We start from the raw sequence: 114,367 nt of genomic DNA, 5'->3' as shown, positions 1-114,367 counted from the left end.
CGGCCGCTGGGGGCGTTGCTGGCCGAGGTGGTCGCCGAGGCCGTGGGGCCGCCCGGCCCGGTGACGCTGGTGGCGGTGCCGGACACCGCCCGCGCGGCCCGGGCCCGCTACGGCGACCACCTGGAGCGGCTGGCCCGCCCGGCGGCGGCCCGGCTGCGCGCGGCCGGCTGGCCGGTCCGCGTGCTGCGGCCGTTGCGGGCGCTGCCGCGCCCGGACTCGGTGGAGCTGGACAGCGCCGGTCGGGCGGCCGCGGCGGACGCCGCGTTCCGGCTGCGGCGTACGGTCCCCGCGGTCGGCGCCGTGGTGCTGCTCGACGACATCGTCACCACCGGGGCCACGCTCGCGGCGGTGAGCCGGATATTGCACCGCGCGGGAATGACGCCAAAGGCCGCGGCGGTGCTCGCCGCAACGCAAAAGCGGCGGCTTCGGTGACGCTTCGTGTATCCGTTTCACCCCATGGTGTATGAGCTGTTAAATTTCGCGACCGCCTTCGGCAACCGGGGGTGACGGGTGGCCGAACAGGAGTTAGCGTTTCGGTGTCGGGGGTAGTGAGGATGCCAACCTTCCCCCGGCACTGGAAGGAGGCGTAGCCGTACACCACCGGTGGACGCCGAGCGGGGCCCTCCCCGGGTGCGTCGACCGGAAGATCCGGACCGAACGACCGTCCGAACAAGGGAGGTCACGTGGACATCGTGGTCAAGGGCCGTAACGTCGAAGTGCCGGACCATTACCGGGTGCACGTAGCCGAGAAGCTCGCGAAAATCGAACGCTACGACCACAAACTCATTCGCGTGGACGTCGAGTTGTTCCACGAGCGCAATCCGCGCCAGGCCGACCACTGCCAGCGGGTGGAGATCACCTGCGTCACGCGGGGTCCGGTGATCCGGGCCGAGGCCTGCACGAACGACTTCTACAGCGCGCTCGACGCCGCCATCGCCAAGCTGGACACCCGGTTCCGCCGGGCGGCCGACCGCCGCCGGGTGCACCGCGGGCGGCACGCGCCGCTCTCCGTGGCCGCCGCGACCGCCGGTCTTCCGGTGGCCGACCTGGACGGGCCCGGCCTGGCGGTGCTGAACGGCCACGGTGCGGCCACCGCCGTCGCCGACCGTCCGGACGAGAGCGACTTCGAGGAACGCGACGACCAGCCGTGGCACATCGCCCGGGAGAAGGTCCACCCCGCCGAACCGATGACCGTCGACGACGCGCTGTTCCAGATGGAACTCGTCGGGCACGACTTCTACCTGTTCCAGGACAAGGAGTCCGGCCGCCCGAGTGTGGTCTACCGCCGGCGCGCGTACGACTACGGCATCATCTCGCTCGACACCTGACCCCTTGACCGGACGAGTGGGGCCCCGCGCTCGCGGGGCTCCACTCACTCTCCGTCCGTGGCCAGCCGGCCGAAGATCACCGAATCGGTACGGGTGCCGTTCACGCCGGGCAGCCGCCCGCGCAGCAGCCCCTCCCGCCGGAAGCCGGCCCGTTCCAGCACCCGCTGGGAGGCGACGTTCTCCGGCCGCGTGCCGGCCCAGAGGCGGGCCACCCCGACGTCGAACGCCCACCCGGAGACCAGCCGGACCGTCCGGGCGGCCAGCCCGCGCCCCCGCGCCTCGGGCAGCAGGCTGTAGCCCAGCATGGCCTGGCCGGTCGCCGGCTCGTCGTGGACGAGGGCGCAGCCACCGACGAACGCGCCGGTCACCGCGTCGAGGATCGCCAGGTCGGCGGCGTCGCCGGCCAGCCAGTTGCTCGCCGCGAGCCGGCAGCGTCGGGCGACCGCCTCCCGCTCCGGGGGCACCGGCGGCACCCGGTTCGCCACCACCTCCGGCAGCGTGTGCAGGCGGTGCAGCGCGTCCGTGTCCGCCGGTTCCACGCGGCGCACCGTCACGACGCCGTCGGTGAGCCGGCCGTCGGGCAGGTCCGGCAGCGGGCGGGCGGTCGGCCCGGGCGGGTCGTCGGCCAGCCGCACCCAGGCGACCAGGTCGTGACGTGCGCCGGCGAGGCCCGCACCCGCAGCCCGGCGCACCCCCTCGTGCCGGTAGCCGCAGGCCAGCGCGATGCGCTGGCTCGGCACGTTCTCCGCGCGGGTGAGCAGCTCCAACCGGCCCGCCCCGGCCGCGAACGCCTGCTCACTCAGCAGCCGGGTGGCGGCGGTCGCCACGCCCCGGCCGCGTGCCGACGGGCCCACCCAGTAGCCGATCTCGTACGTCGCCCGCTCCGCGCTCAGCCGGGTCAGGCCGATGCTGCCGAGCAGCCGGTCGGTGGCCGGGTCGGCGATCGTGTAGGCGGCTCCGCCGGCTGCCCGGGCCGCCGGTGCGCCCTCGGTGATCCACCACCGGGCGGCGTCGGCGTCGTACGGGTCGGGCAGGAAGGGCATGAACCGGCGGGACTCCGGGTCGGTCAGGCCGGCCACCGTGCCGGGTACGTCGGCCGGAGCGCACGGCCGCAGCCGTACCCCGTACCCCTCGATCGTCTCCGGGGTCATGCCAGGTCTCCCGCCAGCAGCCCGCCGACCCACACGTCGTGCCGCTCGCCGCGGTGCTGGACGCCGCCGCGCAGCGTGCCCTCGACGGTGAAGCCGGCCTTCTCGGCCGCCCGGCGGGACGCGGTGTTCCCCACGTTGGCCCGCCACTCGACCCGGGCCAGGCCGAGCGTGGTGAAACCCCAGGCGCAGACCGCGGTGAGCGCGGCCGGCAGGTAGCCCCGACCCCGCGCGTGCGGGGCGGTCATGAAGCCGACGTCGGCCACCAGCGGGTCGCCAGGGAGGATCCGCAGGTCGAGCGAGGCGACGTAGCGGTCCTCCGGGTCGGCCACCGCGAACGTCGCGGCGGTGCCGCGCGCCCACGCCGGGCGCACCAGGTCGCGCAGGAAGCCCTCGGCGTGTTCGGGCCGGTAGGGGTGCGGCACCGTGGTCCAGCGCACGGTCTGCTCGTCCTGGCAGGTGCGGGTGACCTCGGCCAGGTCCCGCTCCTCCAGCGCGCGCAGCCGCAGCTCGGTGTCGCCGGCGGTGGTGAACAGGACGGGCTGCGGGCGGCCGAAGACCGCCGCCCGGCGGGCCTGGAGCGTGTCCGGACCGTACGGGACGGGATCGCCCGGCGCGGCCAGATCGGCCGGCAGGAGGGAGCCGATCCACCCCTCCGGGCGGCCGCCCTCCGCCGGCTGAGCCAGCCGCAGTTCGCCCTCGACCCGGAAGCCGGCCCGCAGCGCGACCAGCCGGGACGCGTGGTTGCCGATCTCGGCCTGCCAGGTGATCCGGCGCAGCTTGAGCGCGTCGAAGGCCCAGCGGGCCACCGCCCGGACGGCGCGGACCGCGACGCCCCGTCCCCGGGCCCACGGCGCGGTCCAGTAGCCCACCTCGCCCGAGTCGAGCGCGTGGTCGACGGAGACCAGACCGCACGAGGCGAGCAGCTCGCCGGTGGCGGCGTCGCAGACCGCGAACGGCGCTCCGGTGCCCTGCGCCCAGGCGGTGGCGCTGATCGTGGTCACGAACGCGACGGCGTGTTCGGGCAGGTACGGGCGAGGTACGGTGGTCCAGCGCCGGATGTCCGGATCCTGGCAGGCCCGGTGCACCGCGTCGGCGTCCGTGGCCCGCCAGGGGCGTAGCAACAGCCCGTCCTCGATGATCTCCACAGGCTCCATCCGAGCCATCGTGCCGGATCGTTCGCCGACGGCGTAACCCGATTGGCGGCCCTCGGCGTGCGGTCGCGGCGTTATGTCGGGTTCGCAGACCCGGACCACCGCCACCAGTGACCATCGCCGCGCCGGAACGCCTACGATGGTTCGAGACCGTCTAGGGGAGCGTTGATCCGTGTCGATTCTGGAAAAGGTCCTTCGCGCCGGCGAGGGCCGCATGGTGCGTCGGCTGAAGGCCATCGCGGCCGCCGTCAACTCGATCGAGGACGACTACGTCAACCTCAGCGACGACGAGCTGCGCGGCATGACCGACCAGTTCAAGGAGCGGCTCGCCGACGGCGAGACCCTCGACGACCTCCTGCCGGAGGCGTTCGCGGTGTGCCGGGAGGCCGCCTCGCGGGTGCTCGGCCAGCGGCCCTACGACGTCCAGGTGATGGGCGGCGCGGCACTGCACTTCGGCAACATCGCCGAGATGAAGACCGGTGAGGGCAAGACGCTCACCTCGGTCATGCCGGTCTACCTGAACGCGCTCGCCGGCAAGGGCGTGCACGTGATCACGGTGAACGACTACCTGGCCGAGCGCGACGCCGCCTGGATGGGCCGGGTGCACGAGTTCCTCGGGCTCACCGTCGGCGTGGTGCTGCCGAACCGGCCCGCCACCGAGCACCGCGCGGCCTACGAGTGCGACATCACCTACGGCACCAACAACGAGTTCGGCTTCGACTACCTGCGCGACAACATGGCCTGGTCGAAGGAGGAGCTGGTCCAGCGCGGCCACTTCTTCGCCGTGGTGGACGAGGTCGACTCGATCCTCATCGACGAGGCCCGCACCCCGCTGATCATCTCCGGCCCGGCCGAGCACTCCGCCCGGTGGTACCAGGAGTTCGCGTCCGTGGTGGCCCGCCTCCAGCCCGGCACCGACGGCGAGGGCGACTACGAGGTCGACTACGCCAAGCGCACCATCGCGATCACCGAGCGCGGCGTGGCCAGGGTCGAGGACCGGCTCGGCATCGACAACCTCTACGAGTCGGTCAACACGCCGCTGGTCGGCTACCTGAACAACGCGATCAAGGCCAAGGAGCTCTACAAGCGCGACAAGGACTACATCGTCAGCGACGGCGAGGTCCTGATCGTCGACGAGTTCACCGGCCGGATCCTGCACGGCCGCCGCTACAACGAGGGCATGCACCAGGCGATCGAGGCCAAGGAGGGGGTGGAGATCAAGCAGGAGAACCAGACCCTGGCCACGATCACCCTCCAGAACTACTTCCGCCTCTACGAGAAGCTCTCCGGCATGACCGGCACCGCCCAGACCGAGGCGGGCGAGTTCAACAAGGTCTACAAGGTCGGCGTCGTGACCATCCCGACGCACCGGCCGATGGTCCGGCTCGACCGGCCCGACGTCATCTACAAGACCGAGAAGGCCAAGTTCAACGCCGTCGTCGAGGACATCGCGGAGCGGCACGAGCAGGGCCAGCCGGTGCTGGTCGGCACCGTCTCGGTGGAGAACTCCGAGATCCTGTCGCACATGCTGCGCCGCCGCGGCATCCCGCACTCGGTGTTGAACGCGAAGTTCCACGCCAAGGAGGCGGAGATCGTCGCCCAGGCCGGGCGCAAGGGCGCGGTCACGGTCGCGACCAACATGGCCGGCCGGGGCACCGACATCCTGCTCGGCGGCAACGCCGAGTTCCTCGCCGCCAACGAACTCCGCCAGCGCGGTCTCGACCCGGTCGAGCAGCCGGAGGAGTACGCCAAGGCGATGGAGGAGATCCTGCCGACCTGGAAGCAGGCCTGCGACGTCGAGGCGGAGGAGGTGGCCGCCGCCGGCGGGCTCTACGTGCTCGGCACCGAGCGGCACGAGTCCCGCCGGATCGACAACCAGCTGCGCGGTCGTGCCGGCCGGCAGGGCGACCCGGGCGAGTCCCGGTTCTACCTGTCCCTCCAGGACGAGCTGATGAAGCGGTTCCGGGCCGGCGCCGTCGAGGCGGTCATGGACCGCTTCAACATCCCGGAGGACGTGCCCATCGAGTCGAAGATGGTCACCCGCCAGATCAAGAGCGCGCAGGCCCAGATCGAGGGCCAGAACGCCGAGATCCGGAAGAACGTCCTCAAGTACGACGAGGTGCTCAACAAGCAGCGCCAGGTGATCTACGCCGAGCGCCTGCGGGTGCTCAACGGCGAGGACCTGTCCGACCAGGTCCGCAACATGATCGACGACGTGATCGGCGCGTACGTGGTCGGCGCGACCAGCGACGGCTACGCCGAGGACTGGGACCTCGACCAGCTCTGGTCCAGCCTGAAGCAGCTCTACCCGGTGGGCGTCACGGTCGAGGAGCTGGAGGAGGAGGTCGGCTCCCGGGCCGGTCTCGACCAGGACTTCCTGCTCGCCCGCCTCAAGGAGGACGCGCACTCCGCGTACGACCGGCGGGAGGAGAGCCTCGGCGAGGAGGCGGTGCGCCAGCTCGAGCGGATGGTCCTGCTCCAGGTGATCGACCGCAAGTGGCGCGAGCACCTCTACGAGATGGACTACCTCCAGGAGGGCATCAGCCTGCGGGCGTACGCCCAGCGCGACCCGGTCATCGAGTACCAGCGCGAGGGCTTCGACATGTTCGCCACCATGATGGACGGCATCAAGGAGGAAACGGTCGGCTTCCTCTACAACCTGGACGTGCAGGTCGAGGAGGCGGAGCCGGAGGCCGAGGAGGTCCAGCTGCTGGAGAAGCCGGTGGAGATCCGGGCCAAGGGCCTCAACCGCGCGCCGCAGCAGCAGGGCCTGCAATACTCGGCGCCCGCCGTGGACGGCGAGGCCGGTCGGGGTGCGCCGGTGATCGAGCGCGCCGAGCAGCAGGCCCCGGCGCTGGGCATCGGCGAGCGGACGTCCGAGCGCCCGGCCGCCTCGGCGCCGCGCCGGACCCCGGCCGCGGCCGGCGGGGCGAGCGGTCAGGCGATGGCCTCCAGCACCGCCCGGCGGGCGACCCCGGGCCAGGTGGACGGTGGTGAGGGCCCGTCCCGTAACGCGCCCTGCCCGTGCGGTTCCGGCCGCAAGTACAAGCGCTGCCACGGTTCGCCCAACGGCGGCAACTGACCCAGGTAGCCCGACGGGCCCCGGCCACCGGCCGGGGCCCGTCGGCGTCTCACCCCGTCCGGATCGACGACGTGGTGAGACTCAGAGGACGTCCAGCACGAGGCAGAGCCAGTTGCCGCGCCGGTGTTCCAGGCGCACGGCGACCGCCCAGCTGGTGCCGCCGGTGCCGGTGAACACGGCGGTGGCCTCCACCGCGCCGGCGCGTGGTTCACAGATCCGCAGGCGGAGCAGGTGCAGGGCGGGCCGGGCGCTGCGGCGGCGGACCGGGGTCACCCGGCGGGCCGCCCGGGTCAGCTCGGCCGACACCTGGGCGGCGGCCTCGGGCAGGCAGAGTGGTCGGAGTTGCCCGGGCGGCCGGAAGCCGTTGACGATCTCCAGGAACGTGCGGACGAACCGGTGGGCCGCCCGGGCGGCCTCGGGCGTGGCGGTGGCGGGAGCGGACGGTGGCCCGACGGGCGGGCGTCCGACGCCGTGCCCGCTCGGGGTGGTGTCGCGGTGCGTGCCGCCCTCTCCGGAGGTCGGGGAACGGTGCGTGCCGCCCTCGCCCGGGGCGGTGCGCAGCGCGCCGGTGGTCAACCAGCGGGGCCAGCCGGGAGCGTGGTCGGGGGCGCGCCCGGCGGGACGCCCGAGGTCGCCGGGGCGTCGGTCGATCAGGTCGAGGGCGAGCTGACCGGTGTGCCCCCAGGCCGGATCCTCGTCGGTGCAGGGCGGGTCGAGTGGCGGGGCGGGCCGGAGGCGGACCGGTGGACGTGGTGACCGGGGACGGCGGGTGTCGACCATGTCAGCCCTCGAATCGTTGCGTTTGCCTTCGTTTGCCTGCGACAGAGCCTCATCTTCCGGCACCGGAGTCGGGCGCGTCAATGGCCGACGGTCAGCTCGGGGTCACTCCGCGTCGCGCTCACCCAGCGGGTTCCCGCGCACCCACTCGGCGGTCTCGGCGTACTTGCGCTCGATGTACTCCTCCAGCCGAGCCCGCTCCACCCGCCACTGACCCCGTCCGCCGATCTTGATGGCGGGCAGCTCTCCGCTGCGGACCATGTGGTAGACCTGCGAGTCCGAGACGTTCAGCTCGGTGGCGACGTCGGACAGCAGCAGGAACCTCGACTCCACGGTCACTCCCGGGGTTGTTTTCGTTTGCCTCAGTTTGCCACCACCGGCGGACGTTCCCGAGTCCCGCTTCGGCGGACACACCGGCGGAACGCTTCTCCCGGGCGGGTGCCGGGTGTATGACGGTCACGGCGTACGGCATGATCGGCGCCCGGGGCCGGCGCGCGCCGGCCGGCGGCATGAGTGCGGGGGAGAGACCGGTGACCGACGAGCTTGTCCGGGTGTACCTGCCGGCGACCGTGCCGATGCTCGGCCGGTTGCGGGACGAGGGCCTGTCCGCCGAGGCGGCGCACGCGGTCACCCCGGAGCTGCGTGAGTGGTACGCCGAGGGCGACGAGGAGGAGCTGGAGTACGTCGCCTTCACCCGGGCCGCCCAGGACGCGCTGCTCCTGCTGCGCGCCGACGCCGGCGCACCCCGCCGGCGCGTGGTGGTCTCGGTGGACCTGCCCGCCCGGGCCGTCGGCCGGGCCGGCGGCGAGCTGGGCTCCAGCGTGGTGGGGCTGGCCGGCCCGGTGCCGGTCAGGTCGGTGGCCGCGATCCACGTGGACGGCGCGGAGGCGGTCGAGGACGTGACCGCGGCCGTGGCGGTGGTGACCGAGGCGCAGGCCGGCGACCCCGACGCCCAGTTCACGGTCGACGGCGTCGAGGACCACGAGCTGGAGTGGTACGACGTGACCGAGCTGGACCTGCTGCTGCGCGAGGTCGGCTGAGGCCGGCCGGCTCAGGAGGCCGGCTCGTCCTCCTCCTCGACCGGGCGCGGGCCGAGCGTGCGTCCGAAGACGATGAGCGTGGTCAGCGCGCCCACGAAGAGCACCCAGATGCCGTTGTCGACCCGCGACGTGCCGAGCGCCGTCTGCGCCACCTGGTCGGCCTCGCTGAGCGCGGCGGCCAGGTCGAGCAGCCCTCGCCCGCCGATCCGGATGATCACCTCGGTGAGCAGCAGGAGCAGCCCGGCGCCGGCGCCGGCCACCAGGTACGCCGGCCAGCGCAGCGGTGCCGCCGCGCCGTGCCGACGCTCCGCGCGGCGGCGGGACCAGGCCAGGTAGAGGTAGGCGGCCAGCCCGGCGATCAGCCCGGCGAGCAGCGACTCGGTGCGGGACACCCACTTGGCGGCGTCCAGCACCGACTGCTGGGTCTCGCCGGCGCCGAACAGGTCGGAGAGCGGATCCCGGGCCCGGCTGAACAGCACCACGAAGACCTGCGCGGCGAGCGTGGCGGCGGCGATCGCGGCCACCACCCGGGCGAGCCGCGCCCCGGCCGCCGCGCCGCCGATGATCGCGGCGGCGGCCGTGGTGCCGGCGATCGTGTTGGTGGTGGCGTTGTCCGCGTACGTGAGGTTGATCGCCACCGCGGCGACGAGCCCGACCAGCAGGCCGGTGCCGACGGTGGCCAGGAAGCGCAGGGTGGCGCGGCCCAGCCGGTTGGTGGCGGCCAGCGCGACCGTGGCGCCGGTGACCAGCGCCGCGGTGATCACGCCGGGGAGCGCGTACGCGGAGAGGCTGATCGCGGTGACCCCGGCGGCGGTCGAGGTGATCGCCTCCCGGGTGGACCAGAGCATGGCCGCCAGCCAGGCGATCGAGAGCAGGGCCAGCGGCAGCGCGCCCGGCGCGTACTCGGGTCGCCCGACCGCGGGGGCCACGTCGACGACCTCGGGCTGGTCCGGCTCCGCGGCCGTGGAGCTGCCGGGCTGGTTGCTCATCGTCTCCCTTTCGACGGACGCCGGATCGGCCGCGCCGGGCCGGGCGGGTCACCGGTCATCCAGCGTACGCGGCGCGACGCGCCCTCCCGGACGGGCGGGCCGCGCGCCCGGGCGCATGTCACCCCGGCCGACATGGCGAGCGCCGACGGTGCCGACCGGGGCGCGGGGGCGGGCCGAGGCTGCCGATGAATCGTCGACCGCGCGCGACCTGTGCCGACGTTTCGTCGGTTCCGGGCGGGAATGGACCGACGGTCCGAAGAGGGGGAGTCCGTCCGGTGTTCGGTGCCGCACCCGGGGAGCCCGGGTCGGCGACGGCGCCGCATGAAACAATCGGCCCAGGTCCCGCCGCCGCGACCGGTCCACCACGCGGTGTCCGGCGCCGGCCGCCCGGCCGCGCTCGCGGGGCCGGTTTCGCCACCGCCGTCGAGATCGCACAGGAGCCTGTGATGGACGCCGTGTTCTCCGTACCCGAGCCGCGCAACGAGCCGGTCCACACCTACGAGCCCGGCAGCGCCGACCGGGAGCGGCTCCAGCGGCGGCTGGCCGAGCTGGCCGCCGACCGGATCGAGCTGCCGATGACCATCGCCGGTGAGCAGCGGATGGCCGGCGGTGAGTCGATCGACGTGGTGCAGCCGCACAAGCACGCGCACGTGCTCGGCGTCACCGGTCACGCCACCCACGACGACGCACGGGCCGCGGTCCGGGCCGCCAAGGACGCCGCGCCGATGTGGCGGGCGCTGCCGTTCGAGGAGCGGGCCGCGATCTTCCTGCGCGCCGCCGACCTGCTCGCCGGCCCCTGGCGGGACACGCTCAACGCGGCCACCATGCTCGGCCAGTCCAAGACCGCGGTCCAGGCCGAGATCGACGCCGCCTGCGAGCTGATCGACTTCCTCCGGTTCAACGTCCACTTCGCCCGCCGGCTCCTGGCCGAGCAGCCGATGTCCTCGTCCGGCGTGTGGAACCGGTTCGACCACCGGCCCCTGGAGGGCTTCGTCTACGCGGTCACCCCGTTCAACTTCACCGCGATCGCCGGCAACCTGCCGTCCGCGCCGGCCATGCTCGGCAACACCGTGGTCTGGAAGCCGGGCCCGACCCAGCAGTTCGCCGCGCACTTCACGATGCGCCTGTTCGAGGCCGCCGGCCTGCCGCCCGGCGTGATCAACATGGTCACCGGCCGGGGCGAGGAGGTCTCCGACGTGGTGCTCGCCGACCCGGACCTGGCCGGCATCCACTTCACCGGCTCCACCAAGGTCTTCCAGCACCTGTGGAAGACCGTCGGCGACAACATCGCCCGCTACCGGGGGTACCCGCGCCTGGTCGGCGAGACCGGCGGCAAGGACTTCGTGGTCGCGCACACCAGCGCCGACGTGGAGGCGCTGCACACCGCGCTGATCCGGGGCGCCTACGAGTACCAGGGCCAGAAGTGCTCGGCCGCCTCGCGGGCGTACGTTCCCCGGTCGCTGTGGGAGGGCGGGCTGCGGGACCGGCTCGCCGCCACCGCGGAGTCGCTGACCTACGGCGACGTGACCGACTTCAGCAACTTCGGCGGCGCGGTCATCGACGACAAGGCGTTCGGCCGGCACACCGCCGCGCTGGAGCTGATCAAGGGCGACGACAGCTGCAAGATCCTGGCCGGGGGCACCGCCGACGACTCGGTCGGCTGGTTCGTCCGGCCGACGCTGTTCGAGTGCTCCGACGCCGCGCACGAGACCTTCACCACGGAATACTTCGGCCCGATCCTCGGCGTGCACGTCTTCGACGACGCCCGCTTCGACGACGTGGTCGCCCAGGCCGAGTCGATCGCGCCGTACGCGCTGACCGGGTCGATCTTCGCGAACGACCGCCGGGTGGTCGACCAGGTGGCGGAGAAGATGCGGTACGCGGCGGGCAACTTCTACATCAACGACAAGCCGACCGGCGCGGTGGTCGGGCAGCAGCCGTTCGGCGGCGCCCGGGCCAGCGGCACCAACGACAAGGCGGGTTCCTGGCACAACCTGGTCCGCTGGACGTCGCCGCGGACGATCAAGGAGACCTTCGTCCCGCCGACCGACCACACCTACCCGCACATGGGCTGAGGCGTCCGGAGAGGCCCGTCGGAGACGTGGGCGGGCCTCTTCCTTACCCGACGGTGCACATCGGACCCGCCATCGGGTGGCGAAAACGGCAAATCCTGGACGCCAGAGCCGACAAAGTGGCAGCTTAGAGGGCATGGCGGAATCCGGAGTCAACCCGACGGCGGCGGCCCTGCTGGGCCTGCTGCACGACGGCCCGATGACTGGCGGCCAGTTGATGGCCGCCGCCGAGCGCCGGCTGGCGCCGTACTGGTCGATGACCCGCAGTCAGGTCTACCGGGAGCTTCCCGTGCTGGCCGAGAAGGGTCTGGTGCGGCTCGGCAAGCCCGGGCCGCGGATGAGCCAGCCGTACGCGCTGACGGCGGCCGGGAAACGGACATTCTCCCGCTGGCTGGCGGAGAATCCCGGCAAGGACACCATCCGTAACCCGATAGCGCTACGGATGGCGTTCGGCAACCTGCACTCGGCGAGCCAGCTCAAGAACCTGTACGCCTCGGCGAACGAGTACCACACCGAGGCGCTGGCGGCGGTGCGGGAGCAGGTCAAGAACGCCAAGAAGGAGGGCGACAACTACGACGCCAGCGCGCTGGAGTTCGCGGTCGCCTACCACAGGGCGGCGCTCTCCTGGCTGAAGACCGCGCCGGTCGGCTGACCACCTGCGACAGGTTGACGGGCCCACGCAGTAGTGTTGTCTGTCGTGACCGCTGCCGATTACGCCGAACAGCTCAAGGAACTCGACGCCACGCTGCGCAACATCGAGGCCGTGCTCGACCTCGACAAGCTGCGCGAGCAGAAGGCCCGCCTGGAGCAGGAGGCCTCCGCGCCCGACCTGTGGGACGACCAGGCCAAGGCGCAGCAGGTGACGTCGCAGCTGTCGTACGTCAACGGTGAGATCACCAAGCTGGGCGACCTGCGCTCCCGGCTCGACGACGCCGGGGTGCTGCTGGAGCTGGCCCAGGCCGAGTCCGACCCGGGCGCGCTGACCGAGGTCGAGTCGGAGATCACCGGGCTGAGCAAGGCCATCGAGGAGATGGAGGTCCGCACCCTGCTCTCCGGCGAGTACGACTCCCGGGAGGCGCTGGTCGCCATCCGGGCCGGCGCCGGTGGCGTGGACGCGGCGGACTTCGCCGAGATGCTGCTGCGGATGTACCTGCGCTGGGCGGAGCGCCACGGCTACCCGACGGAGGTCTACGAGACCTCCTACGCCGAGGAGGCGGGCCTGAAGTCCGCCACGTTCACCGTGAAGGTGCCCTACGCCTACGGCACGCTCAGCGTGGAGTCCGGCACCCACCGACTGGTGCGGATCAGCCCGTTCGACAACCAGGGCCGCCGGCAGACCAGCTTTGCCGGCGTCGAGGTGCTGCCGGTGGTGGAGCAGACCGATCACATCGACATCCCCGAGAACGAGACGCGGATCGACGTCTATCGGTCCTCCGGGCCGGGTGGTCAGTCGGTCAACACCACCGACTCGGCGGTCCGGATCACCCACATCCCGACCGGCATCGTGGTCACCTGCCAGAACGAGAAGTCGCAGCTCCAGAACAAGGCGTCCGCGCTGCGGGTGCTCCAGGCCCGGCTGCTGGAGCGCAAGCGGCAGGAGGAGCAGGCCAAGATGGCGGGCCTGAAGACCGACGCCGCCGGCTCGTGGGGCGACCAGATGCGGTCGTACGTCCTGCACCCGTATCAGATGGTGAAGGATCTGCGTACCGAACAGGAGACGGGCAATCCGTCCTCGGTCTTCGACGGCGAGCTGGACAGCTTCATCGAGGCGGGAATCCGCTGGCGGAAGCAGCAGCAGCTCACCGCTGACGGTGCGTGATCACGGTCGGACGCAGCGCGTCATCGATCTCGGTCTGACCGGGTAAATCGATGACGCGCACCGCATCCACGGGGCGGGGGGCTTGGCTCTGCGGTTACACCGCGTAGACTCTCGACCCGTGATTCAGCTTGAGCAAGTGACGAAGACGTACCCGAAGGCGTCCCGGCCTTCGCTCGACAACGTGTCCGTCTCGATCGAGAAGGGCGAGTTCGTCTTCTTCATCGGTCCATCCGGCTCCGGCAAGTCCACCATCATCAAGTTGCTGCTGCACGAGGTCACGCCCAACAAGGGCCGCGTCGTCGTCAACGGCAAGGACGTCACGTCGATGCGTTCCTGGAAGCGACCCCACTTCCGGCGTTCCATCGGCTGTGTCTTCCAGGACTTCCGGCTGCTGCCGAACCGCACCGCGTACGAGAACGTGGCGTTCGCGCTGGAGGTGATCGGCAAGACGAAGGCGGTGGCCCGTCGGGTCGTGCCGGAGGTGCTGGAGCTGGTCGGTCTCGGCGGCAAGGAGCACCGCTACCCGCACGAGCTGTCCGGCGGCGAGCAGCAGCGTGTCGCGGTGGCCCGGGCGTTCGTGAACCGGCCGCTGATCCTGCTGGCCGACGAGCCCACCGGAAACCTGGACCCGGACACCTCGATCGAGATCATGCGCCTCCTGGACCGGATCAACCGCACCGGCACGACCGTCGTGATGGTCACGCACGACTCCAACATCGTGAACCAGATGCGGCGCCGGGTGATCGAGATCGAGAGCGGCCGCATCGTGCGCGACCAGGCCCGCGGCGTCTACGGCTGAGCCGCTGACGATCCGTAGACCCTGACGACGAACACCTCAGCCGGAGAGCCGGAGGAATATCCCGATGCGGATGAAGTACGTCCTGTCCGAGGTACTGGTCGGACTGTGGCGCAACGTCACCATGACGATCGCCATGATCATCACCATGGCGGTGTCGCTGTTCATGCTGGGCGGCAGCGGCCTTCTGTACCAGAAGGTCGGCGACATGAAGGATCTCTACTACGAGAACGTCCAGGTCTCGATCTTCCTGAAGACCGACGTTCAGGAGCAGCAGCGGACCGATCTGGAGACCAAGCTCAAGGCGGACCCGCTGGTCAAGGACGTCACGTACGTCAACAAGGACGAGGCGTACAAGCGCTTCCAGCAGATGTACGCCGACGCGCCCGACCTGGTCAACGCGGTCAAGGCCGACCAGCTGCCGGAGTCGTTCCGGATCACGCTGAACGACCCGCAGCAGTACAAGCAGATCTACGACCAGTACAAGACCGCCGAGGGCATCGACACGATCGTCGACCAGAGCAAGCTGCTGGACAAGGTCTTCGGCGTGCTCACCGGCATCCAGAACGGCGCGCTCGCCCTCGCCATCGTGATGGCCGCCGCCGCCCTGCTGCTGGTCGCGAACACCATCCAGGTGGCCGCGTACAGCAAGCGGCGTGAGGTCGCGGTCATGAAGCTGGTCGGCGCGTCCAACTGGTTCATCCAGGCGCCGTTCGTGCTGGAGGCGGTGGTGGCCGGCCTGATCGGCTCCATCCTCGGCCTGCTCGCGCTGATCGGCGTGAAGACGCTGGCGGCCGGCAGTTCGATGGCCGCGCTGGAGGGGCTGATCACCCCGATCTCCTGGTCCGAGATCTTCCTGACCTTCCCGCTGATGGCCGCCGTCGGTGGCCTGGTCAGCGCGATCACCGCCTGGGTCACGCTCCGCTTCTACCTGCGGGTCTAGGTACCGGTACGGCTCTCCAGGGCCCTCCCGCGCCGGAATAAACGGCGCGGGAGGGCCCTTGTGGTTCCGGTAGCATGATCTCCGCTCGCCGGCCGGTGGCCGGGAGTCGATCAGGAAGGGGGTGGCGCCGATGCCACGGGAAAAGGGTCGCAAGGTGGTCGCCTCCAACAAGAAGGCGCGGCACGACTACGCCATCCTCGACACCTACGAGGCGGGCATGGCGTTGACCGGCACCGAGGTCAAGTCGCTGCGCGCCGGGCGGGCGTCGCTGGTCGACGCGTTCGCCCAGGAGAGCGGCGGCGAGCTCTACCTGCACGGCATGCACATCCCGGAGTACACCCAGGGCACCTGGACCAACCACGAGCCCCGGCGCACCCGCAAGCTGCTGCTCAACCGGCTGGAAATCGACCGGCTGATCGGCAAGACGCGGGAGGGCGGGCTGACCGTCGTGCCGTTGCAGGTCTACTTCTCGGACGGCTGGGCCAAGGTCGAGATCGCCCTGGCCAAGGGCAAGAAGTCGTACGACAAGCGGCAGGACCTCGCCAAGCGGGACGCCGACCGGGAGATCCGGCGCGTCGCGGGTCGGCGCGGCAAGGGCATGAACGACTGATTTGTCGGCTTTGTCCCGGCCGGCGCGCCCGGGCCGGGGCTCGGGATGAAACCCGTTGCGGCAGGCGTTAGGCTTGTCAGTGCCACCAGCACGGTGGCCTGTCGAGGGGGTGACTGGTTTCGACTTCGTACGCAGCGACAGGGGAAGCGAGCCGAGGAAGCCGACGTCGTCTCGAGAATCGGTCGTCGGAAACCAATAAGCGCCAAGAACAATCGCGCTGACTTCGCTCTCGCCGCCTGAGGCGAGTAGCAAGTCTGTCGGCCTGGGAGCGCCTTCGACCCAGTTAGCCGGCATCAGCTAGAAGGCTGGCCAATCGGACCCGGTCGCGGGGTCCGTGCGGCGAGATCAATCAGCGACTGGGCCCGTCACACCAACTTGCTCGCGTGAGCGGTGGGGCCGAGTAGAGGCACAGCGAGCTGCGCTCGGAGAAGCCCTGACAAACCGGCGAAGGACCCGGGTTCGATTCCCGGCACCTCCACCACCTTGACCTGTGCGCCCCGGTCCTCCCGGACCGGGGCGCACAGTCGTCTCCGCCCCCCGGGCTGGTGCCGGTGGGGTCCCTGGGTCGGATGAGGCGAATGAGGCGTCGCCGGCGGCTGGACAGGACGGCCGGCCGGGTTCACCATCGCGGTATGCGATAGCACCGCAGGCCGGGAGGTGCCCCATGGTCACCAGTCCGATCCAGCAGCCGACCACCGTGCTCGGCCGGGCGTTGGCGGCGAGCGGGGAGCCCCGCTGGCGGGAGCGGTTGATCGTCCATCTCGGTCCGGTCCGGCAGGGCTTCACCGAGCACGTCCGGATCACCGAGGGCCCGGCCGGTCGCTACGCCGACCTGCTGCGCACCGCGCCCCGGCTGCACCGGGGCGTACGTCTGCTGGTGGACGAGCACGCCGCGATCGTCGCGGCGCTGGCCGCGCTCCAGCACGCCGTCGGGTCGTCCGCCGTCTCCGCCGAGGAGGTGCGGGAGCAGGCCGGCAACCTGCTCCGCGCGCTCGACCGGCACCGGCGGCGCGGCGCGGACCTGCTCTGGGAGGCCTACCAGGCGGACCTGGGCGGTGGGGACTGACCGGGAACCGGCCGGGAGGCGGCGTCGTCCAATCCGCATGCGCCGATCGTTCGCCCTGCTCGGGCTGCCGATGCTGGTCCTCGCCGGGTGCGCCACGCCCGGCTCCGGTCCGGGCGGCACCACGACCGCCGACCCGGGCGTGACGACGTCCGCCGTGCGGAACCAGCACCCCGCGTTCGACCAGCGGGCGCGGGAGGCGGCGGCGCGCTGGCGCCCCGACCCGAGGTGGCGCACCGGGTACGTCCCGCTCCAGGACGCCACCGTCCTCGTCGGCGACCCGGGCTTCACCGCGGAGACGGAGCTGGCGTTCGCCTCCGGCTGGTACCGGGACCAGATTCCCATGCCGACCGCCGTCCCGCCGGACGCCTCGATCCGCTTCCCCGACGGCGAGCTGCGGGTGCCGCTGGTCAGCGCGGCCGACGCGTACGCCCAGCTGGACCAGGGCGATCCGCCGCCGTGCGACGGCCGACCGCGCGAGCCGCAGCCGGGCAAGCCCGGCTGGCCGGAGCCCGGTGGCCCGACCGCCGAGCCGGGCCCGGACGACCCGGTGTCGACCACCGCGCCGACCCCGTGCGTGCCGCTCACCGTGACCGCGGTCCGCCTGGGCAGCGCGCCGGCGTGGACCAGCCGGGGCGCGGCCGACGTGCCCGCCTGGCTGTTCACGGTGGAGGAGCTGGCCGTACCCGTCGCCCGGCTCGCGGTCGCGCCCCACGCGGTCGGCACCGTCGGCGGCGGCGCGGCGGACACCCTGCCGTTGCCGGCCGGCCTCGTCGCGGCCCAGGAGCTGCGGGCGGTGGACGGGAACCGCCTCGACTACGTGGTCGGCGTCGGCGCCTGCGACGGCGCGCCCACCCCGCTGGTGCGGGAGGGCCCGGACGCGGTGGTGGTCGGCGGCTCCGTGGTCCCCGCCACCGGGGTCTGCACCATGCAGCTCGTGCAGAAGCCGGTGAGCGTCACGCTCGCCGCGCCGCTGGGCGGCCGGGCCGTGCTGGACGTCGGCACCGGCGCCCCACTGGTCGCGCGGCCCGGCTGAGGTCACAGGATCCGGGGCACCTCGGTGCTGATCGGCACCGGCAGCACCGTGGGGCGGTCGGCGGCGAGCGCGGCGGACAGCGCCGGGCCGAGCGCGTCCAGCGACGTCACCACCTCGGCGGCGCAGCCGTAGCCGCGCGCCACCGCCGTCACGTCCAGCCCGGGCAGGTCCAGCGCCGGCACGCCCGGGGTGTGCTTCAGCTCGGCGAACGCCTTGAGGATCGCGTACTGCTGGTTCACCGGGACCACCACGGCCAGCGGCAGGCGCAGCCGCGCGGCGGTCCAGAGCGCCTGCACCGAGTAGTGCACCGAGCCGTCGCCGACCACCGCCACCACCGGGCGGCCGCGCCCGGTGTCCCGCTCCGCGAGCGCGAGGCCCACCGCGGCCGGCAGCCCGAACCCGAGGCCGCCGCTGGCCATGGTGAAGTACGAGCGGGGCCGGTCGACCCGCAGCCGCCGGCGCAACGCGGCCAGGTTGGACGGTGACTCCTGCACCAGCACCCCGTCCGCCGGCCAGGCCGCGGCCAGGGCCGCGAACAGCGCGTCGGCGGTGGGCGGCTCGCCCGGCTCCGGCGGGGCGGGCTGTTCCCGGGGCGGCGGCGCGGGCCGGCCGACCGGCGGCAGCACCTCGATCAGCGCCGTCATGGTCAGGCCGGGATCGCCGAGCAGGCTGTCCCCGACCGGGGCCCGGGCCGCCTCGTCGGGGTCGTCGGTGACGTGCAGCAGCCGGGCGTCGCCGGGCAGGTAGTCGCCGGGCACGTGCGGGTAGTAGCGGAACACCGGAGCGCCGACCACCAGCACCGTGTCGTGGCCGCGCAGCGCCTCCGACAGCGGCCCGATCGCGTACGGGAGCACGCCCCGGAAGTGCGGGTGGCGCTCGGGGAAGACGGCCCGCTCCGGTGCCGGGGCGGCCCACACCGGGGCGGCCAGCCGCTCGGCCAGCGCGACGGCGGCCGGCCAGGCGTCGGCCCGGTCCACGGCCGCGCCGAGCACCAGCACCGGGGCGCGGGCGTCGGCCAGCGCGTCGGCGAAGCCGCGCAGCCGGTCCGGGTCCGGCGCGATGCGGGTGGCGACGGTCCGCACCTGCGGCGGCGGGTCGGCGGTCCGGTCCCAGTCATCCATCGGCAGGGAGAGGAAGACCGGTCCGGCGGGCGGCTGCACCGCCGAGGCGTACGCCCGCATGAAGGCCGCGGGGACGTCCTGGGCGCGGGCCGGCTCGTGGGCCCACTTGACGTACGGCTGGGCCAGCTCGACCGCCCGGGGGCTGGCCAGCCGGGGTTCGATCAGCAGCATCTCCCGGGTCTGCTGGCCCGCGCTGACGATCAGCGGCGTCCGGTTGTGCCAGGCGGTCACCAGGTTGCCCATGCCGTTGCCGGTGCCCGGCGCGGTGTGCAGGTTGACGTGGGCGGGCCGGCCGGTGCCCTGGGCATAGCCGTCGGCCATGGCGACCGCCGACGCCTCCTGGAGCGCGTGCACGTAGTGAAAGTCGGCGGGGAAGTCCTGGAGGAACGGCTCCTCGGTCGAGCCGGGGTTGCCGAAGACGGTGGTCAGGCCGAGCGCGCGCAGCAGGTCGTAGGTCGCCTCGCGCACCGTCGCCATCGCCGGCTGCCTCCGTCCCGGGCCGGGCCGCCTCCCGACCCACCGAATCTAGCGGGCGGAAGCCGACTTTTCGGGCGCTTCGCCGGGGCTCAGGGCAGCGGGAACGGCAGCGTGATCCCGTCCAGCGCGTCGCCGCACGGGCATTCCCGCTCGGTCGGCAGCGCGGCGACGGCGTCCAGCAGCAGCCCGCGCAGCCGGTCGGTGTTCTCCGCGAAGACCCGGAACACCTCCTCCTGGGTGACCGACTCGCCCGCCTCGACGCCCGCGTCCAGGTCGGTGACCAGCGCGATCGACGTGTAGCAGAGGGCCAGCTCGCGGGCGAGCACCGCCTCCGGGTGGCCGGTCATGTTCACCACCGTGCCGCCGATCGAGGCGAACCAGCGCGACTCCGCCCGGGTCGAGAAGCGCGGGCCCTCGACCACCACCACCGTCCCGCCGTCCACCGCCGGCACGCCCCGACCGGCCGCCGCGTCCAGCAGCGTCCGCCGCCCGGCCGGGCAGTACGGGTCGGCGAACGACACGTGCACCGCGCCCCGGTCGTAGTAGGTCTGCGCCCGTCCGCTGGTGCGGTCGACGAGCTGGTCCGGCACCACGAACGTGCCCGGCCCCAACTCCGGCCGGAGGCCGCCGACCGCGCACGGCGCCAACACCTGGCGTACGCCAAGGGAACGCAACGCCCAGAGGTTGGCCCGGTAGGGGATCCGGTGCGGCGGGTGCCGGTGGTCGCGCCCGTGCCGGGGGAGGAACGCCACCCGGCGACCGCCCACCTCGGCCACCGTGATCGGGTCCGACGGCGCGCCGTACGGGGTGTCCACCACGTGCTCCACCCCGTCCAGCAGGGCGTAGAGACCCGACCCGCCGATCACCGCCAGTTCGGCCTCCGCCGTCATCCGGCCCTCCCTCGATCCGTCGCGATCACCCGCCGGTCAGACCTTAGCCAGCGGGCGGGGCGCAGGCTATGGTGCGTGACATGGCGTTGACAGCGTGGACGGTCGACGGCGTCGGTCCCGCGCGGGCGCACGGCTGACGGGTGTCGGACATGCAGGGTGAGGGGCAGGCGATCGGTGGCCGAGCCATGGAGTCGATGACCGGACGGCTGCTGGTCGCGACACCCGTGCTCAAGGATCCGAACTTCGACCGCACCGTCGTGCTGCTGGTCGCCCACGAGCCCGGCGGCGCCCTCGGCGTGGTGCTCAACCGGGCCACCGAAGTTCCGGTGGCCGACGTGCTGGGCGACTGGAGCGACCTGGCGCGGGAGCCGGCGGTGCTCTTCGAGGGCGGCCCGGTCCAGCCCGACTCGGCCATCTGCCTGGCCCGGATGCGCCACCCGGTCAAGCCGGTCAAGGGCTTCCACCGGGTCTCCGGCGCGGTCGGCACCATCGACCTCTCGGTCGACCCGGCGAAGCTGCGGGACGCCGTCGGCGGGATCCGGGTGTTCGCCGGCTATTCCGGCTGGGGCGCCGGGCAGTTGGAGCGCGAGATCGAGGAGGGGTCGTGGTTCGTGCTCGACGCGCTCCCCGGCGACGCCTTCGTCGACCGCCCGGACGATCTCTGGCCGATGGTGCTGCGACGGCAGGGCGGCATGATGGCCGCGGTGGCCCACTTCCCGCCCGACGTGGCGCTGAACTGACCGGGCCGGGGTGACCCCCCGCGAGATGACCATGCCGAACGGCGTGTGTATAGTTCTTCCCGTGCCCGGGCGACCGGGGACGACCGCAAGGGGCCGTGGCGCAGCTGGTAGCGCACCACACTGGCAGTGTGGGGGTCAGGGGTTCGAGTCCCCTCGGCTCCACCCGAGCGGAAAACGCCCTGGTGAGTATTTCTCACCAGGGCGTTTCGCGTCAGTCGGCGGCACGGCCGGTGAGCACCAGGGCCCAGCTGAACGCCGCGAACCCGCCCGTGCTCGCCAACGCGCGGATCACGTTCCCGGTGACCCAGGTGGCCTCGAAGCGCGCCCGTACGGCACCGGGGTCGCCGAGCCGGTCCGCCGGTCCGGCCGCCGCCAGCGCGTCGTTCAACGGGACGTTGACGGCGACCGTGATGCCGACCGCCACCAGGTAGAGGACGAGCCCGGCGATGATCCACGGCAGTGTCGGGCGGGCCGTGCCCCGCCAGGCCAGCACCACCGCCAGCGCGGCGAGCAGCGGCGTGCCGAGGAACGCCAGCAGGAACCAGCCGTTGACGATGGTCACGTTGATCCGCTGCATCGCGTCCACGAACGTGCGGTCGTCCGCGCCCCGCAGCGCCGGCATCACGGCGTAGGCGAACGCGGCGAAGAGCCCGGCCATCAGCCCGGCCCCGATGGTGGCCCCGACCAGCGTCAGGTGCGCTACGAGTCTCATGTGCCCAGTCAATCGCCGTCCGGTGAGACGGCACATGGCCAGGACGCGCGAATCTGTGTGTAATCGTCTTCGTGGACGCCGTTGCCGGACTGCTCGACGGCCCCCGGGCCCGGGGCGCCTTCCTGCTCCGTTCGATCCTCACGCCGCCCTGGTCGATGCTGGTCCGGGACGAGGCGCCGCTCACCGTGGTCGCGGTGGTCCGTGGTGACGCCTGGATCGCGCCGGAGCAGGCCGAGACCGCGCGGCTCGGCGCCGGGGACGTGGCGATCGTGCGCGGCCCCGGTCCCTATCTCGTCGCCGACGACCCGGCCACGCCGCCCCAGGTGGTGATCCTCCCGGGGCAGCGCTGCACCACGCCGGACGGGCGCGAGCTGTTCGGGACGACCGGGCTCGGCGTCCGCACCTGGGGCAACGGCCCGGACGGCCCGACGATGCTGCTCACCGGCACGTACGCGGTGCAGGGAGCGGTCGGCCGGCGGCTGTCGGACGCGCTGCCCCCGCTGGCGGTCGTCCCGCGTGACTCCTGGGACACACCGCTGGTCCCGCTGCTGGCCGCCGAGATCGTGAAGGACGAGCCGGGCCAGGCGGCGGTGCTGGACCGCCTGCTCGACCTGCTGCTCATCGCCGCGCTGCGGGAGTGGTTCGCCCGGCCGGGCGCGGCGGCACCCGCCTGGTACCGGGCACACGCCGATCCGGTGGTCGGCCGGGCCCTGCGGGCGCTGCACCACGACCCCGCCCGACCGTGGACCGTGGCGGCGCTGGCCACCGAGGCCGGGATCTCCCGGGCGGTCCTGGCCCGGCGGTTCACCGCGCTGGTCGGCGAGCCGCCCATGTCGTACCTCACCGGGTGGCGGCTGGCGCTCGCGGCCGACCTGCTCCGCGAGCCGGGCGCCACCGTCGGGGCGGTGGCCCGCCGGGTCGGCTACGGCAGTTCCTTCGCGCTGAGCGCCGCGTTCAAGCGCCGGTACGGCGTGAGCCCTCGCCGGCACGTGGACGCGCCTACCATGGCCGGATGACGGTCGACCTGTTCGCCGGCGTCCCGGTCCGCGACCGCGCGGTGGCCACCGCCTGGTACGACCGGCTGCTCGGCGGTCCGCCGGCGTTCCTGCCGAACGACACCGAGGCGGTCTGGGAACTCGCCGAGCACCGCTACCTCTACGTCGACGTGCGGCCGGAGCACGCCGGGCACGCCATGCACACCGTCTTCGTCGACGACCTCGACGCCCGCCTGGCCGGGATCGCGGCCCGCGGACTGGCGCCGGCCGACGAGGAGACCTACGACAACGGCGTCCGCAAGGTCGTCTTCCGGGACCCGGACGGCAACGAGATCGGTTTCGGCGGGGGGCCGGCCTGACCGACCTGCCGGGCGGGTGTGAGCTGCCCGACAGGGCCCCGGTTCATCCGGCGGTCGGTGGGTCGCCCCGCCGTGCCCGCGGCGGTACCGTCTCCCCGGGCCCGTCGGTCGGCCCTCGTACGGATGAGGGAGGGCGGGGTGCGGGATCGGGTCGGGCGCACGGTCGACGACGGCAGCGGCCTGCTCCCGTCCGACGTCCTGCGCCGTACCGGCGCCGAGGTGGCGGTCCTCGTCCTGCTCGACCCCGCCGGCACGCAGCTGGACCTGATCTACTCCGTCGGCATGGTGCCCGAGCTGGCCGAGACCTGGGCCCGTTTCCCGCTCGCCGCGCCGGTCGGCATCTCCCGCGCCGCCCGCACCGGTGAGGTGGTGGAGGCGGGGTCGTTCCGGGAGCGGCTGATCCGCTTCCCGGCGACCGCGAGCCTGCCCACCGCCGACGTCGAGGGCCTGGTGGCCGCACCGCTGTGGCACCCGGACGGCGACGGGACGGTCGTCGGCGCGCTCAGTCTCGGCTTCCGGGGCCACGTGCCGCCAGGCACGGTGGAGGCGGCGACCGGCCTCGCCGCGTACGCCGCCGGGCGGGTGCGCGCGGCCGGGCTGCGGCACGGTGCCCACGTGCCGGTCGCCGAGGAGCCCGGACCACCCGGCCCGTCGCCGGTGGCCACCCTGGGGCACGGCCCGGCGGTGTCCGCCATCGACCAGGCGCTGCTGGAGACGATCCTGCTCCACCTGCCGGTCGGGGTCAGCGTGCTGGACCGGGACCTGCGCTTCGTCATGGCCAACCAGCGGGCCGCCGAGATCAATGGCCGGCCGGCCGCCGAGCACCCCGGCCGGCACCTGCGCGAGGTGCTGCCGGAGCTGCCCGAGTCGTTCGCCGAGCAGCTCCGGCAGGTGATCGACACCGGGCGTCCGCTGGTCAATCTGGACGTCGTCGGTCCCACCCCGGGACGACCCGGCCAACGGCGGTGGCGGGGCAGCTACTACCCGGTGCACGGGTCCACACCGGTGGGCCCGGTCGGCATCGCGGCCGTCTTCGACGAGGTGCCCGACGAGGCGACGGTCGGCGTCGAGCAGCTCACCGCGGACCGGGCCACCATGCTCACCGCCCTCGACACGCTGGTGGAGAACGCGCCGGTCGGGGTGGCCCTGCTCGACACCGACCTGCGCTACCTCAAGATCAACCCTGTCCTCGCGGCGTGGAACGGTCGCCCGGTCGGCGACCACCTCGGCCGCCGGGTGCCCGACCTGTTCCCCGAGCTGGGTCCGGTCGTCGAGCCGCTGATGCGGGAGGTCGCCGAGACCGGCGCGGTGCGCGACGTCGAGGTGGTACGTGCCGGCCGGACGTACCTGAGCAGTTTCTTCGCGGTGCCGGGCGGCGGCGGGCGGGCCGGCGCGGTGGCCGTCCTCATCACCGACGTCACCTCGCGGCGGCGCGAGGAACGGCGGGCCCGCCGGGTGCAGGAGTTCACCGCCGCGCTCTCCCAGGCGGTCTCCGTGGCCGAGGTGGTCGCGGCGGTCCGGGACGGCGCCGGTCCGGCGGCCGAGGCGACCGTAGCGGCCGTCGCGCTCCTCGACGAGGCGGGCCGGCAGATCCGTTTCCCGCCCACCGGCCAGGAGCCCCCGTCGCGGTGGAAGGCGGTCGGGCGGGACGCCGTTCACCCGATCGCGGCCACCTTCCGGGCCGACGAACCCAGCTTCCACCCGGAGCTCGAACCCCTCCTCGACCGGTTCCCCGACGCCGCCGACGCGATCCGGAACAGTCCCCACCGGTCGTGGGCGATGGTGCCGCTGCGCGGACGGGGGACCGCCGCCGGGGTGCTCGTCTTCGGGTACGCCGAACCGCAGGAGTTCGAGCCGGCGCGACGCGACTTCCTGGTCACCCTGGCCGGTCTGGCCGGGCAGGCGCTCGCCCGGGCGCAGCTCTACGAGCGGGAGCACGCCACCGCCGTACGCCTGCAACGCAGCCTCCTGCCGTCGCGGCTGCCGGCGGTGCCCGGAGCCGAGCTGGCGGCGGTCTACCTGGCCGGCGACGCGGTGGGGGTCGGCGGCGACTTCTACGACGTGTTCCCGGTCGACGGTGCCGCCGGCCGGGAGTGGGTCCTCGTGGTCGGCGACGTCGCCGGCCGGGGCGTGGACGCCGCCAGCGTGACCGGCCTGGCCCGGCACACGCTGCGGATCACCGCGGCGCTGGCGGAGCCCGCCACCGCCCTGCGCCAGCTGCACGTCCGGCTCCGGGACGACCCCGACGTGGACCGGTTCCTCAGCGTGGTGTGCGGGCGGCTACGGCTGCGCGACGGCGGTGCCGACCTGGACGTGGCCTCGGGCGGCCACCCGCCCGCGCTGGTCCGCCGGGCCGACGGGCGGGTCGAGGTGATCACCGTGCCGGGCGTGCTGCTGGGCGCCTTCCCCGAGGTGCGGCTCGGGCGTCGGTCGGTCGCCCTCGAGGCCGGCGACACCGTGCTGTTCTACACCGACGGGGTGATCGAGGCGCGCGGGCCGGGCGGGCTCTTCGGCGAGGAACGCCTGGTGGAGCTGCTGCGCGACGCGCCGGACAGCACGCCGCGGCAGCTGGTGGAGCTGGTGCGCGACGGGGTGGCCGCCTACCAGAGCGGCCCGGTCGCCGACGACATCGCGATCCTGGCGCTGCGCGTCGGCGGCTGAGGAGGGGCCACGTGGGCCCCGCCCCGCCCCCACCGCTCAGCGCGCCCGGTACGCCTTCGGCAGCCGCATGCCCCGCTCGGCCATGAGCTGCCGGACCCGGTTCGGGTAGTCGGTGATGACGCCGTCCACGCCGAGGTCCATCAGCGCCGCCACGGTCGGCATGTCGTCGCAGGTCCACGGCACGACCCGCAACCCGCGTGCGTGCGCGTCCGCGATCATCTTCCGGTCCGGGTAGAACCGGAAGGCCGGGTCGGCGATCGTGCCGTTCTGCGGGAACCCGTAGTTCGGCGAGAGCGTGGTGACGCCCGGGATCGCGTCGGCGGCCCGGACGAAGTCGCCGCCGAAGTCGTCCACGTCCAGCCCGCCCAGCCAGGGCGATGCGCCCGGCTTGCCGACCTGGAGGAAGTCGTAGTTGGTCAGCGCCACCAGCGGCCAGCGCGGCGCGAGCCGGTGCATCACCCGCAGCGCTCCCCAGTCGAACGACTGGATGGTGACCTGCCGCTCGATGCCCGAGCGCCGGATCTCCTCGAAGACCCGCCGGACGAACAGCTCACGCGGCGCGGTCTGCTCGGGCGCCCCCGCCTCCACCTTGGTCTCGATGTTGAGCGTGATCCCACGGGCCCGGTAGCGCTTCACCAGGTCGAGCACGTCGCGCAGCTCGGCCATCCGGGCGCCGGCGACCTGCTCCTGCTCCGGGAAGCCGGGCAGCTGCTGGTAGCCGCAGTCCATGGTCCTGATCTGCGCCAGGGTCAGGTCCTTGACGTACTTCCCGACGTACGGGTACGCCGGGTCGCCCGGACGCACCGGCGCGGTGTCCCGGCACTTCTGCGCGCTGACCTGGCGGTCGTGCGTGACGACGACCTTCTCGTCCCGGGTGACCTGGGTGTCCAGCTCCAGCGTGGTGACGCCGAGGCGCATCGCCTTGGCGAAGCCGGCCAGCGTCTCCTCGGTGGTCATGCCGATGCCACCGCGGTGGGCCTGCAGGTCGAAGTGGGTCCGCTGCGGCGGGACGCCGGGGCGGTCGGCCGGAGCCGCGTGGGCGGCCGCCGGAACGGCCAGCGCCGCGCCGGTGACCAGTGCCGTCAGCACCTGACGGACGGACATGGAGGAACCTCCGCTACCTCGGTTGACGTTCGCGCAGCCGAAGGTAGGCGCGGCGACGGTGGCGGCCGTGGCGGCGAGGTGAGGGGCGGGTGAACGGTCGCGGGCGAGCCGGTCCGTGCCGGTGGCCGGGCCGCGGCGTTCGCGGCCCGGCCACCGGGGACGTCAGCGGGGTCGGCGGGTCTTCGGCAGGTCGAACTGGTCCGCCCGGCGGCAGTCCTTCGGCCCGCCGACCGCCGTCGGCCCGACCCGGTCCAACGCCTGACGGGCCCGCTGGCGGCCGAGGTTCCAGGCGTACCAGGGGTCGCGCTGGTCGAGCTCGTCGGCGATCCAGCTCAGCGTGCAGCGGCGCACCGGGTCGGGCAGCCGGGTGAGCGCGGGTGTGGCGTCGGCGGACAGCGCCCGCAGGTACCAGGCGTCGATCTTGCCGGTCTGCTCGTACCGGAGCGTGTTGCGCCGGGCGGCGTAGTCCTCCGGGTTCAGCACCGCCAGGCCGAGCAGCATCGCCACGGCCAGCGCCACGGTGGCACCGGGGATCCACCGGCCCTGCCAGCGCACGCCCGCCGCCAGGATCATCAGGAAGACCGCGCCGAGCAGCAGCTCGAACGCCATCACGAAGATCCGCTCACCGGTGAAGCTGTAGACCTTCTGGTAGGTCCACATCCGGGACAGCGCGGACACCACGATCACCACGCTGAGCGCGCTGAGCAGCCCGAGCAGCACGCGCAGCAGGACGCGTTCGACCGGCCGCTCCCGCCCGGCCCAGCGACCCACCCCGGCGAGCACCGCCACCGTCAGCAGCGTGACGAAGAGCAGCTGCCAGAAGCCGCTGCGGGCGTACTCGGCGTAGCTGAGCCCGGCGACGTTCTGCACGTGTCGCTGGCCGCCGAAGAGCACGGTGAACTGCACCACCACGAAGCCGGCGAAGAGCAGCGTCAGCGCCCCGATCGCCGGGGCCCACTCCAGCAGGCCGAGCCGGCGCTCACCCGCCCGGTCCACGGTGGACAGGTCGGGCGGTGCGGCCAGCGTGTAGACGGCGGCGACCGCGATCAGCCCACCCACCGCGGCGAGGAAGAGCCAGCCGACGACCGTACCGAGGTCGACCTCGGGCACGAGCGTGCCCAGCGCCTCGGAGAACGCCGCGTCGGCCGATGCGAGCAGGCTGCCGAAGACCACCAGCACGACCAGGGTGGCGACCACCGACACGGTGACCTTGCGGACCGTCGTCGCCTCCGGCGAGGCGCTGACGTGCCGGCGCACCCAGGGCAGGCCACGCAGCGCCGCGAACGGCGTGGCGACGAGGCCGAACAGGATCGAGCGGACCAACCGGCCGCCGGCGATCGCGAGCGTGGCGCAGCCCAGCGCGCCGAGCACGCAGAACGTCACCAGCCACCAGGCGTTGCGGACGGCCGGCACGGCGATCAGGGCCAGGGCCGCCACCGCCCACCCGAGGCGGATCAGCCGGTCGGCGCGGGGCAGTTCGGCGGTCTTCGCGCGGACCGCGAGCAGCACCGCGACGGTGAGCGTCAGCCAGCCCAGGAACCAACCGATGCCGACCCGGCCGAGCGGCACGAAGACCGCGCTGCCCAGCGCGCCGGCGAGCACCGCGAGCGGCACGGCCCGGCCGGTGGCCGGTTTCGGGCCGGGCCACCGGGCGCCGAGGAACGACGTGCGGGCAACCCGGGGCCGGGGAGCCCAGCTCTGCGGCGGCGGGTAGGTGCCCCAGGGCCGCATGTCCTGGTACGGCGGCGCGGCGGGCGGGTGCGGGCCGGCCGGCGCCACCGTGGTGCCGGCGCCGACGGGCGCGGGCTGCGGCCCGGCCTGTCCCGCCGGCCCGGCGGCGGTCACCGCGGACGGGGAGGGTCGCACGGCCGTGACCGCCGGGGGCGATGCCGTGGTGTTCGAGCCCGTGGCGGCCCCGGACGTCGCCGTCGCCGGTCGACGCGCCGGGTCGGCGTCCGCCGCGACCAGGACCGGGCCATCGTCACCCGGGCCATCGTCACCCGGGCCATCGTCGCCCGGGCCATCGTCGCCCGGGCCGCCGTCGGCCGGACCGGCCGCAGCCGGGCTGTCGGCCGCGCTCGGCGCACCGGACGTCGGGCCGGCCCCGGCCGGGCTGCTCCCGCTCGGCTCGCCGGCGGTGCGCCCGCTCTCGGCCGTGCCGGTTGCGACCGGGACGGCTGACTGCCCGCCCGCCCGGGACGGCGGCGCGGTGAGCGTCGGCGCGGTCGCGCCCTCGACGGTCGGTGGACCGGCCTGGGCGGGCACGCCGGTGGCCGGCTGACCGGCCGCCGGGACCAGCGGCACGAACAACGCGTAGCCCTGGGTGCCGGCCGGCACGGTGACCGGGATCGCCCAGGCGGGCTGCCCCTCCGCGCCGGGCCACGGCACCGGCGGTGGCGCGCCCTCCATCGTGGGCAGGACCAGCAGGTACGGCTGGGGGGCGGACGGGACCACGCCCGCCGGTGACCCGTCCGCCGGGGCGGCGCGGGGCGGCTCGGGGGGCTGTGCCGGCTCGGGCAAGGCTCGCTCCTTGATCACAGGGTGTCGTCACTGTAGGGCCCAACCCGGCCGCGCTGCCGCCCCGATTGTCCGTTCGGCCAGCCGAGCCTGACCGGTCGGGGCGTCGACGCGGATCGAACCTTTGCCGCCTCCCGCCCGTACCAGTGCGCGGGAGGTCGATCACATGGACACACGTCGCGCGCTCGCCGCGCTCGCCGCCGTCGCCGCGACGCTGCTGTCCACCGCCGTGCCGGCGAGCGCCCACGGGGCGCCGACCAGCCCGATGAGCCGGGCGGCGGCCTGCGGTCCGGAGGGCGGCCGGGCACAGACACCGGCCTGCCGCGCCGCGATCGCCGCCGGCGCGGCGGTACGCGAGTGGGACAACATCCGGGTGGCCCGGATCGACGGGCGGGACCGGGAACGCATCCCGGACGGGGAGCTGTGCAGTGGCGGGCTCTCCGCGTACCGGGGACTGGACCTGCCGCGCAGCGACTGGCCCGCCACCACGCTCACGGCCGGGGCCCGGCACACGTTCCGCTATCGCACCACCATCCCGCACGAGGGCACGTTCCGGTTCTACGTGACCACCCGGTCGTACGCCCCGGACCGGCGTCTGACCTGGGCCGACGTCGAGGAGAAGCCGTTCCTGGAGGTCACCGACCCGCCGATCCGGGCCGGCGCGTACGAGATGCCGGGACGGTTGCCGACCGGGCGCACGGGCCGGCACCTGATCTACGTGATCTGGCAGAACTCGAGCACCCAGGACACCTACTACTCCTGCTCCGACGTGATCTTCCGGGCCGCCGCGAGTGGCTCCGGGAGCAGGAGCAAGCCGTCGGCGAGCGCGGCGGCCCCGCGTACCCTCGCCGTGCCGGCGACCGGCGACGAGCCGGCGGCGGGGGTGCCGGTGGCGGCGGTGACCGACACCGGCCCGCTCTCCCGGCCGCTGGTCATCGGCGCGGCGGCGGTGGTCACCGCGCTGCTGGCGACAGTGGTCGGCCTGCGGCTGCGACGGGCCGGCGGCCCGCCGCCCGGGCGGCCGTGCGGGGTGCGCAACCACCGCGCCGGGCGGCGCCGGATCTGGTGAGCCTCAGTCGAGCAGCTGCTCGATCTCGGCCAGGTCCTCGCCGGCCAGGTCGAGGTTGTCCAGCGCGGCGACGTTGCCCTCCAGCTGGGCGACGCTGCTCGCGCCGACGATGAGGCTCGTCATCCGCGGGTCCCGCAGCGCCCACGTCAGGGCGAGCTGGGCCAGGGTCTGGCCCCGCCGCTCGGCCACCGCGGCGAGCCCGCGGACGGTCGCCATCCGCGCCTCGTCCAGGTCGCTCTCGTTGAGGAACACGCTGGTCCGCACGCGCGAGTCGGCCGGGATGCCGCCCAGGTAGCGGTCGGTGAGCAGGCCCTGGGCCAGCGGGCTGTAGGCGATGCAGCCGGCGCCCACCTGCTCCAGCGTGTCGAGCAGGCCGTCGGACTCGGTCCAGCGGTTGAGCATCGAGTACGACGGCTGGTTGATCAGCAGCGGGGTGCCCAGGTCACGGAGGATCTCGGCGGCCCGGGCGGTCTGTTCCGAGTCGTAGTTGGAGATGCCGACGTAGAGCGCCTTGCCGGACCGGACGACGGCGTCCAGCGCGCCCATCGTCTCCTCCAGCGGGGTGTCCGGGTCGAACCGGTGCGAGTAGAAGATGTCGACGTGGTCCAGGCCCATCCGGCGCAGCGACTGGTCCAGCGACGAGATCAGATACTTGCGCGAGCCCCACTCGCCGTACGGGCCGGGCCACATCAGATAGCCGGCCTTGGTGGAGACGACCAGTTCGTCGCGGTAGGGCCTCAGGTCGGTGGCGAGCAGCCGACCGAAGTTCTCCTCCGCCGACCCCGGCGGCGGGCCGTAGTTGTTGGCCAGGTCGAAGTGGGTGATGCCGAGGTCGAACGCGCGGCGGACGATGTCGCGCTGCCGCTCGAAGGGCCGGTCCGGCCCGAAGTTGTGCCACAGGCCGAGGGAGATGACGGGCAGCCGGAGCCCACTGCGGCCGCTGCGCCGGTAGCGCATCGATTCGTAACGGTCGTCGCTGGCGAGGTAGGTCACCTGATCATTCTGCCGCCACCGGCGAACAGGCGTGCGGTCACGGTGGCGCGGGTAGCGTCGGATCCATGCGTTTCGTGCGGCTCGACACCCCCAAGCCCATCTCCAGGATCGGCCTCGGCACGTGGCAGTTCGGCTCCCGCGAGTGGGGCTACGGCCCCGACTACGAGCGCCGGGCGGCCGAGATCGTGCGGCGGGCGCTCGACCTCGGGGTCACCCTCTTCGACACCGCCGAGCTCTACGGCTTCGGCCGCAGCGAGCGGATCCTCGGCGCCGCGCTCGGCGACGACCGGGCGAAGGTCGTGGTGGCCAGCAAGGTCTTCCCGCTGCTCCCGGTCGCCCCGGTGGTGCAGCAGCGGGCGGTCGCCTCCGCCGCCCGGCTCGGCGTCGACGGCATCGACCTCTACCAGGTGCACCAGCCCAACCCGGTGGTCGCCGACACCACCACCATGAGCGGCATGCGCACGCTCCAGGACGTCGGCCTGGTCGGCGAGGTGGGCGTCAGCAACTACGACCTGCGCCGGTGGCGGTTCGCCGAGGCCGCGCTGGGCCGCCGGGTGCTGAGCAACCAGGTCCGCTACAGCATGATCGACCGCGGCCCCGAGGAGGACCTGATCCCGTACGCGGAGCAGGCCGGCCGGATTGTCATCGCGTACAGCCCGTTGGCCCAGGGCTTCCTCTCCGGCCGCTACGACGCCACCAACCCGCCGGCCGGGGCGGTGCGCCGGGCCAACCCGTACTTCCTGCCGGAGAACCTGGAACGCGGCACCGAGCTGATCGCCACGCTGCGCGAGGTGGCCGACGCGCACGACGCCACGCCGAGCCAGATCGCGCTGGCGTACGTGCTGCGGCACCCGAACGTGGTCGCCATCCCGGGCGCGTCCGGAGTGGAGCAGATGGAACGCAACGCGGCCGCCGCCGAGATCGACCTGACCGACGACGAGTACGCCGCGCTGGCCACCGCCGCGCGCGCGTTCCGCCCGGTCACCGGCCTGGCCGCCGTACCGAAGATGATCCGCGCTCGACTGGGGAAGTGACCGCATGGACGACATCACCGCACTGATCCTGGACGACCACGCCGCCTTCCGGCGCGGCTTCGCCCGGCTCGACGACGCCCGCGACCCGGCCGAGATGCTGGCGATCTGGGAGGCGCTCGCCCTGCACCTGGACATCCACGCCGAGGCGGAGGAGGCGATCCTCTACCCGCACCTGGTCAAGCACGGCGACGACGGCGAGGACGAGACCGCCGACGCCATCGGCGACCACAACAAGATCCGTGACGCGGTCGCCGAGTCGAAGCGGCACGAGGTCGGCTCGGACGCCTGGTGGGCGGCGGTGGGCACGGCCCGCAAGGAGAACAGCGAGCACCTGGCCGAGGAGGAGGACGAGGCGCTGCCCGACTTCCGCCGGCACGCGAGCGTGGAACTGCGGGCCGAGCTGGGGGCACGGTGGCTCACCTTCTACGGCGAGCACAAGAACGGTCGGAACCTGCGCTTCCACGACAAGGACCCGGAGGCCTACGTCCGCGACCACCGCTGAGGACAACTCCCCGGCGTGGGGGAGTCGCGGGCCGGCCGGCGGCGGGACAATGACCCGGTGACGGTCCGGGGTGTCCTCGCGCCGCTGGTGCGCGGCAGCACCTGGCGGCGCGCCGTGTTCCTGCTGCTCGGCGGCGTGCTCGCGCTGCCGTACGCGCTGCTGGCGGTGGCGTTCGCCCAGATGCTGACCAGCAGCGGGGTGCCGCGTCCACCCGGCGTCGGGCTGCTGCTGGTCGGCGTCGGGCTCGCGGTGGTGCCGGTGTTCCTGGCCGGCAGCCGGGCACTGGAGATCGCCGCCGCCCGCGCGCTGCTCGCGGTCGACCTGCCGGAACCCGCCCCCGGCCACCGGATCGACCGGGAGACCCGGCTGCGCGCCGCGCTCTGGATCGCGCTGCACCTGGCCACCGGCGCGGTGGTGCTGTTCGCCGCGATCAGCGCGTTCCCGATGGCGCTGGTCTTCGTCGCCGGCCTGGCCGGGCTCGACGTCGGCGCGGTGTCGGACGAGCCGCTCGGCCCGTTCGACCCGGCCCGCCCGGTGACCGCCGGCCTGGCCGGCGCCGCCGTGCTGGTCGCGCTCGGCTACGCGGTGGCCGGGTTGGGCGCGCTCGCCGCCTCGATGGCCCCGGTGCTGCTCGGCCCCGCCCAGGCCGAGCGGATCGCCGCGCTGGAGGCCCGCGCGGTCCGCCTGGCCGAACGCAACCGGCTGGCCCGGGAGCTGCACGACTCGGTCGGGCACGCGCTGACCGTGGCGACACTCCAGGCCGGCGCCGCCCGGGAACTGCTCGACAGCGACCCCGAGTTCAGCCGGCGGGCGCTGCGGGCCATCGAGGAGACCAGCCGCCGGGCCATGGATGACCTCGACCACGTGCTCGGGCTGCTCCGCGAGACCGACGCCGGGCCGACGCCCGCGCCGAACGCCCCGCAACCCACGCTGGTCGGGCTGGACCGGCTGGTCGCCGCCGCCCGGGCCGCCGGGCTGGTCGTCGAGTCCAGGGTCGACGGGGCGCTGGACGCGCTGCCCGCCGTGGTGTCCCGCGAGGGCTACCGGATCATCCAGGAAGGGCTGACCAACGCCGCCCGGCACGGCCGGGGACCGGTCACGCTGCGGGTCGCCGTACCCCCGCAGGGGTTGGAGATCGAGCTGGTCAACGCCGTGCGTGGCACCACCGGGCCGACCGGCGGCGGGCGCGGGCTGGACGGCATGCGGGAGCGGGTGCTGCTGCTCGGCGGGCACCTCGACGCCGGCCCGCGCGGCGACCGCTGGCGGGTCCGGGCCACCCTGCCCGCGCCCAGGGAGGAGCCCGGGTGACCATCGACGTGCTGATCGTCGACGACGACGAGCTGATCCGGGTCGGCCTGCGGGCCATCGTGGACGCGCAGGCGGACCTGCGCGTCGTCGGCGAGGCGGCGGACGGGGCCGAGGTGCCGCCGCTGGTGGCGAAGCTGCGCCCGGCCGTGGTGCTGATGGACGTGCGGATGCCGGCCATCGACGGCATCCAGGCCACCCGCCGGCTGCTCGCCGCCTCCGCCGACCCGCCCCGGGTGCTGGTGGTCACCACGTTCGCCAACGACGAGTACGTCTACGAGGCGCTGCGCGCCGGGGCGAGCGGCTTCCTGCTCAAACGGGCCCGGCCGGCCGAGGTGGTGGAGGCGATCCGGGTGGTGGCGGCCGGCGAGTCGCTGCTCTTCCCGGCCGCGATCCGGCAGCTCGTCGGCGCGTACGGGCGGCGCGGCGGGGACCGGCTGCACGCCGCGCGGCTGACCGACCGGGAAGCCGAGGTGCTGCGGCTGATGGCGGCCGGGCTGTCCAATCCGGAGATCGCCGCCCGCCTGGTGGTCGGCGTCGAGACGGTGAAGACACACGTCGGGAACGTGCTGGCCAAGCTCGGGGTGCGGGACCGGACGCAGGCGGTCGTCGCCGCCTACGAGTCCGGGTTCGTCGTCCCGGCCGGCTGACCCGGTCCCTCCCACGGGGGAGCGGGTCCACCCCGGCGCGGGAGGGTTCCGGTGGCCGTCCGGCCGAGGCTGAGACGCATGAACCTGCCACTTCGTGATCGACTCGACCCGGTCGCTCCGCTCGCCGCCGCCTGGCTCGGCGGCTGGGGCGTGCTCGCCCTGGTGTCCACGCTGACCGGCGCCGGCTACCCGTTCGGCGCGAACGACCCGCACGGCGGCGACGCCGCCGGCCTGCTCCGACTGGTGCCGGTCTCCGTCGGCCCGCCGCTGTTCGCGGCGGTGCTGCTGACCGCCGCGGTCGCCGCCCTGGCCATGACCGGCACGAGCATCCGCCCGTCCCGTCCGCTGCGCGCCCTGATCACCGGGTACGCGGCGACCGTCGCGCTCGCGTTGGCGGTGGTGGTGCCCGGGATGCGGGTGCTGGCCCTGCTCGGCTACGCGCCGATGCTGATCATCGGCGCGCCGTTCGGCTGGCCGCCGGTGGACTACGCCGAGCTCTTCACCTGGCCGCTGTTCGCCCGCTTCGCCGCCCTGGCCGGCGGGATGCTGCTGGCCGGCGCGCTGGTGCGCTGGCGGCGGCGGGTCGCCGACGGGCCGGCGCCGGCGTGGACCACGCCCGCCTCGGCCGCCCGCTGGGGACGGTGGGCGGCGTGGACCGCCGCCGTGGTCCCGGTGCTCTACGCGCTCACCCGCTTCGCCTGGCTGTTCGACGTCCCGCTCGGCATGACCCGGGAGACCCTCGCCGAGATGCGCGCCGACGGCGCGGTCTGGGCGGGTGCCGGGCTGGGCGCGTTCGCCGTGGTCGGCGCGGTGCTCACGCTGGGACTGGTGGCCCGCTGGGGCGAGCGGTTCCCGCGCTGGCTGCCCGGTCTGGCCGGCCGCCCGGTGCCGGTGCTCCTCGCCGTCGTCCCGGCCGGGCTGGTCGCCCTCGCCGTGCTGGCGGCCAGCCTCGATCTGCTCGCCGCGCCGGAGTTCGCCGACCTGATCCGCGACGGCAACTCCGCCGCCCTGCCGATGGCGCTCTGGCCGGTCTGGGCGGTCGCCCTGGCCGCCGCCGCGTACGCGTACCAGCTGCGGCGGCGGGCCTGAACGCCCCCGGTGGTCGGTCCCGGTCACGGGGCGGGACCGACCACCGGGCGGTGCGGGAATTCTGAGCTAGCGTGGGTCGGGTGACCGCTCCCAACCAGGTTTCCCCGGTCCCGCCCGCCGAGCTGCCCGGCACGCTCGGCGCGTTGCGCGCGACCGGCCACCAGTACCGCACGGTCAAGCAGGAGATCCGCGACAACCTCCTCACCCGGATGCGCGCCGGCGAGGACCGCTTCCCCGGCATCGTGGGCTACCAGGACACGGTGCTGCCCGAGGTCGAGCGCGCGCTGCTCGCCGGCCACGACATGGTGCTGCTCGGCGAACGCGGGCAGGGCAAGACCCGACTGATCCGCGCGCTCGGCGCGCTGCTCGACGAGTGGACCCCGGTGATCCCCGGCTCGGTGCTCAACGAGCACCCGATGCACCCGCTCACCCCGGCGTCCCGCGCGCTCGTCGACTCCGCCGGCGACGACCTGCCGATCGGCTGGCTGCACCGCTCGATGCGCTACGGCGAGAAGCTCGCGACGCCGGACACCAGCGTCGGCGACCTGATCGGCGACGTCGACCCGGTCCGGCTCGCCCAGGGGCGCACCCTCGGCGACCCGGAGACCATCCACTTCGGGTTGGTGCCGCGCACCAACCGGGGTGTCTTCGCCGTCAACGAGCTGCCCGACCTGGCCGAGCGGATCCAGGTGGCGCTGCTCAACGTGCTGGAGGAACGGGACATCCAGGTCCGCGGCTACCAGCTGCGGCTGCCGTTGGACCTGCTGCTGGTGGCCAGCGCCAACCCGGAGGACTACACCAACCGGGGCCGGATCATCACCCCGCTCAAGGACCGCTTCGGCGCCGAGATCCGCACCCACTACCCGCTCGACCTGGAGCTGGAGCTGGCGCTGATCCGGCAGGAGGCCGACCTGGTCGCCGCCGTGCCGGAGCACGTGCTGGAGGTGCTGGCCCGGTTCGCCCGCGCGGTGCGGGAGTCGCCCTCGGTGGACCCGCGCTCCGGCGTCTCCGCCCGGTTCGCCATCGCCGCCGCGGAGACCGTCGCCGCCTCCGCGCTGCGCCGCTCCGGCCTGCTCGCCGGCGCCCCCGCCGACCGGGCCGAGGCGCCCGTCGCGCGGGTCGGCGACGCGGTGTCGGTGACGTCCACGCTGCGCGGGAAGGTCGAGTTCGAGAGCGGCGAGGAGGGACGCGAGACCGAGGTGCTCGGGCACCTGCTGCGTACCGCCACCGCCGAGACGTTCCGGGCCCGGCTGGCCGGGCTGGACCTGTCCGGCTTCACCGCGCTGGTGGCCGAGGGCGAGGTGGTCGAGACCGGGGAGCTGGTCTCCTCGGCCGAGCTGCTGCGCCAGGTCGGCACCGTGCCCGGGCTGGCCAAGGTGCTGGACCGGCTCGGCCTCGGCGACGCGCCCAGCCCGGAGGAGGCGGCCGCCGGCATCGAGTTCGTCCTCGAAGGGCTGCACTTGACCCGCCGGCTGGGCAAGGACGTCACCGAGTCCGGGCGCACCGTCTACGGCGGCCGGGGCTGACCGTGGCCGGCAACCGGTTCCGGTACGGCCAGTGGCGTGGCGGGCCCGACCCGCTCGCCCCGCCGTACGACGTGCGCGCCGCGGTGGACGCGGTCGGCGCGGAGGTCCTGGCCGGCGGCAGCCTGCGGGAGTCGCTGCGCGAGCTGCTGCGGCGCGGCCCGCAGGGGCGCGGCGGCCTAGACGACCTGGCCGCCCGGGCCCGCCGGCTGCGCCGGGAGGCGTTGCGCCGGGGCGACCTGGACGGCGCGGTGACCCGGGCCCGGGCCCTGCTCGACCAGGCGATCGCCGCGGAACGCGACGAGCTGCGCGGTCGTGACGGCGACGACGCGCGGTTCGCCGAGGCGGTCCTGGACAACCTGCCCGGCTCCACCGCCCGCGCGGTGGCCGAGCTGGAGGGGTACGAGTGGGCCAGCGCCGAGGCGCGGCAGACCTACCAGCGGATCCTCGACGGGCTGCGCGGCGAGGTGCTGGAACAGCGCTTCGCCGGCCTGCGCGACGCGGCGCGGGCCGCCGCCGACCCGGCCGCCCAGCGGCAGCTCGCCGAGATGATGCGCGACCTCAACGACCTGCTCGCCCGGCACGCCCGCTCGGAGGACACCACCGACGCGTTCGCCGAGTTCATGCGCCGGCACGGGGAGTTCTTCCCGGAGAGCCCGCGCGACGTCGACGAGCTGGTCGACGTGCTGGCCCGCCGGGCGGCGGCGGGGGAGCGGCTGATGCGGTCGCTGTCGGACCGGCAGCGCGAGGAGTTGGCCGGGCTGATGCGCCAGTCCCTCGGCGACCGGCTCGCCGGTGAGCTGTCCCAGCTCGACGAGCACCTGCGGTCGTTGCGCCCCGACCTGAACTGGCGGCGCGGCGAGCGGGTCCGGGGCGACCAGCCCCTCGGGTACGGCGAGGCCGCCGGCGCGCTCGACGAGATCGCCGAACTCGACGAGCTGCTGGACTCCCTCGACCAGGACCAGCCGGGCGCCACCCTGGACGACGTCGACGTCGAGGCGGTCGCCCGGACGCTCGGCCGGGAGGCCGCCGACGACGTACGCCGGCTGCGCGAGCTGGAGCGGGAACTGCGCCGCCAGGGCTGGGTCACCCGGGACGCGGAGGGGCTGACGCTCAGCCCGAAGGCGTTGCGCCGGCTGGCCGGCACCGCGCTGCGCCGCGTCTTCGCCGACCTGACGGCCGGCCCGCGCGGCCAGCACGACCTGCGCTCGGCCGGTGCCGCCGGCGAGGTGAGCGGCGGCTCCCGCCCCTGGGAGTACGGCGACGAGCAGCCGCTGGACGTGGTGCGCACGCTCACCCGCGCGGTCCGCCGATCCGGCACCGGGGTGCCGGTGCAGCTCGCGGTCGAGGACTTCGAGGTGATGGAGACCGAGCGCCGGGCGTCCGCCGCGGTGGTGCTCTGCGTCGACCTGTCGTACTCGATGATCTCCCAGGGGCGCTGGGGGCCGATGAAGCAGACGGCGCTGGCCCTGTCCCACCTGATGGCGACCCGGTTCCCGCAGGACGCGTTGCAGATCGTGGGCTTCGGGCGGGAGGCGATGCCGCTGACCCAGCAGGAGTTGGCCGCGGTGGAGCCGGACATGCAGCAGGGCACCAACCTGCAGCACGCGCTGCGGCTGGCCGGCCGGCACCTGCGCCGCCACCCGGGCGCCGAGCCGGTGGTGCTCGTGGTCACCGACGGCGAACCCACCGCCCACCTGGACCCGGAGGACGGCGAGGCGTACTTCCACTGGCCGCCGCTGCCGGAGACCATCACGGCGACGATCCGCGAGGTGGACAAGCTGACCCGGTACGGCGTCGCGCTCAACCTGTTCATGCTCGGGGACGACCCCGGGCTGCGCCGGTTCGTGGACGCGGTGGCGCGGCGGTCGAGGGGCCGGATGTTCACGCCCGACCTCGACGATCTCGGCGAGTACGTGGTCTCCGACTATCTGCGCGCCCGCCACGGCCGCCGCTGACCCGCTCCCGCCGCGACCCCGCGCCCCCGCGCCCTCGGCGTCGAGGCGGCCGCTCCCCGTCCCTCGGTTGAGGGTGGTCGCCGCCCCGCACGGCGCCTGTCGCGGCAGTCCATGCGCCCCTCCCGCCCTTGTCTTTGCGCCCCGCTCGACGGGTTGATCAAGGAGTTTGCGGCTTGCCTCCGGGGCCGCATGTCGACTCCTTCATCGATGGCCCGGGCGACCCAGCGGCACATCACTTCTGCGCGATATACCGCTGGGTCATGAATATGACTCAGCGGTATATCGGTCTTGCGACTGCTCGGCCTGCCGACTGGCTACTGACAGTGGTCGGGCTTCCTGGCGCGTCGTCTTCCGCATGTTGCGCGGCTCGGGTGGGGCAATGTGTCGGCCTGCGGGTGGGTGGAACGAGACGGTTGACTGTGGGGCTCAGGGTGCGCCCGTGGTTTCCACCCGCGAGGCCTGGGATGCGAGTGGGGTGTCCGGTTCGGTGGTGGTGGGCGGCACCCTGGGCGCGGAATCGCCGTGGGCGGGGCGGCGTTGTAGACGGGTGAACGACCGAGCAGGCGAACACCCCCCGAGCCGCCCCCGCCCCCGGCGGAATGACGGCAGGCCGCCGGTCGTTACACATCATCCCGGCGCCGCGTGCAGGCCCCCCGCCCCGCGAGCCAGCCGGACACCCCGGCCCCCGTGAGCCGGCCCCCAGCCCTCACGAGCCAGCCGGATCCCCCTTCAAGACTTCTCGCGCGCCTGACGGTGCCCACACCCCCCCGGGTGTGTTGACCCCCGAATGGAGCCCTCCTCATGAACACGATCCTGCGCAAGAGCATCCTCGGTATCGCTGGTCTGGCCTTCACCGGTGGCGTGTTCGCCGGTCCGATCGCCGCCCACACCGACACCCCCGCCCACGCCGCTGGTAAGCCCGTCGCGGTCGCCACCGTGCAGGGCGAGCAGTCCCGCATCACCCTGAACGACGAGCAGACCGCCAACGCCAAGGCGATCATCGCCGCCACGAAGAAGGCCGGCCTGCCCGAGCGGGCCGCGGTCATCTCGATCGCCACCGCCCTGCAGGAGTCGAAGCTGGAGAACCTCGGGCACCTCGGCGACAAGAATGACCATGACTCGCTGGGTCTGTTCCAGCAGCGCCCCTCCTCGGGTTGGGGCACGCCGGAGCAGATCACCGACCCCGAGTACTCGACCCTGGCGTTCCTCAAGGGTCTGAAGCAGGTCGACGGCTGGGAGAAGATGCCTCTGACCGAGGCCGCGCAGACCGTGCAGGTCTCCGCGTACCCGGATGCGTACGCGCAGTGGGAGAAGCAGGCCACCGACATCGTGGCCGAGCACTGGACCAAGTAAGACCAACGCGAAAGGCCGGCACCCCCGAACCCGGGGTGCCGGCCTTTCGCGCGTCTCCGGAACCCGTCCGGGTGAACCGGGCCGGGTAGCCGGGGCGTGGCAGGCGGGGGCGGGGGTTGGATGCGGGGCATGGACGAGGTGGACGCCGCGGAGTTGCGGCGGGCGTACGACCAGGTGCTCGCGGAGGTGGACGCGGGCGGGTTCGGGCCGCCGCCGGAGGGCCAGTTGAGCGCCGAGCAGATCGTCGCGCACCTCGCCGCCAACGACGAGCTGATGAGCGAGGCGACCGAGGCGGTCCTGGCCGGCTCACCGTTCGCGTACTACGACCTGGACACCATCCACCGGCCGCAACTCGACGCGCTGGTGTCCGAGTGCGGCGGGCTGGACGGGCTCGCCACTTTGCTGCGGGCCACCAGTCAGAAGCTCTGCGCGCTGGCCGAGCGGCTCGGTCCGGCCGCCGAGACACCCGTGGAGACCGTGCTGCGCGAGGGCTTCGACCTCGACGTCGACGATTCGCTTCCCTGGGGCCGCGCCCTCGACCTGCACATCCGGGTCCACCTTCCCCTGCACCTGACCCAGCTCCGCGCCCTCCGCCGCCAACCCCATCCCGCCTGACCACCGACGCCGATCAAGGAGTCGTGGTGGTTGACAAAGCCGACATGCCTGGCCTCTCAGGCGCCACAACTCCAAGATCGGCGAAAGGCGCGGGCTCGGGCTGGTCGGGGGCGCGGAAGGTGCGGCGGTAGGCGGTGGGTGGTACGCCCAGCCGGGCGTGGAAGTGCTGGCGCAGGGCGGCGGTGGTGCCGAAACCCGCGTCGCGGGCGATCCGGTCGACGCTCAGGTCGGTGCTCTCCAGCAACACCCGCGCGTGTTCGGTGCGCTGCTGGAGCAGCCACTGCGCCGGGCTCAGCCCGGTCTCCGAGCGGAAGTGCCGGGTGAACGTGCGGACGCTCATCCGGGCGTGCGCGGCCATCTCGCGCAGCGCGACCGGCTCGTGCAGCCGCTGCCGGGCCCACTCCCGGGTGGCGGCCGTGCCGGTCGCGGTGGCCTTCGGCACCGGCCGCTCGATGTACTGCGCCTGGCCGCCCTCCCGCCACGGCGGCACCACGCAGCGCCGGGCCGCCCGGTTGGCCACCGCGCTGCCGTGGTCGGTGCGGATCACGTGCAGGCAGAGGTCGACGCCGGCGGCCACCCCGGCGGAGGTGAGCACCGGCCCGTCGTCGACGAAGAGCACGTCGGGGTCGAGCCGTACGGCCGGGTGCAGGGCGCGGAAGCGGGAGGCGTACGCCCAGTGGGTGGTGGCCGGGCGGCCGTCGAGCAGCCCGGCGGCGGCGAGCACGAACGCGCCGGTGCAGATGGACATCACCCGGGCGCCCCGGGCGTGGGCGGCGCGCAGCGCGTCGGCCACCTCGGCGGCCACCGTGCCGTCGTGCAGCGGCGGACCGGCGTGGATGCCGGGAACGATCACGGTGTCGGCGGTCTCGAGGAGTTCCAGGCCGTGGTCGGGGAGCACCTGGAAGCCGGCGGTGCTGCGGACCGGCCGGCCGCCGGGCGTGCAGGTGGCGACCGCGTAGAGCGGGTTCCGGTGCTCGTCGCGGGCGGCGCCGAAGACCTGGGCCGGGGTGCCGAGGTCGAGGGCGACCACGCCGTCGAGGGCGAGGACGGCGATGCGGTGCGGTACGGACATGGCCCGATTATTGCGCACGATGGCTTTCCGGCCACTCGTCGCCGAGCGTCGAGGCGGCCGAGACTCGGTGCGTGATCCGATCCCGCCTGCACCCGGCCTGGCTCGTCGCCGCGGTCGCCTTCGTCGCCCTGGTGGGCGCGGCCGGCTTCCGCGCCACCCCCGGGGTGCTGCTGCACCCGCTGCACGCCGAGTTCGGTTGGCCGCTGGCCACCATCTCGGCCGCCGTCTCGGTCAACCTGCTGCTCTACGGCGTCACCGCCCCGTTCGCCGCCGCGTTGATGGACCGCTTCGGCGTCCGCCGGGTGGTGGCCGGCGCGTTGGTGCTGGTGGCGGCCGGCAGCGGCCTGACCGTGGTGATGACCGAGAGCTGGCAGCTCATCCTCTGCTGGGGCGTACTCGTCGGGCTGGGCACCGGCTCGATGGCGCTGGCCTTCGTGGCGACGGTCACCGGCCGCTGGTTCGTCCGCCGCCGGGGCCTGGTCACCGGTGTGCTCACCGCCGGCGGGGCAGCCGGGCAGCTGGTGTTCCTCCCGCTGGTCGCGGTGCTGGTGCGCGACCACGGCTGGCGGACGGCGGCACTCGTCGTCGCCGGGGCCGCGCTCGCCGTCGTACCCCTGGTGGTCTGGCTGCTGCGCGAGCACCCGGCGGACCTGGGCCGGCCCGCCTACGGCGCCACCGAGGTCGTGCCGCCGGCCCGGCCGGAGGGGGGCGCGGCGGCCCGGGCGGTCGGCGCGCTCGTCGCCGCCGCCCGGACCCGGCCGTTCTGGCTGCTCGCCGGCGGCTTCGCGATCTGCGGCGCGACCACGAACGGGCTGGTCGGTACGCACTTCGTGCCCGCCGCGCACGACCACGGCATGCCGGAGACCACCGCCGCCGGCCTGCTCGCCCTGGTCGGGCTCTTCGACATCGTCGGTACGGTCGCCTCGGGCTGGCTCACCGACCGGGTCGACAGCCGGCTGCTGCTGGGCGCCTACTACGCGCTGCGCGGCGCGTCGCTGCTGGTGCTGCCGAGCCTCTTCGCCGGCCGGGCCGAGCCGAGCATGCTGGTGTTCATCGTCTTCTACGGGCTGGACTGGGTGGCCACCGTGCCGCCGACGGTCGCGCTGTGCCGGGAGTGGTTCGGCGCGTCCGGGGCGGTGGTCTTCGGCTGGGTGTTCGCCGCCCACCAGGTCGGCGCCGCGCTCGCCGCGACCGGCGCCGGCCTGGTCCGGGACCGGCTCGGCGACTACGCGCTCGCCTGGTACGTGGCCGGCGCGTTGTCGATCGGCGCGGCCGGGCTGTCCCTGCTGCTGCGCCGGCGCGCCGCCGAGGAGCCCACGTTCGTCCTGCCCGTGGTGGCCGGCCGGCGGGCCTGGAGCTACCGGGGCTGACCGGTCAGCCGACCGCCCACTGCTGCTCGGGGGCGCCGCCGCACGGCGCCTGCTCCAGCTCCCGGCCGGGCTCGGTGCCCGCGTCGTCGACCTGGGCGCACTTGCCGCTGTGCACGGCGACCAGCAGCACCGGCCCGGCGCCGGTCGGGTTGGCCTTCCACTGCTGGTTGGCCTGCCCGTTGCAGGACCACTGCTGGATGTCGGCGCCGTCGTCGGTGCTCGCCTCGTTGACGTCGAGGCACTTGCCGCTGGCCGCGTTGACCAGCAGGTAGGTGTCGGCGGCGACCGGGGTCACCACCCACTGCTGCTCCGGGCCGCCGGTGCAGTCGGCCAGCGCGGCCTGCGCGCCCTCCGGATCGTCGCCGGTCACGCCCAGGCAGCGCCCGGACGGCACGCCCCGGATCACCTTCGGGGTGGCCACCGGCGCGGCCGGGGTGGTCGGCGCGGCGCTCGGCGACGCGGACGTCGGGGTGGGCGCGGCCGCCGTCGTGGGCGCGGCCGACGTCGGCTCGGCCGCCGCCGGGGTCGGCACGGCCGCCGCGGGCACCACCGGTCGGCCGTCGCCGCCGCCGAGCACGCCGGTGGCGAAGAAGACCCCCAGGAGTACGCCGACCGTGGCGACGCCCAGCGCGATCCGCATCAACGGGTCCTGCGGCAGCCGGACGCCGCGGGCGCGGCGGGCGCCGTAGACGGTGCCGGACGGGTCGGTGTGCGGGTCGGCCATGGGGGCATCCTGACCCACCGGGGGCCGCCGGGGCCAGTCGCCCCGGCGGCACGGTGACTCAGTCGACGACCCGGACGTCCTTCCAGAACGCCACCCGGTCGCGCACCATCTCGGCGTCCGGCTTCGGGTCCGGGTAGTACCAGACCGCGTCGGCGCTGGTGGCGCCGCCGTGTTCCAGCGTGTAGTAGGAGGCGGTGCCCTTCCACGGGCAGACCGTGTGGGTGTCCGACTCGCGGATCAGGTCGTCGCGCAGGGCCGCGCGGGGGAAGTAGTGGTTGCCCTCGACCAGCACGGTGTCGTCGCTCTCCGCGACGACGAGGTCGTTCCAGACGGCTTTCGGCATGTCCTCCACGCTATGCCGGTGGCCGCCCGCCGGCCACCGCTCAGCGGGTCGGTTCCGGATCGGTGACGTCGGCGACGGTCGCGTCGAGCGCGGTCAGCGCGGCGTCGGCGTCCAGCGCCACGGCCGTCCCGTGCTCGCCCGCGCCGAGCGTGATCTCCCGGCCGCGCAGCCGCTCGTCGGCGACGACCGGCCAGGCGGTGCGCGACCCGAACGGCGTGATGGTGCCGCGCGCGTAGCCGGTCGCTTCCTTCGCCGCGTCGGCGTCGGGCAGCGACAGCCGGCTCACCCCGAGCAGGGCGCGCAGCTTCGGCCAGGAGACGACCCGGCCGCCGGGGGTCAGCACGAACAGGTGGTCGCCCTCGCCCCGGCGCACCACGATCGTCTTGACCACGTCGGGCACCTCGACGCCGCGCGCCGCGGCCGCCTCGGCGAGGCTCGCCACCGGCCCGTGCCGGATCACCCGGTACGGCAGGCCGGCGGCGTCGAGGGCGGTGAGCGCGGGATTCGCCATGGCGGTCACGGTAACCCGCGAGTCGTCGGCGAGTCGGCGGAAGGCCACCGTGGACATCCCACGAATTGTCGTACCCGAGCGTAAGGTGATCTCATGCACGCTGTCCGTGATCATGAACGGGCGGTGGACACGCTGCGGCGTTCCTACGCCGCGGTGCCCGCCGGAGAACCCGTACGGCTGGCCAAGCAGACCTCGAACCTGTTCCGCCCCCGATCCGCGCCGCGTACGCCGGGCCTGGACGTGAGTGGACTGACCGGCGTGCTCGGCGTCGACCCGGCGGCCCGCACCGCCGACGTGCAGGGCATGTGCACCTACGAGGATCTGGTCGACGCGACGCTGCCGCACGGTCTGATGCCGCTGGTCGTGCCGCAGTTGCGCACGATCACGCTGGGCGGCGCGGTGACCGGCCTGGGCATCGAGTCCACCTCCTTCCGCAACGGCCTGCCGCATGAGTCGGTGACCGAGATGGACCTGCTCACCGGCGCCGGGGAGATCGTCACCGCCCGGCCCCAGGGCGAGCACGCCGACCTGTTCCGCGCCTTCCCCAACTCGCTGGGCAGCCTCGGCTACGCCACCCGGCTGCGCATCGAGCTGCAACCGGTCCGCCGGCACGTGGCCCTGCGCAACATCCGGTTCACCCGGCTGGAGGAACTGGTCGACGCGGTGGCCGAGGTGGTCGCCAAGGGCGCCTGGGCCGGCGACCCGGTCGACGCCATGGACGGGGTGATGTTCAGCCCCGGCGAGTCCTACCTCGTGCTCGGCACGTTCACCGACGAGGCCGAGGGGCCGCCGTCGGACTACACCGGCCAGGAGATCTACTACCGCTCGCTGCGCCGCCGCACCCGCGACGTGCTCGGCGCGTACGACTATCTCTGGCGGTGGGACACCGACTGGTTCTGGTGCTCGGCGGCGTTCGGGGTGCAGCACCCGGTGGTGCGGCGGCTCTGGCCGCAGCGCTACCGGCGCAGCGACGTCTACCACCGCATCGTCCGGCTGGAGCACCGGCACCAGGTGGCGGCCCGGATCGACAGGTGGCGGGGTCGGCCGGCGCGCGAGCGGGTGGTGCAGGACGTGGAGATCCCGCTGGACCGTACGGCCGAATTCCTGCGCTGGTTCGCGGCCGACGTCGGCATGACACCGGTCTGGCTCTGCCCGTTGCGGCTGCGTGAGCCGGCCGGCCGGGGATCGGCCCGGGCGTGGCCGCTGTATCCGCTCCAACCGGGCGAAACCTATGTGAACATCGGCTTCTGGGGGAGCGTGCCGATCGCGGCGGGAGCCGCCGACGGCGACGTCAACCGCCAGATCGAGCGCATGGTGTCGGAGGTGGGCGGCCACAAGTCGCTCTACTCCGACGCGTACTACGACCGGGCGGCGTTCGACCGGCTCTACGGCGGGGACACCTGGCGCGCCGTGAAGGACCGCTACGACCCGGACCACCGACTCACCGGACTGTACGAGAAGGCGGTATCCCGAGCATGAGTCTGACCGACCGAACACCGGGGGCGGCGAGCGCCCCGGCCGGTCCGCCGGCGGGCGGCCGGCGCACCGGACCGACCGTGGCGGACGTGATCCGCGCGGTCACCACCCGCGACCTGCCGGTGCGCGTCACCGGATACGACGGCAGCGCGGTGGGCCCGGCCGACGCCGGGATCACCCTGGCGATCCGCACCGAGCGGGGCCTGTCCTACCTGCTCACCGCGCCCGGCGACCTGGGCATGGCGCGGGCCTACGTCAGCGGTGACCTGGGGTTGGAGGGGGTGCACCCCGGCGACCCGTACGAGGCGTTGCGCGTGCTCAAGGACGAGATGCCGCTGCGGATGCCCCCGGTGAGCGAGGCGCTGGCCCTGGTCAAGGGGCTGGGCTGGGAGCGGTTGATGCCGCCGCCGCCCCCGCCGCAGGAGGCGGCGCCGCGCTGGAAGCGGGTGGTGAACGGGCTGCGCCACTCGCGGGCGCGGGACAGCAACGCGATCTCCCACCACTACGACGTGTCGAACGCCTTCTACGAGAAGGTGCTCGGGGAGTCCATGACGTACACCTGCGCGGTCTTCCGCAGCCCGGGCGACACCCTGGAAGAGGCGCAGCGGGCCAAGTACGACCTGGTCGCCGGCAAGCTCGCGCTCAAACCGGGGATGCGGCTGCTGGACGTCGGCTGCGGCTGGGGCGGCATGGTCCGGCACGCGGCCCGGGAGTACGGCGTGAAGGCGCTCGGTGTGACCCTGTCCCGGGCGCAGGCGCAGTGGGCGCAGGCCGCGATCGAGCGGGAGGGGCTGGGTGACCTGGCCGAGGTGCGGCACCTCGACTACCGGGACGCGCCGCGCGAGCAGTTCGACGCGATCTCCTCGATCGGGCTCACCGAGCACATCGGGGTGCGCAACTACCCGGCCTACTTCGGCGCGCTGCGGTCCCGGCTCAAGCCCGGCGGCCGGCTGCTCAACCACTGCATCACCCGCGCCGACAACCGCGCCCCGCACCGCTCCGGCGCGTTCATCGACCGGTACGTCTTCCCGGACGGTGAGCTGGCCGGTCCGGGCCGGCTGATCAGCGAGATCCACGACGCCGGGTTCGAGGTGCACCACGAGGAGAACCTGCGCCAGCACTACGCGCTGACGTTGGCCGGCTGGTGCCGCAACCTGGTCGAGCACTGGGACTTCTGCGTCGACGAGGTGGGTCCGGGCACCGCCCGGGTCTGGGGCCTGTACATGGCCGGCTCCCGGATGGCGTTCGAGCGCAACGGCATCCAGCTGCACCAGGTGCTCGCCACGCACAACGGCCCGCAGGGGGTCAACGGCTATCCGCTGCGCCCCGACTGGACACCCTGACACCCGTACCGACGAGAGGCCGCACGGATCGTGCGGCCTCTCGTCGTCTCTATTGACAAGCAAGTTTTTTACGTACAAACTTGTTTTTGCCATGAGAGATGTCCTGTATCTGGAACAGCGCGAGCAGGCCGAAGCCCTGCTCAAGCCGCAGCGCATCGAGGTGCTGCGGCAACTGGCCGAGCCCCGCACCTGCACCGAGGTCGCCGCCCGGCTGGAGCAGACGCCGCAGCGCGTCTACTACCACGTCAAGCAACTGGTCGCGGCCGGGCTGGCCGAGCAGGTCGCCGAGCGGCGGGTGCGCGGCATCAACGAGGGCATCTACCGCGCCGTCGCCCGGTCCTACTGGCTCTCCCCGCGGCTGGTCGGCCGCATCGGCGGCACCCGCCGGGCGCAGGACGAGCTGAGCCTCGGCTACCTGCTCGACCTCATGGAGGAGGTCCAGGCCGACATCGCCGGGCTGGACCGCGCCGCCCCCGAACTTCCGTCGATCGGCGTCTCCGGCGAGATCCGGGTGCCCGCCGAGCGGCGGCAGGAGTTCCTGCACGACCTGCAGTCGACGCTGCGGGACCTGTTCACCCGCTACGGCGGCGCCGAGGGAGACGCCTTCAAGCTCGCCGTGGCCTGCTACCCGAAGGGCAACCAGCATGAGTGACCCGATGACCGTCCGCGCCCGTCTCGCCGCGCCGGTGGCGACCGTCCGCCGGGCGCTGACCGATCCCGCCGAGCTGCGCGTCTGGCTGGCCGAACACGCCGAGGTGGACCTGCCCGGGCGGTACGAGTTCTGGGGCCGCTACACGCCCGAGGGCGATGTGCCGCACCAGCGGCTGCTGCACGCCGACGAGAAGACGCTGCGCTTCGCGTGGACGCTCGACGGGGTGGAGACCACCACCGAGTTCGAGCTGGAGCCCGACGGCGACGCCACCGTTCTGACGCTGCGGCAGAGTCACTTCTCCTTCGAGGAGGCGATGAACGGCAGCAGCATCCGGGGCGTGCTCCAGACGTTCTGGGCGCTGGCGATCGCCAACCTCAACGCCCACCTGGAGGGGAGGCCGCTGCTGCCGCGGACCGACTTCACCTCGGCCGACCTGCGCGGCGAGATGCTGATCGACGCGCCGATGGACAAGGTGTGGACCTCGCTGACCGACTCCGAGCAGGCGAGCGCCTGGTTCGGCTACCCGATCGGCATCGAGCCGTGGGCGGGTGGTCGCTACGCGATGGGCGGCTTCGACGCCGGCTACGCGGCCAAGGTGCTCGACGTGACGCCGGGGCAGGCGATCTCCGTCGACTGGGGACCGACCGGCGTCAGCTCGTGGGAGCTGGCCGAGTCCGGCGGCCGGACGAAGCTGACCTTCGTGCAGTCCGGCTTCGACCAGGGCAACCCCCCGTACGCGGCGTGGACCGGCACCGTCGCCGGCCTGGCCGAGCTGCGGCGCTTCCACGAGATGCCGAACTGGCAGCCCATCTGGCTCTGAGGTGTAAGGAGGGGCCCCCTGTTAACGCCTCCGGTAGAGGAGGGGGCCCCGCTTAACACGTGCCCCGGGTGGGTAATGGCGGGCGATGTTCTTCATCTTCGGGCTGCGGACCAAGGTCGACCGGTCCGGCGTCGTCACCCAGGTCTGCCGCCACTGCGGGAACCAGGCCGCCCAGGTGATCACCCGGCGGGCCACCAAGTTCAGCCTCTTCTTCATCCCCCTGATCCCGGTACGCACCCGGTACGCGCAGCAGTGCACGTTCTGCGGCGCCGAGTACGAGATCTCCCGCGCCGACGCCGAGCGCCTCCCGGTCGGCTGACCGTGACCCGCTTCCTCTGCTGGCTGATCGGGCGGCAGCCGGTGCCTCCGCCCGCCGTACCGGTGCACACCGCCGCCCGCCCACCGTGCACGCCCGGTCGCCGGCGCCGTCGTCGCAGTCGACCGACGGCGGGGGCGCTGTCTCCGCGGTCACCGTGGAACCGCTCCGCCGGCCGCTGACGCCTGGGCTGTTAACAGGGGTCCCCGCCTCTACCGGAGGCGTTAAGAGGGGGCCCTTCCTTACACTTCATCGGGTGGAAGATCGGCTGAGCGAGATCCGGGGTGGGGGGCCGCCCCGGCGGCACAACGCCCGCACCGTCGCGGCGTTGACCGGCAACCCCGGCTGCACCCGCCGCGCCGTGCTGGACGGCGCCGGTGCGGACAAGCCGGCGTTGGCCGAGCGGCTCGGCTTCCCGGCCCGCTTCGGACAGTCCCGCTTCGCGATCACCCGGGGCAACGCGTTCGAGTCGCAGGTCAAGGCCGACGGCGGGGCGGAGCTGCTGCGCCTGGTGGCGGAGCGGCTCGGCGTACCGGTGCCGGCCGGTGCGACCTGGACGGACCTCGGCGCCGACGACGACCGCCCGGAGCGGTCCCGGGCGGCGTTGACCGCCGGGGGCGACGGTCCCGCGCTCTTCGACCACCCGCTGCTCGGCCTGGACGTGGCCGGCCGGCGGGTGCACCTGGAACCGGACCTGGTCGCCGCGCGCCTGGCCGGCCGGTTCCACGTCGTGGAGATCAAGTCGTTCCCGGTGATCGACGGGCAGGCCGACCCGGCCAAGGTCGCCGCCGCGGCGATCCAGTCCGCCGTCTACGTGCTGGCGCTGCGCGACCTGCTCGCCGCCGGGGGCCGCGACCCGGAGCTGGTGTCGCACGAGGTGGTGCTGGTCTGCCCGCGGGACTTCACCAACCAGCCGGTGGCCAGCCTGCTCGACGTACGCCGGCAACTGCTGGTGCTGCGCCGCCAACTGGCCCGGATGGCCCGGGTCGACGACCTGCTCGCCGCCGTGCCGGCCGGTTTCACCGCCGACCCGACGGCCGACCCGGCCACGCTCGCGGCCGCGTTGCACCGGGTGCCGGCCCGCTACGCGCCGGACTGCCTGGCCGCCTGCGAGCTGGCCTCCTTCTGCCGGCATGAGGCGCGCGGCCACACCGGGGCGCTGGGCCGGCCGGTCCGCGAGGCGCTCGGCGGCGTCGTCGAGGTGGCCGACGTGCTGGCGCTCGCCGAGGGCGTCCGCACCCCCGAGCCGGAGCAGGCGGAGGCCGCCGCGCTGCTGCGCGCCGCCGCGCGCCTGCGGGCCGAGGTCCTGACCGGCAACCCCGCGTGAGTACGCTGCGCGCGCTCGCCCGGGCGCAGGCGGTCGCCACCGGACGGGCCCAGCCGGTGGCGACGGTCCGGCACCTGCACCTGTCCGACCGGCCGCTGGTGCTGGTGCCGCTCGCGCTGGCCGGTGAGGCGAACGCCCCGCTGGCCGCGCTGGTCGGCGCCGCGCCGGACGAGGCCCGGCTGCTGGTGGTGCCGCAGCCGCGCAACCGCGACCAGCGTTTCGCCTTCGCCGCCGAGCTGGCCGGCGTCGTCCTGCCCTACCTGGACTCGTTCCGCACGGTGACCGAGGCGGTGGCGGTGGACCGGGGGCGGGACGTCCGGCACCGCTACGTCGACGCGCCGCAACTGCTGGTGCCCAACCCGGCCGGGGTCACGTTCCTGCGCCTGTTCGGTCGCTCCACCCGGTTCCGCCGGGTCGACGGGGACCACCCGGTGCATCCGTCGGTGCCGCTGCTCGGCCGCTGGGCGACGTTCTTCGCCGAGCGCGCGGAACAGCCCGGGTCGGCCGCGCTGCTGGCGCTGACCGACGCGTTGACGCTGCACTGGGCGACCGGGCAGAGCGCGGTGGAGGATCTGCACCTGCCGGCCGTGCTCGGCTGGCTCGATCCGCCGGCCGGACTGACCGGCGCCGAGGCGGCGGTGGCGGCCGAGGACCCGGCACGGTGCCCGCCGGCGGGGCCGGCCACCGACCCGGACTTCGACAACCACCGGCTGGCCCCGGCGATCGAGGCGTACGCGCGGGCCGAGGACGACCCGGCCGCCCGCGCCGCCGCGTACGACGAACTGGCCGGGCTGCTGCGCGACCAGCTCGCGCCCACCTGGGAGCTGATGTGGCGCGGCGTCGGGCTGCTGCGGGCGCTGCCGCCCGGTGCCCGGGTGGCCGGTCGCTGGGCCGGTGACCGGGACGCGTTCACCGCGTACGCCGAGCACGTCGACGCCGGTGGCGGCCCGCAGCCGCGCCGCGACGGCGCGGTGGCCGCGGCGCTGCGGTTGCAGCGGCTGGAGCGGGCGGCGACCGCGTGGGCGGTGCAGCGGGCGTACGACGACCCGCTGGTTATGGCCGAGCACCGGCTGGCCGGGGAGGCGTTCGTCGGCGAGGTGACGCTGGCCGACCCGAAGCGGGTGGACGACTCCGGCCGGCGGCCGGTGCTGCGTCCCCGGATCCAGGTGGTGACCACCGAGCCGGTGCCGATGCCGGTGGGCGCGACGTTGTGGTCGCCGGCCCGCCCGGGACAGAAGGCCAGGATCGTCTTCCTGACCCCGGGTGCGGACGGCAAGACGGAGGTGGTGCTGGAACTCTCCGGTGGGATGGGCCGCGGGTTGTCCGCCCCGACGGGCAGCGTGCCCGAGGTGGGGGAGCGGATCTGCCTGACCAGCCTGTCGGACGGTTTCCTGCCGGGCGGCGCGTTCCCGGCGCCGGAGGAGACGCCGTGGACGCACGGCGGCCCGCCGGAGCATCACGAGGAGTAACTGTATCAATCCATTTACATGCTTGAAACTTAATCGGTTCAGTAGTGCACTGGTGGCTGCCACACCACCGCCCGCCACGAACCGAATGAGGTGACCCATGCGAAGCAGCAGGTTCCGCCTCGCGTCGACCGCCGCCGCCACCGTCCTGGCCGCCGTCACCGCGCTCACCGTCGTCACCCCGGCCGACGCGCACACCGTCTCCCCGGTCAACGCCAACGCCTCCACCGCCACCCGCGACGTGCTCAACTGGCTCGCCCACCTGCCCAACCGGAGCAGCAACCGGATCGCCTCCGGCTTCTTCGGCGGCTACAGCAACAGCGGCTTCTCGCTCAACCAGACCGAGGAGCTGCGCGCCGCCACCGGGCAGTACCCGGCGATCCTCAGCTGCGACTACGGCTCCGGCTGGGCGACCAACAGCGACATCACCGCACTCGTCGACCACTCCTGCAACGGCGCGCTGAAGTCCTGGTGGATGAGCGGGGGTCTGGTCACCATCAGCGTGCACCTGCCCAGCCCGGCCAACGCCAACGGCGGCGGCCTGAACACCCCCATGGGCAACTTCGCCGACCTGCTCAACCCGTCCACCGCGGCCGGCGCCCGCTGGCGACAGCTCCAGGACAAGATGGCCGCCGGCCTGCAGGACCTGGAGAACGCCGGGGTTCCGGTGCTGTTCCGGCCGTTCCACGAGGTCAACGGCGACTGGTTCTGGTGGGGCAACCGCGACCCGAACACGTTCAAGCAGGTCTGGCAGCAGATGTACACCTACCTCACCGGCACCAAGGGGCTGGACAACCTGCTCTGGGTCTACTCCGCCGACTTCAGCCGGGGCAACCGCACCGCCTACTACCCGGGCGCCTCCTACACCGACGTCGTCGGCATGGACGCGTACGACGACAACCCGCAGGTCTCCGGCATCCAGTCCGCGTACGCCGAGCTGGTCGGGCTGGGCAAGCCGTTCGCGTTCGCCGAGATCGGTCCGGACAGCCAGGGCTCGTTCGACTACGGGCGCTGGGTCACCGCGTTCCAGCAGAGCTACCCGAAGACGTCCTACTTCCTGGCCTGGAACGACGGCTGGGGCCCGGCCCGCAACTCCGGCGCGAGCACGCTGTTCAACAACTCCTGGATCGCGAACCGCGGCGAGGTCGACCTGGGCGCCGTGACCGAGCCGGGCGGCGGTGGCACCACCACCCCGCCCCCGTCCGGCGGGACCCTGCTCAACGGGTTCGAGTCGGGCACCGAGGGGTGGACCGGCGCCAACGTCACCGGGGGGCCGTGGCAGGTCACCGAGTGGGCGTCGCAGGGCACCCGCGCGCTCAAGTCCGACGTGAACCTGGGAGCCGGGGCCGCGTACCTGAAGAAGACCGCCACCACCAGCCTGAGCGGGCGGACCACGCTGCGCGCCACCGCGCGGGTCGCGCCGTGGGGGAGCTTCGGCACCGGCAGCCAGGCCAAGCTGTACGTCAAGACCGGCGCCGGTTGGCAGTGGTTCGACGGCGGCAGCGTGGCCGTGACCTCGGCCGGGGTGAACCTGTCGCTGTCGCTTGCCGGCGTGGCCAACCTGGGTGACGTCCGGGAGATCGGCGTGCAGTTCGTGCCGGGCAGCGGCGCGGGCGGCACCTCCGCCGTCTACGTGGACAACGTCACCGTCCAGTGACGACCGCGGGTCCGGCCCGGCGTCCCGCCGGGCCGGACCCGCCCGGCTCACCGGTCCGGTGACCGACAACGAACGACTCTGGCGGCGGCCCCCGGCGCTGGTTAGGCTTGCGCCGTTCGTCGTCCGCCGTCCGGTCCTCGTCACCGAGGGTGCACGTCTGGAAGAGAGCCGGAGCGCATCGTTGTCCCCCAGCACGACGTGAGCCTCGCCGTCGCGGCGCCGGCCCGTCACCCGCTCGCCGGCCGTGTCGGACTCGTCGCGGCCGTCGTCGTCGTACTCGGGGAGATGATCTGGCTGGTCGCCGGCCTGCCCGGCGCGGCCCTGGTCAGCGACCTCGGCGCGATGGCGGTGTCGAGCTGGGCGGCGGTGCTCTGCGTCGGCGCGGCCCGCCGGCACCCGCACGCGCTGCGCCGGTTCTGGAGCCTGCTCGCGGCCACCATGGTGCTCGCCGCGCTCGGCCGTACGGTGTGGACGGTCGAGCGGCTCGGCGGGATCGACCTGCCGCACACGCCGCTGGTCGGGGGTCTCTTCACCGCCGGCATCGTCACCGGCACCGCCGCGCTGCTCTGCTCCCGGGCCGGCCCGCGCAGCCTGATCGGGCAGGCCCGCACGCTGCTCGACGGGGTGATCGTCGGGCTCGCGCTGATCCCGATCGGCTGGCTGCTGGTGTTCCGCGACGTGGCCGACGCCGACCTGGCCGACCCGCTGCGCACGTTCGGGCTGCTCTACCCGATGTTCGACCTGATGCAGCTGACCATCCTGGTGGCGGTCGCCGGGCCGGGCCGCCCGATGTGGCGCTCCCTCACCGTCATCGGCGCGGGCCTGGCCATCCGGGCCGGGGCGGACACCGTCTACGTCTCGCTCGTCGCGCACGGCAGCTACGCGCCCGGGCACCCGGTCGACGTCTGCTGGCCGTTGAGCTACCTGCTGGTCGGCCTGGCCACCCGCTACCCGCCCCCGGCCTGCGGGGACGGGGAGGAGGACGTCGAGTCGCCGTTGCCGCCCTGGTGGCGGGTCGCGCTGCCGTACCTGCCGGTGGGTGGGGCCATCGTCGCCGTGATGCTGTCCCGGCGGCCCACCGGGCAGACCCCGCACCTGGTCTTCGTCGGCATGATGGCGCTGCTCGGCGTGCTCGCGCTGCGGCAGGGGCTGGCCGCCAACGAGAACCTGCGGTTGGTCGGCCGACTGCGTCGCCTCGCCTACTCCGACCAGCTCACCGGCCTGCCCAACCGGCTGACGTTCATCCGGCGGCTGCGCCGCGCGCTGCGCGCCGGCGGGCCGGTCGCCGTGGTGCTGCTGGACCTGGACGGCTTCAAGCAGGTCAACGACCGGTTCGGGCACGCCGCCGGGGACCGGTTGCTGACCACCACCGCCGAGCGCATGCGGGACGCGGTCGGGCCGGACGGGATGATCGCCCGGCTCGGCGGGGACGAGTTCGCGGTCCTGGTCGCCGGGGACCGCCCGGTGTCGCCGGAGCGGCTCGCCGTGCGGCTGCTCGCCGCGCTCGAACCGCTGCCCGGCGAGGAGGACCTCGGTGTCCACCCGTCGGCCAGCATCGGCATCGCCGAGTATGGGCCGCAGCACACCTCGCACACCGATCTGCTCCGCGACGCCGACATCGCCATGTACGCGGCGAAGGCCTCCGGCAAGTCCGCGTACCGGACGTGCACGGCGGAGCTGCGCGAGTCGGCGGTCGGCCGGGCCGAGCTGATCGCCGACCTGCGGCGGGCCGTCGACGAAGGTCAGTTGCTGATGGAGTTCCAGCCCATCGTGGACCTGGCCACCGGCACCGTCCGCAGCGCGGAGGCGTTGGTCCGTTGGCGGCACCCCCGGCTGGGGGTGCTCACCCCGGCGAGGTTCCTGCCGCTGGCCGAGGAGACCGGCCTGATCCTGGGCATCGACCGGTGGGTGATCCACGAGGCGTGCCGCGCGGCGGCCACCTGGCGCGAGCACGCGCCCGAGGTGACGGTGGCCGTCAACATCGCTGCCGCCCACCTGTGCCGACCCGACCTGATCGCCACGGTCACCGGCGCGATGGGCGCGGCCGGACTGCCGCCCCGCGCGCTCACGCTCGAACTCACCGAGTCGGCGCTGATCGAGGGCAGCGAGGCCGTACTCGACCGGCTGGCCCAGTTGCGTGACCTCGGCGTCCGCATCGCCATCGACGACTTCGGCACCGGCTACTCCTCGCTGAGCTACCTGCACCGCATCCCGGCCACCGAGCTGAAGATCGACCGGTCCTTCGTGTCCCGGTTGGACGCCGGCGACGCCCGCGCGTACGCCACGGTCGAGATGGTCAACCGGCTGGCCGGCGCGTTCGACCTGGCCGTGGTGGCCGAGGGGGTGGAGACCGGCGCCCAGCACGCGGCGGTCACCGCGATCGGCTGCCGGCAGGGCCAGGGCTGGCGGTACGGCCGCCCGACCGCGCTGTCCGACCTGCTCCCCACGCTGGTCCCGGTGGACGCCGCCCGCTGACCGGCCCACCGCCTCCGGGCCGAAGGTCCCGGGCGGGACAGGGGGTTCGGCCCTGCTCCCGGCGTACCGGTCGCCGCCACGATGGTTCCCGTCAACCAGCCGGCACACACCCCCATCCGGGAGCCAGAGATGAAGCGACGGACGCTCGACCTGTTGTTCAGCATCGGTGGGCTGGGCCTCGCGGTCCTGCTGCTCGTCGTCGGCGTCGTCCTGACGACGAACGCCAACTTCGCCAACAACTACGTGCACGACCAGCTCGCCGCGCAGCACATCAGCTTCACCCCGCAGGACAAGCTGTCCGACGAGGAGAAGAAGTCGGACTGCCTGCGCGAGTACGCCGGCCAGCAGCTCACCACCGGCAAGCAGGCCGAGTGCTACGCCAACGAGTACATCGGCCTGCACCTGACGTCGATCGCCGGCGGCAAGACGTACGCCGACCTCGGCGCGCCGCAGAGCGCGCTGCGCGAGCAGGTGGCGCAGGCCGAGCAGGCCAAGGCCGCCAACCTGGCCGACCTGCAGAAGCAGCTCGCCGAGGTGAGCGCCCAGCGGGACACCGTGTTCAAGGGCGAGACGCTGCGGGGCCTGCTGCTCACCTCGTACGGCTTCAGCGAGTTCGGCCGCAAGGCCGAGCAGGGCGCCCTGGCCATGTACCTCGGCGCGGCCCTGCTCCTGCTGCTCTCCGCCGCCGGCCTGCTGCACGCCCTGCGCACCCCGGCCAGCGCGACGTTCGCCGCCCCGGAGCACGAGAAGATCACCACCTGAGCCGCACCCGCACACCGCCCCCGGCCGTTTCTGGTCGGGGGCGGACCATTGGGCTTGACCCTCACGCTGCGGGAGGCGGCAGCCTTGGTCGCGGAAGGGAGGGAACCATGGCGTACACGGTGGGTCAGGTGGCGCGGGCGGCCCGGGTGACGGTCCGGACGCTGCACCACTACGACGAGATCGGGTTGCTGCGGCCGAGCGGGCGCACACCGGCGGGCTACCGCCGCTACGACGACCGCGACCTGGACCGCCTGCAGCTCATCCGCTACTACCGCGAGCTGGGGTTCCCGCTGGACGAGATCGCCGAGATCCTGGACGACCCGACGGCCGACCCGGCGGCGCACCTGCGCCGGCAGCACGAACTGCTGTCCGGGCGGATCGGCAAGCTCCGGGAGATGGTCGCGGCGATCGAACGCGCGATGGAGGCGAGGAAGGTGGGGATCCAGTTGACCCCGGAGGAGCGGTTCGAGGTGTTCGGGGACTTCGACCCGGACGAGCACGCCGAGGAGGTCGAGCAGCGCTGGGGCGAGACCGACGCGTACCGGCAGTCGCAGGAGCGGGCCAGCCGCTACACGAAGGAGGACTGGCTGCGCAACAAGGCGGTGAACGAGGACTGGGGCCGGCGGTTCGCCGCGCTCATGGACTCGGGCGCGCCGGCCGACGGCCCGGAGGCGATGGCGCTGGCCGAGGAGCACCGCCAGCTCATCACCGATTGGTGGTACGACTGCCCGCTGGAGCTGCACACCGGGCTGGCCGACATGTACGTGGCCGACCCCCGGTTCACGGCGTACTACGAGACGATCCGGCCCGGGATGGCCGCCTACCTGAACGAGGCGATCCACGCCAACGCGATCAGCCGGGCCTGAGCCGCCGGCGGTGGCACGATGACCGCATGCTCATCGTCGCCGGCACCCTCTACGTCGATCCGGCCCGGCGGGACGCCTACCTGGCGTCCTGCGCGGAGGCCGTCCGCGCGGCCCGGGCCGCGCCCGGCTGCGTCGACTTCGCGGTCAGCGCCGACCTGGTCGAGCCGGGCCGGATCAACGTGTACGAGCGGTGGGAGTCCGACGAACAGCTGCTCGCGTTCCGTGGCTCGGGGCCGGACGCGGAGCAGGTGACGGCGATCCTCGGCGCCGAGGTGCACAAGTTCCGCATCTCCGGCGTCGAGGCCCCCTGACCGGCTGTCGCACCACCCTCCCGGTTCCCGCCGTCCGGGTTCTCGCCGTCCGGGTTCTCGCCGTCCGGGTTCTCGCCGTCCGGGTTCTCATCGTCCGGGTTCTCATCGTCCGGGTTCCCGCCGTCCGGGTCCCCGCCGCCCGGAGTCGCGACGGTCCGCCGCCGCGCCCCTACGGCCGGGGTCCGGGGCGGTGTACGCCCCCTGTCTCCCTCTCGAGCTGAGTCGTTGGTGATATCACCGGCTACAGCCGTAGCCGGCGGTCGATGGTCACCGGCGACCGGCGCGTGAGTCGTTCCCGATATCAGCTCTAAAGGGAGTCGCCGGAGGGATCGCCAGCCCCAGCCCCAGCCGCACGCACCCCCGGGTCGGCCCCCCGCGACCCGTAGCCGCGTCCGGCAGAACCGCGACCCGCGACCCACGACGCGCGAGCCGCGACGCACGACCCGCGACGCACGACGCGCGAGCCGCGACGCACGACGCGCGAGCCGCGACGCACGACGCACGACGCACGACGCACGACGCACGACGCGCGACGCGCCACGCGCGACCCGCGACGCGCCACGCGCGACCCGCGATGCGCGAGCCGTAGCCGTGCCTCCCGCGACCAGCAGCCGCGTCCGGCTGGCCCCGCACCCCGCAGCGGCGACCGGCGACCGGCGCGTGAGTCGTTTCTGATATCAGCTTCAGAGGGAGTCGCGGGGAGGTGTCCGCCCGTCGCTGGTGGGCCGCTAGACGAAGACGTCGAGCAGGAGGACGCCGAGGAAACCGACCACCGAGATGATCGTCTCCATCACCGACCAGCTCTTGATGGTCTGCCCGACGGTCAACCCGAAGTACTCCTTGACCAGCCAGAAGCCGGCGTCGTTGACGTGCGAGAAGAACAGCGAGCCGCAGCCGATAGCCAACGCCAGCAGCGCCACCTCGGGCCCCTGGAGCGTGGCGGCCAGCGGCGCCACGATGCCGGCGGCGGTGATGGTGGCGACGGTGGCCGAGCCGGTGGCGACCCGGATGCCGACCGCGACCAGCCAGCCGAGCAGCAGCGGCGACAGGTTGGCGCCCTCGGCGGCGTCGGCGACCAGGTTGCCCACGCCGGCGTCGACCAGCACCTGCTTGAAGCCGCCGCCGGCGGCCACGATCAGCAGGATGCCGGCGATCGCCGGCAGCGAGCCGCCCAGGAAGCCGGAGACCTGGGTACGACTGAACCCGGTCCGGTAGCCCAGGAAGATCATGGCGAAGATGACGCCGGCCAGCAGCGCGACGATCGGGGTGCCGATGATGTCCAGCGCCTTGCGGCCGGCGGTGCCCTCGTCGAGGGCCAGTTCGCCGATCGCCCGCAGCAGCATCAGCACCACGGGCAGCAGCACGGTGACCACGGCGGCCCAGAGCGCGGGCGCCCGGCGCGAACGCGGCCCGGCCGGCTCGTCGATCGACGCGCCGGGACGGCCGGTGCCCGGGTTGACCAGGTCGTCCGCGGTGACCAGGTCACCGTCGGCGTCCAGCCGGCCGTCGCCGGGGCGGGTGGGGCTGCGGTCGACGGCGACCGCGCCGTCGCGCCGGGTGGGCAGCAGCGCCTCCGGGGCGGTGGCCGGCACGTACCGGGCGATGATGTTGCCGAAGACCGGGCCGGCGATGATCACCGTGGGGATCGCCACCAGCAGGCCCAGGGCGAGCGTCTGACCGAGGTTGGCGCCGAGCGCGTCGATCGCCACCAGCGGGCCGGGGTGCGGCGGCACCAGACCGTGCAGGACCGACAGGCCGGCCAGCGCCGGGATGCCGAGCTTCATCAGCGGCACGTCCACCCGGCGGGAGACCAGCAGCACGATCGGCACCAGCAGCACCACGCCGACCTCGAAGAAGAGCGGCAGGCCGATGAGCGCCGCCACGCCGGCCATCGCCCAGGGCAGCGCGCCGCCGGAGACCCGGCCGACCACCCGTTCGACGATGCTGTCCGCCCCGCCCGACTCGGCCAGCATGCCGCCGATCATCGCGCCGAGCGCGATCAGCAGGCCGACACCGCCGACGGTGGAGCCGACCCCGCCGCTGAACGAGGTGACGATCTTGTCGGCGGGCACGGCGGCGACCACGCCGAGCACCGCGGCGCCGAGGATCAGCGCCAGGAACGGGTGCACCTTGCCCCAGGCGATGAGCAGCACCACGGCGGCGATGCCCAGCAGGGCGGCGACGACGAGTTGGGTGTCACCGGCGTTCGTGAGTGGTTCCGCCGGCGCGGCGAGCAGTGAGACCACGGCGATCACGACCTTCGGTTGGTCATTGGGGAGGAGCGGTGGGTGATGGTTCCGGCGGCAGGCTCGGCGCCAGCCGCCGCAGCGACGCGAAGGTGGGCACGAGTGCGTCGTACAGCTCGGAGAAGAGCGGGAGCAGCGCCGCGTAGGTGGCGGCGGAGGCGGGATCCGGCCGGACCGTCTCCTCGATCCGGACCAGGTCGGCGGCCACCTCGATCGACTCGATCAGGCCGAGGGCCTGCATGCCGAGCAGGGCGGCGCCGAAGCCGGAGCCCTCGTGCCCGGCGGGGAAGCGCACCGGCATGCCGAGCGCGTCGGCGAGGATCTGCCGCCACAGCGGGCTGCGGGCGAACCCGCCGCTGGCGCGGATCTCGCGTACCTCGTTGCCGGCCGCGCGGACCGACGACAGGACCAGGGCGAGCTGCTGGCAGACCCCCTCCAGCGCGGCCCGGACCAGATGCGGCCGGCCGTGGCCGTGGGTCAGGCCCACGTACGCCCCGCGGGGCAGCGCGCTCCAGTGCGGCGCCCGCTCGCTGAGCAGGTACGGCAACATGATCAGACCGCCGGAGCCGACCGGGGCCCGGGCGGCCAGGTCGAGCAGTTCCTCCTCGGCGTGCTCGCCCAGCTCGGGGGCGAGCGCGTCGTTGGCCCACTGGAGCACGATGCCGCCGTTGTTGATCGCCCCGCCGACCACCCAGCGGTTCTCGGTGAGCGCGTAACAGAAGACGCCGCCGAGCGGGTCCACGCCGGGGCGTTCCACCATCACCCGCATCGCCCCGCTGGTGCCGATGGAGCAGGCCACCACACCCGGCTGCACCGCGCCGAGCCCGAGGTTCGCCAGCGGCCCGTCGCCGGCGCCGACGACCAGCGGGGTGTCCGCCGGCAGGCCGGTGGCCCGGGCCGCCTCGGCGGTCAGGCCGGGCAGCACGTGCGTGGTGGGTACGAGTTGGGGGAGCTGCTCCTCGGTGATGCCGGCGACCCGCAACGCCTCGCTGTCCCAGGCCAGCCGGTGGATGTCCATCAGCCCGGTGGCCGAGGCGACCGAGTGGTCGGTGACCAGCGCCTCGGCGAGTCGGCGCAGGACGAGGTCCTTGATGCCGACCCAGTGCGCGACCCGCTCGTGGAGCTTCGGCTCCTGCTCGGCGAACCACACCAGCTTGGGCAGCGGCGCCATCGGGTGCACCGGGGTGCCGGTGCGCCGGTGCAGCGCCAGCCCGGACGGCGCGGCCCGCAGTCGCTCGGCCTGCGCGCTGGCCCGGCTGTCGGCCCAGGTGATCGACGGGGTGAGCGGGTTGCCGTCGGCGTCCAGCCCGATCAGGCTGTGCATGGCGGTGCTGAACGACAGGCCGGCGACCGGCCGGCGCAGCTCGTCGACGACCGCGCGGATCGCCCCGAGCACCGCCTCGTAGATGAGGTCCGGGTCCTGCTCGGCCCAGCCCGGATGTGGCTCCTCCAGTGGGTAGCCGATCGAGTGGCTGGCCAGCTGGCGCCCGTCGGTGTCGAACGCGACCGCCTTGGTGCTGGTGGTGCCGATGTCCACGCCCACCACGACGGCCGGGTCGCCCACCGGTGCACCTCCTCGCCGCCGGGGGCCGCTCGCCGCCCCGCCCTGCGGCTGACGTTACCGACGCGGCCATCACCGCGCATGGCGAAGCGCGGCCGCCGGGAACCGGGTGGCGCGGAACGTGAATCGACGCAGGAGTTTCCGCCGATAGTGGCGGTCAATCAGCCGATCGGTCGAATTGGCGACTTTCGCGTGTCTTCGTACCCCTGCGCCGCCGTTGACATGAATGACACCCCGATTGGTGGGCTCGCGCGGCGGAGGAGTCGGCGTGGCGATGACTGATTCGACGGGTTCCACATGGCGTTACCGGTGGGCGCACCGGCAGAACGAGCGGCGGCAGCGCGTCTTCCGCGCCGCCGACGAGGCATGGCGCCGCCGTGACGACGAGCTGCGGCGGCTGCGTACCCTCGCGGTGTCCTTCCACGGGTCGGTGCGGGCCGGCGCGGGCCTGCCGATGGAGCTGGACCCGGGCGAGGTGGTCTTCTGGACGCTGCCGGCCGCGCAACTGGTCGAGGTGCGGCACACCGCCGTGCTGCCCGCCCCCGAGCTGACCGTCGACCCCGACCCGCCGCCGCTGCGCCCGCGCCGCCCCGAGGGGGTACGGGTGTCCGACGCCGGGCTGGCCGTGCTCACCAACCGGCGGCTGGTGCTGCTCGGCGGGCGGGGCCGGCGCGACTGGGCGTACGGGAGGATGACCGGGCTGTCCCACGACCCGGGCGCGCCGGTCACCCTGATCCAGGTGCTGGACCGGCGCCGTACCTCGGGGTTGCTGCTGCCCACCGGCGCGGTGGCCGACTTCCGGTTCAAGCTGACGCTGGCCTTCGCCGACGCGATCGAGCAGCGCGCGGCCGTCGTGGCCGAACTGGATGAACTGCTGGAGGAACACGCCGCGCTGCGCCCGCTGCGTCCGGCCGTGCTCACCCCGGCCCAGGCCCGGATGTCCGCGCTGGTGCCCGGCGGCCGGCGGACCGTCGCGGTCGGCGCGGCGCTGGCGCTGATCGTGCCGGCGATGCTCTTCGAGTCCAACCCACCCACCCGGGCCGGCTCGGAACGGGCCGCCGCCGCCACCCCGGCGGCCACCGGCACGCCCGCGCCGCCGGCCGTCGCCCCGGCCGTCCAGGTACGGCCCAGCACCAGCCCGACGCCGCGGCGTACCCGCCCGACGCCGTCCCGCACCGCCGTCCCGCAGCCCGCCGCCGAGCGGCGCTGCGGCGCCCCGGCGAACCCCTTCGGGTACGACTTCTGCGGCGGCGCACGGATCCGCAAGCCGGCCGCCGGGGTCTGCGACTGGTTCGCGTGCGTACCCGGGTTCTGGTCCGACCGGGGCTGGCTGGTGCAGTGCCGCGACGGCGCGATCAGCCGGACCGGCGGCCAGCGCGACGTGTGCGCCGGCCACCAGGGGCTGCGGCGCACCGTGTGGAGCTGACCGGTCACCCCACCGGTCGAGGCGTGACCCGCAGCGGTGCCAGGCCGACGAGGACCAGCGCGGCCCCGACCGGCAACAGGTCCAGGTTCACCGCGATCGCCAGGAACCCGACGAGCACCAGCACCGGTGCCCACACCGGCAGCAGCCGCGTCGCCGCCGCCCGGTAGAGCAGCACCAGCAGACCCACCTCGAACAGCAGGGGCCCACCGAGCAGGACCGGGTCGGGGGTGTCCACCGCCGCGGCGAAGCGCGGGAACAGGTCGCCGAGGATCACCCAGACGAAGGCGGCCGCGCCGACCAGGCCGGCCAGTGCGGCCGCGTCGTCAAGTGTCCGCAGCCGGGTCGAGCGGCTCCGCAACAGGCCGTGCAGCCCGACGATCAGCGCCGCGAAGCAGAGGACGCCGAGGAGGAACAACGAGTGCCCGGTGTTCCAGGCCCAGGCGCCCTTGTCGCTGTGCCCGTCCAGGCGGTCGAGCAGGCGCAGCAGGCCGTAGCCGAGCAGTAGCGACGCCGCGGCCACGGCGGTCGGTCGCAACCAGGGGTACGCCGGACGTGTCCGGGAATCGAGGGAGGTCATCGCCTCAGCCTGCCGACCACCCGTCCCCGCCACATCCGGGAGCGGTCCCGCATCACCCCCGGATCAATCCGCTCGCCTCCCGTAGGGGTGCCCGGTTAGCGTCCGGGCGTGTCCCGCACCGTCACAGTGGTCCTGGTCGACGCCGTCGGGCGGCTGGTCGGCGCGCTGCCTCCGTTCGAGGTGCCCGAGCCGTGGTGGCAGCAGGTCGCCTCGGTGGTCGAGGAGGCCCGCCGTCGCCACGGCGTCGAGCTCGCCGTGCTGCGGCTGCTCGACGCCGACCGTCCCGCGCCGCCCGGCGGCCACGTCCGCTACCTGGCGCAGGTCGCCGACGCTCCTCGCGTACCCCTGGAGCCGGCCGTCGTGGACCTCGCGCCGCACCCGCTGCGCATGCCGTGGGCGGAGGTCGGCGGCCCGGCGGACAGCGTCGCCTGGGCAACCGAGGAGCTGCGGCGACTCGGCCGCCCGGTGACCGCCATGGCCCAGCAGCGCACCTGGAACCTCTCCGCCATCTGGCGCCTGGACACCCCCACCGGCCCGGCCTGGCTCAAACAGCTCCCCCCGTTCGCCCGCCACGAACTTGCGGTCCTCCACTGGCTCCTCACCACCCCGGCGGCCGGCGGACGGGTGGAGGTGCTCACCGTGGGTGGGGAGGGGCGGGTGTTGCTGGGGCACGTGCCGGGGGACGACCGGTACGGGGCCGGGGAGGGTGAGCGGACGGCGATCGCGGCCGGGCACCACGCGGTGCAGGTGCGGGCCGTGGGCGAGGTGGACCGGCTGGTCGCCGCCGGCGTACCCGATCTGCGGGGGTCGGGGCTGGGCCGGTGGATCCGGGAACGACTGGCCGGGCACGACGTCACCGCCGCCACCCGCCTGCTCGACGGGCTCGACGACCGGCTCGCCCGGGTGCGCGACTGCGGGCTGCCCGACACGCTCGTGCACGGCGACCTGCACCCGGGCAACGTGCGCGGCGGCGAGTCCCGGCGGGTCGTCATCGACTGGGCGGACGCGTTCGTCGGCCACCCCGCCTTCGACATCCTGCGCCTCACCGAGGACCTCGCCCCGGCCGCCGCCGACCGCCTCGTCGACGCGTGGGCCGACCGGTGGCGGGCCGACGCGCCCGGCAGCGACCCGCGCCGGGCCGTCGACCTGCTCCGGCCGGTCGCGCCGCTGCGACTGGCCGCCGTGTACGCGATGTTCCTCGCCGGCATCGAACCGAGCGAACACCCCTACCACGTGCACGACGTGCCGGCCGCGTTGGCGCGAGCCGCCGCAGCGGCGCGACCCTAGGCCCGGCGTACCGGGATCCACAGCTCCGCGTCGGCGGTGCCGCCGCCCTCGGCGATCCGCACCCGGGAGATCTCCGGCCCGGGCCGGATCTCGTACGGGTTCGACGGGAACCATTGGGTGAACACGTCCCGCCACAGATACTGCAACGCCTGCGGGAACGCGCCGGAGCTGCGGAAGACCGCCCAGTCGCCGGCCTCGACCGGCAGGCTGTCCAGGTCGTCCGGCACCTCGGCGCCGGTCACCACGCCGTGCCAGTAGTCCAGCTCGGCGCCCTCCTCCCGGGACCCGGCCAGGTCGTCGCTGACGTTGACGATCCCGTGCGGCTCCTGGTCGGAGAGGGCCTCGATCCGGCGTACGGTCGTCGGGTCGATGCCCTTGACGAACGCCACGATGTGGGGGTTCATCCCCTCGTGGACCAGCGGCACCCGGGCCTTCACCCCGACGAGCCGGAAGGCGTCCTTGGTCACGATTCGGTAGTCCATGCTGGTGCTCCCTTCGACGACGAGTCGGAAGGACATCCGCGGCTGGGAACGCAGCACCGCCCCGGTGCGCCGTGCCTCGGCCGGGCCGACGCCGTGCACCGAGCGGAACGCGCGGGCGAACGCCTCGTTCGAGCCGTAGCCCCAGCGCACCGCCACGTCGAGCAGCGACTCCCGGCCGGCGAGCACGTCGGCGCCGGCGAGGGTGAGCCGGCGGCGGCGCACGTACTCCGACAGCGGCACCCCGGCCAACGCCGAGAACAGCCGCCGGAAGTGGTGCTCCGACACGCAGGCGATCCGGGCCAGCTCCGGCACGTCCAGCGGCCGGTCGAGCCGCTGTTCGAGGTGGTCCATGGCCTGGTTGAGGCGGTCCAGCACGCGGGTGCTCCTTCCTGGTTACGCCTTCGACGCTAGGGTGCCGGCCGCCCGCCGACCCGATCCCGCCGGACCCGTTCCGGTCGGCCGCTCACCGGCTGGCGGCGGTGTCGCATCATGACCTCGTGATCATGCGGAAGCGACGCCACAAGAAAAAGAAGAAGGACCGGGACTGGTGCGACTGCGACTGCGACCTGCTCGACTGTGACGGCCCCGGCTGCTGCGACCTGGGCCTGTTCTCGACGCTGCTGACCCTCGGCTCGGTGACCGCCGGCGTGGTCCGGGCGCCCGCCGTGGACCGGGCCGGTCGGGCCGCCATCCTCGGCTACCGGCGGTGGCTCTCGCACCGCTGGCCGGGGACGTGCCGCTACACGCCGACGTGCAGCGCGTACGGGCTGGCGGCGGTGGAGCGCCACGGGCTGGCGGTGGGCGGTCGGATGGCCGCCGACCGGGTGCGCCGCTGCCGCCCTGACGTCCCGCACGGCACCCCTGACCCGCTGCGCTGACCGGGTCAGGGGACCCGGGTGGGGCCGCCGAAGACGACCGGGACGCCGGGGGAGTGCAGGACGCTCACCGGCGGCCCGTCCGGCGCGGGCAGGCCGGCGGCGGTGACCAGCTCGTCGTCCAGGTGCAGCAGCTCGGCGCGGTGCAGCGGCCACCGGGGGTGCCAGTTCGGCAGGTGCCGGGTGGCGCCGTACGCCCGGGTGTGCAGGCCCCAGCGCGCGGTGAGGAAGTGCTCCAGCGGCGTCGGGTCGGGGATCGGAGCGCCGACGCGGACGGTCATCGCGCTGGTCGCGCCGGCCGGGCCCGGCCAGCGGCGGCGGCAGCGGTAGGTGAGCGTGTCGCCGGACCGCTCCAGCCGCATCGCCGACCACTTGTAGGGCAGGCGCAGGCTGATCTGGGCCACCAGCACCGGCATCAGCCGGGACGCGTCCAGCGAACGGAACACGACCGCCCGCCGACCCGCGCCGTCGACCGAGTAGAGCCGCACGTTCGTCTCCCAGAACGTGCCGAAGTAGGGCACGCCCGGCCCCCGACCGAGCCCCAGCCCGACCATCCGGAAACCGATCAGCCCGACGTAGGTGAGCCCGTCGAGCGTGTCGGGTCGGGTGCCGGCCGGCAGCAGCGGCGCGACCCGCTCCGGCGGGACCGCCCAGTGCAGGAACGTGAGATCGTGCCAGCGCTGGGCCAGCCAGGCCCGGCGGATGGCGCGGACGGGCGAGTGCTCGACCGGTTCGACCTCCACCGTCTCACTCCGGCCGGTGGCAGACCGCCTCGACGTTGTTGCCGTCCGGGTCGCGGACGAACGCGCCGTAGTAGGCCGCGTGGTATTCCGGCCACACCTTCGGCGCGTGCAGCACCTCGGCCCCGGCCGCCACCGCCGCGTCGTGGAACGCCCGCACGGCCGCCCGGTCGGGCGCGGTGAACGCGATGTGCACCGGCACCGGAGCGGCGTCGGCCGGCGCGGGCTCGACCCAGAAGTCGGGCGCGTCCACGCCGTAGCCGATCGGGCCCGGCTCCATGATCCGCCGCCCGCCCAGCGGGGCGAGCACCGCGTCGTAGAAGGCGCCGGCCGCCCCCAGGTCGCGCACCGCTACGGAGAAGTGGTCGAGCACGTCGCCTCCCTGCGATCGTCGATGACCCCGCCAGGCTACGAGCCGCCTGTGACAGTGCACGCCGCAACGCCACGGCGGCGGTACCGTCGGACGATGCGGCTCACAGTGCTCGGCGGGTGTGGGGTCTGGCCCGAGGCGGGCCAGGCGTGCAGCGGCTTCCTCGTGGAGGAGGCCGGGTTCCGGCTGCTGCTCGACCTCGGCTACGCCACGCTGCCCCGCCTGCTGGCGCACGTCACCGCCGATCAGGTGGACGCCGTGTTCATCAGCCACGGGCACCCCGACCACTGCGCCGACCTGAACCCGTTCCTCCGGGCCCGCGCGCTGCGGGACGACCCGCCGCCACCGGTGCCGGTGTACGCGCTGCCCGGCGCGCTGGACGCGGTGCTGGCCCTCGACCGGCCGGGAATGCTCGACGCCGCGTACGTGCCGCACGAGTTCACCGCCGGGGACGCCCTCGACATCGGACCGTTCCGGGCCGAGACCCGCCTGCTGCCGCACTGGGTGCCCAACGCCGGCATCCGGCTCACCGCGGGCGGCCGGGTGCTCGCGTACACGGGGGACACCGGCCCGAGCCCCGACGTGGTGGCCCTGGCCCGGGACGCGGACCTCCTCGTCGCCGAGGCCACCTACCTGCGCGAGGTGCCGGAGGACTCGCGGGACCATCAGTCGAGCGCGCGCCAGGCCGGCCGGCAGGCCGAGGCCGCCGGCACCCGGCGCCTGCTGCTGACGCATCTGCGGCCCGGGACCGACCACGCCGCCGCCCGTGCCGCGGCCGCCGAGGAGTACGCCGGTGAGATCGCCGTCGCCACCGCCGACCTGGTCGTGGACGTCGCCTGACCGGGGCGTCTACCGCTCCCTGCCGTCTCCTCCGGCGGTCGCCGGGGCCTTCGCTCCGGCCCGCCGGCGCACGGTCTCCCCGACGATCAGCAGGCCGGGGAGGGCGCCGACCAACCAGATCAGGCCGGCCGGCCAGTGGATCAGCGAGCCCACCGCGCCCCGGATCTCCGGCACGTCACCCACCACGTAGGACGCCTCCGGATCCGGGCTGCGGCAGTCCAGCGTCCACACCCCGGCCGCCGGCACCCGCACCGTGGCCACCCATGCGTACGACGCGGCGTCGCCCCCGTAGTCGCCGGGCGGAACGGACACCGGCTCGGCGGCCCCACCGACGCCGTCGACCCGGCACTCCGGGTCCGTCGACGCGAACCCCACCGAGAAGATCGCGTACGCCCCGGCGGCCGGCACCGTGAACCGTCCCGCCGACGTCGCGTACGGCCCGACCCCGCCGTACTCCGTGGGGGGTTGACCGACAGTGCTGCCCTCGGCGCCGAGCCGTACCGTGGTCTGCGCCAGCACGGCCCCGAGCAGCACCGCGAACCCGCCGACCAGATAGCCGCGCCGGGACGCCGGCCGGCCGGTGCGGGGTAGGCGCCCGCCGGTGGCGTACCCGAGCAGCGCCCCAACCACCGCGAGCGCCAGCCCGCCGAGCAGAGCCCGCCCCCAGCGGGCCTCGCCGGTCAGCGGCACCACCCAGCGGAAGAACGCCAGCGACCCGGCCAGAAGCGCCGCCGTGACCAGTGTGGACACGCCGACGGTCAGCGCGAGGCCGGGGACGCCGCGCCGGCGGGGCCGCCCGGCGGCCAGCAGGGCGGCCAGGGCCGGTGACGCCAGCGCCGGCCACCACAGCGCGGAGGACAGGGGCTGGTCCTCCTCCCACCGGTGCGTCCACTGGAACCACACCAGCGGGGCCGGCACGGTGGCCAGGAACCACGCCGCCAGGACTCCGGGAACGCGGGGGCGCTCGTTCATCCACCGATCCTCGACCAGCGGGAACATCGACGCCAGGCCGCGAGACGTCCGAAAAGGATTGCTCACGGAGGGTAGGATCCTGCGCGAGACAGTCGACACACGGGGGAAACGATGTTCGAGCGACTGGGCAGATTCGTCGTCGGCAAGGCCTGGTGGGTGATCGGCGGCTGGATCCTCGCCGCGATCGCGATCGTCGTCACCAGCCCGTCGCTGAGCGACATCACCTCCGCCGACCAGGAGAGCTTCCTGCCGCGCTCCTACGAGTCGGTGCAGGCCACCGAGCTGGCCACCAAGTCGTTCCCGCAGGCGGCGACCGCCACCGCCACCATCGTGGTCAAGCGGAGCGACGGCAAGCCGCTCACCCCGGCCGACGAGGCGCGCGTCGGGCAACTCGCCCAGGCGCTCAAGGCCCGGAACATCCCGCAGACCTCCGGCTACCTCACCGGCCCGCAGGCCGTCGCGCCGGACAAGTCGGTGCAGATCATCTCCGTCGGCCTCGACGCCGACACCCCGGACGACCCGAAGCTGCTCGACGCCGTCCGCGACCTGCGCGCCGACCTCGGGCCGGACCTCGCCGGCAGCGGCCTGACCGCCGGCGTGGCCGGGGACGTGGCCAGCTTCGTCGACAACGAGGACACGTTCAACTCCGCGTTCGCGGTCGTCGGCGTCGCCACCATCATCCTCATCATCGGGCTGATCCTGATCATCTTCCGCAGCCCGATCGCCGCGCTGCTGCCGGTCGTGGTGATCAGCGTGGTCATGTCCGTCACCACCGGGCTGGTCGCCGCCGCCGGCAAGGCCTTCGACCTCAACGTCAGCCAGGACCTCCAGACCATCCTGCTGATCGTGCTGTTCGGCATCGGCACCGACTACATCCTGTTCCTGCTGTTCCGCTACCGGGAGCGGCTGCGCGCCGGCGACGACAAGCGCACCGCGATGATCGTCTCGGTGCAGCGGGTCGGCGAGGTCATCACCTCCGCCGCCGGCGCGGTCATCGTCGCGTTCCTGGTGCTGCTGCTCGCCTCGCTGGGCTTCTTCGGCTCGCTCGGCCCGGCGCTCGCCATCGCCGTCGCCGTCATGCTGGTCACCTCGCTGACCCTGATCCCGGCGCTGGTGTCGCTGCTCGGCCGGTTCGTGTTCTGGCCGTCGAAGGCGTGGCAGCGTACGCCGAAGGCAAGCCTGTCCCGACGGCTCGGCGCCGCCGTCGGCCGCCGGCCCGCCATGGTGGCCGCGGCCTCCGGCGCGCTGCTGGTCGCGCTCGCCGCCGGGGTGCTCGGCTACAAGGCCGACTACGACTTCAGCGCCGGCTTCCCGCAGGACACCGAGTCCGCGCGGGCCGCCAAGGACCTCCAGCGCGGCTTCGCCGCCGGGGCGCTCGCGCCCACCGAGGTCTACCTGACCACCGGCACCGGCACCCCGCTGACCGACCAGCAGGTCAACGACTTCGCGGCCGCCGCGGCGAACGCGCCCGGCGTCGCCCGGGTCCAGCCGCCGGAGCGCAGCGCCACCGACCCGGGCGTGGCCCGGATCAACCTGCTGCTCGACGAGAACCCGGTCTCCAACGAGGCGATCAGCCTGGTCCGCGACGACCTGCGCGACGACCTGCACGCCAAGGCCCCGGAGGGTACGAAGGCGCTGGTCGGCGGGCCGACCGCGATCTTCGCCGACATCAACTCGGCCAACAACCGCGACCTCTCGGTGATCCTGCCGGTGGCCGCCGGTCTGATCGCGCTGATCCTCGCGCTGCTGCTGCGCAGTCTCGTCGCACCCATCTACCTGGTGATCGCGGTGCTGCTCAACTTCGCCGCCACGCTGGGCGCGACCGTCTACGTGTTCCAGGGGCTCCAGGGCAACCCGGGCGTCACGTTCCAGCTGCCGATCATCCTCTACCTGTTCGTGGTGGCGATCGGCACCGACTACAACATCCTGATGATCGCCCGACTACGCGAGGAGGCGCGGGAGGGCCACGAACCCCACCAGGCCGCCGCCATCGGCGTGGAACACGCCGGCCCGACCGTCGCCGCGGCCGGGCTGATCCTGGCCGGCACGTTCGGGGTGCTGATGCTCGCGCCGATCTCGTTCCTCCAGCAGATGGGGTTCGCGGTGGCGATCGGGATCGTGCTGTCCGCGTTCGTGATGTCGATGTTCTTCGTGCCGGCGTTGACCGGGCTGATCGGGCACACGGCGTGGTGGCCGGGGCACGGGGACGAGCGGCGCAACGGCGGGGGCCGGCACGCGGAGCCGGAGCCGGTGGGCGAGGCGCAGGTCTGACCGGGCCTCACTGCTCGCCGGGGCGGACCAGCCCGCTCTCGTACGCGATCACCACGAGCTGGGACCGGTCGCGGGCGTTCAGCTTCTGGAGCAGCCGGCTCACGTAGGTGCGGGCGGTGTCCGGGCTGAGGAACAACACCTGCCCGATCTCGGTGTTCGACCGCCCCGCGCCGACCTGGGCGAGCACGTCCCGCTCCCGGGCGGTGAGCCCGGCCAGTCGCGCCGGGTCGGTCACCGGGCTGTGGGCCGCCGCGGTCAGCACCCGCCTGGTGACGGCCGGCGAGAGCAGCGCGTCGCCGCCCGCCACCACCCGGACGGCCTCCCGCAGCGCGTCGGGCGGGGTGTCCTTGAGCAGGAAGCCGGCCGCCCCGGCCCGGATCGCCTCGAACAGGTACTCGTCGTCGTCGAACGTGGTCAACATGACCACCCGCGCGCCGGTGAGCCGCGGATCGGCGAGGATCCGCCGGGTGGCCTCCAACCCGTCCCCGCCGGGCATCCGCACGTCCATGAGCACCACGTCGGGCCGCTGCTCCCGGACGACCGACAGCCCGGCACCACCGTCACCGGCCTCACCCACCACCTCGATGTCGGCGGCGCGGTCGAGCAGCGCCCGCAGGCCGGTGCGGACCAGGTGCTGGTCGTCGACGAGCACGACGCGGATCGCGGTCACGAGGTCACCCGCGCCAGCGGCAGGTGGACCGACACCCGGAAACCGCCCGTCGCGGCGGTGCCGGTGTCGACCCTGCCGCCCAGCAGGGCGACCCGCTCCGCCATACCGCGCAGCCCCTGACCCTTCCGGCCCGTCGCCCCGGCGGACGGGCCGCCGCGACCGTCGTCCACCACCTCCAGCGCGAGCCGACCGGGTGTGGCACGGACCGTGACGGTCACCCGGGTGGCCCCGGCGTGGCGCAGCACGTTCGTCAGCGCCTCCTGCACGACCCGGTAGACCGTGCTGCCGACCACGGAGGGCAGCGCCTCGACCGGGCCGTCGACCCGCAGGTCGACCGCCAACCCGCCCCGACGCACGCCGTCGACGAGCGCCGGTAGCTGGGCGAACCCGGGCGCGGGCTCGTGTGGCCCGGGCTCGCGGCGCAGCGTGCCGAGCGTCGCCCGCAGCTCCGCCATCGCGCTGCCGCTCACCGAGTGGATGGCCGCCAGCGCGCCCTCCGCCTGCGCGGGATCCCGGTCGGTGAGGGCCTCCCGCGCCACCGCCGACTGCAACGTGATCACCGACATCGTGTGCCCCAACGTGTCGTGCACCTCCCGCGCGATGCGCAGCCGCTCCGCCTCCACCTGCCGGGCCGCCTCGCGGTGGCGCTCCTCGTCGGCGGCCATGGCCTGGCGGACCAACGCCGCCCGCAGCGACCGCCGGGTGCGTACCGCGTCTCCGAGGGCGATGACGGCGAGGGCCAACGCCGCCTCCGAGCCCAGCTCGGCACCGACGACGACCGCGACGTCGTCGCCCTCGACCAGCCGGACCGCCACCGACACGGCCAGCAGCCCGCCGGCGACCAGAGCGGCCGGCGTGACCCGACCCCGCTCCGCGACCCGGTAGAGCACCGCGGCGGCCGGCGCGACCACCCCGACCGGCGGCAGGTCCAGCGCGTAGTAGGCGAGGATGCCCACCGCGGTGGCCAGCAGCGCGGGCAGCGGCCACCGCCGGGCGCCCAGCACCAGGACCCCGAGCCCGACCGCCACGGCGCAGGCGAGCACGACGCGGGCCGGCGCGGTCCCCTCGGCCACCACGGCCACCACGACCAGGGCGACGGTGGCCGCCGCGAGCAGCGCGTCGGCGCGGGTGGGCGAGGTGTCGGGCACGCCTTCGAGCCTAGGTCCGCCCGGGCCCTCGGCGCTGTCGTCCGCAGGCGTCAGGGGCAACCCCGAGGTGTACGTCGACAGGCGACCCCCGGTCGCGCGGCGGCGCGGACGACGGTCAGCCGTCGCCGACCTAGCGTCGATGACATCCCCACCTACGAGGAGAAACACTCATGTCCCGTACCAAACTGACGTGGATCGCCCTGATCGTGATGGTCTGGGCGGCGATGATGTCGTTCGGCGGGGTCGCCGCCGAGACCGTCATGCTCTACCCGAACATCTTCAACGACCCGCCCGCGTCCCTGGAGCGGGCCCGGGAGTTCCTGGTCGACGGCGGCCCGCACGACTACTTCCCGCCGCTGGGCGCGTCGGTCGTGCTGAGCAGCGTCGCCGCGACGCTGCTCACCTGGCGCGACCGCCGGCTGCGCTGGTACGTCGCCGGCGCGACCGTCGTCTTCGTCGCCTGCGAGTTCCTGTTCTCCGCCGTCTTCTTCTGGCCGCGCAACGAGATCATGTTCGTGGACCCGGTGGGGACGCACTCGCCCGAGTACCTGCGGCAGGTGGCGGCCGAGTTCGTCGCGGGGCACTGGGTGCGCTTCGCCGGTGGAGCGGTGACCGCCGTGCTGGCGTTCGTCGCGCTCCTGAAGTTCGTCCGGTCGACCGCACCGTCGGCGGTCGGGCGATGAGCGCCCGTCGTGCCCTCGGGTTCTCCTGGCCGGCGCTGGTGGGACTTGCCGGGCTGGCCGCGCCCCGGGTGGCGCTGCACGACCTGGACGTCGTACCGGAGGGAACCGTGGTGGCCGCGCTGCTGGCGGTGGGGCCACCGCTGGTCTGGGTGGCAGTCGTGCTGTGGCGGCGACCACCGCGCCCGTTCCTGACGCTGGTGGTCGTGGGCGCGCTGTACGGGGTGTTCCTCGCGGTCGGTCACCAGGTGTTCTGGGACCCGTCGCTCGGCATGGACGCGCCAGGGCTGGCCACCATCTCACCGGGGGCGCGAGAAAGCTTGTTGCGGGCTTCGGCGGCCGTCTCCAGCCTGGTGACCGGGACGATGGTCGGGGTCATCGCGGGCGGGGTGGCGGTGCTGCTGTGCCGTTGGATGGGTCCGTCGGATCGCCGCCGGATCGCTGACTGAGTGGGACGTTGCCCTTGCGGTGCCTTTCGAGCTGAGTCGTTGGTGATATCAGGCGGCGATCGCCCGGGCGGCGGCGTACATGTCGGCGGGAAGAGGATGCCGCAGCTCCCAGAGGACGCGCATCGGCCGGTCGCCGCTGTGCTCCTGGTAGGTCATCGGTCCGGCATACAGGTAGGGCGGTGCGCCCAGGTCGCGGTCGGCAACCCGGGTCTTCCGCACGAACAGGTGCACCGTCGATCCTTGGGCGACGTGGTCGACATAGCGCCGCCCGGTCGCCGACGCCGACGTCGTCGTGCTCTGCGACTCCCACTGGAACAGCCGGTCGGTGATGGCCCGGTCCGCGTACATGGTCGTGGGAGAGTAGTGCTCCGCGGACTTGACCAGAGTGACGAAGAAGAGGTCCGCTCTCTCGTCCGGCAGCCACTTCACGCCCTCCCGCAGCGAGCCCGGGTTCGCCATGCCGAAGGCCGCGCACGCCTCATTGCGGCTGTAGCGGGCGTGCACCCGCAGCGGAACCCGCTCCGAAGTGGGTCGCTCGGTGACCCGGTGGATCCGATCGCGTAGCACCTCCGCGACCTGTCGTAGCTCCGCGCAGCGTGCCGGCTCAGCCCAGAGCCGCTTGAGCCGGGCGTCGCGTTCGGCCAGCGGCACCGACGGGCCCCACAGGCTGAAGTGCAGCATGTCGAGCAGCCGTCCGGCGGCGGACTGCCGACCGGATGCCACCTGGCTGATGAGGTCCAGCCGATCGACGTCGTCGATGTGCAGCATCCGACCGACAGCCCGTCCGAGGTCACGGTCGTCCGGACGACCCGGGGCCGCGTCGAGCCCGACGACCCGAGTGGGCACCGCGGATTTACACGAGACAATCAGCCTGGTCCGCGACGACCTGCACGCCAAGGGCCCGGAGGGGACGAAGGCGCTGGTCGGCGGGCCGACCGCGATCTTCGCCGACATCAACTCGGCCAACAACCGCGACCTCTCGGTGATCCTGCCGGTGGCCGCCGGTCTGATCGCGCTCATCCTCGCGCTGCTGCTGCGCAGTCTCGTCGCACCCATCTACCTGGTGATCGCGGTGCTGCTCAACTTCGCCGCCACGCTGGGCGCGACCGTCTACGTGTTCCAGGGGCTCCAGGGCAACCCGGGTGTCACGTTCCAGTTGCCGATCATCCTCTACCTGTTCGTGGTGGCGATCGGCACCGACTACAACATCCTGATGATCGCCCGACTACGCGAGGAGGCGCGGGAGGGCCACGAACCCCACCAGGCCGCCGCCATCGGCGTGGAACACGCCGGCCCGACCGTCGCCGCGGCCGGGCTGATCCTGGCCGGCACGTTCGGGGTGCTGATGCTCGCGCCGATCTCGTTCCTCCAGCAGATGGGGTTCGCGGTGGCGATCGGGATCGTGCTGTCCGCGTTCGTGATGTCGATGTTCTTCGTGCCGGCGTTGACCGGGTTGATCGGGCACACGGCGTGGTGGCCGGGGCACGGGGACGAGCGGCGGATCACCGGACCCCATGCCCCGCCCGAGCCGGTGAGCATGGCGGGGGGAGCTGACTCGCCAACTCGGCGACTGAGAGCTGGCGAACGGGTCCTTCAAGGAAAGCTTGTCGGCCGGCCGCGTCGAGGCCGCCTCGACGCCACCCTAGCGCCCCAGCAGGCCCGCACCGTCGTCTGGGCCAACGGCATCCGTCAGGACGTGCCGTTGATATCGGCGGACGAGGCGTTGGCGCAGCTGCGCGCCGCGGGGATGGGCGACTGTTCCGGCTGCGCGCCGCTCAAGCTCACCGGGGGCTCGCCTGACCACGATGACGGTCAAAACCACCCGCAGCCCGGCCACCGCCCCGGCATTGGGGGGCGCAGAGCATCACGGTGAGCAGCGACACCACCGTCAACTGGTCTTCGATCGACATCGCCGGCAACGTGGAGAGCAACTACAAGCCGGACGGACTGGGCAGTAACTACAACAAGCAGAGGGTGGACGTTCATGGTCTCGCCCCAGAGCACTGGTGGCAGCCGGCAACGTCGGCGACCACCAGCCTGTGCGAGGCCGGCCCGTCGAGCGAAACCTGCATGCGCGCCAGGAACCGCTCGCCAACCGTTGAGGTGACGGACGGGCACCCGCCCCGCTGAGGTGGATCACGAGCGCATCGTCCCACCGAGGCCGTCAGGCTGCTGCGGGTATTACGGGTGGGCGCAGGGCGGTTGCCATGGTTGGGCTAGATGGCCGCTGGCGGCAACTGCGGCCCCGCGCGGAAGACTTGTCAACTTGCAATATCAACTGCGGAGGTTATTGACAGCCCAAGAAGGTCACCTCATGCAGGCTGATCGGCTGACCAACTGGGGGTCCCGTCGGGAGGACTCCTGCCGGTAGGGTCCAGGAACGCCTTGTGGGAAGGTGGGGCCCTTGGTTGCTGGGATGATCCGCGTGTTCACTCGGTCGGTTGGCTCCGTCGCCACGTTGGCGCGGTCCTGAACGCGGATACCACCGGTTCGAGTGCGTGCAGGTGGCACCACAGCCTGGGGAGTGCTTGTTCATCGTGATGGAGCAGCTTTGGGCGCCTGACCCCGCCCTTGTGCAAGAAGTCAAAACCCTGTTCGACAGCACTATCGAGTCCTACCGGGTCAAGCCAGACTTGCTCACGGAGCACGCCAATCACGAGGAGTCTATCCGAGTCGGCGGATACGCCAATCGGACTCTTCTCGAACTCATCCAGAACGCCGCCGATGCCATGGCGGGGAACGCCGACTCGGACGAGAATGCGGGCCGGGTTGAGATCGTCCTGGATACGGTGCGTCGTGCGCTCTATTGTGCCAATGGTGGACGACCGTTCTCCAAGAGAGGGCTTACCGCCATCACGCATGCCCATCTGAGTGGTAAGCGTGGGGATGAGATCGGGCGATTCGGTCTAGGGTTCAAGTCCGTCTTAGCGGTTTCAACTGCGCCGCAGGTCTTCAGCCGTTCCGTATCGTTCGAGTTCAACTCGTCCGAGGCGCACGCCTCCCTCACTGGAGTCGGCTCCGGGGCGAAGCGTTACCCGGTGCTCCGCACGGCCACCACGGTCGACGCGGTGGCAGCGTTCGGCCAGGATCCCGTCCTCTCCGGTCTGGCCGAGTGGGCCGCGACCATCGTCAAACTTCCGAACGTGTCCAGCATTGGTCGCCTTCGTGGGGAGATCACAGGGTTCTCATCGCACTTCCTTCTTTTTGTCGGGGCCGTGAGGGAGGTGAGACTCCGGATCATCGGTGCCGATCATTTCGAGGCCACTCACACCTCCCGAAAGCTCGGTGATGGCCTTTTCAGGATTGAGCGTTCCGGTGGCGAGTACGAGGAATGGCTCGTGGAGGACCGGATGCATGCGCCGTCCGCGGAAGCTCGACGCCAGGTCGGCGAGGCGGTCTCGCGATCCGAGGTCAAAGTGACCGTCGCGGTCCCAAAGAGGCGCGGCAAAAGGTATCAGATTGGCGAGTTCTGGTCCTATTTCCCGCTGGATGACAAGACATCCGCCTCCGCCCTTTTCAACGCGCCGTGGAGCGTGAACGACGACCGAACGACGTTGCTCCGGAACGATTACAACCGCGAGATGCTCGTAACGCTTGCGGATATGTTCGTGCAGGTGATCTCACTCGTGGGCACGGCGGAGGATCCCGCTGCTCATCTCGACTATCTGCCCGCACGGGGTCAGGAGGAACTCTCTTTCGGTGACGAGATCCTCTGCAGGCAGGTCCCGCACAAGTCGATCGGACGGGAGCTCGTTCCTGACGCCTCGGGACGCTTAACCCGGGCCGAGACTTTGAAGCCCTTGGACTTTACGATCGGCGTCCCCGAGAGTGTCCACGAGGCATGGATCATCTCTCCGAACACTGGATCCGACGTTCCGCACTGGAAGTGCTACAGCTTGCAGCAGCGGATCACACGTCTGCGCCAATTGTTCGCGGCCGCGCACGGCAGTCGGCTGGACGCCACCGAGAACGACATGAAGCGGACGTTGGCGGCCATGCCGAAGCGTGGGATCCTGTCCTGGCTGCGGGAGTGGGCGGAGGGTGCCGATCCGGTGTCGGCTGCCAACGCCTTCAGGTTCGTGTGCAAGCAGCGCAACATCGAAGGCGTCGAGAATGCCAAAGTGATCCCGACCACCGGAGGTCTGCGAGCACTGAGCGACAGCACGGAGGTCTTCCTGCGCAGAGAGGAGGGCGTCGAATTCGAGCGGTCCGTTTTCGTCCTTCCTGGCTTCCTCTCCCAGCCCGGCGTCGAGGGACTGCTGCGGCAGGCGGGGTTCCGAGACCTCGACCCTCTGGCCATTCTCAACGCTCGTATCGCGCAGCTCCCTGCAACGGCCGGCGATCGGGAATACACGGAACTCTGGAATTCCGTGACCGCACTGCCCGTCAACGTCGCGGCGAAGACCCTCGAAGGCCACTCGGACACGGTCAAGGTACCGACGCGTGACGGAGGCTGGGCGTGGGCGAGACAGGTGATTGACGTCGATGCCGACGTGTCCTGCGTGCCGGGCGTCAAGGCGTTGGACCGCAAGCGCTGTCTGCCACAGGCGGCCCATGCTCTCGGCGTCGTCTGCGATCCGGTGAGGAGCTATTCCGTCGAGGATGAATCGCGCCTCGACGACTACGTCGGATGGTTGTTGGAGCAGCTCAACGCGTTACAGGGTCCGGGTGAGCGTCCGGTCGAACGTGTCGAACTGCTTCACGGTGCCGGGCCGGGACCGTTCTCCATGCTGTTCATCCTGCGAGACGCCGGCGCCTCGGCCCAACTACGTGCACACTGGACCACCGCGCTGCTGCAGGCTGGGGATCTCACCTGGACGTGCGAGGACATCGACTCGGGCATCACCTACACCGTGCATTCGCCGGTGCGATGGGCGGCCGACGAGGCCGGACTCGTCAACACGACTCGTGGGTTCCTGCCGCCCTGTGAGGTCGCCGCGCCGTCACTGGTCCGTTACGAGAGACTGCTTCCGCTGTTCCGGGGACCCTCACAGGTCGCCGACACGCTGGAGCTGCCGGACGAACTCGCCACGCTGCCCGGTCCTGTGCTGAAGAAGGCGCTCGCCGAGCCGCTGTTCCCGCCGGGCATCTCCGACGACGTGCTCGTCGAGTTCACCCTCGCCGTGTCACGGATCGCCTATCCCGGTGCGCACGCCCCGGCGATCCCCGCCAAGATCGGGCGTCGAACCGAGTCGAGGCCTCCAGCGGCGGTGTACCTCGCGACCTCCGACGAGCAGGAGGCGTTCCTCTCCTCGCGTCAGCGCCCTTACCTTCGCGCGCATCCCGAGCAGACCGCGGAGCTGGTGGAGGTGGTCGGCTGTCGTCGGTTCGAGGACAGCTTCGCCTTCTCGATCATGGTCGAGGGCGAGCAGGACAGGGTGCCGATCGTCGACGTCTTTACCGGACTGCGCACAACGACCGTGGCGAGGAAGGTTGAGAACGCGACTCTGACCCGAGCAGTTCAGATCATTAAGCGGGTGACCACGGAAGACGGCGTCGAGGACCAAGCTCTGGACTGGCATCTCGACGGGTTGAGTCTCACCGCTCGCAGTGATGCCGATCAGCCGCGGCTGCTCTCGTTCGTCAACGACGCTTTCGACCTACGCTTGATCAGCGCTGAGCGTGAGCAGGTACTCAAGACCGGCCTCAATCATAAACTCGAAGAGCAGCGTCAGCGTGCCAAGGCCGCCCGGGACGACGCCGAACGGCTCGACATCTACTTCGGCCCGGACGACCTGCGGGAGGCGCTGCCGACCGGCTTGTGGCAGGCACTCGAAGCTCAGGAACTAATTCACGAACAAACCTCGGTCGCCGAGCTGTTCTTGACCGTCTTCGGCTCGGACTCCATCAGGCAGCTTGCGACGAACTTCCGACAGGAGGGCTTCACCGACGTTCCTACCGAGTGGGCAGGTCGTTCTACCACGATCGCCTGGTTGCGCAAGATGGGGTTCGGTCCCGAGTACGCGGGACGCCGGAATCAACGCCAACCGCAGGAGTTCGTCGTCCCCGGTGCGGTGAGGCTCAATGAACTGCACCCATTTCAAAAGGACATCAGCGCCCAGCTCCGCGACGTCGTCACGCTCCGCGATGCAAACGGTCGTCACCGTAAGGCGATGGTGGAACTTCCGACCGGGGCGGGAAAGACGCGCGTCGCGACGGAGACTGTGCTGCGGCTGTTCATGGAGGATCGCCTCCAGGGCCCCGTTCTGTGGATAGCGCAGTCGCAGGAGCTCTGCGAGCAGGCGGTGCAGACGACCAGCCTGGTGTGGCGGGGCCTGGGGGACGAGCGTCCACTGACCATTGGACGCCTCTGGGAGGGCAACGACGTTCATGAGCCGGACACGGAGTTCAGCTTCATCGTCGCCACCGACGCCGAACTCGACGTCGGCGTTATCCGTGACCCCGACTACGACTGGCTGAGGCAGGCCTCCGCCGTGATCATTGACGAGGGGCACCGGGCCGGTGGATCCGAGCGGTACACCCGGATTTTGAACTGGCTGGGCGTGGCCGGCCGTGGCTGGGAACGCCCGTTGGTCGGACTCTCCGCGACACCGTTCAAGGGCGCCTCCGAGTCCGCCACCAAGGCGCTCGTGAGTCGTTTCGGTGGCCGCAAACTCGAGGCGTTCGAGCAGGACAACGCCTACCGCAGGCTCGCCGAACTCGGTGTGCTGGCGCGGGTTCGACACCGGGTACTGCCGGGCATCCACGTCGATCTGCAGCCGGACGAGCGCAAGGACGCCACGAGCCTGCGCAGGCTCAAGCAGTCCGTCATGGATCGTATCGGCCGAGACCAGGCCCGCATGTCGGTACTCGTCGACCATATTCTGGGCCTGGACCCGGACTGGCCGGTACTGGTGTTCACTCCGAACGTCCTCTCAGCGCAGGTGCTAGCGGCGACCCTTCGGTATCGCGACGTCACCGCTGCGGCCGTCAGCGGGCAGACGGGCAGGCAGGAGCGCCGCGACATCATCGAGAGGTTCAAGAACGGTCAGATCAGAGTCCTCGCCAACTGCGACCTTCTGATTCAGGGCTTCGACGCCCCCGGGGTCCGAGCGCTGTACATCGCGCGTCCGACGTTCAGTCCGAACGCCTACATCCAGATGGCCGGGCGAGGTCTGCGGGGACCGAAAAACGGCGGGAAGGAAGAGTGCCTCATCGTGGACATGGCAGACAACTTCGGTGATCTCACCGAGATGCTCGGATACCGCGAGTACGAGGATCTCTGGCAGGAGCATCAGCCGTGATCCTCGTCCCCGACCTGACCGACATTCTCAAGAACGCCGAGAGCGACGCCGAACGTCGGGTGGCGCGGCTTCTACGAGAGGTGACCGGTGATCTGGACGCGGTCGCCTTCTACTCGGTGAAGCTGCGTTCGCACGCCTACAAGCAGCAGGCCGAGGCGGACTTCGTCGTGCTGTGGAAGAAATGCCTGATCGTCGTCGAGGTCAAGGGCGGTGGGGTCAGGAGGCACGAGGGCATCTGGTACAGCATCGACCGCCGCAACGACTGGCACAAGCTGTCGAGCTCGCCGATGGAGCAGGCGCAGTCGGCGATGTACGCCCTGCGCGACATTCTGCGGGAGGAGGGTGTCGGTTGGTTCGCGCACGAGGCCGTTGTCATCACCCCGGACATCGAGACCCCCCCACATTCTGTGGGGTGGCAGCCGAGTCATTGGTTGGCCAAGGACGACATGACGGTCGAGGGGTTGACTCAGGCTCTCGACACGATCACGGATGCCGCCCGCAGACCACCCGCTGGCCAACGGATCGCCCGCGCCGCTGATCTGCGGACGCGTTTGTTCGGCGAGTTCACGCGGATGCCGGTGATCGACGCGCAGCGCGGTGCGGTCATCGAGGAGCAGAACCGTGCCACCATCGGTCAGGCACGGGTGCTGGCCGCGTTGGCGCGCAACCCTCGGGTCATGGTGTTCGGTGGTGCCGGCACGGGTAAATCCCTGGTGCTGGTCGAGGCCGCGAAGCAGGAGTCCGGTGAGGGCCGATCCGTTTTGATCACCTTCCACTCGCCGGAGCTGCTGCAATTCTTCGCGCCGCACGTCGCCGGCCGTGACATCGCGGTCCTGCCATTCACGCAGCTGACGTCCGACCAGGTGTACGACGTCGTCTTCGTCGACGAGGCACAGGATCTGATGGATGCCGAAATGATGGACCGGCTCGACGCGGTCGTAGTCGGCGGACGCGACCGCGGCCGTTGGCGGATGTTCCTCGACTCGAACAACCAGTCGCACGTCGACGGCGGCTTCGACGACGACGTGTTCGAGCTCGTCGCGTCCGAGGCCCTCTCGGTCGACCTCGAACTCAACGTCCGGAACACGCAGGCGATCGTGCACATGGTTCAGGAGTACCTCGGCGCGGATATCGGCGATCCCGGTATCGTCCACGGCGAGAAGGTCCGGTGGCACACCTCTGACGGTGCGGCCGATGTCGCCGCCGCCGAGATTGTGGCGGAACAGCTGGTGGCCGACGGTGTCCGACGCAAGGACATCTGGATCATCGAGGCCGATTCCACGGCCGCGCCGACCGTGACGCCGCAGGGCTTCACTCTGACGAGCCCGCGGTACGCCAAGGGCCTCGAGGCGGAGAGCGTCGTGCTGTGCGACCTGCCCGAGTCCTTCGACGATGCGGGCACCGCCGCCTTCTACGTGGCGGTGACCCGGGCGCGTGTCTCGCTGAACATATTGGTGACCAAGGACGACAGGCGGCGCCTCCAAGAATTGGTCCGACAGCGGTTGGTGAAGAAGTGACTCTGACCAAGGCACAAGAGGCGGCACTGACGCACCTACGCAACGCGTACGTCGGTCCGGACTCCGGTGAGGAGGAGATCCTCACCAATCTGCCCGACCGGCAGTACGCCGTCGGGATGCTGTTCCCGATCGCCTCGGCGGTGCCGGCCGCGGACCAGCCGCAGCCGGGCGCGCCGGTCGAATCGGACGTGCCCGCCGGAGACGTGGAGGAGGACGGCGCCGGTGTGCCGCTCGCCGAGGATTGGCGGCCCTCCTCCGTCGCGATCTCCTTCGTCACCGACCGGCCCGCAGTGACCTGTGATCTGTCCGGTGGCACCTATCAGCCTGTCACCGGTGACGGGCCCCCGCGTTGGCAGCGCAGGCCGTTCCGGCTCGACGCGATCAAACTCGGCCCTCACAGACCACTGCACGAGCTTCAGGCGGGCGAGGTCCCGATCGAGGTCGGATCGCGGTGGCGCCGGTACGGCGACGCCCATCTGGTGACGGTGCACGCCCGGATACGCAAGCAGTCCACCGGGAATGACCGGCTCGACATCGAGTCGATGCTGTTCCAGGTGGCGCTCAGGGTCGAACCCGCAGTCGACGGTCGGATCCTGGAGTATCGGGGGTCGACCGCGGTCGACCTGGACAGTGAGGCGGCGGAGCTACGGCTGCGGTTCAGGGACAAGAAGGTTTACGCCGTCGGACACGGCATGGCCGCCGACTGGGACCTGTCCGGGAACGCCTGTACGGCGGTCCGCCTCGAGCCCGTGCCCGCGTTCGTGGTGCCCGCGGTCGCGACGACCGGGTTCGCAGCGGGGACCGCAGAGGCCGAGGCTCTGGGCCTCGACCATCTCGCACGCATCGACACACACCCCGCTGAGGTCCTACCGTCGCTCGACGCCTTCGTCGCCGCGTTCGAGGTATGGGTCCAGCAGCAGGAGGACTCCACGACCGCGTTCGGCGCGGACGCCCACGTCGCACGAGCGATCACCGACCGCGCCCGCGCGGCTCTTCACCGGATGCGAGCCGGTGTCGACCTGCTCCGCGACGATCGGCAGCAGACGCTGAGAACGGCCTTCTCGCTCGGCATGGCGGCCATGCGACTACAAATGCGTCAGACGGCGGTGCGTGACGGCAGGGATCCGAGCGAGCCGCAGTGGCGCCCGTTCCAACTCGGCTTCCTGCTGGTGGCCCTGGCATCGACCGTGGACGGAACCCACGACGACCGGGAACTGGTCGACTTGATCTGGTTCCCCACCGGCGGAGGCAAGACGGAGGCATACCTGGGCCTGGCCGCAATTGAGATCTTCCGTCGACGGCTCGCGCACGGTGTCGCAGGCGGCGGCACCGCGGTGATCACCCGCTACACTTTGCGGCTGCTCACCGCCCAGCAGTTTCAACGGGCGGCGTCGCTGATCTGCGCGATGGAACTGCTACGCCGTGACCGCGGTCGAGCCAAGGGCATGACCCGCTTCTCCATCGGCCTGTGGGTGGGTAACGAGGTGACACCGGGCAAGAGGAGCGAGGCGAAGGCTGCACTCGACCGATTGCACAAGGCCGCACGGCCGGAGGAGGCGAACAGCTTCCAGGTCGAGAGCTGCCCGTGGTGCGGCGCCGCGCTGGTGCCAAGGAAACAGTCCGCAGACAAGACCCTGTACGGGATGCGGCTCGTCGGCAAGGACGTCGTCATCCACTGCACCGATGGAAGCTGTCCGTTCCACGACGAGCTCCCCGTCGCCGTCGTCGACGAGGTCCTCTACGACGAACCGCCCACCATCCTGCTCGCCACCGTCGACAAGTTCGCACGCCTGCAGTTCCGGCCCAACGCCGGAACATTGCTCGGCCTGGACACACCGTTCCGTCAACCGTCGATGATCATCCAGGACGAGCTGCACCTGCTGTCCGGACCGCTCGGTACCACAGTTGCCGTCTTCGACGCCGTCATCCAGATGCTACTGAGCAGATCCGGCACGCCACCAAAGATCATCGCATCGACCGCGACCATCCGCGCATCACAGGAACAGGTCCAGGGACTGTACGGGCGTGACGTCGCCCTCTACCCCCCGGCCGGCCTCGACGGGGATCAGACCTTCTTCTCCGAACCGGTCGAGAGCGGTGAAGGGCGCCTCTACGTCGGCCTCATGCCGCAGTCGCTGTCTCAGGTGTCCGCCGTCATCTCCACGGCCGCTCCGCTGATCGAGATACCGGAGGTCCTCGCCCAGAAGCAGGACACGGGCGCGACGCGCGACTCCTATTGGACCGCCGTGATGTATCACAACAGCCTGCGCGAGCTCGGCCGGACGGGAACCCTGGTCGTCGACGACGTCAACGGACGACTCGAACCACGCGCCGACCGTCTGAAGCTGCCGTTCCGCCCGGTGCGCGCCGACCGCGTCCTCGAACTGACCAGTCGCCGGGGGCCGGAGGAGCTTCCCAACGATCTGCGGGAACTCGCGCAGAGCATCGACAAGACCGATCAGGCTGTCGACATCGTGCTGTCGTCCAACATGTTGTCGGTAGGCATCGACATTCCTCGCCTCGCGCTGATGCTGATGGTCGGCCAGCCCAAGACCACCGCCGAATACATCCAGGCCACGAGCCGCGTCGGTCGCGGCCGCAACAACGGCATAGTCACCACGTTGTTCCGGTCGAACCGGGCACGCGACCGATCGCATTTTGAGACGTTCCGCGGCTACCACGAAGCCCTCTACCGCAACGTCGAACCGACGAGCGTGACACCCTGGTCGCTGGCCTCCCGCACCCGGTCCATAGGTGGCGCCCTGGTGGCGCTCCTACGGCACTCCATCACGGCTCTGGCAGCCAACGACGGGGCGTCTCGCCTCGACCTCGACGACGAGGACATGCGCCACACGGTCGAACACCTGGTCGACGCCTTCGTCTCTCTTGTCAGCCGATCGGATCGCATCGAGGCCGACGAGACCGAAGAGGAGCTGTGGCGGCTGCTGCGTGATTGGGACCGCCGCGCCAGATCCGCTCGAGAAGAAGGCACGAGTTTGCGATACGAACGTGGCAAGGCGGACGAGCGGGCCCTTCTCAAACGGTTCGAGCAGAGCGGCGAGGGCTGGCTGGTCGCCGACTCGATGCGCTCGGTCGAACCGAACGTCGCCGTCCATGTACGCGAGCCGATGGAGGAGGTCCGGCATGGAACCCATCGTGCATGACCTACGGCTGTCCGAGACGATCAGCCCTTTCGGCGTTGGAGCAATCGTCGACGTGCGCGGGGAGTCCCTGATCGCACCCGACACCTCCTGGTGGGATCGCAAACGCGCTCCCGAGGTCAGCTGCGAGCGACTCTCGGCGAAACTGCGTGGGGGTGTCCTGCGGCAACCACCGGCACACGCCGGACGAGCGGCCAAGGAGACCGCGAGTCTGCTGTACTTCCGGTTCCCGGAGTGGCGGTTCTGCGAGCGTTGCACGAAGCTGTCCATGCTTACCGGCAAGAACAAGGGCCGCTGGACCAACAAGTGTGACTGCGGCGGCACCCTCGTACCGATGCGGTACGTCGCGATCTGCGAGCAGGGCAGCCACCTGCAGGACATCCACTGGTTCAAGTGGGCGCACCGTGGGCACGACGCCGGCATGACCGAGGCGGTACGGCACTGCCGCGCGTACAAGGAACTCCGGTTCGTTCGCTCTTCGCGTCACGGCGAAGGCCTGACATCGCTTCGCGTCGTCTGCAACGGCTGCAAACGAGACCGCGCCCTGTCCGACCTGACAGGGAAGGACTCGTTACACCGCGACGGCTTCCGATGCGACGGCAAACAACCATGGGAGGACGAGAACACCGGAGACCCGTGCGAGCACCACCTAAAGGCCGTCCAGCGCGGCGCCACCGGCAACTACATCGCGGAGCGGCTCTCGGCGCTCGATATACCCGAGGAGGTACCGCAGTTCATTGGCAAGAAGGACGAGATCCGCAGCCACGTCTACTTCGAGAGGGTGGTCGCGGACAATGGTGGCCCACAGGCGGACATGGTGGCCGGCTGGATCGCCGACGAGCTCGGCGTCTCGAAGGACGACGTGCTGCGACTGGCCGCAGGTGACGACGAGCCCGACGACGCCCCGCTCCTGGAGCTAAAGGACGGCGAATGGGCCGCGTTCCTGAACAAGCTCGACAACGGAAGAGACCACAGCGGCGGCGACTTCATTGTTGACGGCTGGAGGATCCCATCCGACGGCGCATGGCCCCCGGCTCTCACCGACCGGCTGGTCGCCGTCGGCCAGGTTCGGCGCGTACGCGAGGTACGCGCGCTCAAAGGCTTCAGACGCCACACGGCCCAAGCCGACTTCATCAGCGCGGACCTCGGCCCAGACCGTGGGAGAAAGCCGGTCTATCCCGCCGTCGAGATGTTCGGTGAAGGAATCTTCCTCCGCTTCGACGAGGCCCGCATCGCCGAATGGGAGAGCCGGCCCGAAATCCAGGCCCGAGCGAAGCTCCTGATCGATCGGCGAGAAAGCAGCCCCTGGGCGGACCGACTCGACGTCCCGGAGCCGCGATACATAGCGCTGCACACCATCGCACACCTGCTGATCCGACGACTCGCCTTCGCCAGCGGCTACTCCTCCGCCTCCCTCCAGGAACGCATCTACGCCAACACCGATCGCCCCGATCGCACCGCTGGCATCCTCATCTACACGGCCGCCGGAGACGCACAGGGAACACTCGGCGGCCTTGTCCGCCTCGGCGAACCCGATCGGATCCTTCCGCTGTTACTGGCGGCTCTCGGGGACGCGGACGTCTGCTCGAACGACCCCGTATGCATTGAAAGCGACCGGCAAGGCGTATCCCAGCTGAACCTGTCCGCCTGCCACGGGTGCGCGCTCGTCAGCGAGACATCGTGCGAGACCGCCAACCGGCTGCTGGACCGTCAGCTCGTCCTCGGCGGCGGGAACCTCCGCGGACTGCTCGACGACGTGCTGGGTCAGGTACGAGGAGTGGTGGACCGGTAAGCCAACAAGGCTGGCCTGCCCCGGGTTGACCGGAGTCGGATTAGTGGATCTCATGCCACCATGGACGCCCGCTCGAACTCGATTGGGATGAGCATGCCGATGCTGCTACGCCATGCAACGCCTGCTTGACAGGACGGCGTGGGACGCCGACGCGGTCCGCGGTGACCTACGCGACTACGTCGCGGAGCATCTCGGCGACCCTGACGCCGTTTTGATCATCGATGAGACGGGCTCGAGGGAACAAAGTCCGCCTGCGTCCAACGTCAGTACTCCGGGACCGCCGGCCGGACCGAGAACTGCCAGCTCGGGGTGTTCTTGGCCTTCGCGTCCGCGTATGGGCGCACCTTGGTCGACCGGGAGCTGCATCTGCCGCAGGGCTGGTACGCCGATGACGCCCGGCGGACCGAAGCCGCGGTACCTGTGAAGGTGCGGTTCGCGACCAAGCCGGCACTGGGGTTGCAGGTGCTGCGCCGCGCGCTGGACGCGGGGCTGCCGGCCCGGTGGGTGACCGCCGACGAGGCCTACGGCAAGGACCGCAAGTTTCGGCTGTGGCTGCAAGGCCGCCGCATGGCCTACGTCCTGGCCGTGGCCTGCAGCCAGAAAATCCCGACCGACGGCGGCAGCGCCCGCGCCGATGAACTGGGCGCCGCTGCCCCAGCCCCAGCTTGGAAACGGCGCAGCTGCGACGCCGGCGCTAAGGGGCCTGTCGGCGCACGGGTGAACGGGGCCAGGTAGGTACGGATGAACGGGGCCAGCCTCCTACCCGCGGCCCAGGCCCCGGCTGGCGCATGTCGTTGCCGTGAAGGCAGCCGGATAGCCCCTACTACCGCGCCGCTTCCGCTCCTCGCCGCTGCGCGGCTGCCGTGCGGGTCGTCTTGGTCTCGACCCACTACCGCCGCACTCGTCGAGGGCCGCGTCGACTCCGGCGGATTGGGTGAGCGCGAGCTTGGTCTCCCTCGCCGGGCCGATTGTCGGCCCCTGGACCAACTGATCGATGTCGAAGTCGTCCTGATCATGAGGGGCGTTCGCGGGTACGGCGGACTGGCTCCGTTCGGTCGTACGCGGCTGGTCCCGTTCACCTGTACGCCGACAGGGCCCCGTCTGTTCGACTGGGCCGTGGCCATCCTGCCCGACACCGGCCTCGCCGACCACGGATTCACCCGCTGGCTGCTCATCCGCCGGTCGATCACCGACCTCACCGAGCGCGCCTACTACCTGTGCTACGGACCGGCCGACACCGGCGACGAGGAACTCATCCGCGTGTCCGGCACGCGGTGGGCTATCGAGGAGTGCTTCCAGACCGCCAAGGGACAAGTCGGCCTGAGACGACTACCAGGTGCGCCGCTACGACGCGTACCGCAGCGTAACGCTCGTCGCGGTACTAACGGCCGACCCCGCGCCGCTTGAGGCTAGCGACTATCCAGGCGGAGGACATGGCGCCGTTTGCCGTCTGGCGAGAGGAGACCGTCGCGACGGGTTCGGGCGGCGGCTACCGTCGGCGCCGTGGCGTACAACGTTGTGACGCGAGAGGCTGTCCTCGCCGCGGTCGCCGAGTTCGACAGGGTTGGACGAGGGAGTTCCTGAGGGCAGCTGCCTTCGGCCGGGCGAAGCACGACTTCCTTGACATCGAAGGCCGGCTCTACGACTCCAAAGCCATCGTCGGCCGTGCCCATGGTGTGAGCGGTGACGGGTCGTGGCGGTCGAAGGACTTGTTAGGCGCAGAGCGGATGGTTGCTGCGCTGCTGCGGGCCCTAGGGTTCACGGTGCGGCTCCTGGATGCGGACTGGACGTGGGACGAGATTGTGTTGGCCTGTGCCTTGGTGGAGGCAAGCAGGTGGCGGACTGTGGCGCAGGAGGACAGTCGGGCCATTGAACTGTCCCGGCTGCTGCAGAGCACAGCCATCCATCCGCTGGAGATGCGCCCGCCGGGCTTCCGCAACCCGGCCGGCGTGGAGCGGAAGACCGGCGACTTGGTATCGCGGCTTCCACGCACGGGACGCAAGCACACGAACGGCAACCACCTCGACAAGAAAGTCGTACAGGCATTCCTCGGCCAGCCCGACGAGCTAGCCGCGATCGAACAAGCCGTTGTCGCATCCACTGATTGAGTTCAGCCCGGCGGTCGCATCGATGTGTGGTGCACCAGCCCGGTCAGGTCACTGGTGCGGTGGCAGCCGGCGACAGATCGCCATCTCCAGGGCGTCGAGGACGAGGCTGATCTTCATGCTGGTGGTTGCCCAGCAGCCGAGGATACGGCGGGAGCAGGCGGCGATGACGAACGCGACGTGGGCCATCCCGGACCAGGTGGGCACGTAGGTGAAGTCGGCGACCCACAACCGCCGGGTCGGTGGTTAACTTGCGTTGCACTAGGTCCGCCAGCCACGTGTCGTGTTCGTCGCTGATCGCGGTGCTTCGGTTCTTGCCCGGCCCCAACCCACGGAGCCTCAGTTGCCGCATCAGGCGTTCGACGGTGCACGGGGCCACCGTAATGCCTTTACGGTTGAGCGTCAGCCGCACCTTGCGGGCCCCGTAGGCGCCGTAGTTGGCCGCCTGCGCTCGCCGAATCTCTCCGGTGAGCCGGACATCGCGGTACATCCGGATCGAGAGCGGGCGTCGGCAGGTGGCACCGTAGGTGCTGGCCGCGATGAGCACCCGACATCCGCGAAGCCACTTCATAGGGGGAAATCGATGCAAGGGCGCCCTGACTGCCTGCGCTGTTGTCTAAGATCGCGAGTCGTCTGGCAAGCCGCGTTGGCTAGGAACGTTACGGCCGGCTAGGGTACAGCCATGCCGAAGATCTTCCGCGTCGTGGACCTCTTCGCCGGATGTGGAGGGCTTACGGAGGGCCTTCGGAAGACCGGGCGATTCAAGCCTGTTGGCGCAGTCGAGATCGATCTGGCTGCAGCTGCCACCTACGCCGAGAATTTCGGCTCCGAGCATATCCATCATGGTGACATCGCCGAGTGGCTGGATGGAGGGCAAGTTCCAGAGGCGGACGTGGTCGTGGGCGGCCCTCCCTGCCAGGGCTTCTCTAACTTGGGCAAGCGACTCGACGACGACCCCCGCAATGAGCTTTGGCGCGAGTACTGGCGCGCACTCGGCATGATCAAGCCGTTGGCCTTCGTGATCGAGAACGTCGACAGGTTCCTTGACAGTCACCAGTACCAGCAGATGAAGGCCGTCGTAGGGACCGGGGCGCTTCGCGACTACGAACTCAGAGAAGGCGTCGTTGTGGCTGCTGCCTTTGGTTCGTCGCAAGTTAGGCGCCGGGCTATTGTCATCGGCACGCACCGGGGGCTGGAGCCCATCGAGATCCCGAGTCCAGAGTTGAGTCGAGAGCATTGGAAGACTGTCAGACAGGCGCTAGATGGCGTGCGGCACTACGTACCCGGAGATCAACAGAGCCTGCCGGCCCGTTCCGTAACTCATTTCAACAGGTCGATGCGTGGGCCCTTCCTCAGTCATGAGCTGCATATCACGCGTCGCTACGAGGACATTTCTCTGGAGCGGTTCAAGCACATCCCTGCTGGTGGCAACCGATTCAACCTTCCTGATCACCTCAAGTCGCCCTGCTGGCTGAAGCACACGACCGGCGCAATGGACGTCATGGGGCGCCTCAGGTGGGACCAGCCGTCGGTGACCATTCGGACGGAGTTCTTCAAGCCGGAAAAGGGCCGCTACCTGCATCCTTCTGAGGACAGGGCGCTGACCCACTACGAGGCCGCTAGACTGCAAGGGTTCGATGACCAGTTCAGGTGGTGCGGCAGCAAGCTGCAGATTGCTCGTCAGATAGGCAACGCCGTTCCTGTCGAGCTCGCGGCGGCCATTGGACGGCACGTTGCGGGTGCCCTGGACGAACGGATCTCAGGGGCGCCGCAGGAATCAGTGTTGAACGATTGAAGCAGCCTCGCTGATGCCTCAGGCTGAAAAGGCTGCGCGACGCTCGCCAATCAGTCCGGCGATGCGAGCGACCGCGTCGGCGGGAGGCTCATGCTCCCAGATTCTTAGGACGGACCAACCCAACGCCTCGAGGTGGGCATTAGTCTCCGAGTCGCGCACACGGTTCATCTCGAGTTTCGCCGACCACCAGTCACCGTTAGCGGCCGGACTGGTCTTGTGCTCGGGACACGAATGCCAGAAGCACCCGTCGATGAAGATGGCCACTCGTGCTCGAGTGAACGCTATGTCGACGGTTCGCCGGCGTAGACCCGGAATCGGCCAGGCTACTCGGTAGCGATACCCCTGGGCATGCAGTAGCTGCCGAATCGAGATCTCGGGTGCGGTGTCGCGGCGTCGCTGGCGGCTCATGCGTCTGGACACGTCCGGCGAGCTCGGGACGGGCGGGTGCGCCACCATGAGTCCAACCTACCTGGGGCGGGTCGAGCAACAGCCGGCGCGGTCTCAGGACCCGGACTCCTCTAGGTCGGCCACGCTGACACCCGTTTCGGCGATCAGGCGTCTCGACTCGCGGCGCTGCTCCCTGACGAGCTCCAAAAGGTCTTCCTCAGGCATCCAGTCCAGGTCGAGGAAGGCCGTCAATCGGAGAAGGCGCCGCAACGAGTCGCGATGCACCGCTCTGGCGGGTACGCCGGCATTCGTCCGGCTGTCCTCGACATGTGCCCGGACGATGGCGCGAACCAACGCAGGCGTCGCCGCCACCGAGCGCCGGCGCGCCATGACATGGTCCAGATCCGCCTCTCCGAGCCCTGCGAGCAGCTCGTAAGGCTCCGGCAGCGACGGGTCGTAGAGGACGTGGGCCCGGGTCCACAGCCTCGCTAGGGTGTGCCTGGTGAGGTCTGTTCCCTTGAATCGATCCGCTAGATAAGCGCCATCTCGCATCGGGAATCGCCACGCGCAGACATGGGGCACCAATACGAGCGCGAGAAACGCCCATACTTGGCGCTGCGACGCCTCGCCCGGAACCATGCCGGACCGCTCGTGCAGGTGACGAGCGGTCATTCGATCGAATTCGTTCCTGCCTGCCGTCGTGGGCGAGTGCGGGAAGCCGTTGACCGTGGCGAACTTTTCCAGTTCGGTTGCGAGGAGCCGCAACTCGTCCCGACTGACGCGCGTGCCGCCGGTGGCGGCGTAGACAGCCCGTTCCGATGCGACGTTCGCGAGACGGGTAATTTCCTCAGGCTTTCGACCGTGCAGACTCGCGAACAACCGTTCGGCCTCACCCGGCAGCAGCCGCGGGTACAGAATGCTCACGGCGTTCCGCCTCCCGGGAACAACAGGCTGCTCTGCACGTTGGCGCGCAGCCGTGACGGGTCGCGCCGGCGTTCCTCCCGAAGACGGTCGGTGGCATCCGTTAGCGTCTCGTTCGGCATTTTCAGGAAAGCCCTGATCAGGCCGTATACCAAAGCTGCGGTCGTCACCTCCCCGTCGCGGTACGTCACCTCGTCTTCCGAAGGGAATTCGTCGTCCTCCAACGCCCGACCGACCAGGTCGTACACCACGTCCACCGTGAGGGCGTCCCAGAGGACCGCGGCGCGCGGGTCCCTCGGTTTTCGTACGGCCTCGCTGACCTGATCGTTGTCGTCGTTGAGCAGGACGAGCAGGTTGCCCATCGCCGCGCTGCCCCACTCGGCCGAGTCGACGCTCACGTACCAGGCGGCTTGTTCCGGCAGACCCTGGTTCTTGAAGCTGACCGGCGCCACCGGCAGAAGACCTGCATTGCCTTCCAGCCGGATCGAGGTGTGATCACGCCAAAGCACGCTGCCTGGTCTGTGCGCGACGAACGGGTCCGAACCCCCGCCTCCTGCGGCCAGCGCGATTGTCGTCTCCAGCGTGAGGGCGCCAGCGAGATCCGTGCCGGGGATCTCGACCTCGAGGATCGTCTCGATCTGCCCGGACATGCCGTCGCATCGGAGCGGTACCTGTGCTGCGGAGCGCCGCAGCAGCGAAGTCGAGGGCCAGTACCGCACGTTCATGGCGAGTGACACGGTCCCGTTGAACCCACAGTCGGTCAGGAGCGCCGGTACGTCGACGGTCACGCGCCGAGCGAAGTGCAGCAGCGTGCCGTAGTCCCAGCTCGGTGAATGATCAGCCGCGGGAACCCCCTCGTCCGTGTGGACCCACGGATCTCCCGACACATGGTCGTTGGCTGTCCGATACGGGTACGCCCGCCCGCTCATTGCGGGATCGTCTCCACTGCAACGTCCACGGCCGCATCCACCACCGGTAACACCAACAGCTCACACTCGCTCGTGCCCTCGTCTACCTCGACGAGATCACCGAGCGTCACATTGCCGTCCAGACGCCAGCCCAACACTTCAGGAACGGCACCCCCGGCCGGTCTGGTGGTTTCCAGTGATCCCTCTCCAGTGAACACCGAAGCGGAGCCTCTAAGCGTAGTCGGGCCGGACACGCGGACCTTTTGGACCAGGACGGCTCGGCCCGCGTGCGAGGCGAAGAAGGGGGAGCCGACAAGCATTGGCCTGGACTGGCGCCGAGGCGCGGACGTTGTGCGGCGTCCATGCCTCGGCGCTACGGCGCCGGAACCACTGCCGGTCGGAGCCGCAAAGCGGGATTCTGCCCAGCCGTAGATGGCACCATCGCCAGCCGGGTTCGAGTCGGCCGCGCCGGTGCCGCCCACACTGGAGAGGAGAAAACCCAGCCGCTGTGCGATGCTGCCGACCGGTACCGCAATGGCCTGCGAGCCTTGCGTCTTCGGCCCCGCGATGGCCGAACACTGCTCCAGCATTCGCTTACGCGCCACCCGAATGAAGGTCGCGTCGCGCCCGGTCAACTGGACATCGACCCAACCATCGTGCGTTGGTGGCTCCGACTTCGAGAAGGTCGAGTCCAGTTCATCGTTCGCCTTGAAGACCGCGGTATATCCGACATCGGGATGAGCTTTGGTCTGACCCGGTAGGTACTGCACGACCAGATCCGGCAACCGCATGAGGCACACGTGATGAGGCGAACCGACTAGGCCCAGCTCGGCCGCAGCCGGTGACGTCACCTTCGCGCCGAACGTGTCCTGATGGCCGAATCGACCCAGCTCCTGTTTCGGCCTCATACAGAACAGCGCCGTGGCGCGTTCGCCCATTGCCGTCCGATATGCCGCGGCGAAGTTGGCCAGGACGGCGTCGTCGTGTTCGGAAGGGACGGGGACACGCACGCCGTGTGCCGAGACCGAGACGTGCATACGAACCGCGCGGTCGGCAAGGGTCACGGGCCACAGGTTCCACGCTGCAGCATCCGCCAGGTAACGCCCGGCAGCTTCAGTGGACATTTCGTCGGCGTCGTCGTCGGGCAGTGAAGGATCCGAGAGATCCGGATCGATTACCACCACGGTGGTGCCGGTTTCGTTCTTTTCGAACCCAGGCAGTCCCAGACGGCGCGCCGTGACGTCGGCATCCTGACCCGACAGGGGATCGCAATGGTCCGGGCCGGGCAGGCCCCACCAGTGCCGCCCGGTGTACGGCACCCCGTTCACGGTGGTCGAGCTCAGCAGCGCTGAGCCGATCAGCCGGGAACGCAACTGATCTCCCTCACGGAACCGCGTGTAGATAAGCACCGTCCCGACCCGGGACGCGAGGAAGAAGGCGCCCTTGCCGTATCCATATGTACCGCCGCCACCGTCGACGTCCTGTCGCTCCCCGCTGTTTAGCACGAATGACAACCATCCGCGCTGGTTGGGCTCCGCGTAGACGTCCGATCGTGTCGGTCCGCCCAATCCAGAGGTGCCTCGGTCTGAGACCGCAAGATATCGGATCGTGGAGCTGCGGAACAGCGCGGGGAGCGTACGGGCAGCTGCGGGATCGGTCGGCGCGGATGGCGCAAGGAGCTCCACCCACGCTTGCCGATGTGCTGGCGACACCGTGATCAGATCCAGCTTGAACGATACGGCGGCAGACGTCTTTGCGTCCCAGCTGTTCTGGGCCGACTCACGGACCAGCACGGTCAACACCGACAGGGTCGGCCGCCCCAGCTGGTTCCGGAGACCTTCCGCGGTTATGCCGCCGTCGGCCCGGAACGGTTGGGCGTACCATCCGGGCCTCGTCACCGTGCCCCCAGAAATTGTCTCACCGCTTGATGCAGGTCCCCGGCCAATGATGCGACCGTGTCAAGATCAATATAGTACTCGACGCCGCTGACGCCTGCCGGAACCACTCCGGATGAGAAGCTGGCCGGCGTGATGCTCGGGAAGGCCTCGTCGACCTCGAACAGGCGTTGATCAATGAGTGAGAAGCTCGCCGCCCGGATCTCGGACGACGACAGAGCTGGAAGTCCCAGCCGATCGAGGCGGGAAAGGATCGTGCGGGGTTCACCTGCTGCGAGGCAACGTTCTACGATCGACGGGACGTCATCCGAGACACCTGGCGCCGACGCCTTCAACCGAAACCAGGCGATCCTTAACGATCCCGCTGGCGGTCGGACGAGCTGCTCCAGCCCGTGAACGTGGATCAGCCGGCCCTGGACGGACGTCGTCGTCTTTACCTCGATGGCGTTGGGGTGGGTGCGGAAGTCCTGAGCGGCTCCGGTCGGGCCGGTCCAGGTGTCAGCCGCCCCTGGGTCGACGGCCAGGAGGTGTTCCAACACGAGGAGCTCGCCATAAAGGCCGGCGAGCCGCTGCGGGGTCCACTGCGGCCGGCCGCCGAGGAGTTCACGCCATGCCTCCAGCGCTTCCGGCACCGCTTGTTCCGGCGCGAACTCCGTCCCGGCGAGGACCGTGCAGATGTCTGCCACCAGGCCCATGAAGACGCCAGTGAGAGCCGTTCGCCTGCACTCCAGGTCGAGGAACCGGACCATCTCGTCGTCGGCTAGCAAAGTCCGTGTCGTGAGGTGTACTCCCGAACTTCGCCTGTCCTCGACGTCCTTGGTGTCTTTTGCCACCGGCACTAGCAAGTGCGGAAGCCCGTACGAGTCCGACGCCAATCGCAACGGTCCGGCGGGTGTAGGAAGCGCAAGCTCAATACTCTGCAATGTCCTGTCGTCGCTGGCCGACTGGTTTTCGGCGAGCTCCCTCCAGAGACCTTCCAGCGTCCGTCGGAGCGCTGCCTCCTGGCTGTTGCGTGCACCTGTCACGGCGCAGCCGCCGGAACGTCGGTGTCCAGGTCCTGGTCGAGGACGGAAACGTCCTCCGGCTCCTCGTCGGTCGCTGCGGGGAAAACCCGTGACAGGTCGGCAGCCAGGTAGTCGTACTCGACCTCGACGTCCTGCCCGCCGATGGGTTTGGGAAACACCAGTGCCCCTCCCCAGACGACGGCGGGGCCGACAATGTTCAGGTCCGCGCGGTCCTGTTTCGTCGCCTTGGACTCCGCATCGATCGGGTAGAGTAGCACCAATCCTTTCTCGGGCTGTTGCTTGGAGCGCTCGTTCTGCAGGATGGTCCGATTGACGGCAGGCACTTTGTCGAGCTTGAGATCGAGACCCTCGTCGCGAGAGCCGGTCAGAGTCTTGATGTCGGCAACGTCGTCGTACCGATTGGCGGTCAACCGCGTACGCACCACGGTTCCGACGACGTCACCTCCAGGGAGTTCCACCTTCTTGGGGCTCGAGCCTGCTTTCGATGCATTCGGTGCAGGGTCGACGCCGAGGACACCAACGTTCCAAGCCGTCAGACCACCCGTATCCATCCGCTTCTCGATGTATGCGGAAATCAAGCCGGCCGCTGCGTCGGTGGACTTCTCATGGAAGCGGTATGTCCGAACGAACCGAAGAATGTGATCACCAGGTACGTCGCGCCACAGCCGTCTGCCGGGCACCGGCGATCCGTCCTGCCAGCCGTCCGTGCCACTGGCTTGCAGAAGCCGCATGACCGCCTTGGCGTTGTTGGCGTGCCACTTCTCGGCCTCCTCGCCCTTGCCCGCGGGGAAATACCGGCTCTCCACCAGTGCGCCGCCGTAAGCGGCGGCGGCACGGACGGCTGCCTTCTGTTTGCTCGGAGCCGTCACGCGCATCTTTGGATGGCAACGGATGCGAACCGCCATCTCGAGTGGTGTCTTGTGCTCGACCAGAAGGCGATCGATCTCGCTCCGCATCTCTGCCTCAACCGTGGCCAGGTGGGTGAACCACCTGCGCATCTCCGCGGGCATGTAGATGCGCGGCAAGTCCTTATAACCCGGGCGGTAGCCGAACCACCGACCCATCTGCAGCAGCGTGTCGTAGACGTCGGAGGACCTGACGAACACGCTGACGACGAGGCCCTCCAGGGTCAGGCCGCGCGAGAGTGTGTTGCCGCCCACTGCGATGACCGTCGTCGCACCCGATTCGTAGTCGAGCCGGTTGGTGCTTCGGTAGTGGTCCATGATGATCTTGGTGTCGGTGATGACCTGCGGGAGGAAACCGGCCACGTCTTCGTAGGTCACGCTGTGCTCGCCGAGTTCGTCGGCAGGCACACGGCCAGTCTCGGCCTCCCACAGTCTGCGCAATTCTACGAGTAACCCGTGATCCTCGGCTGCGAGCTGCTTGCCCGTCTCGAGCTTGAGCTGTTCCAGCGGTAGCTTGTACGAGTCGTGCACCCTAGTGTCGGAGTGGGCATGGACCAGCATCGACGAATGTTCCGCCTTGCCGGAGCGCACCCGGCGTGCAGCTGTCGACAACCAAAACCAAAGGATCGCCTTCCGGAATGACGGCGTCACCTTCGGCTCGAAGGTCGCGATGTCCGACTTCTTTGCGGGTCGCATCGCAGCGACCTCGTCGTCGGGGATTTCTCGGATCATGTCGAGCCCGCCGGGCACGTTCGCAGGGTCCTCGCCGTCGAGCGGCGAGCGTCCGAACAACGTTTCCGGGCCCTGGTAGTCCTCACTTCTGGGCAGACTCAGGATGAAGTCGCGTGGGTAGAAGTCCTCCTTGCCGACCGGGTCGGCCAGCAAGTTCGCGAACGGGGTGGCCGTGTAGCCCACGTAGCACACACGGGGCAGTTGCCGAAGGACGCCCGCGATCAGTGGATTGATGCTCTTGGTTGCAATTGTCGCCTGGTCGGCTTCGTCGTCGATCAGCAGCGCGGGGCAGTTCTGCAGATGTGCCCGAGCCCCGACGAGCCACTTCCGCAGCTTGCGCAGCACAACGGCGTTCTTTTTCACTACGAGCAGGAGGTGTTGATCTTTCGCGGCAAGAAGGGCCGCAGGGTTCGGCGGCGGAGTGAAGTCGTGCTCGGGGGTCGTGATCTGATGCCAGAGCGTGGGATTCAGTCTGACCACATCGCGGATGAGCCTGGTCTGTGTCTGGCGTCGGAGGGCGTTGTGGACGCCGGACAGTACGATGAAAATTCGGTAACCGCGATCTGCGGCTTTGCAAATGACACCCGTGAAGTTGCTGGTCTTGCCGGACTGGACGTGGCCGACCACGAGCCCACGTGAGTCGAAGGCAGGTTTCGCCGGGTGATCCAACATGGCGACAACCTTGTCCGAGGCTTCGTTGATGGTGTCAACGGCGTCCTCGTCCAGGTTTCGCTGCAGGTGTGCTTTGAACGCGGGCCAGTTGCGGTCACCCTTGCGGGGGCCTGCGTACCACGGCGTGGCGTTCTCCCGGCCCAGCCCCAAGGGCTCCTTGAGCTCGAGGATTTTGGTCGTCTCCACCTCGTGTCGCTTGATGAGCTCGGCGATGAGGTTCTCGGGGACCGAGAGGCTACGAAGCTGCTGCGTGACTTGGTGCGGCGGCGCATGGTCCAGGAAGTTGCGATAGGTCTCCCACGCGCTGCTGATGCGGGGATCGTTCTCGGACATCAGGCACCTCGACCCGAGGGGGCACCGTAGGTCACCGGCTGGTCGTTGGATGCATCGGCGTGATCGCTCGAGACGGGAACAGCGACAATCATGGGGTTCCGTAGCTTCGCCGCTTGGGGTCCTGGAGGTGGGTGTTCACGGACTCTTACTAGCACCTGAGTCACCACCGCGAAACCACCGCTGTCTGATCGTCCTACCTGGCGACGGCCTTGTCCGGATGCCCTCTTGCGTCGGCGTGCCGGTTCAACCGGCGGCGCTGCCGGGCCGTTCACAGGGTAGCGGCGTGAGGTTTGCTCTCGCGAACGTGGCTCGAGCGGCAGCCGTTCAAGGTAGCTGACCGGAGCAGCCTCGAGCTCGGAGGCGCTCTCGCGCAGCCCTTCGGGCTATCCGCCAGCTCGATCGGCGACGAAGACGCCGCGCCCGGGTGCGCCGACGACGATGCCGCGGTCGCGAAGCAGCGCGATGGCGCGAGCCGCGGTGGAAAACGACACGGAGTAGAGGTCGACGAGCTGGGAGTACGACGGCAACTTGGCTCCGGGCTCGTACTCACCCACCTTGATCCTTGCCGCGATGTCGGCGGCGATGTCGGTATAGCTGAGCGGGATCGGCGACACGCGTGATCCTTCCGGGCTGGCACCTAACGCCGATCCTCTCACCTCTTCCTCGTGGTTGACCTATAGCGCCTAGTGGCATGGATTGTCATCTAGTCGCTCGGGTTGGCACCGGAACGGCTCGTCCGGGCACCAGTGCCCGATCAGTGCCGGGGTGGCAGAGCAACGCCGGCCCGGCACCCCGCACCAAGCCTGCTGTGAGAGCCCGCCCGTCAGCACCTGCGCGGGGTGGCCGGACAGTCGCCGCTCGACATGAGCGGTGGCGCAGAAGCAGGCCCGGGGCGGGTGCTGGGCTCCGGCGTTGCCGCGTCCCCCGATCGCGGCTGCCCACCGACCCCGCCCGCCCCGGCGCCACTGCACGACACACACCGACCCCGGAGGCGCCCACCGATGTCCGCCGACTTTCCCGTCCCCACCCCGGTCACCGACGAGGACGTGCTCGTCGCCGCGCTCGCCGTGCGCGTACACGTGCCGGAGCGCTGGCCGCAGGCGACGTGCGGCTGCCCGACGGTGGGCGCTGCCCGCTACCGGACGGTCACGCCGGGTCGTGTGGGGCAACGGAGCTGCGCGGACACCGGTAGCGTCGCCCGGGTGCTGGACACCGAAGACCTGCTGGCCGGGTTCACGCCGGCCCTGCCGTACACGATGGAGGTCGTCGCCGGCGCGCCGGCCGCGCCCGGCGTGCACCTGGTGCTCGACGGCGGTGTGGTCGTCTACGTCGGCTACACCGGCAACCTGCGCGCCCGGCTGCGCCAGCACCTCACCGGCAACCGCGACTCGTCGGTGCTGCACGACCAGGTCGGCCAGCTCCTCGACACGCCGGGCCAGGCCGCGACCCGCGACGACATCGCCGGGTGGCTGGGGCGGCGCGAGGTCCGCTGGCAGGAGACCGACAACCCCGAGGGTACGAAGGAAGCGCTGGTCCTGGCGCTACGCCCCCGCTTCAACCGCCAGGTTCCCCGGTCCCGTTAGGCGTCGGGTCGCGCCGCGCGCAGCGCGTCGACCACCGCTGCCCAGCGGCTCGGCGTCATCTCGTCCGGTGACCGCAGCACGTCCCCGTCGTGCACCACCACTCCCGCCTCGCGCAGCTGCCGCAGGTTCGGCCGGTAGGCGGGATGCGCCGCCAGCGCGGCGTTGACCCGGGGAAACACGTGGATCGGCGGTCCCGCGCCGAGCATCTCGTTGAGGATGCCCAGGGCCAGCGTGTCGCTCGCCCCGGCCGCCCACTTGTTCAGCGTGTTGAAGGTGGCCGGCACGACGGCGACGGCGTCGGCCGGCGGGTGTGGCTCGGGGTCGCCGGGGCGGCGCCACTCGGCGCGTACCGGATGGCCGGTCTGCGCGGCGAGTTCGTCGCGGTCGAGCCAGGTCGAGGCGATCGGGGTGGCGATCAGGCAGACCCGCCAGCCGTCGGCGGCGAGCAGTTCGGCGAGTTCGCCGATCCGCTGGGCCGGGGGAGCGGCGCAGATGATGAGGTAGAGCACCGGTGCTTCACTCATGCCGGCAGTCTTACCCCGGGCGTGTTAAGAAGGGGCCCCGCCTCTACCGGATGCGTTAAGAAGGGGCCCTTCCTTGCACGTGGTCGAGAGTGTGCTGCGCGACGTGCGCGAGGGCGCGCACCGCGGCGTCGTGGTCGACTCGCCGCCCGGTGCCGGCAAGTCGACCCTCGTCGTCCGCGCGGCGGTCGAACTCGCCGTCACCGGTGACCCGCTGATGATCGTGGCGCAGACAAACGAGCAGGTCGACGACCTCATCGACAGGCTCGGCCGCAAGGCGCCCGAGCTGCGCGTCGGCCGGCTCTCCGCGGCCGACTACCGGCCCACCGAGCGGGTCACCGCCCATCCGGCGGTCCGGGTCGCGGCGAAGGTCGCCGACCTGGGTGGGCCGGCGGTGACCATCGCCACGGCGGCCAAGTGGGCCACGGTCACCGAGGGCACCTGGCCGTGGGCGATCGTGGACGAGGCGTACCAGATGCGGGCGGACGCGCTGCTGCGCGTGGCCGGGCGGTTCGAGCGGGCCCTGTTCGTCGGCGACCCGGGGCAGCTCGACCCGTTCTCCACCGTCGAGACCGCCCGGTGGACCGGCCTGACCTGGGATCCGATGCAGTCGGCGGTGGCCACGCTGCTGCGGCACAACCCGGAGCTGCCGGTGCACCGGTTGCCGGTGTCGTGGCGGCTGCCCGCCTCGGCCGCGCCGGTGGTGTCCGCCGCGTTCTACCCGTTCACCGGGTTCCGCGCGGGCACCGGGCCGGCCGACCGGGCGTTGACGTTCACCGAGCCGGGGCCGGGCGACGCCTACGACGCCTCGGTCGAGCTGGCCGCCGCCACCGGCTGGGCGTTGCACGAGCTGCCGGCGCGGCACACCGTGCGTACCGACGGCGAGGCCGCGGCGGCCTGCGCGGAGCTGGCGCTGCGGGTGCTGGCGCGTGGCGCGGTCGCGGTCAGCGAGGCCGCGCCCGGCGGCTTGCCGGTGGGCGCGGACCGGATCGCCGTCGGCGCCGCGCACCGCGACCAGGTCGCGGCCATCCGGTCCCGGTTGGGCGCGGCCGGCGCGGGCATCACGGTGGACACCGCCAACCGGCTCCAGGGCCGGGAGTACGACGTGACGATCGTGCTGCACCCGCTCTCCGGCCGGCGCGACGCGACCGCGTTCCACCTGGAGTCGGGGCGGCTGTGCGTGCTGGCGTCGCGGCACCGGCACGCCTGCGTGGTGGTCGCCCGGGCCGGCATCGGTGAGCTGCTGGACGCGTACCCGTCGACCGAGCGGGTGCACCTGGACGTGCCGGTGAAGTTCCCGGACGGCTGGGAGGCCAACCAGACCGTGCTCACCCACCTGGACGCGCACCGGGCCTGACCGGTCGAGGTGGCCGGTCCGAGCGGATCTTCCGGCGGCCGCGGGTGGTGGGCAGGATGGCCGGGTGCATCCTCACGACCCGTACCAGCCGGATCCGTACCAGCCGCACTATCCGCCGCAGTACCCGCCGGGGTACGCGCCGGAGCCGGACGGGATCAACTGGACGACCGTCCTCTGGGTCGCGGTGCCGGCGATCCTGGTGATCCTGTGCTGCGCCGGGTGCGTCGTGTCGGGGATGGCGGGCGCGTTCATGGACGGCTTCCAGGAGGGGTACTCGTCGGCGTCGCTGGCGGCGGTGCGTTAGACAGGGATCATGACCTTGAGCGTGCTGCCCTGGCTGGGCGGGGGTGTCATGGCGGTGGCCGCCGGCTTCGTCGCCGCGCTGCTGCCCCGGCGCCGCGCCCGCGCCGAGGACCGGCGGGTGGCCTGGTCGTCGGCGCGGGCGGCGATCCACGACGCCGGCGTCAGCCGGGACGCCGCCCGGACGCCGGTGCCCGAGGCGGAACGGCTGCTGGCCCGGGCCGAGCTGCTGGCGGCCGCGCGCGGCGGCGCGGACGCGGCCCACGAGGCCGCCGACCACGCCCGCCGCGCCGACGAGCTGTGGCGGGACGGCCGGTGACCGTACGGCGGGAGGTGCTGCGCTGGTCGCTGCTGGTGGTCGCGGTGGCCGTGCTGGCGGTGTTCCTGGTGGCGCAGCGGCAGAGCGTGACGGTCAGCTACGGGCGCTCGCCGTCGTCGGCCACGCTGCCCGCCGAGGGTTCCGCCGGTGAGCTGAGCGACGCCACGGTCCCGTCGGTCGAGGAGATGACCGCGTTGGTCGAGGTCGACCCGGTGGTCCGGCTGCCCGGGGCGGTCGCGCGCTGGGACGAGGCTCGGGTCCGGGCCGCCATCGGCGGTGACGGCACCCGGATCCTGGTCGCGCCGCCCGGCCTGGACGAGGCGGAACGCAAGCGGGTGAAGGACGTGGAGAACGCCACCGTCCGGATCGTCGGCACCGAGGTCAGCGGCGGCCCCTACCTGGCCACCCCGGACGACCTGCCGGGCTGGCGGGCGCAGTTCGCCACCGGCGACGTGACCGGGCAGGTGCTCGCGCTGCTCGCCGGGCTGCGCGAACAACCCGCCCCGGCGGACCGCGACGACCTGCGGTGGCGGGAACCGACCGCCGCCGAGCTGGCCCCGGTCACCGCCGCGCTGCGCGCCACCGGCCGGTACGTCGGGCCCGGCGCCACGCTGCCCCGGCTGCCGGAGGACGACGCGCGGGACGCGTTCCCGGGCGGGGCCTGGTTCGTGGTGCTGCCGGCCCAGCCGTACGGGACGCCGGTGCCGGCGTACGGGCCGGCGCTGCACCGGCTCGCCCCGCAGCGGCCGGTGGTGGTGATGTACGGCGGTTGGATCGAGTACCACGGTCCCGGCGCGGCGGACTTCGCCGAGGTGGCCGGCGTCAGTTTCTACGCGCAGTACGGCGGCCGGCTCAGCCGCTACGACTATCCGCAGCTCAACGTGCTCGGCGCATACCTGGCGCGGGTGACCGACGTGCGCTACGCGGGACTGTTCGACAGGCCGCTGCCGTACCGGCCGTTCGACCCGCTGCGGGTGGCGCTGCCGGCGCTGCCCTGGCTCTTCGCCGGCTGCGTGGCCGGGTTCGTGGTGCTGTCGATCCGGACCGTGCGCGGCGCCGGCCGGAGCCGGCCGGGCGACGTCGGGCCGGGTGGCACACCGGCCCGGCTGGCCGGGCTCTCCGCGCTGGCCGTGGAGCTGTCAGTGCTCACCGACGCCCGCAGCGACCCGGCGCTGGTGCGGGGCGTCGGCCGGCTGCGCGCGGCCCGGTACGCGCTCGACGACGGCCTGCCCGACCGGCACGTACGCGGGCTGCTGGCCGACGCGGCGGCCGAGCTGAACCAGGTGGCCCGGGACGTGCGGATGCCCGGCTACCGGCCGGACGTCTACCTGCGGGGGAGGCTCTCGTGACCGCCGTCGCGCGCCGGATGCTCGGCCGGCTGGTCGGCACCGCGTTCGGCCGGGCGGTGCTGGCCTGCCTGGCGCTGGCCGGGTGGGCGCTGTGGTCCGGCGGCCTGTTCGACGGCCCGGTGGCCCGGCACGTGCGGGCGTCGTCGGTCTACGCGGCGCCCGGCGTCGACCTGGACCGGACCGCGGCCGAGCGGGTCGTCGGCAACCGCCGGCTGGTGGTGCTGCTGATGTCGCCGGGAGCGGACCTGCGCGAGGCGTGCGCCGACACCGAACGGGCCACCGGGGGCACGCTGGTGCTGGCGATGAGCCGCGACGGCGACGACTGGGACACCTACGGCTGCTCCCGGGTCGGTGGCGACAGCCCGCGCGACATCGGCCGGTCGATGGTCACCGAAACCGTGATCAGCCAGGGCGCGGACGCGTTCGTGGACCGGCCGATCGAGGCGCTGAAGGTGATCGTGCTCAACTACGACCGGCTGGTCCGCACCGGCCTGCTGCCCGACGGCGCGCGGACGATCAGCCCGTCGCTGCCCCGCTACCTGCTGGCCGGCGGCGCGGTCGTCGGCGTGGTGGCCGGCGCGGCGGCGCTCTGGCTGGGCGGTCGGCGGGCCGGCCGGCTGGCCGACGCCCGCCGGGCCGGGCGGGACGCGCGCGCCGACGAGCGGGCCGCACTGGGTGCCGCCACGGCGGTGCTGGCCCAGCAGATCATCGACCTGGACCGGACCGGCGGGCCGGGCTACCTGCGGTTGGCCGGGGACTACGTGGGGCTGCTCGACGAGGTGTCCGACCCGGACTCCGGGGACTCGGTGGGCCGGCTGCGCGACCGGGTCGAGGAGCTGAGCCGGCGGGCGTCGGACCTGGCGGCCGACGCGGCGGCCGGCGGGACGGCCGGGAGGAACCGGGCACGGACGCGGGGACGGGGCCGGCGGTGACCCGCCGGCCCCGTCACCGGTGCGTCGTCAGCGACCGGCGCCGACCACGGTGGCGGCCGGCCAGCTGCCGCTGAAGACCTGGGCGGGCGTCGCGCTGCGGGCCGCGAAGCCGAACAGCGAGTCGACCCGGGCGGCCTCGGTGGAGCTGGGGTACGGGTTGGTGCAGCTGGTGCCGGCGCTGCCGCCGGACATCAGGATGGCGCAGTTGCCGTTGTAGTTGTCCGGCAGGCCGAGGATGTGGCCGATCTCGTGCGTCATGATGCGCAGCGGCGAGTACTGCTGGGCCTGGTAGTAGTCGATGACCACGCGGCCGTTGCCGAGGCTGGTGCGCTGGGCGTACGACCCGCCGCCGTAGGTGTAGTAGATCATCAGGTTCGACCCGCACTGGGCCATGTTGATGTTGTTGGTGCGGTTGTTCCAGATGGACGCCGCCTGCACCGCGTAGCTGGCGAACGGGCCGGCCTGGCTGGTGTTGTAGCAGACGTTGCGGACGGCGGCGGAGGCCGGTGCCGGGTTGACGGCGACCGCGCCCAGCGCCGCGAGCGTCGCGGCCGCGAGGGTGGCGAGGATCCGGGACAGCTTCGGCGTACGCATGGTTCACACTCCTTGGGGTGGGGGGTGAGCGGAACGCCGTCAGCCTATATATAGGCATTCATCGATATCAAGGTCTGGGCTGAACTGATCGGGGTCGATCGTCCGTACCCCTGGTCGTGCGGACGATCGAGCTGGTGACCTGTGCCCGCGAGCCCCGCGACCGGCTCGGCCCGGTCGCCGTACGCGAGGCGGTGCACCGCTGGCTGCGGCTGGTCGCGGCCGACGCGGAGCTGGCCCCGTACCTGCTCGGGGTGGACCGCAGGCGGCTCGCCGCGGTGCTCGCGGACCGGCTGGGCGCGGCGCTCGGGGTGGTGCGGCGGGGTCCCCGCCCCACGCTTGGGTGGAGGCGGGGGCCCTGCTCGACAACCGGTCGCTGACCGAGGAGCAGCGGTGGCGGGTCCTCGACTATCTGGCCGCCGCGCTCTGGGTGCTCGACCTGCCGGTCAGCGCGATCGTCGACGCGCAGCGGGCGGTCGCGGGTCTGCTGCGGGCCTGAACGCGCTCAGGTCGCGGCGTGCGGGTCCGCCGCGTTGAGCGTGGCCACCACCTGCGCGTAGTCGCCGCGCGCCTCGGCGTGCCGGAGGAACTTCACCCGCTCGACCTGGATCTCGGTGGCGTCCGGCTGCGCCTCCAGCAACGCCACCACCTCGGTCACGAACTCGTCCAGCGGCATGGCGAACTCGCTGGTCTCCTGCCCCGGCAGCAGCCCGGTCCGCACGGCCGGCGGGACCAGCTCCAGCACCCGTACGCCGGTGTCGGCCAACTGCAACCGGATCGACTCGCTGAGCATGTGGATCGCCGCCTTGGAGGCGTTGTAGCTGGGCGTCACCCGCAACGGCACGAACGCCAGGCCGGAGGAGACGGTGACGATGGTCGCGTCGCCGCGCCGCGTCAGGTGCTCGACGAACGCGCCGATCAGCCGGATCGGGCCGAGCACGTTGGTGGTCACCACCTCCTCGGCCGAGGCGAGGAACGTGTCCGGCGAGCGCCAGTCCTCGATCCGCATGACGCCGGCCATCGCGACCAGGACGTTGAGGTCGGGGTGCCGAGCCAGCACCTGTTCGGCCGCCATCGCGATGCTCGCCGGGTCGGTGGTGTCGATCGCGACGGTGTCCAGGCCCGGGTGCGTCGCCGCGATCTCCTCGAGCAGTTCGGTACGCCGGCCGCCGACGATCACCGTGTTGCCCCGGTCCTTCAGGGCGAGCGCCAGCGCCAGGCCGATCCCGCTGGTGGCGCCGGGGATGAAGATCGTGTTTCCGGAGATGTCCATGCCGCCAGCATGGTGCGGCCGGACCCGGGCGGGGAAGAGATCGCCGATCGGGGGATCGGGGATCCCTGGTTCGCGTCCGACAGCGGCCGGATACTCGGATCATGGACCGCGCAGCCCTCGCCGACTTCCTCCGCCGACGCCGCGAGACCCTGCGCCCCGGCGACGTCGGGCTGCCCGAGGGCGCCCGGCGCCGCGCCCCCGGCCTGCGGCGGGAGGAGGTCGCCGCGCTCGCCGCGATGTCCACCGACTACTACACCCGGCTGGAGCAGCGGCGCGGGCCGCAGCCGAGCCCGCAGATGCTGGCCGCGCTGGCCCGGGCGCTGCGGCTGACCGGGGACGAGCGCGACTACCTGTTCCGGGTGGCCGGACACAGCCCGCCGGAGCGGACGGCCACCCCGACCCACGTCGCGCCGGCGCTGCTGCGGGTGCTGGACCGGCTGGCCGACACCCCCGCCCTGGTCCTGTCCGACCTGGGCGAGACGCTCGTGCAGAACCGGCTGGCCGCGGCGCTGCTCGGCGACCGGACCGGCCACACCGGCCTGGCCCGCAGCGGGATCTACCGGTGGTTCACCGATCCGGCCGAGCGGGAGCGCTACCCGGAGGACGACCGGGAGCGGCAGAGTCGCGCCCAGGTCGCGAACCTGCGCGCCGCGTACGGGTCGATGGGCGCCCGGTCGCGCGCCGGCGAGCTGGTCCGGGCGTTGCGGGCGGTGAGCCCGGAGTTCGCCGAGCTGTGGGAGCGGCACGAGGTGGCCCAGCGCTTCGCCGATCACAAGACGCTCGTCCACCCCGAACTCGGCCCGATCGAACTGGACTGCCAGGTGCTCTTCACCGAGGACCAGTCGCAGGCGCTGCTGGTGTTCACCGCGCCGCCGCGCAGCGAGGCCGCCGAGAAGCTGCGGCTGCTCGGCGTGCTCGGGCACGAGAGGTTCCCGTCCTCCGCCCCGTGAACCCGGCACAGGAACGGTCGTTCACGCCGCCGGGAATCCCCGGCTTTCCTGTCAACCTCCCGTCACGCAGCGTGTTTTCCTGATCCCTTCCGGTCGATAGCGTCGGGGCACTGCCGTCGACGAAGGGCCGACGATGAACGACAACGGACACCCGCTCGACCGTCGGCGACTCCTCGCCGGCGCGGCGGCGGCCTCGGCGGTCACCCTGACCGGCCTGGCCGTCGCCTCCACCACCGGCGCCGCGGCGGCGGCGCCGGCCCGTCCCGGATCGCCGCTGATCACCCGGGACCGGATCGCCACCGCCGCGCTGCGCGCACCCGACGGGTCCGCGCCCGCGGTCGCCGTCCAGGCCGACTTCCACGCCCGGCTCACCGCCTGGCTCGCGTTCTGGTCGGCGAACTCGCCCCGCGCCTGGAGCGCGCCCGTGCACGTGGTCGCCCGGATCGAACCGGCCGGCGACGCGCTGGTCCTGCACGCGATCCGCCACCGGCGCGACGACGAGCTGCACGCCGGCTTCGCCGCCGCCCGGCGCGACGCCGCCCACCTGGCCACGCTGGCCAGCCTGCACCACCACTTCCCGAGCGTGCGGGTCCGGCCGGACGGCACGGTCCGCGTCGGCGACGGGGCGGCCGGGTTCACCGGCGCGTCCGAGCAGGTCGCCTTCGCGGTCGCCGCCTGCCGGGAGCTGTGGGGCGACGCGGCGGCCACCGCCGCCCGCTGGCCGAAGCACGCCGGGCGGGTGCTCGCCCGCGTCGGGCAGCCCGCCGATCCCGCCTCGCACGTCGGCTGGGCGGCCTTCACCCGGACCAGCCTGCGTCGCGGGCTGGGCACCGAATCGTACGAGTGACCGGAGGTAGCACATGGCCCGCAACGAGTTCCGCTTCGTGGTCGACGGCGTCGACCTGACACCCGACCAGCAGACCCTGATCGCCGGCGAGATCCAGAAGGCCGGCCTGGCCGCGCTGGGCACCGCCAACGCCAAGCTGACCAACCCGCTGACCCTCGGCCACGGCAACATCAAGCTGCGCCCCGAGTGGTACGGGCTCTGGGTGCTCGACGGCCCGTTCGCGCAGGACCTCGGCCAGAAGATCAACGACATCGGATTCTGGATCCAGCGGTGACCGACGCCGCCCGACCGGCCGGTCCGCCGGAGCGGATGTGCCCGAGCACCCCGGCGTCCAACGCCACGGTGTTCCTCGGCATGATCACTCCGGCGGGCCGGGTGGCCTACGTGACTCCGGCCGTGCCGGCCGAGGTGGCGCTCGCCGGGGCCGGCGACTCGGACGAGCCGATCGAGAGCCGGGTCCGGCTCGCCGGCCCCTGCGTCACCTCGTCCTGCGGCTTCTGGACCGGCTCGCACTGCGGGCTGGGCGCCCGGATGGCCGCCTCGTACGCCGAGACCGCCCCGCCCGCCGAGGAGACGCTGCCGAAGTGCGCGATCCGGCGTACCTGCCGCTGGTTCGCCGAGCAGGGACCGGCGGCGTGCCCGGCCTGCTCCCACGTGGTCACCGACGCCCGCTGAGCCGCCTCACCACTCCTCGGGCGCGTCCTCGCCCTCAAGCAGCCGGGCCAGACCGACCCCGCCGGTGCCGAGCCGCTTGACCTGGTCGTTGAAGAGCAGATGGACGTTGCCGGCCACGTCGATCGCCAGGCTGCCGTGTCCGTCGTACTCCTCGCCGACCGGATAGAGCTGGCCGGCCGTGGCCGCGTCGAAGCTGTCGAACCACGCCTTCTGGCCAAGGCAGAGGGTCGGGTCGAGGCGTACGCCGACCCGCGCGTAGTCGCGCCCGGGGCCGCTTACCCGCACGGTCAGGCCACCGAATTCGGTCAGGAACGCCCGGGCGGCATCGTGCGCCGAGAACCCCTCCGGGGCGAGCGCGGACACCCACGCGGTGACGTCGACCCGCCGCCGCGGCGACCAGCCCGCCGCCTTGAGTTCCCGGGCCGCCCGGGCCGGCAGGTCCCACTCGTCGCCGTGCCTCACAGCGCCTCCCTGAGGTCGAACTCGTTCCGCAACGACTTGCAACTGTTGCAGCAGGGGTTGTGCGCGCCGTGCCCGGGGTTGCCGGGGGCGCGGATACGCGCCGCGCCGATGGCGCCGCCGCGTGGGTCGACACCGCGGTCGAGCAGCTTCGACAACGACTGCGGCAGCGCGCAGTTGCCGTGCCACGGCGCGCGGAGGTTCTGGGGGACGCTGTCGAGGGCCCGGGCCACTTCGCGGTGGTGAGGATAGATCTTGTCCGGACCGTCACTCACCGACACCGCGGTGTGCCGGCCGTCGGCCGTCGTGACCGCCTCCGCGGTGCCGTTCGTCCGCCCGGCGCGCTGCTGCGCATCGGCCTCCTGTCGGGCCCGGTAGGAGGCCTGCCGGGCCGGGGAGGCGTGGCGCGTGGGCGGGGCGTCGGGACTGCCGCGCCGACGGCGCTTGACCTTCTTGACGTCGCGGACCCACTCCCGGGCGAACTTCGCGGCGAGCTTGCCGGTGCGATTTCTAACCATCGATCAACCGCCAGACCGCCTCCTGCATGAGGTTGCCGACGATGGTGCGGGCCAGCGCCTGAAAGACCGGGATCTCGAGCAGCGACGCGCCGAAGGTCGGGCCGGCGGTAGCGACGGCCTGCGCGATCTCGATCGCCAGGACGGCAAGCTGCACGATGACCGCGATCTTCAGGGCCAGCACGATGGCCGCGCAGACGATCAGCCCGGCACCCCCGACCACCGCGCCGGTGGCGTTGCTGGCCAGGCTCGCGGCCGGGCTCTCCGCCCCGTCCCACCAGGTCTGGAAGGCCTCGATGTCGCCGCCCTCGTTGCCGGTCAGCGCGTTGGTGGCGGCGCTTACCGCCGAGTCGACGAACGCGTTCACCTCGTCGCTGAACTCGACCCACGCCCGACCCAGCTCGAACAGCTTCTGCTCGTCCGAGGCCGGCCAGTCGTAGCCGAGAATGTCGAGCAGGCTGCGCAGCTCGCCGGGAATCTGGAGACCCATGCCATCAACCCCTGAGCCGACGGGCAAGGGCGTGGAACAACTCGCTGGTGTCGGCCTCGTTCTCCTCGTGCGAGCGCGCCATGGCGGTGAGGTCGTCGCCCGCGAGACCGACCTCGTCGGCGGCCTCGGCCAGTGCCTCGAAGACGAAGCCGGAGGCCTCCTCGTAGGCCATGGCGAGCAGCGAGCCCGTCTCGTCGTCGCCGAAGATTCCGCCGATGCCGGCCAGCCGGACCTGAAAGGCGGCCAGGCGCCGGGAGAAGTCGTCGGCGGCCGACCGCATGGAGGCGCCCGCGGCGGCCAGCCCGTCCGGATCGATCTGCATGACCGGCCTACCCGCCCCGGCGGCTCAGCCGCTCCTGCGCGTAGGCGAGTCCGTCGAGGAAAGACGTGAACTGCCGGGCGGCGTCCTGCTGGATGGTTGTCAACTGCTCGCTCAGCCCCGCGAGGTCGACCGGCCCGGCGGTCGTGGTGACGGTCCGCTGGAGGTCGGCCATCGCGTCGTTGACCGCGGCCATGATGTGCGCGATCAGCGTCGTGAGATCGAGCCGGAGCAGGCGTGGATCGACCTCCATCGCGGTCACCCGGCCCGGCGGCGCGGTGCGCACCCGGACCAGGCCATCGGCCGCCTCGCCGGCCCCCTCCGGCAGCGGCGCGCCAGATCCTCCGTCGACGGACTGGTGAGCGGCCAGCGCACGCAGGGTTTCGGTGAGCATTTCGTCCATTCCAGACGGCTCGACTGGCACCTGACCCACGCTCCCCGTACGACGACCTCTCGCGATCGTAGGGCAACAGGGGAACCACATCTGCCCCCTCGCGTCCGGTCGCCGATGGCCCGGACCGCGACCGGCCCGCCCCGCGTCGGCGATCGGGGCCGATCGCGGAGCCTCGCCCCGCCGTACGGGAATCGAAGCGGCCATGTCGCCCGCGTCGGATGTCGGACCGGTCGACTAGCGTCGGGAGGTCATGGAGTCGCGGTTCGGCGAGGAGATCATCGGGCGGGAGCACCCGGCCGGGCTGCTGCGTGCCGAAGTGGCCCGCGTGATCGACAGTCATGGGGGCCTCGTCCTGGTGACCGGCGAGCCGGGCATCGGCAAGACGGCGCTGGTCTCGGCCGCCGCCGACGAGGCCCGTCGGCGCGGCGCGCTGGTGCTGGGCGCCGCCTGCTGGGACTCCGACACCGCCCCCGACCACTGGCCCTGGGTCCA

General features: G+C 72.1%; 108 protein-coding genes, 1 tRNA gene, 1 other RNA gene and 3 pseudogenes (2 of these 113 running past the window's edge). 71 read left to right on the top strand and 42 right to left on the bottom strand.

All coding sequences use genetic code 11. The annotated features are described in order from the left end of the window. Positions 1-432, top strand: the 3' portion of a protein-coding gene (locus COO58_RS01915) for a ComF family protein (protein ID WP_098743592.1). The gene continues 264 nt to the left of window position 1, outside the view; the window shows 432 of its 696 coding nt (coding positions 265-696); the start codon falls outside the window, past its left edge; the stop codon is at positions 430-432. 251 nt (positions 433-683) lie between these two features. Then, positions 684-1,328 carry a ribosome hibernation-promoting factor, HPF/YfiA family gene (gene hpf, locus COO58_RS01910; RefSeq protein ID WP_098743590.1) on the top strand — a complete coding sequence of 215 codons (645 nt, stop codon included), beginning with the start codon at positions 684-686 and terminating at the stop codon, positions 1,326-1,328. A gap of 44 nt (positions 1,329-1,372) precedes the next feature. On the opposite strand, the gene COO58_RS01905 is transcribed toward hpf, so the two are convergent. Together COO58_RS01905 and COO58_RS01900 are read right to left on the bottom strand one after the other, a co-directional pair. Then, the gene (locus tag COO58_RS01905) at positions 1,373-2,479 is read right to left on the bottom strand and encodes a GNAT family N-acetyltransferase (RefSeq protein ID WP_091581569.1); all 1,107 of its coding nucleotides are present in this window, start codon (positions 2,477-2,479) and stop codon (positions 1,373-1,375) included. Next, positions 2,476-3,633 carry a GNAT family N-acetyltransferase gene (locus tag COO58_RS01900; protein ID WP_098743589.1) on the bottom strand — a complete coding sequence of 386 codons (1,158 nt, stop codon included), beginning with the start codon at positions 3,631-3,633 and terminating at the stop codon, positions 2,476-2,478. Before COO58_RS01900 ends, COO58_RS01905 begins: the two co-directional genes overlap by 4 nt. 169 nt (positions 3,634-3,802) lie before the next feature. On the opposite strand from COO58_RS01900, the gene secA reads away from it, so the two are divergent. Further along, positions 3,803-6,712, top strand: coding sequence for a preprotein translocase subunit SecA (gene secA, locus COO58_RS01895; protein ID WP_091581561.1), 2,910 nt, complete (start codon positions 3,803-3,805; stop codon positions 6,710-6,712). An 81-nt stretch (positions 6,713-6,793) separates the two neighbouring features. Here the strand turns inward: secA and COO58_RS01890 are convergent, their stop codons facing one another. Beyond that, positions 6,794-7,492, bottom strand: coding sequence for an Rv3235 family protein (locus COO58_RS01890; RefSeq protein ID WP_091581557.1), 699 nt, complete (start codon positions 7,490-7,492; stop codon positions 6,794-6,796). A gap of 102 nt (positions 7,493-7,594) precedes the next feature. Beyond that, positions 7,595-7,822 (bottom strand): helix-turn-helix domain-containing protein, encoded by a 228-nt coding sequence (locus COO58_RS01885; RefSeq protein ID WP_091584159.1) that lies wholly within the window; start codon positions 7,820-7,822, stop codon positions 7,595-7,597. A gap of 197 nt (positions 7,823-8,019) precedes the next feature. Between COO58_RS01885 and COO58_RS01880 the strand changes: the two genes are divergently transcribed. Beyond that, the gene (locus COO58_RS01880; protein ID WP_091584155.1) at positions 8,020-8,529 is read left to right on the top strand and encodes a hypothetical protein; all 510 of its coding nucleotides are present in this window, start codon (positions 8,020-8,022) and stop codon (positions 8,527-8,529) included. Between the two features lie 11 nt (positions 8,530-8,540). Here the strand turns inward: COO58_RS01880 and COO58_RS01875 are convergent, their stop codons facing one another. Continuing rightward, positions 8,541-9,518 carry a hypothetical protein gene (locus COO58_RS01875; RefSeq protein WP_091581553.1) on the bottom strand — a complete coding sequence of 326 codons (978 nt, stop codon included), beginning with the start codon at positions 9,516-9,518 and terminating at the stop codon, positions 8,541-8,543. 446 nt (positions 9,519-9,964) lie between these two features. Here COO58_RS01875 and pruA point away from each other — a divergent pair, with 446 nt between their 5' ends. The 9 genes from pruA (at position 9,965) to COO58_RS01830 (ending at position 17,857) form a co-directional block, all read left to right on the top strand. Further along, the gene (gene pruA, locus COO58_RS01870; protein ID WP_091581549.1) at positions 9,965-11,593 is read left to right on the top strand and encodes an L-glutamate gamma-semialdehyde dehydrogenase; all 1,629 of its coding nucleotides are present in this window, start codon (positions 9,965-9,967) and stop codon (positions 11,591-11,593) included. 133 nt (positions 11,594-11,726) lie between these two features. Then, complete coding sequence (locus COO58_RS01865) at positions 11,727-12,242, top strand: PadR family transcriptional regulator (RefSeq protein ID WP_098743587.1); 516 nt, start codon at positions 11,727-11,729, stop codon at positions 12,240-12,242. Between the two features lie 45 nt (positions 12,243-12,287). After that, positions 12,288-13,409 carry a peptide chain release factor 2 gene (prfB, locus tag COO58_RS01860; RefSeq protein WP_098743586.1) on the top strand — a complete coding sequence of 374 codons (1,122 nt, stop codon included), beginning with the start codon at positions 12,288-12,290 and terminating at the stop codon, positions 13,407-13,409. A 118-nt stretch (positions 13,410-13,527) separates the two neighbouring features. After that, complete coding sequence (gene ftsE / locus COO58_RS01855) at positions 13,528-14,208, top strand: cell division ATP-binding protein FtsE (RefSeq protein ID WP_013284225.1); 681 nt, start codon at positions 13,528-13,530, stop codon at positions 14,206-14,208. A 64-nt stretch (positions 14,209-14,272) separates the two neighbouring features. After that, positions 14,273-15,148: a permease-like cell division protein FtsX gene (gene ftsX / locus COO58_RS01850; RefSeq protein WP_098743585.1), complete on the top strand. Its 876-nt coding sequence runs from the start codon at positions 14,273-14,275 to the stop codon at positions 15,146-15,148. Between the two features lie 130 nt (positions 15,149-15,278). Beyond that, positions 15,279-15,758, top strand: a complete 480-nt coding sequence (smpB, locus tag COO58_RS01845) for an SsrA-binding protein SmpB (RefSeq protein WP_091584152.1) — start codon at positions 15,279-15,281, stop codon at positions 15,756-15,758. Between the two features lie 105 nt (positions 15,759-15,863). Beyond that, positions 15,864-16,239, top strand: a transfer-messenger RNA (tmRNA) gene (ssrA, locus tag COO58_RS01840). Between the two features lie 183 nt (positions 16,240-16,422). Continuing rightward, positions 16,423-16,824: a hypothetical protein gene (locus COO58_RS01835; RefSeq protein ID WP_091581534.1), complete on the top strand. Its 402-nt coding sequence runs from the start codon at positions 16,423-16,425 to the stop codon at positions 16,822-16,824. Positions 16,825-16,861: 37 nt separating this feature from the next. After that, complete coding sequence (locus COO58_RS01830) at positions 16,862-17,857, top strand: hypothetical protein (protein ID WP_098743583.1); 996 nt, start codon at positions 16,862-16,864, stop codon at positions 17,855-17,857. A gap of 2 nt (positions 17,858-17,859) precedes the next feature. Here COO58_RS01830 and mdlC read toward each other — a convergent pair whose 3' ends face one another. Together mdlC and COO58_RS01820 are read right to left on the bottom strand one after the other, a co-directional pair. Next, positions 17,860-19,455: a benzoylformate decarboxylase gene (gene mdlC / locus COO58_RS01825; RefSeq protein ID WP_091581531.1), complete on the bottom strand. Its 1,596-nt coding sequence runs from the start codon at positions 19,453-19,455 to the stop codon at positions 17,860-17,862. 89 nt (positions 19,456-19,544) lie between these two features. Further along, positions 19,545-20,345 carry an S-methyl-5'-thioadenosine phosphorylase gene (locus COO58_RS01820; protein ID WP_091581529.1) on the bottom strand — a complete coding sequence of 267 codons (801 nt, stop codon included), beginning with the start codon at positions 20,343-20,345 and terminating at the stop codon, positions 19,545-19,547. A gap of 149 nt (positions 20,346-20,494) precedes the next feature. On the opposite strand from COO58_RS01820, the gene COO58_RS01815 reads away from it, so the two are divergent. Continuing rightward, positions 20,495-21,085 carry a YqgE/AlgH family protein gene (locus COO58_RS01815; RefSeq protein WP_091584149.1) on the top strand — a complete coding sequence of 197 codons (591 nt, stop codon included), beginning with the start codon at positions 20,495-20,497 and terminating at the stop codon, positions 21,083-21,085. Between the two features lie 89 nt (positions 21,086-21,174). Continuing rightward, positions 21,175-21,247: transfer RNA gene (locus tag COO58_RS01810), tRNA-Ala, on the top strand. Between the two features lie 49 nt (positions 21,248-21,296). Here COO58_RS01810 and COO58_RS01805 read toward each other — a convergent pair. After that, complete coding sequence (locus COO58_RS01805; protein ID WP_098743582.1) at positions 21,297-21,797, bottom strand: DUF1772 domain-containing protein; 501 nt, start codon at positions 21,795-21,797, stop codon at positions 21,297-21,299. Positions 21,798-21,868: 71 nt separating this feature from the next. Here COO58_RS01805 and COO58_RS01800 point away from each other — a divergent pair, with 71 nt between their 5' ends. The 3 genes from COO58_RS01800 (at position 21,869) to COO58_RS01790 (ending at position 25,812) form a co-directional block, all read left to right on the top strand. Beyond that, a complete protein-coding gene (locus COO58_RS01800; RefSeq protein ID WP_098743580.1) occupies positions 21,869-22,813 on the top strand; it encodes an AraC family transcriptional regulator in 945 nt (314 codons plus the stop codon). Next, on the top strand, positions 22,810-23,151 hold the full coding sequence (locus COO58_RS01795; RefSeq protein WP_091581524.1) for a VOC family protein: 342 nt from the start codon (positions 22,810-22,812) through the stop codon (positions 23,149-23,151). The genes COO58_RS01800 and COO58_RS01795 overlap by 4 nt, the downstream gene beginning before the upstream one ends. 138 nt (positions 23,152-23,289) lie before the next feature. Then, a complete protein-coding gene (locus COO58_RS01790; RefSeq protein ID WP_141561844.1) occupies positions 23,290-25,812 on the top strand; it encodes a SpoIIE family protein phosphatase in 2,523 nt (840 codons plus the stop codon). A gap of 36 nt (positions 25,813-25,848) precedes the next feature. Here the strand turns inward: COO58_RS01790 and COO58_RS01785 are convergent, their stop codons facing one another. Both COO58_RS01785 and COO58_RS01780 read right to left on the bottom strand, forming a co-directional pair. Then, positions 25,849-26,916 (bottom strand): glycerophosphodiester phosphodiesterase family protein, encoded by a 1,068-nt coding sequence (locus COO58_RS01785; RefSeq protein WP_098743579.1) that lies wholly within the window; start codon positions 26,914-26,916, stop codon positions 25,849-25,851. Between the two features lie 162 nt (positions 26,917-27,078). Further along, a complete protein-coding gene (locus COO58_RS01780; RefSeq protein ID WP_098746039.1) occupies positions 27,079-29,436 on the bottom strand; it encodes a DUF4153 domain-containing protein in 2,358 nt (785 codons plus the stop codon). Between the two features lie 163 nt (positions 29,437-29,599). Between COO58_RS01780 and COO58_RS01775 the strand changes: the two genes are divergently transcribed. Beyond that, on the top strand, positions 29,600-30,502 hold the full coding sequence (locus tag COO58_RS01775) for a lytic polysaccharide monooxygenase (protein ID WP_091581512.1): 903 nt from the start codon (positions 29,600-29,602) through the stop codon (positions 30,500-30,502). Between the two features lie 3 nt (positions 30,503-30,505). On the opposite strand, the gene mgrA is transcribed toward COO58_RS01775, so the two are convergent. Further along, entirely contained in the window at positions 30,506-31,495 is a 990-nt protein-coding gene (gene mgrA, locus COO58_RS01770; protein WP_098743577.1) for an L-glyceraldehyde 3-phosphate reductase, read from the bottom strand. A 65-nt stretch (positions 31,496-31,560) separates the two neighbouring features. Between mgrA and COO58_RS01765 the strand changes: the two genes are divergently transcribed. From COO58_RS01765 to COO58_RS01725, 9 genes are all read left to right on the top strand, one after another. Beyond that, on the top strand, positions 31,561-32,529 hold the full coding sequence (locus COO58_RS01765) for an aldo/keto reductase (RefSeq protein WP_098743576.1): 969 nt from the start codon (positions 31,561-31,563) through the stop codon (positions 32,527-32,529). Positions 32,530-32,533: 4 nt separating this feature from the next. Beyond that, on the top strand, positions 32,534-33,031 hold the full coding sequence (locus COO58_RS01760) for a hemerythrin domain-containing protein (protein ID WP_091581503.1): 498 nt from the start codon (positions 32,534-32,536) through the stop codon (positions 33,029-33,031). 57 nt (positions 33,032-33,088) lie between these two features. Further along, positions 33,089-34,339: a sensor histidine kinase gene (locus COO58_RS01755; protein ID WP_098746037.1), complete on the top strand. Its 1,251-nt coding sequence runs from the start codon at positions 33,089-33,091 to the stop codon at positions 34,337-34,339. Continuing rightward, positions 34,336-34,986 carry a response regulator transcription factor gene (locus tag COO58_RS01750; RefSeq protein ID WP_091581495.1) on the top strand — a complete coding sequence of 217 codons (651 nt, stop codon included), beginning with the start codon at positions 34,336-34,338 and terminating at the stop codon, positions 34,984-34,986. Before COO58_RS01755 ends, COO58_RS01750 begins: the two co-directional genes overlap by 4 nt. 78 nt (positions 34,987-35,064) lie before the next feature. Continuing rightward, positions 35,065-36,075, top strand: coding sequence for a hypothetical protein (locus COO58_RS01745; RefSeq protein WP_098743574.1), 1,011 nt, complete (start codon positions 35,065-35,067; stop codon positions 36,073-36,075). A gap of 71 nt (positions 36,076-36,146) precedes the next feature. Next, positions 36,147-37,601 carry a magnesium chelatase gene (locus COO58_RS01740; RefSeq protein WP_098743573.1) on the top strand — a complete coding sequence of 485 codons (1,455 nt, stop codon included), beginning with the start codon at positions 36,147-36,149 and terminating at the stop codon, positions 37,599-37,601. Between the two features lie 2 nt (positions 37,602-37,603). After that, positions 37,604-39,556 (top strand): VWA domain-containing protein, encoded by a 1,953-nt coding sequence (locus COO58_RS01735; RefSeq protein WP_098743571.1) that lies wholly within the window; start codon positions 37,604-37,606, stop codon positions 39,554-39,556. Between the two features lie 801 nt (positions 39,557-40,357). Continuing rightward, positions 40,358-40,909, top strand: a complete 552-nt coding sequence (locus tag COO58_RS01730) for a hypothetical protein (RefSeq protein WP_098743570.1) — start codon at positions 40,358-40,360, stop codon at positions 40,907-40,909. Positions 40,910-41,047: 138 nt separating this feature from the next. Continuing rightward, entirely contained in the window at positions 41,048-41,524 is a 477-nt protein-coding gene (locus COO58_RS01725; RefSeq protein WP_172968029.1) for a hypothetical protein, read from the top strand. Positions 41,525-41,537: 13 nt separating this feature from the next. Here COO58_RS01725 and COO58_RS01720 read toward each other — a convergent pair whose 3' ends face one another. Further along, the gene (locus tag COO58_RS01720; RefSeq protein WP_176558722.1) at positions 41,538-42,596 is read right to left on the bottom strand and encodes a GlxA family transcriptional regulator; all 1,059 of its coding nucleotides are present in this window, start codon (positions 42,594-42,596) and stop codon (positions 41,538-41,540) included. A 71-nt stretch (positions 42,597-42,667) separates the two neighbouring features. On the opposite strand from COO58_RS01720, the gene COO58_RS01715 reads away from it, so the two are divergent. Further along, a complete protein-coding gene (locus COO58_RS01715; protein WP_098743567.1) occupies positions 42,668-43,966 on the top strand; it encodes an MFS transporter in 1,299 nt (432 codons plus the stop codon). A gap of 4 nt (positions 43,967-43,970) precedes the next feature. Here COO58_RS01715 and COO58_RS01710 read toward each other — a convergent pair whose 3' ends face one another. Genes COO58_RS01710 through COO58_RS01700 form a run of 3 tightly spaced genes read right to left on the bottom strand, consistent with a single transcriptional unit; the run spans position 43,971 to position 45,601 of the window. After that, positions 43,971-44,690: an RICIN domain-containing protein gene (locus tag COO58_RS01710; RefSeq protein ID WP_091581464.1), complete on the bottom strand. Its 720-nt coding sequence runs from the start codon at positions 44,688-44,690 to the stop codon at positions 43,971-43,973. 58 nt (positions 44,691-44,748) lie between these two features. Beyond that, positions 44,749-45,033, bottom strand: coding sequence for a DUF427 domain-containing protein (locus COO58_RS01705; RefSeq protein ID WP_091581459.1), 285 nt, complete (start codon positions 45,031-45,033; stop codon positions 44,749-44,751). A 40-nt stretch (positions 45,034-45,073) separates the two neighbouring features. Then, on the bottom strand, positions 45,074-45,601 hold the full coding sequence (locus COO58_RS01700; protein ID WP_091581455.1) for an aminoacyl-tRNA deacylase: 528 nt from the start codon (positions 45,599-45,601) through the stop codon (positions 45,074-45,076). 36 nt (positions 45,602-45,637) lie between these two features. On the opposite strand from COO58_RS01700, the gene COO58_RS01695 reads away from it, so the two are divergent. The 12 genes from COO58_RS01695 to COO58_RS01640 all read left to right on the top strand — a co-directional run bounded on the left by COO58_RS01695 (position 45,638) and on the right by COO58_RS01640 (position 59,015). After that, positions 45,638-47,023, top strand: a complete 1,386-nt coding sequence (locus tag COO58_RS01695) for an FAD-binding oxidoreductase (RefSeq protein ID WP_091581451.1) — start codon at positions 45,638-45,640, stop codon at positions 47,021-47,023. Next, positions 47,020-48,363 carry a class I SAM-dependent methyltransferase gene (locus COO58_RS01690; protein ID WP_098743565.1) on the top strand — a complete coding sequence of 448 codons (1,344 nt, stop codon included), beginning with the start codon at positions 47,020-47,022 and terminating at the stop codon, positions 48,361-48,363. Before COO58_RS01695 ends, COO58_RS01690 begins: the two co-directional genes overlap by 4 nt. A gap of 91 nt (positions 48,364-48,454) precedes the next feature. Next, positions 48,455-49,015 carry a helix-turn-helix domain-containing protein gene (locus COO58_RS01685; RefSeq protein WP_098743564.1) on the top strand — a complete coding sequence of 187 codons (561 nt, stop codon included), beginning with the start codon at positions 48,455-48,457 and terminating at the stop codon, positions 49,013-49,015. After that, the gene (locus COO58_RS01680; protein ID WP_098743562.1) at positions 49,008-49,835 is read left to right on the top strand and encodes an SRPBCC domain-containing protein; all 828 of its coding nucleotides are present in this window, start codon (positions 49,008-49,010) and stop codon (positions 49,833-49,835) included. Before COO58_RS01685 ends, COO58_RS01680 begins: the two co-directional genes overlap by 8 nt. 85 nt (positions 49,836-49,920) lie before the next feature. After that, positions 49,921-50,154, top strand: a complete 234-nt coding sequence (locus tag COO58_RS01675; protein ID WP_091581433.1) for a zinc-ribbon domain-containing protein — start codon at positions 49,921-49,923, stop codon at positions 50,152-50,154. A 253-nt stretch (positions 50,155-50,407) separates the two neighbouring features. After that, the gene (locus COO58_RS01670) at positions 50,408-51,478 is read left to right on the top strand and encodes a hypothetical protein (protein WP_098743561.1); all 1,071 of its coding nucleotides are present in this window, start codon (positions 50,408-50,410) and stop codon (positions 51,476-51,478) included. Continuing rightward, the gene (locus COO58_RS01665) at positions 51,475-52,947 is read left to right on the top strand and encodes a hypothetical protein (RefSeq protein WP_098743559.1); all 1,473 of its coding nucleotides are present in this window, start codon (positions 51,475-51,477) and stop codon (positions 52,945-52,947) included. Before COO58_RS01670 ends, COO58_RS01665 begins: the two co-directional genes overlap by 4 nt. Positions 52,948-53,044: 97 nt before the next feature. After that, positions 53,045-54,601, top strand: coding sequence for a glycosyl hydrolase (locus COO58_RS01660; RefSeq protein WP_098743558.1), 1,557 nt, complete (start codon positions 53,045-53,047; stop codon positions 54,599-54,601). Between the two features lie 198 nt (positions 54,602-54,799). After that, positions 54,800-57,076 (top strand): bifunctional diguanylate cyclase/phosphodiesterase, encoded by a 2,277-nt coding sequence (locus COO58_RS01655; protein WP_245666872.1) that lies wholly within the window; start codon positions 54,800-54,802, stop codon positions 57,074-57,076. A gap of 129 nt (positions 57,077-57,205) precedes the next feature. Further along, positions 57,206-57,838, top strand: coding sequence for a hypothetical protein (locus COO58_RS01650; protein WP_091581415.1), 633 nt, complete (start codon positions 57,206-57,208; stop codon positions 57,836-57,838). Between the two features lie 107 nt (positions 57,839-57,945). Then, positions 57,946-58,704, top strand: a complete 759-nt coding sequence (locus COO58_RS01645; RefSeq protein WP_098743556.1) for a MerR family transcriptional regulator — start codon at positions 57,946-57,948, stop codon at positions 58,702-58,704. Positions 58,705-58,730: 26 nt separating this feature from the next. Further along, positions 58,731-59,015 (top strand): putative quinol monooxygenase, encoded by a 285-nt coding sequence (locus tag COO58_RS01640; protein WP_091581409.1) that lies wholly within the window; start codon positions 58,731-58,733, stop codon positions 59,013-59,015. 728 nt (positions 59,016-59,743) lie between these two features. Here the strand turns inward: COO58_RS01640 and COO58_RS01630 are convergent. Continuing rightward, complete coding sequence (locus COO58_RS01630) at positions 59,744-61,261, bottom strand: SLC13 family permease (protein WP_091584140.1); 1,518 nt, start codon at positions 61,259-61,261, stop codon at positions 59,744-59,746. 22 nt (positions 61,262-61,283) lie between these two features. Beyond that, positions 61,284-62,825, bottom strand: coding sequence for a gluconokinase (locus COO58_RS01625; protein WP_098743555.1), 1,542 nt, complete (start codon positions 62,823-62,825; stop codon positions 61,284-61,286). A 265-nt stretch (positions 62,826-63,090) separates the two neighbouring features. On the opposite strand from COO58_RS01625, the gene COO58_RS01620 reads away from it, so the two are divergent. After that, complete coding sequence (locus COO58_RS01620; RefSeq protein ID WP_091581402.1) at positions 63,091-64,248, top strand: hypothetical protein; 1,158 nt, start codon at positions 63,091-63,093, stop codon at positions 64,246-64,248. A gap of 4 nt (positions 64,249-64,252) precedes the next feature. Here COO58_RS01620 and COO58_RS01615 read toward each other — a convergent pair whose 3' ends face one another. Continuing rightward, complete coding sequence (locus COO58_RS01615) at positions 64,253-64,825, bottom strand: hypothetical protein (RefSeq protein ID WP_098743553.1); 573 nt, start codon at positions 64,823-64,825, stop codon at positions 64,253-64,255. Between the two features lie 108 nt (positions 64,826-64,933). On the opposite strand from COO58_RS01615, the gene COO58_RS01610 reads away from it, so the two are divergent. Next, the gene (locus COO58_RS01610) at positions 64,934-66,112 is read left to right on the top strand and encodes a phosphotransferase family protein (RefSeq protein WP_098743552.1); all 1,179 of its coding nucleotides are present in this window, start codon (positions 64,934-64,936) and stop codon (positions 66,110-66,112) included. On the opposite strand, the gene COO58_RS01605 is transcribed toward COO58_RS01610, so the two are convergent. Continuing rightward, positions 66,109-66,969 (bottom strand): AraC family transcriptional regulator, encoded by an 861-nt coding sequence (locus COO58_RS01605; RefSeq protein ID WP_098743550.1) that lies wholly within the window; start codon positions 66,967-66,969, stop codon positions 66,109-66,111. The genes COO58_RS01610 and COO58_RS01605 overlap by 4 nt on opposite strands. Before the next feature lie 128 nt (positions 66,970-67,097). Here COO58_RS01605 and yidD point away from each other — a divergent pair, with 128 nt between their 5' ends. Continuing rightward, a complete protein-coding gene (yidD, locus tag COO58_RS01600; protein WP_245666978.1) occupies positions 67,098-67,472 on the top strand; it encodes a membrane protein insertion efficiency factor YidD in 375 nt (124 codons plus the stop codon). Between the two features lie 5 nt (positions 67,473-67,477). Here yidD and COO58_RS01595 read toward each other — a convergent pair whose 3' ends face one another. Both COO58_RS01595 and COO58_RS01590 read right to left on the bottom strand, forming a co-directional pair. Then, entirely contained in the window at positions 67,478-68,212 is a 735-nt protein-coding gene (locus COO58_RS01595; protein WP_098743549.1) for a YqjF family protein, read from the bottom strand. Between the two features lie 4 nt (positions 68,213-68,216). Next, a complete protein-coding gene (locus tag COO58_RS01590) occupies positions 68,217-68,582 on the bottom strand; it encodes a VOC family protein (protein WP_091581372.1) in 366 nt (121 codons plus the stop codon). 93 nt (positions 68,583-68,675) lie between these two features. Between COO58_RS01590 and COO58_RS01585 the strand changes: the two genes are divergently transcribed. Continuing rightward, on the top strand, positions 68,676-69,419 hold the full coding sequence (locus COO58_RS01585; protein ID WP_098743547.1) for an MBL fold metallo-hydrolase: 744 nt from the start codon (positions 68,676-68,678) through the stop codon (positions 69,417-69,419). Between the two features lie 9 nt (positions 69,420-69,428). On the opposite strand, the gene COO58_RS01580 is transcribed toward COO58_RS01585, so the two are convergent. After that, positions 69,429-70,391 (bottom strand): hypothetical protein, encoded by a 963-nt coding sequence (locus COO58_RS01580; protein ID WP_098746034.1) that lies wholly within the window; start codon positions 70,389-70,391, stop codon positions 69,429-69,431. A 111-nt stretch (positions 70,392-70,502) separates the two neighbouring features. Between COO58_RS01580 and COO58_RS01575 the strand changes: the two genes are divergently transcribed. Next, positions 70,503-72,662: an MMPL family transporter gene (locus tag COO58_RS01575; RefSeq protein ID WP_098743546.1), complete on the top strand. Its 2,160-nt coding sequence runs from the start codon at positions 70,503-70,505 to the stop codon at positions 72,660-72,662. A 7-nt stretch (positions 72,663-72,669) separates the two neighbouring features. Here COO58_RS01575 and COO58_RS01570 read toward each other — a convergent pair whose 3' ends face one another. Next, positions 72,670-73,332: a response regulator transcription factor gene (locus COO58_RS01570; RefSeq protein WP_098743544.1), complete on the bottom strand. Its 663-nt coding sequence runs from the start codon at positions 73,330-73,332 to the stop codon at positions 72,670-72,672. Further along, positions 73,329-74,480: a sensor histidine kinase gene (locus COO58_RS01565; protein ID WP_098743543.1), complete on the bottom strand. Its 1,152-nt coding sequence runs from the start codon at positions 74,478-74,480 to the stop codon at positions 73,329-73,331. Before COO58_RS01565 ends, COO58_RS01570 begins: the two co-directional genes overlap by 4 nt. Before the next feature lie 170 nt (positions 74,481-74,650). On the opposite strand from COO58_RS01565, the gene COO58_RS01560 reads away from it, so the two are divergent. Both COO58_RS01560 and COO58_RS01555 read left to right on the top strand, forming a co-directional pair. After that, positions 74,651-75,163: a DUF1772 domain-containing protein gene (locus tag COO58_RS01560; RefSeq protein WP_091581351.1), complete on the top strand. Its 513-nt coding sequence runs from the start codon at positions 74,651-74,653 to the stop codon at positions 75,161-75,163. Next, complete coding sequence (locus tag COO58_RS01555; RefSeq protein ID WP_098743541.1) at positions 75,160-75,609, top strand: hypothetical protein; 450 nt, start codon at positions 75,160-75,162, stop codon at positions 75,607-75,609. Before COO58_RS01560 ends, COO58_RS01555 begins: the two co-directional genes overlap by 4 nt. 48 nt (positions 75,610-75,657) lie before the next feature. Here COO58_RS01555 and COO58_RS01550 read toward each other — a convergent pair. Further along, positions 75,658-76,407: pseudogene (locus tag COO58_RS01550) on the bottom strand (DUF3427 domain-containing protein); the annotation flags it as partial. 40 nt (positions 76,408-76,447) lie between these two features. Between COO58_RS01550 and COO58_RS30570 the strand changes: the two are divergent. From COO58_RS30570 to COO58_RS01510, 9 genes and pseudogenes are all read left to right on the top strand, one after another. Next, on the top strand, positions 76,448-77,482 hold the full coding sequence (locus COO58_RS30570; protein WP_255292500.1) for an MMPL family transporter: 1,035 nt from the start codon (positions 76,448-76,450) through the stop codon (positions 77,480-77,482). Beyond that, on the top strand, positions 77,479-77,739 hold the full coding sequence (locus COO58_RS29835) for a hypothetical protein (protein ID WP_141561843.1): 261 nt from the start codon (positions 77,479-77,481) through the stop codon (positions 77,737-77,739). The genes COO58_RS30570 and COO58_RS29835 overlap by 4 nt, the downstream gene beginning before the upstream one ends. A 407-nt stretch (positions 77,740-78,146) precedes the next feature. Continuing rightward, positions 78,147-82,853, top strand: coding sequence for a DEAD/DEAH box helicase (locus tag COO58_RS01540; protein WP_098746032.1), 4,707 nt, complete (start codon positions 78,147-78,149; stop codon positions 82,851-82,853). Continuing rightward, positions 82,850-84,370, top strand: a complete 1,521-nt coding sequence (locus COO58_RS01535) for a nuclease-related domain-containing DEAD/DEAH box helicase (RefSeq protein WP_098743540.1) — start codon at positions 82,850-82,852, stop codon at positions 84,368-84,370. The genes COO58_RS01540 and COO58_RS01535 overlap by 4 nt, the downstream gene beginning before the upstream one ends. Beyond that, positions 84,367-87,534, top strand: coding sequence for a helicase-related protein (locus COO58_RS01530; RefSeq protein ID WP_098743538.1), 3,168 nt, complete (start codon positions 84,367-84,369; stop codon positions 87,532-87,534). Before COO58_RS01535 ends, COO58_RS01530 begins: the two co-directional genes overlap by 4 nt. Then, a complete protein-coding gene (gene drmB, locus COO58_RS01525) occupies positions 87,515-89,323 on the top strand; it encodes a DUF1998 domain-containing protein (protein WP_098743537.1) in 1,809 nt (602 codons plus the stop codon). The genes COO58_RS01530 and drmB overlap by 20 nt, the downstream gene beginning before the upstream one ends. 297 nt (positions 89,324-89,620) lie before the next feature. Further along, positions 89,621-90,058: pseudogene (locus COO58_RS31175) on the top strand (transposase); the annotation flags it as partial. A gap of 381 nt (positions 90,059-90,439) precedes the next feature. Then, positions 90,440-90,730, top strand: coding sequence for a hypothetical protein (locus tag COO58_RS01515; protein WP_176558721.1), 291 nt, complete (start codon positions 90,440-90,442; stop codon positions 90,728-90,730). Positions 90,731-91,050: 320 nt separating this feature from the next. Continuing rightward, positions 91,051-91,431 (top strand): cobalamin B12-binding domain-containing protein, encoded by a 381-nt coding sequence (locus COO58_RS01510; protein ID WP_141561841.1) that lies wholly within the window; start codon positions 91,051-91,053, stop codon positions 91,429-91,431. A 48-nt stretch (positions 91,432-91,479) separates the two neighbouring features. On the opposite strand, the gene COO58_RS31170 is transcribed toward COO58_RS01510, so the two are convergent. Together COO58_RS31170 and COO58_RS31165 are read right to left on the bottom strand one after the other, a co-directional pair. Then, positions 91,480-91,659, bottom strand: a complete 180-nt coding sequence (locus COO58_RS31170; protein WP_369700166.1) for a DDE-type integrase/transposase/recombinase — start codon at positions 91,657-91,659, stop codon at positions 91,480-91,482. 106 nt (positions 91,660-91,765) lie between these two features. Continuing rightward, positions 91,766-91,918, bottom strand: a pseudogene (locus COO58_RS31165) (IS3 family transposase); the annotation flags it as partial. Positions 91,919-92,110: 192 nt separating this feature from the next. Here COO58_RS31165 and COO58_RS01500 point away from each other — a divergent pair. Then, the gene (locus COO58_RS01500) at positions 92,111-93,223 is read left to right on the top strand and encodes a DNA cytosine methyltransferase (RefSeq protein WP_098743533.1); all 1,113 of its coding nucleotides are present in this window, start codon (positions 92,111-92,113) and stop codon (positions 93,221-93,223) included. Positions 93,224-93,241: 18 nt separating this feature from the next. Here COO58_RS01500 and COO58_RS01495 read toward each other — a convergent pair whose 3' ends face one another. From COO58_RS01495 to COO58_RS01465, 7 genes are all read right to left on the bottom strand, one after another. Then, positions 93,242-93,631 (bottom strand): very short patch repair endonuclease, encoded by a 390-nt coding sequence (locus COO58_RS01495; protein WP_218012333.1) that lies wholly within the window; start codon positions 93,629-93,631, stop codon positions 93,242-93,244. Between the two features lie 93 nt (positions 93,632-93,724). Then, complete coding sequence (locus tag COO58_RS01490; RefSeq protein WP_098743530.1) at positions 93,725-94,534, bottom strand: DUF6339 family protein; 810 nt, start codon at positions 94,532-94,534, stop codon at positions 93,725-93,727. Next, positions 94,531-95,319 (bottom strand): hypothetical protein, encoded by a 789-nt coding sequence (locus tag COO58_RS01485; protein WP_141561840.1) that lies wholly within the window; start codon positions 95,317-95,319, stop codon positions 94,531-94,533. The genes COO58_RS01490 and COO58_RS01485 overlap by 4 nt, the downstream gene beginning before the upstream one ends. Positions 95,320-95,456: 137 nt before the next feature. Next, positions 95,457-97,238 carry a hypothetical protein gene (locus COO58_RS01480; protein WP_141561839.1) on the bottom strand — a complete coding sequence of 594 codons (1,782 nt, stop codon included), beginning with the start codon at positions 97,236-97,238 and terminating at the stop codon, positions 95,457-95,459. A 95-nt stretch (positions 97,239-97,333) separates the two neighbouring features. Then, positions 97,334-98,359 (bottom strand): PD-(D/E)XK motif protein, encoded by a 1,026-nt coding sequence (locus COO58_RS01475; protein ID WP_176558719.1) that lies wholly within the window; start codon positions 98,357-98,359, stop codon positions 97,334-97,336. Beyond that, entirely contained in the window at positions 98,356-101,001 is a 2,646-nt protein-coding gene (locus COO58_RS01470; protein WP_098743523.1) for a Z1 domain-containing protein, read from the bottom strand. Before COO58_RS01470 ends, COO58_RS01475 begins: the two co-directional genes overlap by 4 nt. A 383-nt stretch (positions 101,002-101,384) precedes the next feature. After that, complete coding sequence (locus tag COO58_RS01465; protein ID WP_098743522.1) at positions 101,385-101,615, bottom strand: winged helix-turn-helix domain-containing protein; 231 nt, start codon at positions 101,613-101,615, stop codon at positions 101,385-101,387. A gap of 387 nt (positions 101,616-102,002) precedes the next feature. On the opposite strand from COO58_RS01465, the gene COO58_RS01460 reads away from it, so the two are divergent. Beyond that, on the top strand, positions 102,003-102,584 hold the full coding sequence (locus tag COO58_RS01460) for a hypothetical protein (RefSeq protein ID WP_098743520.1): 582 nt from the start codon (positions 102,003-102,005) through the stop codon (positions 102,582-102,584). Here COO58_RS01460 and COO58_RS01455 read toward each other — a convergent pair. Further along, positions 102,581-103,108: a flavoprotein gene (locus COO58_RS01455; protein ID WP_098743519.1), complete on the bottom strand. Its 528-nt coding sequence runs from the start codon at positions 103,106-103,108 to the stop codon at positions 102,581-102,583. The two genes, COO58_RS01460 and COO58_RS01455, sit on opposite strands and share 4 nt — an antisense overlap. A gap of 73 nt (positions 103,109-103,181) precedes the next feature. On the opposite strand from COO58_RS01455, the gene COO58_RS01450 reads away from it, so the two are divergent. The 5 genes from COO58_RS01450 (at position 103,182) to COO58_RS01430 (ending at position 107,362) form a co-directional block, all read left to right on the top strand. After that, complete coding sequence (locus tag COO58_RS01450) at positions 103,182-104,462, top strand: AAA family ATPase (RefSeq protein WP_098743517.1); 1,281 nt, start codon at positions 103,182-103,184, stop codon at positions 104,460-104,462. A 64-nt stretch (positions 104,463-104,526) separates the two neighbouring features. Further along, positions 104,527-104,766 (top strand): hypothetical protein, encoded by a 240-nt coding sequence (locus COO58_RS01445; protein ID WP_098743516.1) that lies wholly within the window; start codon positions 104,527-104,529, stop codon positions 104,764-104,766. Between the two features lie 9 nt (positions 104,767-104,775). After that, positions 104,776-105,081 carry a DUF6403 family protein gene (locus COO58_RS01440; RefSeq protein ID WP_098743514.1) on the top strand — a complete coding sequence of 102 codons (306 nt, stop codon included), beginning with the start codon at positions 104,776-104,778 and terminating at the stop codon, positions 105,079-105,081. Beyond that, a complete protein-coding gene (locus COO58_RS01435; RefSeq protein WP_098746029.1) occupies positions 105,078-106,430 on the top strand; it encodes a hypothetical protein in 1,353 nt (450 codons plus the stop codon). The genes COO58_RS01440 and COO58_RS01435 overlap by 4 nt, the downstream gene beginning before the upstream one ends. After that, positions 106,427-107,362 (top strand): hypothetical protein, encoded by a 936-nt coding sequence (locus COO58_RS01430; protein ID WP_255292499.1) that lies wholly within the window; start codon positions 106,427-106,429, stop codon positions 107,360-107,362. The genes COO58_RS01435 and COO58_RS01430 overlap by 4 nt, the downstream gene beginning before the upstream one ends. Before the next feature lie 27 nt (positions 107,363-107,389). On the opposite strand, the gene COO58_RS01425 is transcribed toward COO58_RS01430, so the two are convergent. Next, a complete protein-coding gene (locus COO58_RS01425) occupies positions 107,390-107,956 on the bottom strand; it encodes a snapalysin family zinc-dependent metalloprotease (protein ID WP_091581260.1) in 567 nt (188 codons plus the stop codon). 134 nt (positions 107,957-108,090) lie between these two features. Between COO58_RS01425 and COO58_RS01420 the strand changes: the two genes are divergently transcribed. Further along, on the top strand, positions 108,091-108,333 hold the full coding sequence (locus tag COO58_RS01420; RefSeq protein WP_255292498.1) for a hypothetical protein: 243 nt from the start codon (positions 108,091-108,093) through the stop codon (positions 108,331-108,333). After that, positions 108,297-108,452: a hypothetical protein gene (locus COO58_RS30565; protein WP_255292497.1), complete on the top strand. Its 156-nt coding sequence runs from the start codon at positions 108,297-108,299 to the stop codon at positions 108,450-108,452. The genes COO58_RS01420 and COO58_RS30565 overlap by 37 nt, the downstream gene beginning before the upstream one ends. Before the next feature lie 6 nt (positions 108,453-108,458). Here COO58_RS30565 and COO58_RS01415 read toward each other — a convergent pair whose 3' ends face one another. Next, positions 108,459-109,226, bottom strand: coding sequence for an SDR family oxidoreductase (locus COO58_RS01415; protein ID WP_098743513.1), 768 nt, complete (start codon positions 109,224-109,226; stop codon positions 108,459-108,461). Between the two features lie 101 nt (positions 109,227-109,327). On the opposite strand from COO58_RS01415, the gene COO58_RS01410 reads away from it, so the two are divergent. From COO58_RS01410 to COO58_RS01395, 4 genes are all read left to right on the top strand, one after another. Beyond that, positions 109,328-110,176 carry a helix-turn-helix transcriptional regulator gene (locus tag COO58_RS01410; protein WP_091581251.1) on the top strand — a complete coding sequence of 283 codons (849 nt, stop codon included), beginning with the start codon at positions 109,328-109,330 and terminating at the stop codon, positions 110,174-110,176. Between the two features lie 133 nt (positions 110,177-110,309). Further along, a complete protein-coding gene (locus COO58_RS01405) occupies positions 110,310-111,023 on the top strand; it encodes a hypothetical protein (protein WP_098743511.1) in 714 nt (237 codons plus the stop codon). Between the two features lie 13 nt (positions 111,024-111,036). Next, a complete protein-coding gene (locus tag COO58_RS01400; protein WP_091581243.1) occupies positions 111,037-111,297 on the top strand; it encodes a hypothetical protein in 261 nt (86 codons plus the stop codon). Continuing rightward, positions 111,294-111,698 carry a hypothetical protein gene (locus COO58_RS01395; RefSeq protein WP_091581239.1) on the top strand — a complete coding sequence of 135 codons (405 nt, stop codon included), beginning with the start codon at positions 111,294-111,296 and terminating at the stop codon, positions 111,696-111,698. Before COO58_RS01400 ends, COO58_RS01395 begins: the two co-directional genes overlap by 4 nt. A 6-nt stretch (positions 111,699-111,704) precedes the next feature. Here the strand turns inward: COO58_RS01395 and COO58_RS01390 are convergent, their stop codons facing one another. Genes COO58_RS01390 through COO58_RS01375 form a run of 5 tightly spaced genes read right to left on the bottom strand, consistent with a single transcriptional unit; the run spans position 111,705 to position 113,875 of the window. Then, complete coding sequence (locus tag COO58_RS01390; RefSeq protein ID WP_176558717.1) at positions 111,705-112,160, bottom strand: SUKH-3 domain-containing protein; 456 nt, start codon at positions 112,158-112,160, stop codon at positions 111,705-111,707. Next, on the bottom strand, positions 112,157-112,675 hold the full coding sequence (locus COO58_RS30065) for a hypothetical protein (protein WP_176558716.1): 519 nt from the start codon (positions 112,673-112,675) through the stop codon (positions 112,157-112,159). The genes COO58_RS01390 and COO58_RS30065 overlap by 4 nt, the downstream gene beginning before the upstream one ends. Beyond that, positions 112,668-113,162 (bottom strand): hypothetical protein, encoded by a 495-nt coding sequence (locus COO58_RS01385; protein ID WP_091581232.1) that lies wholly within the window; start codon positions 113,160-113,162, stop codon positions 112,668-112,670. The genes COO58_RS30065 and COO58_RS01385 overlap by 8 nt, the downstream gene beginning before the upstream one ends. Before the next feature lie 4 nt (positions 113,163-113,166). Then, a complete protein-coding gene (locus COO58_RS01380) occupies positions 113,167-113,484 on the bottom strand; it encodes a hypothetical protein (protein WP_098743510.1) in 318 nt (105 codons plus the stop codon). A gap of 7 nt (positions 113,485-113,491) precedes the next feature. Further along, positions 113,492-113,875 carry a YbaB/EbfC family nucleoid-associated protein gene (locus COO58_RS01375; protein WP_245666857.1) on the bottom strand — a complete coding sequence of 128 codons (384 nt, stop codon included), beginning with the start codon at positions 113,873-113,875 and terminating at the stop codon, positions 113,492-113,494. A 250-nt stretch (positions 113,876-114,125) separates the two neighbouring features. On the opposite strand from COO58_RS01375, the gene COO58_RS01370 reads away from it, so the two are divergent. Then, positions 114,126-114,367: the beginning of an AAA family ATPase gene (locus COO58_RS01370; RefSeq protein WP_098743508.1), read on the top strand. The gene runs 3,100 nt beyond the window's last position; the window shows 242 of its 3,342 coding nt (coding positions 1-242); its start codon is at positions 114,126-114,128; the stop codon falls past the right edge of the window.

Origin of the sequence: Micromonospora sp. WMMA1996 (genome assembly GCF_002573675.1) — a bacterium.
Classification (GTDB): domain Bacteria; phylum Actinomycetota; class Actinomycetes; order Mycobacteriales; family Micromonosporaceae; genus Micromonospora; species Micromonospora sediminicola.
This window is presented reverse-complemented; position numbering and strand designations above follow the sequence as displayed.

What these genes read in the sequence shown, in the direction of transcription:
- COO58_RS01905 (WP_091581569.1), bottom strand. Translation starts at nt 2,479, where the DNA reads ATGACCCCGGAGACGATCGAGGGGTACGGGGTACGGCTGCGGCCGTGC.
- COO58_RS01900 (WP_098743589.1), bottom strand. Translation starts at nt 3,633, where the DNA reads ATGGAGCCTGTGGAGATCATCGAGGACGGGCTGTTGCTACGCCCCTGG.
- COO58_RS01890 (WP_091581557.1), bottom strand. Translation starts at nt 7,492, where the DNA reads ATGGTCGACACCCGCCGTCCCCGGTCACCACGTCCACCGGTCCGCCTC.
- COO58_RS01875 (WP_091581553.1), bottom strand. Translation starts at nt 9,518, where the DNA reads ATGAGCAACCAGCCCGGCAGCTCCACGGCCGCGGAGCCGGACCAGCCC.
- pruA (WP_091581549.1), top strand. Translation starts at nt 9,965, where the DNA reads ATGGACGCCGTGTTCTCCGTACCCGAGCCGCGCAACGAGCCGGTCCAC.
- COO58_RS01865 (WP_098743587.1), top strand. Translation starts at nt 11,727, where the DNA reads ATGGCGGAATCCGGAGTCAACCCGACGGCGGCGGCCCTGCTGGGCCTG.
- ftsX (WP_098743585.1), top strand. Translation starts at nt 14,273, where the DNA reads ATGCGGATGAAGTACGTCCTGTCCGAGGTACTGGTCGGACTGTGGCGC.
- smpB (WP_091584152.1), top strand. Translation starts at nt 15,279, where the DNA reads ATGCCACGGGAAAAGGGTCGCAAGGTGGTCGCCTCCAACAAGAAGGCG.
- COO58_RS01835 (WP_091581534.1), top strand. Translation starts at nt 16,423, where the DNA reads ATGGTCACCAGTCCGATCCAGCAGCCGACCACCGTGCTCGGCCGGGCG.
- COO58_RS01830 (WP_098743583.1), top strand. Translation starts at nt 16,862, where the DNA reads ATGCGCCGATCGTTCGCCCTGCTCGGGCTGCCGATGCTGGTCCTCGCC.
- mdlC (WP_091581531.1), bottom strand. Translation starts at nt 19,455, where the DNA reads ATGGCGACGGTGCGCGAGGCGACCTACGACCTGCTGCGCGCGCTCGGC.
- COO58_RS01820 (WP_091581529.1), bottom strand. Translation starts at nt 20,345, where the DNA reads ATGACGGCGGAGGCCGAACTGGCGGTGATCGGCGGGTCGGGTCTCTAC.
- COO58_RS01815 (WP_091584149.1), top strand. Translation starts at nt 20,495, where the DNA reads ATGCAGGGTGAGGGGCAGGCGATCGGTGGCCGAGCCATGGAGTCGATG.
- COO58_RS01805 (WP_098743582.1), bottom strand. Translation starts at nt 21,797, where the DNA reads ATGAGACTCGTAGCGCACCTGACGCTGGTCGGGGCCACCATCGGGGCC.
- COO58_RS01795 (WP_091581524.1), top strand. Translation starts at nt 22,810, where the DNA reads ATGACGGTCGACCTGTTCGCCGGCGTCCCGGTCCGCGACCGCGCGGTG.
- COO58_RS01785 (WP_098743579.1), bottom strand. Translation starts at nt 26,916, where the DNA reads ATGTCCGTCCGTCAGGTGCTGACGGCACTGGTCACCGGCGCGGCGCTG.
- COO58_RS01775 (WP_091581512.1), top strand. Translation starts at nt 29,600, where the DNA reads ATGGACACACGTCGCGCGCTCGCCGCGCTCGCCGCCGTCGCCGCGACG.
- COO58_RS01765 (WP_098743576.1), top strand. Translation starts at nt 31,561, where the DNA reads ATGCGTTTCGTGCGGCTCGACACCCCCAAGCCCATCTCCAGGATCGGC.
- COO58_RS01760 (WP_091581503.1), top strand. Translation starts at nt 32,534, where the DNA reads ATGGACGACATCACCGCACTGATCCTGGACGACCACGCCGCCTTCCGG.
- COO58_RS01745 (WP_098743574.1), top strand. Translation starts at nt 35,065, where the DNA reads ATGAACCTGCCACTTCGTGATCGACTCGACCCGGTCGCTCCGCTCGCC.
- COO58_RS01730 (WP_098743570.1), top strand. Translation starts at nt 40,358, where the DNA reads ATGAACACGATCCTGCGCAAGAGCATCCTCGGTATCGCTGGTCTGGCC.
- COO58_RS01720 (WP_176558722.1), bottom strand. Translation starts at nt 42,596, where the DNA reads ATGTCCGTACCGCACCGCATCGCCGTCCTCGCCCTCGACGGCGTGGTC.
- COO58_RS01710 (WP_091581464.1), bottom strand. Translation starts at nt 44,690, where the DNA reads ATGGCCGACCCGCACACCGACCCGTCCGGCACCGTCTACGGCGCCCGC.
- COO58_RS01705 (WP_091581459.1), bottom strand. Translation starts at nt 45,033, where the DNA reads ATGCCGAAAGCCGTCTGGAACGACCTCGTCGTCGCGGAGAGCGACGAC.
- COO58_RS01700 (WP_091581455.1), bottom strand. Translation starts at nt 45,601, where the DNA reads ATGTCCACGGTGGCCTTCCGCCGACTCGCCGACGACTCGCGGGTTACC.
- COO58_RS01695 (WP_091581451.1), top strand. Translation starts at nt 45,638, where the DNA reads ATGCACGCTGTCCGTGATCATGAACGGGCGGTGGACACGCTGCGGCGT.
- COO58_RS01690 (WP_098743565.1), top strand. Translation starts at nt 47,020, where the DNA reads ATGAGTCTGACCGACCGAACACCGGGGGCGGCGAGCGCCCCGGCCGGT.
- COO58_RS01685 (WP_098743564.1), top strand. Translation starts at nt 48,455, where the DNA reads ATGAGAGATGTCCTGTATCTGGAACAGCGCGAGCAGGCCGAAGCCCTG.
- COO58_RS01680 (WP_098743562.1), top strand. Translation starts at nt 49,008, where the DNA reads ATGAGTGACCCGATGACCGTCCGCGCCCGTCTCGCCGCGCCGGTGGCG.
- COO58_RS01675 (WP_091581433.1), top strand. Translation starts at nt 49,921, where the DNA reads ATGTTCTTCATCTTCGGGCTGCGGACCAAGGTCGACCGGTCCGGCGTC.
- COO58_RS01660 (WP_098743558.1), top strand. Translation starts at nt 53,045, where the DNA reads ATGCGAAGCAGCAGGTTCCGCCTCGCGTCGACCGCCGCCGCCACCGTC.
- COO58_RS01650 (WP_091581415.1), top strand. Translation starts at nt 57,206, where the DNA reads ATGAAGCGACGGACGCTCGACCTGTTGTTCAGCATCGGTGGGCTGGGC.
- COO58_RS01645 (WP_098743556.1), top strand. Translation starts at nt 57,946, where the DNA reads ATGGCGTACACGGTGGGTCAGGTGGCGCGGGCGGCCCGGGTGACGGTC.
- COO58_RS01640 (WP_091581409.1), top strand. Translation starts at nt 58,731, where the DNA reads ATGCTCATCGTCGCCGGCACCCTCTACGTCGATCCGGCCCGGCGGGAC.
- COO58_RS01615 (WP_098743553.1), bottom strand. Translation starts at nt 64,825, where the DNA reads ATGACCTCCCTCGATTCCCGGACACGTCCGGCGTACCCCTGGTTGCGA.
- yidD (WP_245666978.1), top strand. Translation starts at nt 67,098, where the DNA reads ATGCGGAAGCGACGCCACAAGAAAAAGAAGAAGGACCGGGACTGGTGC.
- COO58_RS01585 (WP_098743547.1), top strand. Translation starts at nt 68,676, where the DNA reads ATGCGGCTCACAGTGCTCGGCGGGTGTGGGGTCTGGCCCGAGGCGGGC.
- COO58_RS01580 (WP_098746034.1), bottom strand. Translation starts at nt 70,391, where the DNA reads ATGAACGAGCGCCCCCGCGTTCCCGGAGTCCTGGCGGCGTGGTTCCTG.
- COO58_RS01575 (WP_098743546.1), top strand. Translation starts at nt 70,503, where the DNA reads ATGTTCGAGCGACTGGGCAGATTCGTCGTCGGCAAGGCCTGGTGGGTG.
- COO58_RS01560 (WP_091581351.1), top strand. Translation starts at nt 74,651, where the DNA reads ATGTCCCGTACCAAACTGACGTGGATCGCCCTGATCGTGATGGTCTGG.
- COO58_RS01555 (WP_098743541.1), top strand. Translation starts at nt 75,160, where the DNA reads ATGAGCGCCCGTCGTGCCCTCGGGTTCTCCTGGCCGGCGCTGGTGGGA.
- drmB (WP_098743537.1), top strand. Translation starts at nt 87,515, where the DNA reads ATGGAACCCATCGTGCATGACCTACGGCTGTCCGAGACGATCAGCCCT.
- COO58_RS01510 (WP_141561841.1), top strand. Translation starts at nt 91,051, where the DNA reads ATGGTTGCTGCGCTGCTGCGGGCCCTAGGGTTCACGGTGCGGCTCCTG.
- COO58_RS01500 (WP_098743533.1), top strand. Translation starts at nt 92,111, where the DNA reads ATGCCGAAGATCTTCCGCGTCGTGGACCTCTTCGCCGGATGTGGAGGG.
- COO58_RS01495 (WP_218012333.1), bottom strand. Translation starts at nt 93,631, where the DNA reads ATGAGCCGCCAGCGACGCCGCGACACCGCACCCGAGATCTCGATTCGG.
- COO58_RS01470 (WP_098743523.1), bottom strand. Translation starts at nt 101,001, where the DNA reads ATGTCCGAGAACGATCCCCGCATCAGCAGCGCGTGGGAGACCTATCGC.
- COO58_RS01460 (WP_098743520.1), top strand. Translation starts at nt 102,003, where the DNA reads ATGTCCGCCGACTTTCCCGTCCCCACCCCGGTCACCGACGAGGACGTG.
- COO58_RS01455 (WP_098743519.1), bottom strand. Translation starts at nt 103,108, where the DNA reads ATGAGTGAAGCACCGGTGCTCTACCTCATCATCTGCGCCGCTCCCCCG.
- COO58_RS01440 (WP_098743514.1), top strand. Translation starts at nt 104,776, where the DNA reads ATGACCTTGAGCGTGCTGCCCTGGCTGGGCGGGGGTGTCATGGCGGTG.
- COO58_RS01425 (WP_091581260.1), bottom strand. Translation starts at nt 107,956, where the DNA reads ATGCGTACGCCGAAGCTGTCCCGGATCCTCGCCACCCTCGCGGCCGCG.
- COO58_RS01415 (WP_098743513.1), bottom strand. Translation starts at nt 109,226, where the DNA reads ATGGACATCTCCGGAAACACGATCTTCATCCCCGGCGCCACCAGCGGG.
- COO58_RS01410 (WP_091581251.1), top strand. Translation starts at nt 109,328, where the DNA reads ATGGACCGCGCAGCCCTCGCCGACTTCCTCCGCCGACGCCGCGAGACC.
- COO58_RS01405 (WP_098743511.1), top strand. Translation starts at nt 110,310, where the DNA reads ATGAACGACAACGGACACCCGCTCGACCGTCGGCGACTCCTCGCCGGC.
- COO58_RS01400 (WP_091581243.1), top strand. Translation starts at nt 111,037, where the DNA reads ATGGCCCGCAACGAGTTCCGCTTCGTGGTCGACGGCGTCGACCTGACA.
- COO58_RS30065 (WP_176558716.1), bottom strand. Translation starts at nt 112,675, where the DNA reads ATGGTTAGAAATCGCACCGGCAAGCTCGCCGCGAAGTTCGCCCGGGAG.
- COO58_RS01385 (WP_091581232.1), bottom strand. Translation starts at nt 113,162, where the DNA reads ATGGGTCTCCAGATTCCCGGCGAGCTGCGCAGCCTGCTCGACATTCTC.
- COO58_RS01380 (WP_098743510.1), bottom strand. Translation starts at nt 113,484, where the DNA reads ATGCAGATCGATCCGGACGGGCTGGCCGCCGCGGGCGCCTCCATGCGG.
- COO58_RS01375 (WP_245666857.1), bottom strand. Translation starts at nt 113,875, where the DNA reads ATGCTCACCGAAACCCTGCGTGCGCTGGCCGCTCACCAGTCCGTCGAC.